This window comes from Microbacterium sp. JZ31, assembly GCF_016805985.1.
Lineage (GTDB): Bacteria > Actinomycetota > Actinomycetes > Actinomycetales > Microbacteriaceae > Microbacterium.
Genome location: NZ_CP017661.1, coordinates 2427708 through 2540780, shown reverse-complemented (window position 1 = coordinate 2540780; position 113073 = coordinate 2427708). Strand labels below are relative to the sequence as shown.

Here is a 113073-nt window from a genome sequence, read left to right as displayed (position 1 = left end):
CGAGCCGGCGGACCCGAACCGCATGGCGATGGAGGATCTACTTTGTCCGAAAACGCTTCCCTGCCCGAGCGCCCCGACGCCGACACCTCGAGCAGCCTCGTTCCTGCTCGCGCGGCCGCCGCTCCCGCCCGCCCCGTCAATGTCCGCAAGGCGATCCGTCGCGCGGAGCGCGATGCGCGTCGCGCCGGCGCCGCCAAGGTCCGTCCGATCCGCGCGATCGGCACGGTCGCCGCAGTCGGTGCGCTGATCGCCGGCGTCGCCTTCCCCGCCTACGCGGCGATCCAGTCGGAGGGCGAGGCCGTCTCGATGCACGACGTCGCCGCGGGCGCCGCCCAGTCGCTCGTCGTCGCGTCCGAGGTCGACGCTCCGAAGCTCGCCGGCTCGTCCTACTCCGCGACGACGCCCGAAGAGGTCGAGAAGGCGAAGGCCGAGAAGGCCGCCGCCGAGCGCGCCAAGGAGCAGGCCGCTGCCGCTGCGGCCGCCGCCGCTGCCGCCGCCAAGGCCGCATCCACCTACGGCTCCGTCGCGTCGGTGCCGAGCGTGCCCGCGCCGGCCGCCAGCGGCTCCGTGACGTTCCCGCTGCCCGGCGGCTACACCGTCGGCCAGAGCCTCGGCTCGGGCCGCGGCCACCAGGGTCTCGACCTGCTGATCGCGACCGGGACGCCGATCTACGCCGTCGCCGACGGCGTCGTGGCCACGGCGGGCTACTCGGGTGCGTACGGCAACCTCGTCGTCCTGAATGCGAACGTCGACGGCTCGGCCGTCGAGGTGCGCAACGGTCACATGAGCTCGATCGCGGTCTCGCCCGGCCAGAGCGTCCAGGCCGGCCAGGTCATCGGCTACGTCGGCTCGACGGGCCGCTCGAGCGCGCCGCACCTGCACATCGAGGTCCGCGTCAACGGCGGTCTCGTCGACCCGCTCTACTGGCTGCCCATGTGAGCTGATCCGACCCGGATCCTCCTCCACGACGCCCGCACCGATCCGGTGCGGGCGTCGTCACGTCCGGACGTCACCGACACGGGCGGGAATTCACTCCGCGTTGGGCGCGGCGGTCATGCGCGTGGGCTACCCTGATCCCGTCGCCGACAGGTCACGAGGGAGGAAAGGAGCTTCCGTTGGAACGAATACCTCGCACCCGCACCATGGATGCGCTCGGGCGTTACGTCCTGCGGCACCACGCTCTCTTTCATCACGTGCACGCGAGCCGCGGGTCCGCCGCGGTCGTGGAGGCGTCGTCTGTCTAGACGGCGCCTTTTCTCGTCTCTGCACACCTTTTCGATCCTCGAAGCGCACGCAAGTTCGTGAATCCCGGAAGCCGTCCGGGACCGACCTGGAGGACGCGGAATGCGCACGCTGGTACTGAACGCGGGTTACGAGCCGCTGGCGGTCATCTCCTTCAAGCGAGCCCTGGTGCTCGTGATGAGCGAGAAGGCGACGGTCATCGAGCACGACGAGGACGAACCCGTCTGGGGCACGTCGGCCGCCTACGACCGCCCGGCGGTGATCGTCCTGACGCGCTACGTGCGCGTGCCGACGACCCGTCGAATCCCGGTGACCAGACGCGGGGTGCTGCGGCGTGACGCCTACCGCTGCGCGTACTGCGGCAAGGCCGCCTCGACGATCGACCACATCCTGCCCCGCTCGCGCGGCGGCGCGGACTCGTGGGAGAACCTCGCCGCGTGCTGCCTGCGCTGCAACAACGTCAAGGGCGACCGCACGCCGCAGGAGATGAACTGGGAGCTGCGGATGACGCCGCGCCCGCCGCACGGCACCGCGTGGACCGTGCGGGGTGCCGAGCGCACGGACCCGCGCTGGGAGCCGTACCTGGCACTCGCCGCCTGACGCGCAGGAGGCCTCTCGTTTCACCCAGGGTGGGAGGTCCCGCCGGACCGCCCACCCGTCTGCACCGGAAAGGCATCATCGTGGCGAAGAAGACGAAGGCCGAGAGGGCCGCGGAGGTCGCCGTCGACGCGGCCGCCGACGCCGCCAAGGACGCGAAGAAGCTCAGCAGGACGCTGCCGAAGAAGGATGCGAAGAAGCTGCGCTCGCTCGCCGAGGAGGCCGCCGAAGCGGCCGACGTCTCGAAGAAGCGCATCGCCCGCAAGCCGCGCAAGGTCGAGAAGACCGCGTCGGCGGCCGTCGCGGCGATCGGCAAGGCCACGAGCAAGATCCAGTCGAAGCTCGCGGCGAGGGTGGCCGAGAAGAAGGCCGCCGAGAAGCTCGTCGAGAAGGCGCACAAGCGCGAGAGCGAGCGGGCGGCGACGGCCGGAGCGCCGGTCGCCGAGGCGACGCGCGAGATCGAGGCGCCGGACGCCCTCGAGACGGCGACCGCGATCGAGGCGCCGAGCGACATCGAGGCGACGCGCGACGTCGAGGCGCCGACGCCGGACGAGGCAAGCAGCGACATTGGGGCCCCGACCGAGACCGAGGCGCCGGCCGGGGCGCCGAACGCCGTCGAGGCCGCGGGCGGGAACGCGGGGCAGGTCGAGGACACCGCCGCCGCGTCCATCCCCGCCGAGGAGACGCCGAACGAGGAGACGCCCGCGGGGTTCACCCCGGCAGACGTCGAGTCCGGTGAGATCGAGGCGCCCGCGCCCGCGGTCGCCCGGGAGCGCGCGCCGCGGCGGCGCGCGCCCCAGGCCGCGGTCGCGCCGTTCGACGCGTCGAGCCTGTCGTCGCTGACCGTGGCGGAGCTGCGCGCGAGGGCGCGCGCCGAGCAGCGCCCCGGGTACTCGCGTCTGACCAAGGCGCAGCTCATCGAGCTGCTCTCCTGACGCGCCCGTGAGCACCGGCGGCGACCCGGCCCTCCCCGGGCCCGTCGGCATCCGCGCGCGTGGGAGGCGACGGGCGTGAGGCGTTTCGTGCGCGTGGTCCTGTGGGTCGTCGGCGTGATCGCGGTGCTCGCCGTCGGGGCGTGGTCTTCTGGAACGTCAGTCCGTGGCCCGCGGTGTGGCTCATCCGCTCGGCGCCCGATCCCGCCGGCCTCGAGAACGCCGACACCGCCGCGAAGTACGTGCCGGATGACATCCGCGCCGACCTCGACGTTGTGTACGACGGTGCGTCGGCCGAGGGACGCCTGGACGTCTTCCGTCCCGACGATGCCGATGCGGCCCTGCCGACCATCTTCTGGGTGCACGGCGGGGCCTTCATCGCCGGGCAGAAGGAGCCGCTGCGCAGCTATCTGCAGATCCTCGCCTCGCACGGGTTCACGGTCGTGAACGTCGAGTACACGCATGCGCCGGAGGCCGTGTACCCGACGCCCATCGAGCAGATGGATCGGGCGATGGCGCACGTCCTCGCACATGCGGAGCAGTTCGGCGTGGATCCGGAGCGCCTGGTCATCGCCGGTGACTCGGCGGGAGCGCACATCGCCGCGCAGACGACGATGGCGATCGCCCAGCCCGACTACGCGGCGCGCGCCGGACTGCCCGCGGCCGTCACGCCGGATCAGGTCGTCGGCGCCGTGCTGTTCAGCGGGCCCTACGATCCGACGACCGTGAACTACGACAACCAGACCTTCGGATTCTTCATGCGCACCGTGATGTGGTCGTACGCGGGAACGAAGTCCTTCCTGGAGGACGAGCACTTCCTGCATACGGCCCTGCCCGAGCACGTCGATTCCGCGTATCCGCCGACCTTCGTCTCGACCGGCCCGGCCGACCCGCTGCTGAAGCAGAACGAGGAATGGGTGCAGGCGCTCGAGGAGAACGACGTCGCCGTGACGACCCTCTTCTTCGACGCGGCGACCACCCCCGACACCGTCGGACACGAGTACCAGCTGGCGCTTGACACTCCGCAGGCGCGCGAGGCGATGGTCGCCCAGGTCGCGTTCCTGCGCGAGGTCACAGGCGCGGCCACGAGGGAAGGCGTGTCGGACCGCTGGTAGCGGCCCGGCCGCCGAGCCCGGCGTCGCCCATAGGCTGGGCGCATGAAGACCTTCACGCTGCCCGGGACCGACCTCGAAGTGCCGAACGTCGTTCTGGGGCTGATGCGCATCCAGGACAAGTCGGACGACGAGGTCCGCACCCTCGTGAGCACCGCTCGCGATGCGGGAATCACGTTCCTCGACCACGCCGACATCTACGGGTCGGAGGTGCACGGCTGCGAGCGGCGGTTCGCCGAGGCGCTCAAGCTGAGCTCCTCGGAGCGCGAGCAGTTCGTCATCCAGTCGAAGGCGGGCATCGTCAAGGACGGGCCGTACTTCGACTTCTCGTACGAGCACATCGTCGAGTCGGTGAACGGATCGCTCGAGGCGCTCGGCACCGACTACCTCGACATCCTGCTGCTGCACCGTCCCGACGCGCTCGTCGAGCCGGAGGAGGTCGCCCGCGCGTTCGATGAGCTGGCGGCGGCCGGCAAGGTGCGCGCGTTCGGCGTCTCGAACCACACGCCGCGCCAGGTCGACCTGCTGCGCAAGCACGTGTCGCAGCCGATCGTCGCCAACCAGCTGCAGCTGTCGATCACGCACGCGCCGATCATCGCCCAGGGCGTCGCCGCCAACATGCAGGGTCTCGACCAGTCGGTCGTGCGCGACGACGGCATCGTCGACTACTGCCGCCTGAACGACATCACGATCCAGGCGTGGTCGCCGTTCCAGGCGGGGTTCTTCGATGGGCCGTTCCTCGGCTCCGACCGCTATCCGGAGCTGAACGCCGTGATCGACCGTCTCGCTGCGACCTATGATGTGCCGGCCGAGGCGATCGCGGTGGCGTGGATCACGCGCCACCCCGCGCGCATGCAGGTCGTGCTTGGCACGACGACGCCCGAGCGGGTCGCCGCCGCCGCGCAGGGCTCGGACGTGCCGCTCACGCGCCCGGAGTGGTACGAGCTCTTCCGCGCCGCGGGCTACGTCGTGCCGTGACCGGCTGACTCGGTGGGGGCGGACGTCCCCGCGGGCGGGAGGGCGAAGGGGCCGACCACGTCGTCCCAGCGCTGGAGCGTCTGCTCCCACCAGAACCACGCGAACAGCAGCAGCGCCACGACCTCGCCGATCAGCGCGACGGGCACCGTGCCGAAGAGGGCCCAGCCCTGGCCGCGGGCGAGGAAGGCGAGCACGAGGAAGAGCAGGTCGGTGCCCATCAGCACGGCCACGAGCCGGTAGATCAGACGCTGCCGTGACGTCGGCGGCGTCTCGTCGGGCTCGGCCGGCTGCCAGCCGTAGACGAGCGGCACGACCGCGAAGCAGCCGAAGAACAGCAGCACGGCCGCGAAGTGGATCGAGCCGATCGGCCACAGGTTGAACGGGAAGCCGTCGCTGACGCCCGGGACGAACGCGAGCACCGCCAGGCCCAGTGCTGTGAGCACCGCGACCGCCGAGACGATGACGAACGAGCGGGTGACGGCGATCCGCTTCCGCCGCCGGAGCGCGGAGAGCACGATCACGACGAGCAGCACCGTGACGACGTACGTCGCGACTCCCACGCGGACGGTGGGCAGGATGTCCGCCGGGACGCAGGGCGCCGGCGCGCAGGCGAGCTCGCCGGACGCGGGTGTCGAGATCGCGGTCGGCACGATCGCGATCAGCGGCGCGAAGATCGCGGCGGCGTCCAGGAACGCGCTCGGAGTCCGTCGCCCCGACAGCGCCAGCAGCGCGACTGCTGCCGCGATCATCACGCCCACGAACACGGGACGCGCGGGCGTGTAGAAGTAGTGACTGATGGACGGCAGCACCTGCCAGCCGAGTCGCAGCGGCGTCCAGGACACGACGACCGTCTGGATCGCGACGCCGATGAAGAGCACCGCGATCAGCAGCACGAGCGACAGTCGCAGGTACCGCTGCGTCTGCCGCGCCGACGACGCGGCGTCGTCCGGTTCGCGGGTCGGCGTGCCCGTCGCCACTGCCGGCTTCTCCGACGGTCCGGAGCCGTCAGCCTCGGGCGCCGGCGCCCTCCGCCAGGCGCACGAGCAGCTGCAGGGCGTGATCCACGGTGGCGGCGAGCACCTCCTCGGGCCCGCCGTCCAGCTGCAGGTGATCGGCTCCGGATCCGTCGGCGGTCGCCCATCCGAGGTACACGGTGCCGGCCTCGTGACCGTCCTCCGGATCGGGACCGCCCACGCCGGTCGTCGCGACGGCGATGTCCGTCTCCAGCAGCGCGCGGACTCCCGATGCCAGGGTGGTCGCGCACTCGGGCGAGCACGGGTCCGTGCCCTCGGGCACGCCCAGCAGGTGGGTCTTCACCGGCATCTGGTACGCCACCACGCCGCCCGAGAACCACTCGCTCGACGACTCGCCCTTGCCCACCTCGCTCGCGAGCAGACCGGACGTGAGGGACTCGGCCACCGCGACGGTCAGGCCGTGTGCGCGGGCGGCCTCGCTGAGACGCTCGATAGGACTCTTCACGGATCCACTCTGTCATTCCGATGGCGAACTCCGGATCCGCTTGACGCGGGGGTGTCCAGCTGACAGGGACGAAGGCCGACAGCTGGTCGGATAGCGTCGAGATGTGACGCCTGACTCGATCGAGCCCGCGGCCCCCGGAACCGACGCGAGCGATGTCTCGCCCTGGTCGATTCGCGCGGAAGGCTTTGACGAGTCGCGCCTGGGGCGACGGGAATCCGTCTTCAACCTGTCGAACGGGCACGTCGGCTGGCGGGGCAACCTCGACGAGGGCGACCCGTCGGCGGAGCCGGGGAGCTTCCTCAACGGCGTGCACGAGCTGCACCCGATGCCCTACGCCGAGCCGGGGTACGGCTACCCCGCTCGCGGACAGGCCGTCGTCAACGTGACCGACGGCAAGATCATCCGCCTCTTCGTCGACGACGACCCCTTCGACGTGCGGCGCGGGCGCCTGCACTTCCACGAGCAGCAGCTCGACCTGCGCGACGGCGTGCTCCGACGGCGCACGCGATGGACGTCCCCGTCGGGATCGACCGTGACCGTCGAGTCCGAGCGCCTGGTCTCGCTCACGCATCGTTCGGTGGCGGCGATCCGCTACACCGTGACCGCGCATGACCATCCGGTCGCGATCGCCGTACAGTCCGAGCTCGTGGCGAACGAGCCGCTGCCGTCCGTGCATCCAGACCCGCGCGTGCAGGATGCCCTCGATCCGGCGTTCGCGGCTGTCGGACACCACACGCAGGGCGACTCGGCCACGCTCGTGCACCGCACGCGGGAGAGCGGGATCCACGTCGCCGTCTGCATGGATCACGAGACGTCCGGCGACGCCGGGCACGTGGAGCTGCGCACCGAGGTCTCGGACGATCTCGCCCGCACCACCATCCGGGCCGAGCTGGCACCGGGCGCCGGGCTCACGCTGATCAAGTACGTCGGGCACGAGGACGCGAGCCGCGTGTCGGTCCCGGCCCTGCGCGACCGCGCGGAGGAGGCCGTCGCCGACGCGCGCCGCGTCGGCTGGGACGGGCTCGCGGCCGAGCAGCGCGCGACGCTGGATCGCTTCTGGCATCGCGCGGATGTCGTCGTGGACGGGGACGACCGGCTGCAGCAGGCCATCCGCTTCGCACTGTTCCAGGTGTTCCAGTCCTCCGCGCGGCTCGAGGGCCGATCGGTGCCGGGCAAGGGCCTGACCGGCACCGGGTACGCGGGACACACGTTCTGGGACTCGGAGGGCTTCGTCCTGCCGGCGCTGACGTACCTGCATCCGGGTGCGGTGCGCACGGCGCTGCAGTGGCGGCACGACATCCTGCCGGACGCGCGCGCTCGGGCTCTGGAGCTGCACCTGGAGGGCGCCGCGTTCCCATGGCGCACGATCGACGGACGCGAGAGCTCGGGGTACTGGCCCGCCGGCACCGCGGCCTTCCACAACAACGCGGCCATCGCTGCGGCCGTCTGCCGCTACGTCCGCGCGACCGGGGATGTCGAGTTCGAGCGAGACGCGGGTGCCGAGATCCTGATCGAGACGTCCCGCCTGTGGGCCTCCCTGGGACGCTGGGACGCGGACGGCGGCTTCCACATCGACGGCGTGACCGGGCCCGACGAGTACTCGGCCCTCGCCGACGACAACGTCTACACGAACCTCTCGGCGCGGGAGAACCTTTTCGCGGGCGTCGCGGTGGCGCGCCGCCACCCGGATGTCGCCCGTCGCCTCGAGGTGACGGAGGCCGACCTCGAGACGTGGACGCGCGCGGCGGAGGCGATGACCATCGCGTACGACGCGGAGCTGGGGGTGCACCCGCAGTCCGCGGGCTTCACCCGGCACGCGCGCTGGGACTTCGAGGCGACGCGGCCCGATCAGTACCCGCTGCAGGAGCACTTCCCGTACGTCGACCTGTACCGCAAGCAGGTCGTGAAGCAGGCCGACCTCGTGCTCGCGCTCTACACGTCGTGCGACGCGTTCACGCTGGAGGAGAAGGCCCGCAACTTCGCGTACTACGAGGCGCTTACGGTGCGGGATTCCTCGCTGTCGGCGTGCGTGCAGTCGATCATCGCGGCGGAGGTGGGGCACCTCGATCTCGCCCTCGACTACCTCGACGAGGCATCGGGCATCGACCTCGCCGACACGCAGGGCGACACGGCCGACGGCCTGCACATCGCCTCGCTGGCGGGCACCTGGAGCGCCATCGTCGCCGGCCTCGGCGGCATGCGAGAGACCGACCGCGGCCTGCGGTTCGCGCCGCGCCTACCCGCGGCGCTGCAGCGCGTGTGCTTCCGGCTGACGTTCCGGGGCGCGCTGCTCGAAGTCGACGTCGCCGCGGACGGGGCGCGCTACACGCTCCTCGAGGGCGAGAGCTGCACCTTCCGCCACTTCGACGAGGAGATCGTCCTCGCCGCCGGGGAGTCGGTCACGCGGACGTCGCCCGCGCCGCCCGTTCTCGGGCCCGTGCCGCGACAGCCGCCCAGCCGGGAGCCGAAGCCGCGCTGACGTCGGCCGGAGAGTCGGCGCGGCGACGCGGATGCGCGGTCGCACCAGCTGCCGTGGAGCGGCGACGAGAGAGGCCCCTGATGAACGCCAGCGCCGAAGCCGACATGCTCGAATCCTTCTGGACGGCCACCGCCGGCCCGGGACAGCCAACTCGCGGAGTTTTTCAAGGCACTCACCCGGGTGAACAAGATCCTCCGACGCCGGGCGGAGGCACTCGACGCGGTCATCCGCAGCGAGCTCGAAGAACGTCGCGTGCTGAAGGCGGCCTGGCTCACCGCCGGCAACGACCGTATTTAGGGCGCAGCGACGGCCGTGTGGCCACGGTCTACGTCGCCTACGAGCTCTTTAGCGGCAACTGCGTCGAGCTGATGGTCGGACAGTACCCCGGCAAGGATTGGACCGGGTTCGCCGTCAAGGCGTACCCAAACCGCAGCAACGCCGGCGCCATATACACCGAGTTCAACCATGCTCCGCTCACCACGCGCTGGACAGATCCAGACGTCGACGTCGCCGCCGAGTTCCTCACTCTCGTCGACCGCGTCGAGGCAATGCACCCGCGCTGAGGCTCGATACAGCACAGCGACGGTAGCGAACGCGTACTCTTCCGACATGGCTACCTACGAACCAGCCGAACTGGCGCGCGAGCTCGAATATCGCGATGAGGCGAGACCCGGCAAAGTCGTCCGGGACTACCTGCGATCGAAGTACCCCGATCGCCCGAAGCATCAGCGCTGGGTGCTCGACGAGGAACAGGCGGCCGACGTTCGAGCTAACGTGCCGCGTAAGTGATCGCAGAGCCGGTGGTCCCGTCAAGGTGGCAAGTGCTCGGGTGTTCGTCGAGGGTGCGCCGGCCGATCTGCGCGGGGTCGACCCGTGGGGCAGCGAGCGCCGACCGACCGGTCGCACCATCCCACTCACCCACCCTCCTATCCCAACCAGCGGTACCGCGCACACGTGATCGAAGCGGTGGGACCCGATAGGTAACCGGTCGCCTTTGCGCTCGTGGAGGTGTCTGCAGATGCCTACGCGTTGTTCCTGGAGACGGGCGATGCGTGATCCTCAAACGGGCGGTGCACGATGACGGCCCCTCAAGCGCTATCTACCGATCATGTCTGCGTGCGGGACATCCCGGGAATCCACGAGCGAGCGTGGACGCCCTCGAAGGAATGCTCCTCCGCTGTGTCCCGAGCGTCCGGCTACCGCCGTCAGCCAGCGGACCGATAGCATCGCGCAAGAGCGGTGTTCGAGGGGGCCAATTGCCGGAGAGCAGTTTCAACCAGATGGTGCAGTGGCTTGCCGCCGACTGGGTGGATGGGACCGAGTCAATCGGAGTCCTTCAAGGGTTTGAGGGTCTCGGGAAATCGGGCGCTGCCGCTGAATTTCAGAAGGCATGGGACGGAACTCGGATCTTCTTCTCCGTACCACCGGAAGCCGACCTGGATGAGGTCCTCTTGGGTGTTGGGTCATCCTTAGAGGACGCTGGCATCCACACGATGACCGACTCCGCGAACTGGCTAGATGGCTTGTCCGAGATCCTTCGCGATCGGAAAGTCCTGCTAATCCTCGATGATTTCGAGCATCTCCTGGACCCGAATCGTCAGATCGGTAACCCCGAGTTTCGTCGATTCGCAAATGCCCTCTCCCGGTCAAGGGGTCAGGGTAGGCTTTTACTCGTCAGCAACTTCGCGCCCGCACCAGATGACTGGCTCGACCGGGCAGCAGTGCGGACGGCGCGCGCGATGTCGGACGGTGAGGGCGCCGAGTTCCTGAGTAAGTTGCTAACTGACCAGCACCTCGAAACCGAGGTTCCTCTCGACCTGCGCACAGATATCTGCAGTTGGCTCGCGAATAATCCGCGGGCAATCCGGGCCTTTGTCTCTTGCCTTGCTGGTGAGCCACTAGACAACATCATTAGCTTCAGTCAGGACACGTGGGATCTCCGGGATGAGCCCCCATCTCGCGAATTGCTGCAGTCAATCGAACGCCGGTTTTGGTCGCGCACAATAGGCCGTTTCGACCCCTCGACTCTGGCGCTCGCGGAGAACTTGTCTGTATACCGCCGTCCCTTCAAAGCAGATGCCATTGAAAGCGCTGGCGGCAGCCTTCCCAGGTGGCAGGCGGCACGGGACGCGCTCGTGGGAGCATTTGCTCTCGATAGGACACAGGCGTATTACTCAATCAACCCGATAGTCAGGCAGTTGGCGGCAAGTTCGTTGAATCGCCAGCGGCGCCGCGAGATCGCTGCGCACTCTCGTGCGGCTGAGCACTTCGCACGCAGAACCGGGACGACTTACAGGGATGTTGCGCGCGCCGGCGCGGCATTCATCGAGGCTCGCTATCACTACGGCAGGGCGGGTCTTGAAAACAGCGTGCACAACCTCGTCCAGCAGTTCAAGCAGGTGGCTCTGCCGGCGATGGCTCATTCAAGCTTCGACCACCGTGATCCGCGCATTGTCAGGGAGATGACGCCGGTCCTCCTCGCAACGCTGACCGGGTCTACGGCCCCTCACTACCGCTTGCGCGCCAGTCTCGTGCTCCTTCTTCACGCTCGCGGCCGTCACGGTGACGATGTGCTCGCTCTCCAGCATGCGACGATCGCCTCACAGGGCAAGGCGTCTCGCGAATTCTGGATGACCTACATCGACATTGCGGAATCGCTTGAGAGTGATCTCTACCTGTCGCGAATCGCAGACCGACTGATCCGGAACTGCGACGGGTTTGAAGGGCCTCTATCGCGTCTAGCTCAGGCACTTTGGCGCCACGGCGCAATCGACGCAGCGCTCGCCGCTCTCGATTCGGGTCTGGTGAGCGCGTCCGAGGAGATGCGTGTCTACTTGCTGAGTGTGCGGGCATTCCTACTCGCGCGGTCATCCAGAATAAAGGTGGCACTGGAGGACCTTGAGTCCGCTTACGTCTCTGAAACGAAGCGGTCCTCTCGGCATGCCCACCGGGTCTTCGAAGAAGCTTGTGTGCTGGCGCTCCAATTCGGAAGTGGGTCGGACCTCCGACGGCTTGAGGACTTGGCCGACAAACTCCCAACCGAGCTCCGAAAAGATTCTCGTGTGACTTACGCGCGCGTTCTCCAGCGCGTTCTACAGGGAGATTACAGAACGGCGGCCGATGAGGGAGCGCATCACTTGGATTATCCCGCCATTGCAGCACAAGTCGCATTCAGTCGATTGGTCGTCGGAGACCCGGCGGGTGCAGCGAGCGCGTTGACCGGCATCGGCCGATTGAGCAACAGATCGAACGATTGGCTGGTCGCACTTGTGGCGCTCGCCAATCGCGATGCGGACACCTACCTCGAGTTTATTGGACGAGCATCACGTAAACCGCTCACAGACGCCGACGTCGAAGACCCCTCGCTTTGGCTTCGCGTGTGGGATGAGATTCCGGACGAATACGGTTCGTACCCCGCCTACTACTATCCGCGTCTGCCAGCGGAACTGACCGGCCTGTCAGAACCGCTGATCCGCACTCCACAGAGCGGTTCACAATACGATCTAATCGCTGCGGCAGATCCCCGTGTCCCGGTGACTCCCGCCGTCAAGCAGTCCGTCCCGGGAACAGCAGAGGTGAGTGTTGATGATGTGGGGCGAGCAAGCGTGGTAATCAATGTCAGGCAGGAGTCAGGAATGTCGGATACATACAACGTCTATGGTCAGGCCGGGTACGTCGGCCGCGACGGAAAGCTTGGTGAGAACACCAATCAGCAGGGTGTGAGTGTGACAGAGGTCCTTCTTGCGCTCGACGTCCTCAGAGAACAGGCCGCCCGCTCAGGAAACGCGGAGATCGCGGCTGTGCTAACCGCCGCCCGCGATGAGGAGCAGCGGGGCGATCGCCCACATGCGGTCGAGCGTTTGAGAGCAATCGCGCAATGGATCGGCGATAAAGCTGGTGACGCTGCGGCAGGAGTCGCGGCTGGCACGATACTTGCACTCATCGGCTAGCGCTCCACACCCGAGCGGTGTCACGGAGTAGCCCGCAGACTATTCCGCCGTGTCATCCTGGCGACGCAGCATCCGGTTGCGAGGACGCCACTCGTGTCCTGCCTACCCCGTTGGGCTTTCATGCGCTCGATCCGTCAACGGGCATTGCAGGTACGCGGTCCATCGCATCCGGACGTGGGCGCGCGCGATAGGCGTCCGCCCTGCGTGCGGGTGTTCACGGCCGGAAGAGGCCGTGTGTGCCACCGGCTCGTCTCGAAGGCCTGGGCCGACGGACTTCTAGGCACACGATTCCTCCTCAAGCGCCTCTCGCGCGGTTACCTCGATGAAGTAGTCGCCATCAAGTTCGGCACTCCCGTCGGAGCTCTCGCCACGCCAACTCACGCGCAGCTGCCATCTCTCCATCCGTTCGGCGTACTCCTCAACCTCATCGTCGTCCCACGCCGCAAAGACGCGGATTTCCGCAACGACCTCAGCCTCGGCACTGATCTCGAACGTGCCGGTCGCATATCTACGCCGTACCTCGACCGAGTTCTCATCAAGATCCACGCTCGCGATGGCGTAGATCCGCGCGCCGTCAGCAAAGTCGTGGAGAAACCTCGATACGTCCTTATCCGGCAACAGGTCGCGCATCGCATCCGTGATCTGCTCCGGCTCGAGGAGGGCATCGTTCAGATCGAACGATCCAACGTCGTACTCGTCGGGGAAGTCGACGTCCTCGATCTTCCGGACAACTTCGAGGTGCGCGCCGGTTGCCGCGGACAACTCTTGTCTTAGCGAGTGGAGTTGCGATGTAAAGATCCCATCGTCTGAAACCAGAACGATGGAGTCGAACGGAGGATCGTCAATCTGTTCCATCGCGGCCAACCAGAGCAGGCTGTCGCGGTAACCGCCTCCGTTTTGATCAAAAGGAGGAACCCGATCGAGGGCTCGCCTCACCATGACGACGTGGTCAACGGCTGGCGGAGAGACGACTAATGCGCCGATCGTTTGGAGTCTTGCCGAGAGCCGAGCGGCGTAACTTGCAGCCTCCTCCTCGTAAACCGCTACTAAGGCGGCCCCGGCCGCCTTAGCGCTGGCGCTGGACTTCTTCAAGAGCGTGTTCAGGTCTCAAACTCGCTGCGCGTGGGCGCGCTCAAATATGCCTATAGCTTCGAGCTTCACCGACTCGGGTACCACCAAACGCAACCGCGCCGCAGAGACGGCAGCAGATGCAGAGTCCCACTTTTCGCCTCGCAGGAGAGGATTCCTCACTATGACATTGGCATCCAATATCACTAGCATCGCCGCGTGTCCTTCGTGGAGTAGCTTGGCTGGTCTGGGTGCCACCCTATGCGTATCCTCACTCGCAGCGACCAATCGCTCGCCCGAACGCTTGGCGGGCCTCTTGTGGGAAGCCGGCACGCATGTGGTGCTCGCACGGGCGCAGTTTCGCCCCGTATTGCGGCGTGCCATCCCGAATCGGCCCCTTATGGCGCGAGTTGGGCGCGCCTACGCGGCGAGCGGGCGCGCAATCGCCTGGACGTTGCACCCCGGCCAGCGGGGGAATCAGGGTGCCGGTTGGCAGTTCGCACGCGAACTGTCGGGGGCGGACTGTAGCGTCGGGTCGTGGATGCTGAGGTGTCGGCGGCGGTTGCCGCGTGGGTGGCTGCGGTCGGTGCGGTCGTGTTCGGTGGGACGGGGTTCGTGCTGGGGATGATGGCGTACATGCGCGCCGGTCGAGCCAATGAGGCAGCAACGAAGAGCAACGCGATCGCCGAGGACGCGAACGCTCTCGCCAAGGAGTCGAACCGGATCGCACAGTCTTCGGTAGAGGTGGTCGCCGCTGCGGATGCGCGGGCGGTCGAGCAGCATGACGTGCGGTGGCACCGCGAGTGGTACGACGCCGGGGTCTTCCGGCTCACGAACATCGGCCGCCACACGGCGCACGACGTCGTGGCGAACGTGTACGTCATCGAGGATCGCAAGCACAGGGGTTCGCGCTCGGTAGCCGAGTCGGTGAAGGTCGAACCCGGCGACCACATCGACGTCGAAGTTGAGAGCCTGGAGCCCCTGCACGCCGCAATGGAACTTGCGTACGCCGGTTCCATTGGCGATTCCGGGATGCGGTTGGTGCCGTTCCAGCCTGAGATTGAGGAGCGGGTGTTCTGGCGCTCCCCGCTCGGGGTGCCGCACGATCACCTGCACGCCGGGCAGGTGTGGTTCGACGATGGGAGGTCGTATCGCCGCCGAGCGCAGTCCACCGAGTCGGCGGAGTAGGAGGCCGTCGTGCGCGATCTGCTGACGCAGGTGCTTGACCTGCAACCCGATTGGTCGACCGGCAACTCCGAGGAGATGCGGGTGCGGGGCATGCTGGTGCGGGATGAGATTCCCGCGTGGCTGCGCGCGAACGTGCCCGCCCGCGACCGGCCGATACTCGTGCACGGCAGGACGGCATGGGTTTGAAGGCTCAGGTGCCGTGGGTGCGGCTATTCGACCCGCTGCTCAGCCCGAAGCCGACGGAGGGGTGGTATCTCTCCTACCTGTTCGCTGCCAACGGCTCGCGCTGCTACCTCACGTTGTCGCACGGGGCTATGGTGCGGCGCGACGGCCGGTTCTACCCCCGCGAGGCGGCCGAGACGGCCGGGCTGCTGCGGTGGGCGAGGCAACAACTCGGCGCGACAGATGAGCCGCAGATCGACCTCGCGGCGACACCGGGCTCGGCGGGCAGCAACTACGCCCGCACCGTTGCGGTGGCGATCGAGTATCCGCGAGATTCGGTGCCGTCCGCTGAGGTGCTCCGGGCCGACGTGCTTAGCATGCTCGACCGGCTCGACCTTGTGTATGCGGCAGAGGCGACCGATCCGGCGGTGCCCGGTAACCCGCCTGCTGACGTCGTGCTCGCAGTCGAGGAGTTGGAGGCGGCGGCGAACCCGCGGCATCCAAAGAAGTCTGGGCAGGGCTTTCGCGTATCGAAGGCCGAGCAGAAGGCGATCGAGCAGCGGGCCGTGGACGTCGCGACCGCCCACTTCGAAGGAGCGGGGTGGGCCGTTGAAGACGTGGGGTTGACGGAGTCCTACGATCTGGATTGTCGGCGCGGCGAGGAGCGGCTTTTCGTCGAAGTGAAAGGCACGACGTCACCCGGCGCGAGCGTGATCCTGACCCGTAACGAGGTCGCGCTGCACCGGGAAATGCACCCGAGCAACGCGCTCGCGGTGGTGTCGCGGATCGTGCTCGACAAGACCGCGATACCGCCAAGCGCGTCGGGCGGTCTGCTGCGGGTAGTGTCGCCCTGGTCGATCGCGGACGAGGACTTGACAGCGCTCGCTTTCACCTACTCGGGTGCGGCGCTAATCGACTCGGATTAGCGCCCGGTAAGAAGGTTGCGGTGATCTATCTAGACTTCGCGCGGGAGCGCGATCTCATGCACTTTCCCGGCGAGGAGGGCCTTCCCGGCTGGGATGACGCATCCGACGCTGATCAGGTTGGCCTCCGAGTGCTGCAGTACGGTTCAACGACGGTGGTTCTGTCGTGTACCGGCGGCGGAACCTGTGAGGCGCGAGGCGCGAGGCGCGCAAGCCGGACTGCGTTCGGTCGAGCGTCCTCATCGCACGGAAGCACGCACGGCCGCTGACCGGTCACTAGCGCTCGTGAGGAAGGTTTGCATACAGGTCGAACCATCGCCGAAGGCCCAGGGTCGATTCGCGGCCTCCCCACACATCCGCTCGCCCCGTCCGATCCTCGACCTGAACTTCATCACACCCCTCCAACGCAGTGGCGACCGTGGTTGCCCTTTCGAAGTAGGAGGGGCCAATTTCCTGGTCCGGGTTGAGATCCCAGTCCTCCCGCCACATGGTGGTGTGAAAGCTGTTCGAAGCGTGAAGCGTCAGCGAACTGCCTGAGCGGGTGAATGAATTCACCTGTCGAATCTCCTGGTCGTCGCCGTTGATCGATACGGGCATGTCACCTGCAGCGAAGAGATGCGAGCGGAGCGTCTCGACGACGGACTTCCGAACTGTGCTCCATCTCGTGTCGACGAAGCTCCGGACCGCATCGGCACCGTCAAAAGTCGTCACATCGAGTTCGGTGTCGGGCGACAGCAGGCTTCTCAATCTCTCGACGACAGGACCTGGGTTCGGGTCGCACACCACGACCCTGAGCGTCTGCTTGCGCCGGAACGCCTCCCGCAGGAGGCCGAGCGTTGTTAGGTCGGTGACGGGCATCGAATAACCCATAATCACGACTTCCTCACTGTCTGTGAGCGCAGCGCTAGCCGATCGCCAGAGGTGCGAAGTGAGCGGCCCTCCATAGAAGAGGGACTTGGTCGCCACCGGAGGAACAATGTACGGTTCTCGACCCGGTAACCAGCGCGACGTGTCAAAGCTCCGCTCGTCCTCGACAGCGCCATCGAAGAGAGGTACTCGTTCGAGGGTCGCGCCGCTCGCGTCTTCCGGCACCCAGAACCAGTTCACCGACCCGTGCAGCTTCAGCAATCGAAAAGAAGACCAGGCAATATTGCGACTGTCCTCGCCAATCGACTTATCGTTGCCGCTTGGTGCGAAGTTGATCACTGTGGGCCAAGGGAGGACGAGTCTTTCGTCGGGGTCGTACAGGCTCCCTCTTTTGGCGGCAATCTCGGTGAGAGTGTCGTAGTTGAACGTTGCGACCGGTGCCTTGGTTGCGTGCCAGATCTGAACCAGGCGCTGGAGCCACACCGGCAGGTCGGCGCTCGTGGCGATGCTTACTTCATCCTGAAGTACCCGTCCCACTTGCCGCACCGCCCGGGAATAGAGGCCGAGTGATTCGTAATTCTCGGCACGGTTTCGATACGGCTCCGCAGTGGCGACTAGCGACATCCACGTTTCGAAGTCCTCGATCTCGTGGCGGGCAACACGATCTTTAAGCACAGGATCCGCCTCGTGCACCCGACGACCGAGCTCGTTCAGTAGGGGCATGGATCCGGAAATCGCCCGCGAGAAGCCGGCGCCCAGGAGGTAAGTCGTCGTCGCGCACCGTCCTGCGGCCCGCTCGAGGCCATCAGCGGTCGTACTCTCGTGAGTCGCCATGGGGCGAGAATACGGCTTCGTTGCCGCTCAGTCGGTCTACGCATCTGACCCGCTCACACGTGCACACCTCCGGACAGCTACGGTCTGCGTGGTCGTGACGATGGTGAGGCGCAACGCTGAGAACTTCCGGCGGTCCGATTCGCGGTCGCCCCGCAGGCACACCGTCCTCCTCCGCATTCGCGTGGCGCCCGATCAGGTAACCGCCGTGGCTCTAGCTTCGGAACGTGGACTTTGAGTTCGGTTCAGTGCTCGGCGCTATCGCAATCATCGCAATACCGCTCATCGCGTGGCTCTCCCCGCGACTTACCCATCAAGGGCGTCTTCTCGGGCGCATCAGTCGCTTGAGCGCCGCGTATCAAGCAATGCCTCCGTCGACGGAGCGCGATCGGTTGGGTGAACAAATCACCAGCCTCGGAGCGCAACTCCTCGAGTGGATCGATGGCGACACTCATGCGCATCGCGTTGTGCGCCATTGGCTGAATGCGATCATCTTTATGTTTGCGATCGGGACCGCCTTCGCCGTGAACATTCAGCTGCATCCCGATCCGACCGTGGCGCTCATCGTCAATCTCGGCCTCGGGTTCGCCGCGGGCGTCTTGATGGTCATCACGACAGAGTGGCTCGACCGCCGTGCTGCCCGTCGGCGAAAGGTCGCTGCACAAGAAGCGCGTGCCGCTGCATTTCGTCGCGGCGAGGGTCTTTAGGCGCGACCGTACCTGGGTCGGTGCGAGGGCGGTGCGCGCTCGGGGAGCGAGGTGTGCCGGCCAGACTGCGTTCGGTCGCGGTCGCTGAGCAAGCTGGAGTCCGGCTGCGCCCCGGACTTGACGCGCTGGCGGCTTAGGAATGTGAATTGAGGCCATCGGCGGGTGGCCGAATGTCAGCAACACCAACGAGAGAGCTTCTCTATAGTCGAAGCGTGCACCGTCCGGCGTGGGCGCGGCCCGCCCGATGCTCGGGAGACCAGAGAAGGAGAACAAATGCCCACACCTTCCGCTGGAGGCCCCTATATTCGATCGGTGCGGGTGGCGAACATACGAGGGTTTGTCGACGAGGTGACTGTCTCGCTGGGACGGGCAGGAGGGCCCGCCCTGGTGTCAATGACGCTGATGGGTGAGAACGGGTCTGGCAAGAGCAGCGTTGCCGACGCGATCGAGTTCGGCGTCCGCGGTGTCGTATCGCGCAGGTCCGTCGGTGGAGCGAAACAGCGCCGCGAGCTCAGGAATCTGGTGGCAGCCGCGTCCGCGCCGAGAGTTGAGATCGACTTCTCCGACGGCACCTCGATAGCACGTGGACATGCGCGACGTGGAAGCAGCGTGGTTCACGCCGGACAGGAGCCTTTAGCGGGCTTCTCCTACTGTCCAGTAGTTGTTCGTCGACGAGATATCGATGGCTTCTGGCTGGTTCCGGATGAATTGCGCAGACAGTTCTTCTTCGACTATCTGCGGGAGCCGCGCGGCGCGTTCCTGGACTCTGAACGGCGAGATCAGATCGAGGCGGAGGCCGTCAGCGCCGAGTGGGAACTGTCCGACGCGCGCCAAGACTTCGAGGCGGCTGCAAACTGGCAGCCTCGTTGGCCCGAGAAGATTGCGCAATGGAGGAAGTTTCGGCCAATCGCCGTGGCTAACGGCCGGAAGGCGAGGATCCCTCGCAAGGAACTCAATGATCGGCTCGACGACCTCGAAGACCTCTTGAGAGAACGGAATCGCAGGCGGGGATATGCGAACGCTGCTGGCGAGCATGACTGGAGCGTTGAAGCGAAAAGGCTGGAGCAGATTCTCCGTTCGGCCGGGCCGAGAGTGGCAGCAGACTTTGTCGCGATCACCTCACTCCCCGTTGCCGCGCTCGACTTCAAGGTTGATGGGGAAAGCGGCCTTAGCCTCCGGGTCAGATTTAACGATGGGGTTGCTCGCGCGCCCCAGGACATACTCAGTGAAGCGCAGCTCGACTTGCTGGCGTTGCTGGTCCTGATCGAGGTCCACGTTGAGTGCGCAAACCTAGGGCAGCGAAAAGTCATCGTGCTCGATGATGTTTTCCAATCCGTCGACCGCGAGCTGCGTGCGCGAGCCGTCGATCACCTCGCAGTAAGGCTCAGCGGGTGGCAGATCGTCGTGACCGTTCATGATCGGCTGTGGAGCGAGATCGTGCGGCGCTCGCTGATGTCCGCTGGACATGATGTCGCACAAGGCGAGTTGCGTGCGACGAGTTTCGGGGTATCGCCGGCATTCGTGCAATCGCGCGCGGATATCATGGCCGACACTCGAGCCGCCATCTCAAGCGGAGGCTCCCCGGCACTCATCGTCGGTGCTGCAGGACGCGCGCTGGAAGCGGCCCTCGAACTGAGTACGCAGGCGCTCGGTACTCGGCTGGCTCGGAGCGAGGGCGATCGCTACACCATCAACGAGCTTTGGTCCCCGTTCGTATCGGAACTGAAACTCTGCGACACATCCGATCTTTATCAGGTCATGGACCGCGTCGAAAACAAGCGATACCTACGCAACGCAATCGGAGCGCACTACAACGAGGTCGCAGAGACGTTCACATTCCCTGAAGCGAATGAATTCGCCGCCCTTGTGCAAGAACTAGTGGATGCATTGTTCTGCGCGACATGTGGGAGAGCTCGCCGGCGCGCTTCCAGCACTCCAGGACGTTGGATTCTTGTGAACGATCGAAGCTGCAAGCACTCTGCAGGTTCATAGTCCGCGCCATGGCACGCGGTAGTCGTTCTCGCCGTCGGTTGACCTGTTCGTCCAGCTAGCCGAGGAGCACCCTCCGACCCTCGTCCGGTACGGGGTCGATACCGCCGTCCGGCAGACGGTCCTTCAACAAGAGAGGCGAGGAGATGTCGCGAGCGCCTTTCATGACGCATCCCGACCTCGCTCGAATCGCCGGGCCGAAAGACTGCCCGCTGAGCGCCCCGCGGATGGGACGCCGCTACATCCCGATGCCGCGTCCCGCACTCGGCGCACCAACCACCGGCCCGTAGTTATCGCCGCCTCGCGGTTCCGCGCCGCGCGCCGCACCTCCGCCTGGGCAGCGCGCATAGCATCCTGCATCGATTGCGACGTTGTGCACCCGCGCTCGCGTGAGGCCGACGTAGAGCCCTGCGGCGTCCACATCCGGGCCGACCACCGACGCGTCGGCGGTGTCGCCCTGCACGCCGTGCACGGTGGATGCGTAGGCGAGTTGCAGGTGATCGCGCGCGTACTCGGTGGACACGCGCGCCACCTCGCCGCCGTCGCTCACGGAGACAAGAGACAGGTACTCGTCACGGATGCCGCGCACGATCCACTGCGCGCGATTCTCAACCCCAGTCAGCCGGTCGTTGCGACGGGTCTGGACGGTGTCCCCGACGAGGATGCGCTGCTGCCCGATTCCCCACGCAGCGATGCGCACGTCGAGCTCGCCCTGATCGACTCGCCGCTGCTGGATGGCGTCGTTGATCGCATCCGCCTCCGCATTCGTGCCAGATATCAGCGTCACCCGCTTGCCGCGTGTGCGCCAGTCGAAGTACGCGTCGATCATCCGCTCACGCGCTGCGTCGTGATGTTCGACCCGGTCGACGTGACCGTGTTCGGCAAGCTCGCCCGCAACCATCAGCGCACGCTCGCGATCACCCGCATCCCGGAGCCGCAGCGTGAGCGCCGCGTAGTCGGGATCGCGGAACCGGTGCACCGTGTCGAGCTCGACCGCAGCGTTCGCGTGCCGCATCGCAGAACCCATCGCGCCTGCATGCCCAACCGGTAAACGTGTGATGCGTGTCACCCACGAACGCCAGCCCGACACCCTGCTCGATCGCGAGCTAGACGAGGACGTTCGCCGTCTGCAGGTCGACCATGCCGGCTTCGTCGACGACGATCCGATCGCGAGAACCCAAACACGTGCTGGGTTGGTCCGCCGTACACGGCGCCCGTGCTGGAATCGACTTCTTCCACTCGAAGCCTGGTCCACACCTTCGCGCCGGCCTCGTCGGTGGCCCATCGGTAGCCGTGGTCCGAGAGGCCCAAGTCGCTGATCGCCACTTGGGGCGTTTTGGCGTTAGTCATAGCGCTACCTTTCATTCGGGGCCGGTCGCGTGGGCTCGTGCTGTTCAGTGCTCGCCACGTCGAGTCGGCCGGGCCCGCTTTCCATGGCCGGGCCCTTGTCGTGTTCGGTTCCGGATGGAACCCCAGCCATCGTTTCCCGTTCCAGCACTTCGACACCATGCAATTTGCGGCAATTGGCAAGTGACCTAGCGACTCGCCAAAATGGAGTGCCATGCTTTCAGCGTGATGATGGAACCGACTCCGCTGGGGTCCGCCTTGCGCACCCTGCGCAAGTCGCGCAAGCTGACACTTGCCGAGCTCGCGGCCCGCGCCGGAACGGGCGAGAGTCATCTCTCACGCGTTGAGACCGGCAAGCGTGCAGATATCAGTCGCGACCTCATCGCTCGGCTGGAACACGTGCTTGATGCGCCTGGGGAGCTTGCGCGCGCAGCCCGAAGGTTGCCGGCGGAGCGCGAGTCAAGTCTCTCGGCACATGCAGGCGCCCTCGGTGCCCAGTACGAACGGCTCACCGAGCCCGCCTTGCGGCGGCTCGATGCTGTGCCTGTGGGCGAGGCGCTGTTCGCCAGAACACCGAATTCTCAACGTGGGAGCCAGGTGGATACGCGCGTGCTCTGCCGTTTCTACGGGTGCGACCCGCGTCCGGCGCGTGCGCGGCCACAGTCGCCTGAACCCGTCCTATTCTCCGCTCCACACCCGATGACGCATGTACCGACTAGGGTGGACATCAACCCCGGATCGGGAGTCGAGGCCGGTATCCGGCTCCGCTTCCTCGAAGCGCACGCTGCGGTGCACCTCGACGCTCGAGTGTACGAGTGCACCCTGCCGCGAATGGGCATGGCCGAAGAGATGCGCTTTATCGATATCACCTGCGCCGTGCTCGCGCCGAGGACACTGCTCGACCGGGCGATGCGCATCGCCGCCAGCAGCGTCGGTGACGAGAGCGACACCCCCGACGTCTGGGGTATATCAGGGGTTAGTCTCGTGGAAGATGTGGCCACGAGCCTGGGCATTTCCGCCTGGGTAGCCGTTCGACGTCTCGCTGAAGAGGGGCTCCTGGAGGACCAGGCGCTCTACGAGTCAATGCCAGGGAGTGTAGCGTGACTGACCACTTCGATCGGACACTTCCGAGCCCGCTGAGCCGCCTTGCCGACCTACGGTACCGAGCAACGGAGGCTGTCGTGCGAGGAGCTGCGACAGACGTTCAACTCCTCATGGCGCCGGCTGGCCGCCTCGAAGAGCAGCTTTGGGAGCTGCTAGGCCGAGAGAGTGCCCCCAAGCTCATGGTCCTCACTGGCAGTGCCGGATCGGGAAAGTCGGCAATTATCAACCACCTCATCCAGCGCGAAGAAGCGACCCGAGAGGGCCGTGTCGGTGCCCGGCTCGCAGACGCAACCCACTCCGACTCCCCTGACCAGGAACAGGGGCAGCGGCTCGCGACCTTCTTCGCCCCCTTCGCGGACGACTGCGAACATCCGGCCGAGCCCTGCCGCCTTGTCGCCTTGAACACCGGAATGGCGTTGAGCTTCTTCCACGACCTTCCTGAGCTGCGCGATGCCCCGCCGCTCACGGGATTGGAAGCGCTCCTACGTCGGCGCCTCGGCCTGCCAGTTCGTGATCCCGGGCGCGCACCTGTCTGGCTCGAAAGCGCAGTCCTCGTAGTCAACCTTGACCTCCGGCCTACCTCCGGCAACGCGGGGGACCTGTTCGACGAGATCCTCGAGCGTCTCGACCCTGATCGCGGTGATGGAGTCCTAGAAGGCTCTCCGCGATGCGGGACTTGCAACGTGCGTGACGCTTGCTGGCCGATGGCGAACGCCAAGGCAGTCTCCAGCCACTCCGGCCGAACCGCCATCAATGCCGCCGCAGGCCGAGTCGCGCTCGCGCGTGGGCGCCAACTAGCGCCTCGTGCCCTGTGGGACGCCGCAGCCCAGTTGGTGCTGTCTGGACTCCCGTGCGAGCAGCCTGACCCGTGTGACGAGATCGCGGCGGTGTGGGAAGCGGGAGATGATGAGGCGCTCTTGCGCGGGCTCGCGTGCAGCGGGGCGCTGGACGCCCCCGGTAAAGGGTCACTCGTCGGCGACATCAGCAACTTTGATCCGAGTTACGCCTCGACGGCCAACGCTCATGACATCATTTCCGACGCGGGTCTCGACCCCGATCGTGACGCAGAGCGACTCGTCGAGCACTTAGGCGATCATCCGGCCGTCGCGCGCGCGGCCGACCGCCTACGGCTTGGCCGTCTCCCGGATGACAGCAACCGCTTTTGGGGGCGGATGCTCGCCCGCGCCGCCTGGCTTGGGGGCGAGCTGGCCGACGCCGAGACTATCGACTCGACGTTCGCAGCAGCTCTGGAGGCTCAGGTCGCCGGCAGGGGACTCGAGGACGATGCCATGTACCACGCCATCGAGCTGATCGAAGAGGGCCTTGCGCGGGTCTTCGGGTTCATCGCCGGCGTCGAGCACTTCTATCCGACTGCCGGAAACGCTGAAGGCGCCAATGCGGACCTGCTAGTTAGGGCCCAGTTGCTCGACGGAGACCACCTCAGCCCAACCACCGACGCGGCCCTCGCGGCGAACCGGGACGGCGCGGAGACAGTGGGCTATCGCCCACTCGCGTTGGCGCTCACCGTAGCCAGCCACAACGTCACCGTGGACTACCCCCTGTGGCAATTACTGCGAAGGGCGACGGAGGGTGCAGCGCCGAGCTTGATCGAGCTGGAAAGCTTCCTCACGCTGCGCACGGCGATGCGGCAGGTTGGAGTAGATGCCGCTGCTGCGAACGCACCGCTGCTCGTCCGCCAACGAGGCCAGGAAGGGCGAAAATTTAGACTAGTAACTCGCTCCGCCAACGGCGACATACTCCGCGCTACAGAGGTGGTCTGATGCCAAGCGAAAGTGCTCTCCGCGCGATCCAGCGGGTCGCGAACGACACCGGCGTTTCCCTTAATGTCACCGAGTCAACTCTCACCGTCGACGGGGTTCAGGTGCCGCTACCGAGCAAGCTCACCGGCGAGCGTGACGAGCTAATGGGGATGGCACCGCTTTTTCCGAACACCGCGAGAGGCGACGACAGGGACAAAATCCTGTGGGGGGTCATTGCAGACGCTGCGCCCTCCATCGAGCAGACCGCATTGAGGCCGGATAGCGATCTGAACCGGAGCCTCGCCGGGCGTCTGGGGCTACCTACGGCGGCCGCGGAGGTGACCGCTGACGCCCTCAGGGATCGGTACTTCAACCGCAAGCAGGTGCAGATGATGTTGCCGGCTCACGGCAGCCTGCCCCTCAACTACGCCCACACGACGGGGACTGGCAAGCCCGCGCGTTACAGGATGTGGAATGGTGGTGTGCTTCCCTTCCTACTCTGGAACGCGGAGCAGGCGGGTATCGATGGCGACCTGCTCGCTGATGTGATCGGCTTCGTTACGGAGAGCTCCGAGCTAACGGTCCTGGACCGGCTGTTCCTCCGCGTCGCGCTCGAGGGTGGCCCGCGACCCGATACTCTCCCCTCAGCGGAGCACCTCACCGAGCGGTACCAGGATGCATTCACAAAACGCTTCGCGCCATTCGGCGGGCCCTTCTGTCAACCGAGCCTCGACCAATTTCGGGAGGACCTTCGTGCCGTCCTGACGGCAGAACTCCCTCGTCCGGATAAAATCTCTTGGCTAACGTTGCTTCTTAGCCTCCATCTGAGCATTAGGCTCTATCGGCTCGCCGTCGTAAAGGGCTTCGAGCTGGACTTGGTGGTAGCGGCCGCGGGCCAGATCGCCCCGCCGGCGGAAGTGCGCGGCTGCGCGTGCGTCAGCGGACAAGGACCCGAAGCGCTTGAAGACTGTCCCTTGGCGGGAAAAATCAAGTTCCGCGCGGGCACGGGGGCATACCGCCCCGTCAGCCTGCGTGATGGCTGCCGCAGCTCCTACGCCGACGTTGATCAGCGCCGTTTGTTGGACCTCCCCGCCACGCTGGTGACGTCCACCTTGGCCTCGGCGGCATGGGCGGCGCTAGGAGGGGGCGAGGCTGCCGAGAAGCAAGACCTCAAGGCGTTGGCTTCGGCTCTGGCTTCTAACTCAGAGTTGCGCGACAAGCACAGCGCCGTCTGCGCCGCCGTTGCGATCATGCATCACGACGCCTTCAAGAACGGTCAGGCACCGGAGTCTGAGCTTGTCGCGGTCGGCCAGACAGCTGCGAATCGGCCCGGTGTGCACGCGCTCCGAGAGGACGTTCGCAAGTTGCGGAGGACCGACCTGCGGCACCAGAGCCGAGACGTCGTTAACCAGCTGCTTCAGGTCAAGGCCGTAAACGGACCGGGCACGCTAATTAGCCGCAATGGCAACCTGCCGTACTTCGAAATCGATGAACAGTTGCTACTCCTCCTCACGCGACTCGTGTCGCGAGGCGAGCCGACCCCCATCGACGACTTCCTCCGCGGCCTACGGAGGTATGGTCTCGAGCCGCAGGACGCGGACGAAGCTGCAGCCGTCGCTGACGCGCTCGAGCGGCTCGGGCTGCTCGCGCGGTATTCCGACTCGGGGGAGGCCTCCTTTGTTCGCTTCTGAGCTAAGTGATGAGGACTACGCCGCGACCCTCGTCGCCGAAGGGTTGATCAAAGCTGCCGCCGCCCTCGGACAGCACAGGCGGCTATATCTCAGTGACTGCTTCGGCCTCGCACCGCAGCAGGTTTTCGCGGCGCTCCAAGGGCACCTTGAGGCTACGGCGCCGCCGATTGAGGTATCGGCGGCAGATGGCTCGACCCACACGCTGCTGGCGATCGACCTTCTTGGGACCCTTGGGCGAGGCGGCTACATGGTGCCTTACCTTGTTACGACGGGCCAAGCAGGATCCAACGTGGGTACTGCCGGCTTCGCAGCCTTCCTTCGGGACGCACTGCCGCCGCAGCACGAGGGACGGCCCACGGTTCTACTCGTCCTTGACCGCAAGCCCGTCGAGACCGTCAAGACTGCCGCTCAAGACGCCAGCGAGCTACCCGAGCTTGAGTGGTCGCAACTGCTGGAAACGGCGATTGATGATTCACCGAGTGACGTCAAGCTGCTGCTGACCGAGGCAATCCACCTCGCTGGCGAACAACTCCCGCAGACGGCGACGACGATTGGCCGGCTAAAGCACCTGGGGGCCTGCGCAGATGCGACGGCGGCCGGTGCCTCTCTATACGTGCTCGGGCCCTTCGTGTCGGATCCGGACGCGCAAACCACACCACGAGCCCGACTTAAGGAGTCGATGAGGTGGCGACAGAACCTTGACGCCTGGTCGAGCCCAGATGAGGACCTCGACGCCCGACTGCGTCCACGCTACGAGTCGGAAGACGACGAAGGCCTTGCGCGCGTCAGGTCAGCCCGCGGACCATTTGGACTTGACTACTCCGCTTTCAAGCTCGCTGACTTGCCGGTCGTTGGGGGGCTCGCGGAACTCGCTCGCCTCGCGCACCCTCTCCGCATACGCGGAGCAGCTGCAGCTACGGCCCAGAACCGGGCGGCCACCTGGATTCCGGGCGGCGGTACCATCGCGCTGGCCCTGGCGACCCCGGCGAGCCGTCATGAGACCGTTACCTTGCGATGGAGCGATGGCACCGTGGAGGATCTCTCGCTCGCCCCTGGAGCGCTTGAGATCTCCTTTGATGTCTCCGGCCCCGGGTGGAAATACGTCACCGTGCAGCTGAGTGGCGGGCAGTCAGCTGTCCTCGCGGTGAGCACAACCCCCGGGGCATGGGCACCAATCGAGGTCAGCCTCGGCATCGACCCCATCGTTGGAGCGTTCCTGTGCGGTGATCAACCCCAGGTCGTGGCGCTTGCAGCGTCGAGCGCTATCCTCGGCCAGGCGACCATACACATAGCGCCAGACGCGAACGGTGAGCGGCAGGAAGTCGCCACCCGGTTCGCGGGGCCGAAGCAACAATTCACCTCTTGGTCACGCCCCGGCTCACCGACGGCGAGCCGGGACCTGACGACCCCGAACCCCCACTGACTCCAGACGCGCCTGGCGACCCGGGCGGGGAGGATCCCGCTCCTCCGGAGTCTGACCCGGAGGACCCGCCCGCACTCAGCGCTCAAGCGGTACCGACGGCGGCGCATGCGATCATCCTCGGCAGCCGGGATGCCGCGGCCATCGACCTCACCGGCTTCCTCATCCTCGATGACGGTGATGCGGTCTTCGCCCCTCACCCATACAAGCTGCAGTCCCAGGACCTCGGAAACCGCCTAAACGGTCTGGACCTCGAGCGGGAGATCGTCAACGCCCCACAGACACTCGCCTTTCGCGTCGTGCGGACCGGCGCGGGTGAGCCCGAACTTGAATCGCACCCCTACCTAAGCAACCTCGACCTGAGCGCGCTCCCGTCAGGGCCGTTCCGTGCTTTCGAGGCAGCCAGATCGGCGCTGTTTGGCTCACTCGCCTCCGACAAGCAGCGCTGCAGTGTTCACGCCATCGCCGCCGGTGAATGTGTCGACGAGGCAGTGCAGTATGTCGAGACGTACCAGCGGCTCATCGCAGCAATCGCATCTCAGCCGCGGTTCCGGGCGGAGTTTGAAGCAGTTCTTCTCACCGATACCGTCTTTGACTCCGAAACGGGAACGTGGTGGATCGCCCCGACAGCACCGCTAACCGTTTCCTACCTCCTCCAGCTGGCCGGCCAGGCGCGCGCGTGGAGTGCTGATGCCGCGGCCCTGCTCGACGACGACTTGCGGACATGCACCCCCCGGCATCTCTTGCCGAACTTCTACTCCGAAGGAACGTGGTACCAGACGGCGGAGTCCCCGGCATTTCTGTGGAGACGGTATGAGTCCGCGAGCTCCTCTGATCCTGCTGAAAGCAGGCCTCGCTACATCGCCAAGCGGATCCGCCGCTTCCTAGACGTGCACCCGGCTTATCGGGATCGCCGCCAAGAATTGGCGATCGCCTTCGTTGAGCCTGGAGACGGCCACGGTCCGCTCGAGGCACTGCGTCTCTTGATGAAGCCGCTCACTAGGCCTGGGGCTGGGGCGACGCTGCCTCGCTTCATAGTCACCATCGTCAGCTCGAGCGACCGACCTACCGCGCTCGAGGAGGTATTGCGGGGCAGTGGCAGCCTCGCGTCCGAGATCGATCGCGCCCTGCGCGACCGCGTCAAGCTGAGGAGGGTGCACTCATCCGAGGATTTGGTTGATCACTTTCAGCACATCACGTTTGTGTTCCAAAGCTCCCTGCAGGAGGAACCGGGGGCGGTCGAACTCGATAGCAGGGCGACCACTCTCTTCGTCGGCGGCCTTGCCCCGCTCCCCGGCCGATCCGCGGAAGTTGACCGGAATGAGACAGCATTCCACTGGGGCACTTTCGCCGGCCCACATTCCGAAAACCCCCTCGGAGACATCGCGCGAAGCGGTCTGGAACTCGTCGGCGGGATGCCGCGCGCCCCTCTCGCCGCTGGTCGCACCAGGATGCCTACCGCGCGCGTGGGCCTCCGATTCCTCGAGCCCCTCTACGCCTCGAGCGCCTGGGTCGTCCACCTTGACCGTCTGCTTGGCCTCGAGGCGTTCGCACCTGACGCGACCGGCTCGCAGGCCCGGTATCTAATTGACTTCGAGGAACGGTCGGATCCTGGTCAGCCTGGCCTGGATGCAATCACAGCAACCTCGCGCATCAACCCTTACCGACTTGCGCTGCGACAGGCTCTCAACGGTTATGGCGCGCCCGAGGAAGAAGCGCTTGACCGCATCCTCCAACTGTTCAACGGAGTCAGCGGAAGATGGGCGCTTGATCTCGTTGGCGCGACAGGGCACGACTTGCAAGAGAAGGTGGGTCTCGCCGCTGCCCTCGAAGCAGTCAGAGACCTCGACGGCTGGCTGACCGAGGAAGGCGCCGCAGGCGTCATCATCCCACTAGACGAGCTAATCGAGAGCCTCCCCTCCGGCGCGCGCCCGCGCGATGGACAACGGTGCGACGATCTGCTTTACCTCCGCCTCCCACTTAACGCCCCCGCCGACGCTCCCCAGCCTCTGTACGCGCGCCTCCTGGAGGTGAAGTATCGGAAGGACGATGACGCGGCTGCCGCCGAGTCAGCTCGCCGACAGCTCGAGCGTAGCTACGAGTGGCTTCGACGTGTCTTCGACACCAGCGGGCCGGGACGCGCGTTCAGAGCCCGCGACCTTGCCGAGCTCCTGCGGGGCGCCGTCACACGAGCTAGATCCTTCGGCTTGCTGCAGCTGGACGCACAAGCAGACGTGGAAGCCGCTTTGGGCAGGATAATCAGTGGAGCCTACACTTTTGAGCTGGGCTACCAGGTTGGCGGGCGGCGCATCCACGGCGACTTCGTCAGCATCGAGTCATCGTCAACATCGGCTGTGCACCGCCAGGACCTTCCGGGCAGTGGCCTCGATCTGGGGCACGTTCGCCTGGGTCGGTCGGTGATCGACTCTCTTGCCAAGGGCGAAGCAATCGCCAAACCTCCGAGCTGGGCGGTCCCTGAGTTTGGCCCCGCGCCGCCGCCCGAAGAGCCGCCGACCACCGACGGTGGCGAACGCCCTCCCGCCGCTAGCCCTCCACCAGGAAGCGGCGGACGAGGCCACTCTCAAGTCAGTGCGTCAATGGGGCGTCCTCCGCACTCAACGCCAGCCGAGCTAGGCCTTGTCGCGCACCGTCTCGACACCGCCTTCGCGAAGTACGGGCTCGCAGTGGAGCCATTCACGCCCGAACTTGCCCAGGTCGGCCCCAGTGTCATCCGCTTCCGAACCCGCACGCTTGGGCGCCTGTCCATCACCGAGGTGGAACGTCGGGCTCGGGACATCGGCCGCGAGATTGCCTCGCCTGGAGAGGTCCATGTCGCCGACGAACCTGGGTTTGTCACTATTGACGTGCCACGAGCTGAGCGAGATGCCCTCGTGCTCGCTGATGTGCTTCCAAGCCTGGACGCGGCGCCGACGAGACCCGGATCCCTCGACTTCGTCGTCGGCGTGGCTCCGAGCGGTGAGGCGCGTATCGCAGACTTGAGCCGCCTCCCTCACCTCCTTGTCGCGGGCGCGACTGGATCGGGTAAGAGCGTCTTCCTGAGGGGACTCCTGACAGAGCTTCTCCGCGCGCGCACCCCCGATCAGCTGCATCTGCTGATCATCGATCCCAAGCGACTTGACTTCGTGGCGTTTACAAAGGCGCCGCACCTTCGCGGTGCGACGATCATCAGCGATCCTCAACACGCGGTCGAGACTCTGCAGGCGACGCTTGACGCGGAGATCGACATGCGTCAGCCTCTGCTCGAAGCCGCAGGTGTTAGCTCCGCCTCCGAGTTCTATGAAGCTGGAGGGAGACTGGAGGACCTACCTCAGCTGGTGATCCTCGTGGATGAGTTTGCCGACCTTGTGCTCGCGGGCCCAGACCCCCGGGCATTCCTAGACCTTATCCAGCGATACGCGCAGCTTACGAGGGCTTATGGAATCTACCTGGTTCTAGCCACGCAGCGACCGAGCGTCAACGTAGTCACAGGGAGCATCAAAGCAAACCTCGCGGCCCGCATCGCATTCTCGCTGCCGAGCGTCCGCGACTCGATGACTGTCATAGACCAGGGCGGCGCGGAAGATCTGCTCGGCGATGGTGACTTGCTTTTCTACCGGAGCGGCCGCGTCGAGCGCCTACAGGCCCCGTTCACATCGCTGCAGGACGTTCGGCAGGTGCTCCTTTGAACTGGCGCGCGCTCTGAGCGGAGGCCAGCACAATAGGGCTGCAGACAGCACATTGTGCTGGAGCCGATCGGGCCGACCGTGCCTCACCCGCGCGGCGGAGAAGCAACCCGGAACGGGCACTCCAAGCCGCCTCGCGAAACTGCGAGGCGGCTTGGAGTTAGCTCACCCTTGAGCGATGGTTCTTCAAGAAGTGGTTGCGCAGGTGCTCGGGTTGCCCCGTGAACCCCTTAAATCCGCCGAGCTTGTAAGAGGTACTACGTTCGGTAACCTTGACCTCGACTGCGAAGTCCTGGGCGAGCATTGCTAGACGCTGCTCCACGGTCGCCGTGGTCGTCTCGGTCACCATCCGCACTAACCGCTCAAGCGAAACGTATTCTCCGGCGGTCGCGAGGGCTCTGTAGACAGGGTCCTGCAGATCGGCGCTCAGCTGGGGGACTTCATGCGGAACACCCTCGTGTGCGAGAGCAGCGCGGATGGCATGGCCGATAGCTTCTGCCACCGGTGGAGGGAAGGCGTTGCCAATTTGGCGATACTGAGAGGTTTTGCGGCCCGCGAACTGCCATTTGTCCTTCTCAGTCCACCCCTGCAGGCGGGCGGCCATGGGGATCGTCAGACGCGGATACCGAGCCGATGGATGCAGAGCATTCATTTCTGGAGATGCGTTCGCGATGCCGTGACCGTCGACGGCAAGCTTCGCCCAACCTGCCTTTGCACGAGTCGGGCCCAGATCTGCCCCGCCGTGCTTCTTACTTCCGCCCACAAGGGTCGGTCCAACACCGTTGGCCATCGCTACCCAGTCATCGACGTGCTTCCAGCCGTTCTCGGCCATCAGGTCGCCGATGGTCTCGCCTACGGTCGTGCGCCTCGCATGAGGCTGTGGCCAGCGGAAATATGCTGCATCATCCGGCCGCATTGCGACCAACACGAATCGGGGCCGCAGCTGCGCAACTCCAAAATCCGCGGCCTGTAAGAGCCGCCAGTTAGCTACATACCCGAGCTGAGCAAGCCGGTCGAGTACCCGCTGCCGATAGCCCGAGAAGCGGGGCGCAGCCAGCCCACGAACGTTCTCCAGCAATAGCGCTCTCGGTTTAACTATGGCGACTTGCTCGACTGCCCAGGCGAATAGATCGCGCTCGTCAGAGGACCCGAGCTGCCGACCAGCCACTGAGAATGGAGGACACGGCACGCCGCCGGCAAGGAGATCCACGCCGGCATAGTCGATGGGACGCCACACCGCACTGTCAGCGACATCACCAACGGCCACCTCGATACCTGTGCTTTGCCGCAGTGTCTGCGCCGCGGTCGCGTCCAGCTCGACCGCAAGCACGTGATCGAATCCTGCGCGGTGCAAGCCCAGAACCTGGCCGCCGGCTCCTGCGCAGATCTCGACCGCTGTGGGGCGTGACGTTTGTTGCATGCGTAGGTGTGTCTCTCCCCGAGTCCGAGCTTCGTCATCTCAGCATAGTTTTCCTGCAGCCTCCGACACTGCATCGCGGCTGGCATGGATGGCTGGCCGAGGCGTCGGTATCGCTCTGCGCACCAAGCACAGAGCTTCATGGGCTATCGTGTGCTCCCAGATCCGCAACACGCACCAGCCCGCTTCCTCCAGCGCCCGCGTATTGGCCTCGTCACGAGTTCGATTCCGCTCGAGCTTGGGCTCCCAATAGTCCGTGTTCACGCGAGGCGTCCGGCCGTGCTCTGGGCAGGAATGCCAGAAGCAGCCGTCGACAAAAATGGCGACTCTCGCGCGTGTGAAGACGATATCGGGCCGAATGCGTGCCCCAGCAACGTCGACACGATAGTCACAACGATACCGGTACCCAGCTGCATGAAGCAGGCGGCGAATGGCGAGCTCCGGGCCTGTATCACGACGTCGGATCGCTTGCATATTGTTGCGGCGCGCCGATCCCTCGCCGGTTCCTGACACAGTCGCCTCCCTACCGAATGCTCCTTGCACACATCGTTGTCGGCCAGTCTGCGTGCGCCGAACCGAGGCTGCAACAGCTCTCGATCCGAGACGCGATCGCCGAGCCTACTGCGGGTACTCGAGCCTGTCGGCGGCGTTCCAACGTCGAAGGTTTCGGCGCCCCTGGTGTCCGACTGCCGTCGACACCTGCCGATCGAGGATCGGCGAACGCAGAAACCCACGGAGTCATAAAATCGGACCGAGACGGTGTCCTGGGGGAGAGGCCGCTCCCCCTTCGACTCCCACCGTCGCAAGACGCACTGCCGCCTAGCGCGTCACAGTAGCGGGACGGCGGCGAATGTTTGATCGACACTAAGCACAGACTTGAAGTGCTCGCGGAGATTGGGATCGCATACATAGAGGTACGTTCCGAGGATTCCTCGCGTGAGCAGCACGCCGTAGATGTTCTGGATCAGTGCGAGGAGGTCTTCATCGGTCGTACGTTGACGGAGCTTCCTGAGGTTCTCTTTGCCCTTCTTGTCGCGGTAGGCCCCGCGGTCTGCGGTCACCTGCTGGCGCGATGCGTCGAATCGAAGGTCCGCGCCGATGATCACCCCGGCGTAGTTGAGGTCATAGCCCTGGACGGTATGTATCGAGCCGACTTCATGGATCGAGCCGGGCGAGTTGATCCAGTCCTTGTCAGTGCGATTCCAGGTGAACTCAACTCCGTCGAGTTGGAAGTCGAAGCCGGGCTTGTTGCCGCGGGTCTTCCAGTCCCACGCGTACCCAGCAACAAGTCGGGCGAGCCCAGCCTCGCGGTCGCGTTCGCGGATCGCTTCCTGCATGTCGGCGACACTCTCGAAGAACCGAAGGTCGTACTCACCGAAGTCCGGGCGGCCCCCTGCGCGAAGTTCACCTCGAAGCAGCTGACGGATGAATCCCACGTAGTCTGCGTCCGCCCTCACCCGCATCTGCCTTGCCAGCGGAAACCACCGATGCGATCGCTTTGCGTCGGCGATCTCAGCGGCAAGAACCTCGCTCGGGAGATCTGCCGGCCGCACCCCCTGCTGCTCGTCGATGAGGAAAATCTGGTTCGTGCTCTGGGCGCGGATCCAGTCGAGCTGTGTCCTGTAGAGGTCGTCGGAGCCGAAGAGTCGTTCGTTGATGTCCGCGAAGTCGCGGTTGCGCATTCCTGAGGATTGGTTGGCGCGTCGATTGAGCCGGTGCGTCTCGTCGACGATAAGGAGGTCGAACGGTATAGATGACTTCCCGACGTCGAACGGGTTGACGACGAGGTCCTCGCTGAGCTTCGGCGTCTTCTTGAACACCTTCTTGATGGAGTCTCGAAGCGACTGCTGGGGAACGACCAGCCCGACGCGAACACCCCTCAGTAGCTCCCGGTTCTCGGGCACGAAGAACTCAGAGAAGAGGGAATCTTGCTCGATCTCATCCGTGTCTTCGTAGTCGCGGATGTCGGCCAGCAGCTTCATGAGGAAGATCGCCACAATGGTCTTGCCCGTACCCGGATTGCCCGGGATAACGCTGGTCGATCGCGTGCCTGTTGCGAGGTCCGCGAGGAGTGCCTCGACGATCTGCTCGACCGCGATGGCCTGCTCCCGTGTGAGCACCTTGAAGGGTGAGAGCTTGAATAGGTCGCTGTTCTCAATCTCGGGGATGCTGCGCTGGAAGATGCCCTCCGAGCGCAGCTGCTCGAAGATGTCTCGGAAGCTCTCGCGGTACTGGTCGCGCTCGTAGTACCGCGCGTCAATGATGCCCTCGTTCCCGTTGAGCACTGTGAAGCGCCCGTCGCCGGCAAGCCAGCGGATGAGGTGTGACTCGAGGTCGAGACACGCCGACTTGTTGAACGTCTCGTCTATGACGACGCGCACACGGCGGAACCCTGCCTTCGACGGATTCTGGAGATGCTGACGCATTCGTGACACAGCACTGACCGTCTCGCCGACGTAGACAGACGGCGCATCCGAGGACCCGGTGCTGTCGAGAACGTAAACGACGGGCCAGTTCGTCCGCCGTTCATCGCCGGACGCCCAAGTGGAGATCGCGGGCGGGGTGAAGTCGAGCCGTTCAATCTCAAAGGGCGTCATACTTGGTGCTCCGCCCCCTCGATCGATCTGCGGGGTACTTCGAGCGCGTTACGGCGAGCTTCTGCAGGACGATCTCGTCCAGGTCGACTCCCAGTTGGGCAGCGAGCAGCGTGCAATAGGTGACGACGTCGGCGAGCTCCTCGCGTACGCGCACCTCGTCTGCATCGTCGCTCCACTGGAAGCACTCGAGCAGTTCGCCCGCCTCGATCGAGATGCTCTTCGCGAGGTTTGCCGGAGTGTGGAACTGAGCCCAGTCGCGCTCGCGCACGAACTCCGACAAGGCTTCACGAACTCGCTCACTCGTCACGGTGTGACGGTATCGTACGGCGGCCTGCCCTCCGACAATCAGCCGCCCCAGCGATCGGACGCGGCGCAGTGTTCGTCGTCGAACGGCTGCTAAGCCACGCGCGCCAGCGCGGAGTCTGCAAGGAGTGAGCGGCCAGATCCGAGACACGACCGATCGCTACACTCTCCGCGTCGGGGAGACGCCCTCTAAGCGGGCAAGAACTCCTCCTGTGCGGTCTGACCTCGATAGAACATTCCGGTCAGAGGCGAAAAGACACTGTGCCCCTGGAGGGACTCGAACCCCCAACCGTTTCCTTAGGACGGAACTGCTCTTCCATTGAGCTACAGAGGCTGGCCCCGCAAGTCTAACGGGGAGTGCGGCCCGGACGCGGCGCGGCGCCGCCCGGAAGGATCCGGGCGGCGCCGCAAGCGCGTGCAGGCGCGTTACTGCTGCAGGGCGAGGGCAAAGCGCACGCCCTCCTGCGTCACCTGCGCGTCGAGCACCTTGTCATCGAGCTCGTCGGCTGCGGGTCCCTCCAGGAACACGCGGGCCTCGCCGCTCTCGACGACCGTGTCCCCCTGCTCGGGCGACGGGGCGAGCGTCAGCGCGTAGCCCTCGGCCGATGCGCTGGTGCCCTGGATACGGAGCCCCGCGGTCGAGGCATCCGGCGTCTGGGAGACGATCGTGCGAACCGCGTCGGCGGCGTTCTCGGTAAGCGTGAGCATCTGGCTCTCCTTCCCTCGGGACCGGCCACGATTCCGAGAATCCGGGCCGATTGCAAGGCTCGCTCGCGACGTCCAGGGGATACACACCGGACACAGCAGCAGCGTGGAGGGAGGAAAGAAAGACGTCGCCCGCGCCGGCGAAAGCCGAGCGCGGGCGATGTCTCAACGATCGCGAGATCAGTTGGCGGCTTCGTAAGCCTCGATGATCGCGGCAGGAACGCGGCCGCGCTCCGAGACGGTGTATCCGTTCCTCTTCGCCCATTCGCGGACAGGACCGTAATCGGTCTGGCCGGTGCGACGGCGGCCGCGCGGAGACGCCGACGCGGAGGTGCCGGAAGACATCCGACGGGCAGCCGAGATGTACTCCTCGAAATGGTCGCGCAGTTTCTTCGCATTGTCGGCGGTGAGGTCGATTTCGTAGCTCTTGCCGTCGAGCGAGAAGAGAACGGTCTCGCCTTCGCCGGGTTCGAGGACAGTGCCGTCGAGGTCGTCGACGAGCTGATGAACGATTTTCCGGGCCATGGCGCGATGATAGCGCGACAAACAGAGATATTTCAGCGAAAAGGCTACCCATGGGCCGCAGCGGAAAACGGAAAGGAGCTCGCTGATTTTCTGCTATGGGAGCAGGCCCCATTTGCGTGCCCGCGCCACGGCGGCATGACGTGTCGACGCATCGAGTTTCGCCATCGCCGCGCTCAGATAAGCCTTGACGGTTCCCTCGCGAAGGCCGAGCAGCTCTCCGATCTGCGCATTCGTCTCACCCAGGGCGGCGCGCGCGAGAACGTCGATCTCGCGCGGCGAAAGGCGCACTTCCGGAAGAGGCTCGGTGCGCGGCGCCTCCGCGAATCCGGAAAGGGCCGCGAGGCGCCGCTCGACATCCGCCAGCCGCGATCGGATCGCCGCATCGTCGATCGACGCAGCGATCGCGCGCAGCTCGGCATAGCTCTCGCGCAGCTCTTCGCGGTGGCTGGGGGAGAGGCGGTCGGGCGGCGCCGCGCCGGTGTCCTCCAGGCGCCGTCGCGCCTCGTCGCGCCGAGCCAATTCGGTCGCCAGCTCCTCGGCCACCCGGACGGCGGGCGCGGCGGCCACGCCGCCGATGGTGGAGCGACTCCACGCGCCGCCGTAGAGGACGCCGCGCGCCTTGCCCGAGACCACGACCGGTGCGGCCATCAGCGTGCCGATGCCCTCGCCCAGGATGTAGACGTCGTAGTCGTGCGTGATCTGGCGTGCGGTGCGATAGTCGCCGGTCATCCGCGGCCGCAGCTCGACCATCGCGCGGCCGCCGAGCCCGCGCTCGGGCCGGACGGAGAGGCCCTCCAGGGCGTCGGTGTGGTTGCCGACGAACGCGGTCATGCGGGCCACGCCGTTCTCGATGAGACCGCCGAAGGCGACCGGGAACTTCGTCCGTCGGGCGAGCTCGCGCACGGCGTCGGCCACGAGTCGACGGTCGTCTGCGATGTCCTGCTGCGCGGTCAACAGGGGTACCTACTTTCGGGGGTGACGGCCCCTTCGCCGTCTTTCGTAGCGTCGAAGCTATCACCGGCCGTGCGCCCGCGCATGGCCGTGCGCCCCGGAGCGAAGGAGCTCCGCGGCTCCCGACATGTGGCAAGGAGGCCTCGTGACAGACACGCCCCCCGGTGCATCCACGAGAGGACGCATCGACTACATCGCGGAGGAGAATTCGCCGCGATTCCGCGAATTGAAGCGCACCCACCGCTCGTTCGTGTTCCCGCTCTCCGCATTCTTCCTCGTGTGGTACTTCGTCTACGTCCTGCTGGCGGGTTTCGCGAAGGACTTCATGTCCCAGCCGGTCCTCGGCGACATCAATGTCGGACTGCTGATCGGCCTCGGTCAGTTCGTGACGACCTTCGGCATCACCCTCTGGTACGTGTGGTTCGCCAACAACAAGCTCGACCCGAAGTCGGCGGCCATCCGTGAAGACCTCGAGAAGCAGGAGGCAGGCGCGTGAACGTCTTCGCAGCGGCGGATACCGCCTCGCAGAACAATCCGGTCCTGAACATCACGATCTTCGGGATCTTCGTCGCGGTGACGATCTTCATCGTCATCCGCGCCTCCCGGAACAACAAGACGGCCGCGGACTTCTACGCGGGCGGACGGTCCTTCTCGGGAACGCAGAACGGCTTCGCGATCGCGGGCGACTATCTGTCCGCGGCGTCGTTCCTCGGCATCTGCGGTGCCATTGCCGTGTACGGCTATGACGGGTTCCTCTATTCCATCGGATTCCTCGTCGCCTGGCTCGTGGCGCTGCTGCTCGTCGCGGAGCTGATGCGCAACACCGGCAAGTACACGATGGCGGATGTGCTGTCGTTCCGCCTCAAGCAGCGTCCCGTGCGCATGGCGGCCGCGATCAGCACGCTCGTCGTGTGCTTCTTCTATCTGCTCGCGCAGATGGCGGGAGCCGGCGGCCTCGTCGCCCTGCTGCTCGGCGTGACCGATTCGATCGGCACCGCCGCGGTCGTGACGGTCGTGGGCGTGCTCATGGTCGGCTACGTGCTGATCGGCGGCATGAAGGGCACCACCTGGGTGCAGATCGTCAAGGCGTTCCTGCTCATCGGCGGCGCAGTGGTCATGACGATCTGGGTGCTGGCGATCCAGGGCGTCGACCTGTTCGGCGCCGCGATCGAGGCCTCGCAGACGCAGACGTACCCCGAGACCGCCAAGGCGCTCGAGGACGCCATCAAGGGCGGCGCCTCGGTGCTCGACCCGGGCCTGCAGTACAAGAATCCGATCGACTTCCTGTCGCTGGGCCTCGCGCTCGTGCTCGGCACCGCGGGTCTGCCGCACGTGCTGATGCGCTTCTACACGGTGCCCACCGCCAAGGAGGCGCGCAAGTCGGTCGTCTGGGCGATCATGCTGATCGGCCTGTTCTACCTGCTGACGCTCGTGCTCGGCTTCGGCGCGGCGGGCCTGGTCGGCTCCGGCGAGATCCTCGCCGCACCGGGCGGCGTCAACTCCGCCGCGCCGCTGCTGGCGCAGGCGCTCGGCGGGCCGGTGCTGATGGGCATCATCTCGGCGGTCGCGTTCGCGACGATCCTCGCGGTCGTCGCCGGCCTGACGATCACGGCCGCGGCGTCGTTCTCGCACGACATCTTCAACGGCGTGATCAAGCGCGGTGCCGCGACCGAGCGCGAGGAGCGCAAGGTCGCGAACATCACGATCCTCGTGATCGGTGCGCTCGCGATCGTCGGCGGCATCGCCGTGCTGGGTCAGAACGTCGCGTTCCTGGTCGCGCTCGCGTTCGCGATCGCGGCGTCGGCGAACCTGCCGACGATCCTGTACTCGCTGTTCTGGCGCGGGTTCACCACGCGCGGCGCCGTGTGGAGCATGTACGGCGGTCTGCTGTGCGCGATCGTGCTGATCGTGCTCTCGCCGGTGTTCTTCGGCGGCCCGACGAGCGTCCTGAAGACGGGGGAGGGGACGGCGATCTTCCCGCTCAGCAACCCGGGCATCATCTCGATCCCCGTCGGCTTCCTGCTCGGCTGGATCGGATCGATCACCTCCAAGAAGGGCTCGGAGGATCCGAAGCTCGCCGCCGAGATGGAGGTGCGCTCGCTCACGGGCCACGGCGCGGAGAAGGCGGTGCAGCACTGACCGCGCACCGCTGAACGACGAGCACGGCGCCGAGCGCCGGCCCGGGGCGGCCTACTCGCCTCCGGGCCGGCGCTCGGTCGTCTTCGCGGCGGAGCGCCGGTTCAGGATGCCCACACGCCGCTCGAGCCGCGGCGGTGGCTGCCGACCAGATGCGTGTCGACGATGCCCACCGCCTCCATCAGCGCGAACATCGTCGTCGGCCCCACGAAGCGGAATCCGCGGCGCTTCAGCTCCTTCGACAGCGCGATCGACTCGGGCGACGACGAGGGGATCTCGGTGTACGAGTGCGGTGCGGGTGTCTCCTCCGGGCGGAAGCCCCACACGAGTTCCGCGAGCCCGCCGCCGTCGCCCACCGTGCCGCGCAGCGCGACCGTCGCGCGGGCGTTGCCGATCGTGGCGAGGATCTTGGCGCGGTTGCGCACGATGCCGGCATCCGCCATCAGCCGCTCGACGTCGGCCTCGTCGAACTCCGCCACGATGTCGGGGTCGAAGTCCGCGAATGCCTCGCGGAAGGCCGGCCGCTTCCGCAGGATCGTCGCCCACGACAGGCCCGACTGGAAGCCCTCGAGACTGAGGCGCTCGAAGAGCCCCTGCTCATCGCGGATCGGCATCCCCCACTCCGTGTCGTAGTACGCCTGCAGCAGGGGATCCCGCGCGGCCCACAGCGGACGCGCGAGGCCGTCGGCGCCTGTGACGAGCTCTGAGGTGAGATCGGTGTCGGTCAAAAGTCGTCTCCGTTCGGGGTGCGGGGAGCCGCGGGAATCGAGAAGCTCGGCGCGGCACGCCTCTCGAGCTCGATCAGGAAGCGCTTGTTCTCGGGCCGACCGCCGTACTCGCCGAGCGAGCCGTCGGATCGGATGACGCGGTGCACGGGCACGACGAGAGAGAACGGGGTCGTGCGGCACGCGGTGCCGACGGCCCGGTGTGCGCGTGCTCGCCCGGCGCGCTCGGCGATCTCGCCGTAGCTCGCGGTCTCGCCGTAGGGGATGCGGCAGATCTCCTGCAGCGCGTCGCGGCCGAACCCGCGCGTCAGGCTCCAGTCGATCGCGACGTCGAACGACTCGCGCTCGCCGTCGAAGTACTCCTCGAGCTGTGCGAACAGCGCACCGCCGGACCCGGGGACGTGATCGGGCACCACGCCGTGCTCCTGCGCGAGCATCTCCAGCACCCAGCGGTCGGTGTCGTCCGCCACGTGCAGCGCGAGCACCGCGGCGTCGGAGAAGACGGCCGTGACGAGCCCGAGCGGCGTCGGGCCCAGGTCGTAGCGGAGGGTCACGCCCCCATCCTGGCGGCTGTCGCCGACACCGGTGTCGTCCTTCGCGCGCGGGGGAGCGATCCGGTCCCGGGGCTCGCGTGTGGACGAGGCTCGACAGGCCCGGACAGCGGGACAGCCTCCGCCACGCCAATCCGGCGAAACTCCGCGTCAGCCGCGCATCTTTACCATCGCCCGCACCTACCCTGACTCACGTGTGGCGGACAGAAGGCAGCGCCGCGATGGATCGCATCGTGGCGGATGACACGGGGACCATCGTGACCCCGACCGATCTCGGCGTGGCCGAGCCGGGGGTCGTGGTCGCGCACGTGGCCGACCCCGAACGAGAGCGGCTGCGCGCCGCGGCGGCGGACCTCGGCGGCCCGTCGCCGCTGCTGCACTTCCCGTTCGAGACCGGCCGGGCACCGGGTGCCGAGGCCGCGGCCGCCGGCATCGACATCACCAAGGCGCACCCCGGGAGCCTGCCGCAGTTCATCACGGGCAAGTCCACGCTGCTGTCGAACCTGTTCCGCGACGAGGTGGCCCTGCGCACCGCCCGCATGGCCGCCGAGCGGATCACGACCAAGCACCTCGAGCTGCGCACCGTCCGCGGCATCGATGCCGTCCGCCTCGCGGTGGGCATGGCCGTGTGGCGCGTCGCCGACGAGGAGTTCGCGGCTCCCGTCCTGCTGCGTCCGCTCGCCATCCGCCGCCACCACACCGACTTCGAGCTGAAGCTGCACGGGCAGTTCCGCGTGAACCCCGAGCTCGTCCGCGCGGCGCGCGACCACTTCGGCATCGACCTCGACGGCGACGCCCTCGCGGCGCTCGCGTACGGCGAGGGCGTCTTCAAGCCCCAGCCCGTGATCGACCACCTGCGCGCCGCGCTCGCGCACGTCGACACCTTCTCGGTGCGCCCGCGCCTGATCGTGTCGACCTTCGCCGACGTGGGCGGCGCGATGGCGCGCGACTGCGTGCGCCTGGACCACCCGCTGCTGAACGCGCTCGCCGGCCACCCCGAGGACCTCGCCGCGCTCGCCGCGGACATCACGCCCGCCGCGGTGCCGAACCCGGATGAGCGTGCCCCCGCGGCCGACACCCTGCTGCTCGACGCCGACGCCGAGCAGGAGAGCGTGCTGGCGCGTATCGCCGCGGGCGAGTCGCTCGTCGTCCACACGCTGCCCGGAACGGGCGGCACGCAGACGGTCATCAACGCGGTCGGCTCGCTCGTGCGCGCCGGCAAGCGCGTGCTGGTCGTCAGCGCACGCCGCTCGACGCTCGACGGCGTGCGCCACCGCCTGGCCGGCATCGCCCTGGACGGGCTGGCGGTCTCGCCGTCCGACCTGCGCCGCGACCTGATCCGCGCGATCGGCCGCAACGAGAAGGCCGAGCAGCCGAAGGTCGCCGAGATCGACGATGCGCTCGTGCGCCTGCGCACCGTGCTGCGCGACTACCGCCGCGCGCTGACGCGCCGGCACGACCGCCTCGGCGTCTCGGTGCTCGACGCCACCCGGGAGCTCACCAAGCTCGCTTCGCTTCCGCAGCCGCCGTCGACCTCGGCGCGTCTCGGCATCCGCGCGCTCGAGGCGCTCGCGGGCGACCGCACCTCGGCCGGCAAGACGCTCGCGCTCGCCGCGCGGCTCGGCGAGTTCAAGGTCGGACCGGACGACTCGCCCTGGTACGGCGTCACGTTCGCCACGACCGAGGAGGCCCGCCGCGCACACGAGCAGGCCGGCAAGCTGCACCACAAGAGCGTGCCCGAGCTGCTCGAGCGCGGCTACGAGCTGATCGCGCAGACGCGCATGCGCCCGTTCACCACGATCGACGAGCTCGGCGAGTTCCTGCGCCTGCTGCACGGCATCCGCGACTCGCTCGACCGGTTCAACCCGACGGTGTTCGAGCGGCCGCTCGCCGACATGATCCGCGCCTACGGCCCGCGTCGCGACGCGCAGCTGACGGGCGCCGCGCGCCGGCGCCTGAAGAAGCTCGCCAAGGAGTACCTGCGCCCGGGCGTGCACCTCGCGGACATGCATGAGGCGCTCGTGCGGATCCAGCACCAGCGCGCGCAGTGGCAGAAGCTCGTGGACGTCGGGACCATCCCGGACATCCCCCTCGGCCTCGCCGACGTGCAGGTCGAGTGGCAGCGCGTCGAGGCGGAGCTCGCGGATCTGGATCGCGCGCTCGGCCGCGGCACGCGGCTGTCCGCCATGCCCGTGCAGCGCCTCGTGCGCACCCTCGCCGGCCTCGCCGCGGAGTCCGACGTCTTCGACAACATCGTCGAGCGCGCCGAGCTGCGCTCCGAGCTCGCGCGCCTGGGCCTCGAGCCGCTGCTCACCGAGCTCTCGGTGCGGCACGTCGACGAGGCCCGCGTGGGCGAGGAGCTCGAGTTCGCGTGGTGGCAGTCGGTGCTCGAGCACCTGCTGCAGCACGACCGCGCGCTGCTGGGTGCCAACACGTCGGTCGTCGATCGCCTCGAGCGCGACTTCCGCCTCGTCGACGAGGCCCACGCGGCCGCATCCGGACCGCTCCTCGCGTGGCAGCTCGCCGCGCAGTGGCGCATCGGCATCGTGGACGAGCCCGAGGAGTCGGCGGCGCTGCGTCGCGCGCTGACGCAGGGGCAGATCACGCCGGACGGCCTCGCGGCCGCCGCGCCGACGCTCAGCCGGATCCTTGCGCCGGTGTGGATCGCGTCGCCGTACGAGGTGCCCGCGATCCCGGACGACCCCGCGTTCGACGTCGTGCTGATCGCCGACGCCGGAGCGATCGGGATGACCGAGGCCGTGCCCGCGATCCGTCGCGCGCGCCAGGTCGTCGCCTTCGGCGACCCGGTGACGCAGCGCCCCACGCCGTTCGTCGTGGCGGCGGTGGATGGGCCGGTCGCGCACGCGTCCGCCGACCGCGAGAGCCTGTTCGAGTCGCTCGCGGAGATCCTGCCCGTTGCGACCCTGACCCGCAGCTACCGCGCGGGTGGCGAGGATCTCGCCGAGCTCGTCAACGATGCCTTCTACGGCGGCGAGATCGTGTCGCTGCCGTGGGCGGGGTCCTATCTCGGCCGGGGCAGCCTGTCGGTCGACTACGTCGAGGGCGGATCGGGAACGCCCGACCCCGTGACGGGATCCGTCGAGAGCCCGGATGCCGAGGTCGCGCGCGTCGTGACCCTCGTCGTCGAGCACGCCGTCAACCGCCCGGCCGAGTCGCTCATGGTCGTCACCGCCAGTCGCCGGCACGCCGAGCGCGTCCGGGTCGCGATCACCGAGGCGTTCGCCGGTCGCTCCGACGTCGCCGACTTCGTGGCGCGCGAGACCGCCGAGCCGCTCGCGGTGCTGACGCTCGAAGAGGCGACCGCCGAGAGCCGCGACCGCGTCATCTTCTCGCTCGGCTACGGCCTGACCAAGCACGGCCGCGTGCTGAGCGACTTCGGCGACCTGTCGACGCCGGACGGCGAGCGCCTGCTCACGGTGGGCATGACCCGCGCGCGCCGCTCGATGGTGATCGTGTCGTCCATCCGGCCGTCCGCCTTCGACGAGGGCCGCCTGGAGCACGGTGCGGCGACGCTCATGGGGATCCTCGGCAGCATCGCCGCGCGCGGACGCGACGCGCGTCTGGAGGACCTCGCCGACCCGCTGACGCTCGCGCTCGCACGCGAGCTGCGCCGGCTGGGCGTCGCGGTCGACGTCGACTACCGCGGTCTGCTGCCGCTCGTGGCTCAGTACGAGGGCAAGGCCGTCGTCGTCGAGCCCGACCCCGAGTCGCGCGGCGAGTCGCTGCGGGAGTCGCTGCGCCTGCGCCCGCACGTGCTGCGTCGCCTCGGCTGGCACTACGTGCGCGTGCACGCCTTCGACCTCTACAGCGATCCCGCCGCCGTCGCCGAGCGGATCGCCGGCGTGCTCGGCGTCTCGCCCGAGGCGCAGCGCGCCGACGGCGACACCCAGCCGCTCGCGCTATAACAGCGAGATGGACGCAGAAGGCCCGCGACAGCGGATCGTCCGCGTGCGCGGATCGCGTCGGGCGAAGCTGACTCCGGTCGCGGGGACGCTGAGCGACTCGGAGGCCGAGGCGACGCTGCGCGGTGCCGAGCCGCCCGCGCAGAGAACGGCCGACTCCGGCCCCAACGACGAGCGCCTGCGCCGCGACGTGCCGCCGCACTACTGAGCCGGCATGCGACGAGGGCCGCTCAGACGGGACGGCCCTCGTGGGACGTGCGTCGCGTCAGGCTCGGGGTCGCTGAGCGGCGAGCAGGTCGCGGATCTCCGCGAGCAGCTCCTCCTGCGTGGGAGCGGCGGGAGCCGCCTCCTCCGTGACGCCGAGCTTGGCGGCGCGGCGCTCGGCGAGCTTGTTCATCGGGACGATGAGGAGGAAGTACACGACCGCGGCGACGGACAGGAAGTTGATGACGGCCTGGATGATCGCTCCGATGCCGAACTGGGCGGGCTCGCCGAACACGCCGGGCACCTCGACTACCCAGCCGCTCAGGCTCCCCGACGGCAGCAGCACGCCGAGCAGCGGGTTGATGAAGTGGTCCACCACGGCGGTGACGATCGCGGTGAACGCCGCGCCGATGATCACCGCGACGGCGAGATCGATCACGTTCCCGCGCGTGATGAAGTCCTTGAATCCCTGCAGCATGGGCTCTCTCCCCTTCACCGGGCGCCCGTCGGCACCGTCCCGTTCACGCGCCCGAAGCGGGCGCCGATTCCGTCTTCGATGATGCAGCAGGGGCCGACGCGCCGCCAGCAGTCGCGCTCGAGCCGCGCGAATCGGTGCGGTAGAAGCCGGACCCGTTGAACGTCACGCCGACCGAACCGTACTGCTTGCGCAGCGCGCCCCCGCACTCGGGGCACTCGGTGAGGGCGGGATCGGCGAACGACTGGACGGCGTCGAAGGCGTGGCCGCACGACTTGCAGGCATAGGCGTAGGTGGGCATGTGACCTCGGAGATCGTGAAGAGTCAGGAGCGGATCGGCAGTTCCAGCGTGCGCGTCGGGGTCACGACCCCGGTCACCGGCTGGTCGTGCACATCCTGCGGCACGCTGTCGACCAGTTCCGAATCATAGATGACCGCGTACACGGGAGGGCAGTTCGCCATGGATCCGATGGTCTTGTCGAAGAAGCCGCGGCCCCAGCCCATCCGCATCCCGCCGCGGTCGACGGCGGCCGCGGGAACGATCATGAGGTCGACGTCGTTCACGGCGATCGGCCCGAGCAGGTCGCCCACGGCCTCCGGGACGCCCAGCGGGCTCTGCACCTCTTCGCCGGCCGCGGAGGCGACCGTCCAGTCGAGAAGACCGTCCTCCCGCATCACGGGCAGCAGCACCCGGATTCCCCGCTCGATCGCGGCGTTGATGAACAGCCGCGTCCCGGGCTCGGTGGGGGAGGAGAGGAAGCACGACACGCTCCGGGCGCCGAGCGCGTCGACGAGCGCCTCCAGCTGCCGGCGGACGCCGTCCGCCGCGGTCTCGCGCTGCGCGTCGGAGAGCTGCTGGCGTCGCTCGCGGAGCTCGGCGCGCAGCGCCCGCTTGGCCTGATCGAGGGCGTCCGTCATGCGACGAGTCTAGGGGCGGGTCGCGTTCAGAGCCCGTTCACCTGCGGTCCCCGGGGCGCGCCCCGGTGGTTCCTATATCAGATCCCGGGAGGACAACCGCGGGTCGCCTACGATGAGGGAATGCACCCGCAGATCAAGGCAGTCATCCCCGCGGCCGGACTGGGCACGCGCTTCCTCCCGGCGACCAAGGCCACTCCCAAGGAGATGCTGCCCGTCGTCGACAAGCCGGCCATCCAGTACGTCGTCGAGGAGGCCGTCGCTGCGGGCATCCGCGACGTGCTCATGATCATCGGCCGCAACAAGAACGCGCTGGCGAACCACTTCGACTCGGTGCCGGAGCTCGAGACGAAGCTGCTCGACAAGGGCGACAAGGCGCGCCTCGAGCGCGTGCAGGCATCGAGCGACCTCGCCGACATCCACTTCGTCCGCCAGGGCGAGCCCAAGGGCCTGGGGCACGCGGTGCTGCGCGCCGAGGCGCACGTGGGCACGTCGCCGTTCGCGGTCATGCTGGGCGACGACCTGATCGACGAGCGCGACGAGCTGCTGACCACGATGATCGCGGAGCAGGCAAAGCGCGGCGCCATGGTCATCGCGCTCATGGAGGTCGACCCCGACAGCATCCACCTCTACGGTTGCGCGGATGTCGAGGAGACCGACACCGAGGGCGTCGTGAAGGTGAAGGGCCTGGTCGAGAAGCCCGCGAAGGAGGACGCGCCGTCCAACCTCGCGATCATCGGCCGCTACGTGCTCTCGCCCGAGATCTTCCCGATCCTCGCGCGCACCGAGCCCGGCAAGGGCGGCGAGATCCAGCTGACCGACGCGCTGCAGGAGATCGCGGCCGACCCGGAGGGCCCCGGCGTGTACGGCGTCGTGTTCCGCGGCCGCCGGTACGACACCGGTGACCGCGTCGACTACATCAAGGCGATCATGCGCCTCGCGGCCGACCGCCCCGACCTCGGCCCCGAGCTGCGGCCGTGGTTCAAGGACTTCGCGGCCTCGCTCTGACACGCACGTTCTCGGAGGAGTCGGATGGAAGGTCTCGCCCCGCGACAACATGGGCCGATCTCCATCCGGCTCATCCGTCACCGTGACGCGCGCGTGCTGCAGAACGAGCTCATGACCAACCGGTCGTGGCTGCGCCGGTGGGAGGCGACGAGCCCGGGAGGGCCCGCACCGCTCGACATGCGCGGCAGCATCCGGCGCCTGCTGCAGCAGTATCGCGACGGGCAGGGCGTGCCGTTCGTGATGGAGCACGACGGCGAGATCACGGGCCAGCTCAACGTGTGGGGTCTGGCGCGCGGCTCGCTGTCGTCCGCCACGATCGGCTACTGGGTGAGCGAGCGGTTCGCCGGCAAGGGCATCACGCCCACGGCCGTCGCGCTCGCGACCGACGTGTGCTTCACCGAGCTGCAGCTGCACCGGATGGAGATCTGCATCCGTCCGGAGAACGCCGCGAGCCTGCGCGTGGTGCAGAAGCTCGGCTTCCGCTACGAGGGCCTGCGCCGGCGGTACATCCACATCGACGGCGCCTGGCGCGACCACTACGCGTTCGCCCTCACCACCGAGGACGTCCCGGACGGCGTGCTGCAGCGCTGGGTCTCGGGCCGCGCACCCGAGCACGCGGCCGACGTGCCGCCCGCCGACCGCGTGGCGGGCTGAGCCGCTCTCGCGGGCACGCCGAGCGGCAGCGGAAGGGCTGACGCAAGGGCCGGATGTCCGGGGACACGCCCCGCGACATCCGTGGCGAGCGGAACGCGGTCGCCTACCGTTGGTCGCATGGGTGGGCAGCTGCTGGGTGGAGGCGTCGTCGTCGCCGTCGCCGTGCTGCTCTTCCTCGTGTACCTGCTCCCCACCTGGCAGCGGCGTGCGCAGTACGACGCCGCGGAGCGCAACGCCGTGCGCCTGAACCAGGCCCTGCGCGTGCTCGCCGAGACGAGCGAGACGCCGGACGTCGTGCGCGTCGAGCTGACGGCGCGGGAGGCGGCCGCCAAGCAGAAGCTCGCCAAGCGCCTGCAGGCCGAGCGCAGCCGGCTGAAGGTCGAGGAGACCCGCCTGCAGCGGGACAAGGACCTGCTCGCGCTCGAGCAGAAGCGTCGCGAGCTCGCGGCCCTGCGCGCCGCTCCCGAGGTGCGGCAGGCGAAGGCGCGCCGCCGCATCCGCCTCGCGGCGACCGCGCTGGCGCTCACCGGTCTCGCGGTCGCGGGTCTGGGCGTGTGGGCGCTCGTCGCCGGGGCCGGTGCGGCCTGGCTGATCGTCGGAGGCGCCGCCGCGTTCTCGGGACTCGGGCTGCTGCAGCGCATGGCCGCCGTGCAGGCCCGCGCCGCGCGTCGCGTCGAGCCCGTCGCGCAGCCGGCACCCGCGCGCCGCGTCGCGCCCGCGCCGCTCCTCGACGAGGCCGACCGCGGCTGGGTGCCGCGGACGCTGCCCGCCCCGCTCACCGCCACGGCGGGGTCGCGCGCGCAGACCGCGCGCGCCGAGGCCGACGCGCGCGAGGCCCTGCGTCGCGCGGCCGAGCAGGAGGCGCTGCGTGCGCGCGCCGAGCAGCTGCGCCCCGCGCCGGTGCCGATCCAGACGGCCCGGCCCGAGCCGGCCCCCGCGGCCTCGCCCTTCGCCCGCATGGGCTACGTCGACGACGCCGAGATCGAGGCGCACGTCCGCGACCTGCTCGCGCGTCGCGCGTCGGCCTGATCCGGCCGCACGCCACGCCCGGGCTTCCCGCCCGCGTGCGGGACGGCCGCCGAGGTCTGGTAATGTAGTCCGAGGTTCACGGGCCCATGGCGCAGTTGGTAGCGCGTCTCGTTCGCAATGAGAAGGTCGGGGGTTCGAATCCCCCTGGGTCCACCGGAAGAAGAAGCCCCTCGCCGCACGGCGAGGGGCTTCTTCGTTGTCGGGCGCGATCGCCGTCGTCCGCCGCCAGACCTCATCCGCCGTGCGAGACATCGCCGTGCGGTGATGTCTCGCACGCGGGGTGAGGTCTCGCGGCGGTGGGATCAGCTCTCGAGGCGCTGCGCGGAGATCAGGGCGTCGAGCTCGGCGGTCCGGGTCGTGTTCCCCTGCTCCTGCGCCGCGTGCCGCCAGGCCTGCAGCTTGGCGATCTCGTCATCCCTCGTCGCGGTGCCGTCGCGGAGGCGTTCGATGACCTCGGGATCGAGATCGAGACCGTCGAGGTCGTCATCCGGAATCTGTGCGCTCATGCGGGCAATCTAGCGCCGGCGGGAGCCGACGTCCGGGGGCTCGACGGAGCGGGCCGGATGTGCACCTCGTCGACCGAGCGGGCCCGGACGACGATGGCCCCGCCGCCGGGCGGGGCCATCGTCGATCCACCTGACGCGGGTGTCACGCCTCCAGTCGCCGCAGCAGGGCCCGTGCGACCGAGGCGGACGACTGCGGGTTCTGACCCGACACGAGGTTGCCGTCCTCCACGAGGTGATCCGCCCAGGGCTCGGCCGTGTCGACCGTCACGCCCTGCTCGCGCAGCGTGGTCTCCAGCAGCCAGGGCGCCTTCTCCGCGAGGCCGCCCTGGCGCTCCTCTTCGTCGGTGAACGCGGTCACCGTGCGTCCCGCCGCGACGAGCGTGCCGTCCGTGCGTCGCGCGGCGAGCAGCGCGGCGAGCCCGTGGCACACGAGGGCGACAGGCTTGTCTGCCTCCAGGGCGTCCGCGAGAAGCGCGCCGGATGTGGCGTCGACCGCGAGGTCCTCCATCGGGCCGTGGCCACCGGGGTAGAAGACGGCGTCGATCTCCGCGAGGTCGACCTCGTCGAGCCGGCGGGGCGACTGCAGGTCGGGGATCGCGGCGATCGCGTCCCGAGCCTTGTCGTCGCCCGTGAGCGATCCCTCGTCCGCGACCGGGGGGACGCCGTCGGGGCTGGCGAAGACGACGTCGTGTCCCGCCTCCGTCAGGAGGCGATAGGGAGTGAGCAGCTCCTCCGCCCAGTAGCCGGTCGGGTGCGTGCTTCCATCGGAAAGCGTCCAGGAGCGGGCGCCGGTGACGACGAACAGAACGTTGGACATGGGTCTCCTTGAGGATCTCGGCGACGGTGCCCCGGATGGGCGCCGCTCTAGGAGGAACGCGCTCGCCTGCGGGATCTTCCGATAGCTTCGCGATATGAGCCATAGATCCCCTGATGGGCTGGATCGCCTCCCGCTGTGGCGCACGTTCCTCGCGGTGCACGCATCCGGATCGCTGTCGGGCGCCGCCCGCACGCTCGGCCTGACGCAGCCCGCGGTGACGGCTCAGCTGCAGGCTCTCGAGGCGATGCTCGAGGAGCAGCTCTTCGAGCGCTCCGCGCGGGGCGTGACGCCCACACCGCGCGCCGACGACCTGGCGATGCGGCTGGCGGGCCCGTTCGCGGCCGTGGCGGAGGCCATCGGCGGCGCGAGGCCGGGCGACGGAGGGCCGCAGGCGCCCGTGCGCGTGGGCGGTGCGGCGGATCTCCTCGCGGCCGTCGTCGTGCCGGGTCTTGCGGCACTCATCTCGGGCGGCGTGCGGCTTCAGGTGGTGCCCGGGCTCAGCGGCCCGCTCGTCGACAGTCTCCGCGCGGGCGTCCTCGATCTCGTGGTCGCGTCCGAGCGGCCCCGCGGGCGGGCGGTGATCGCGACGCCGGTGACGGACGAGACGTTCGTGCTGGTGGCGGCGCCCGGGGTGGTTCGGACGCCGGTCGCCGCACCGCAGGACCTGGAGGGCACGCCGCTCCTCGCCTTCGCGCACGACGTGCCGATCCTGCGCCGCTACTGGCGACACGTGTTCGGCGCACGACTCGAACGGGAGCCGGCGCTGACGGTGCCCGACCTGCGCACGCTGCGCGAGGCCGCGATCGCGGGTGCCGGGGTGACGGCGCTGCCGCTGCACCTGTGTCGCGATGCCCTCGAGAGCGGGCGCCTCGTCGAGCTCCATCCGACCGATGACCCGCCGATCAACACGCTGTTCCTTGTCCGGCGCCCCGGCGCCCTCGCGCCGCACGTGGAGCGGGTGAGAAGGGCGGTGAGCGACGCGATCGCCCGCGCCCTGGCCTAGACGGCCGCATCGCGTCCAGCCGGTCCGCGTCAGCCCAGCGCGGCGCCCTGCGCGATCCGGGTCACCATCTCGGTGGTCGAGTGCGCGGGGATGAAGTCGAGGATCCGCACCTCGCCGCCGTAGCCGCGCACGACCGCCGTCTCCTCGAGCATCTCGGGCGTGTAGTCGCCGCCCTTGGCGTAGATGTCCGGGCGCAGGTCGGCGAGCAGCGCCGCGGGGGAGTCCTCGCGAAACACGGTCACGTAATCGACGCTCTCGAGCGACTCCAGCACGCGGGCACGGTCCTCCAGCGGATTCACGGGGCGGCCGAGGCCCTTCAGACGCCGCACAGAGGCGTCGTCGTTGAGCGCCACGACGAGCACGTCGCCGAGCTCCTTCGCCTGGCGCAGGTGCGCCGTGTGCCCGAGGTGGAGCAGGTCGAAGCAGCCGTTCGTGAAGACGACGGTGCGTCCGCGCCGGCGCTCCCGCTCGACGACGGCGCGCAGCGCATCGTGATCCAACGTGCCGGGGGCGGGCAACGCGCCGGCCCCCGCATCGAGGTCCGCCAGCGTGCACACGGCGGTGTCCGGCCGGGAGACCACGACATCGGCCGCGCGCTGCGCGAAGTCCGCCGCGGCCGCGGCCGAGGCGCCGACCGCCAGCGCGACCGTCGCGGCCGCCGCGAACGTGTCGCCGGCGCCGGTCGCCTGATTCTCGGGAGCCGGCCGGGCGCGCGTCCGGTGCCCGGCGGACGCGTCGCCCTCGGGCGTGCGCTCCAGCAGGATCGTGCCGTCGCGGTCCAGCGTCACGATCGCGGCCGCGGCGCCGGCTGCCGCCAGCACTTCGCCGGCGACGTCCGCGACGGCGTCCGCGCGTGCGGCGCCGTCGGGAAGGGTGCGCCCCAGCAGCGCCTCGGTCTCCCGTGCGTTCGGCGTCACGAGATCGGGTCGCAGCGGCGCCCAGCGCGCGACGTCGTGCGCATCGACGACGATCCTCATCGCGCGGGGGCGTCGCGCGAGAGCTGCCACGACGGCGTCGTCGAACAGGCCGCCGCCGTAGTCGCAGATCACGAGGGTCTCGTCCGCCTCGGGTGCCAGCGCCTCCGGCAGGTGCTCGCCGAGCGTGCCGGCCGGCCGTGCGCGATCGATCCGCACGAGGATCTGATCGTCCCCGACGATGCGCGTCTTCGACGCGGTCGGCCGGGTGCCGTCGACGATGACGCCCGAGGTGTCGACCCCGGCATCGTCCAGCAGGCCGCGCAGCGTCCGACCGTCCGCGTCGTCGCCGATCTCTCCCACGAGCCGCACGCGCGCGCCGAGGGCCACGAGGTTGACGGCCGTGTTGGCGGCGCCGCCGGGGCAGTCGGTCTGCTCGGCGGCCTCCACCACCGGCACCGGCGCCTCGCGACTGAGACGACGGACGCCGCCGCGGAGCCATCGATCCAGGATCAGGTCGCCCGCGACGAGCACGCGCGGCGCGTCGGAGCGGAGGCGGGGGACGATCTCGGCCGGATGCGTCATGACGCTCCTGTACCCGTTCGCGGCTCCGGTCACACGTCTGGGCGACGGCGAGCGCGGAAGGTTTGGGCGGTTCGTGCGCGGGGAACAGACCGGGAGACGTCCGAGGGATGGGAACGGGGGCGCGAGTGAGCGCGACGCGGGTGCCGGTGGCGGCGATGTCCGGCTGCGACCGGTTCGACGAGGTGCTGAAGATCGCGGTGCTGCGCGGGGGCGGCCTGGGCGATCTGCTGTTCGCGATGCCGGCCATGGATGCCCTCGCGGAGGCGTATCCCGAGGCGGAGATCGTGCTGCTGGGCACGGCCATGCATCGCGAGCTGCTGCGCGATCGGCCGGGCCCGGTGACGCGCGTCGAGCTGCTGCCGCCAGCGCGCGGCGTGAACGGGCCGGCGGGCGAGGACGACCCGCGCGCGACGGGCGCGTTCATGCGCCGGATGCGCGCCGAGGGGTTCGATCTCGCGTGCCAGCTGCACGGCGGCGGGCGCAACTCCAACCCGTTCCTGCTGGCACTGGGCGCCCGGCACACGGTCGGCACCGCGACGCCCGACGCCGCGCCGCTCGAGCGCACGCTGCCGTACGTCTACTACCAGCACGAGGTGGTGCGTCATCTCGAGACCGTCGCCCTTGCGGGCGCGCCCTCCGTCGGCCCGGAGCCCGTCGTCGCCGTCACGCCCGCCGAGCGGCGGCGCGGCCGGGAGCTGACCGGTGCGGGCCCCGAGCCGCTGATCGTGATCCACCCGGGCGCGACGGATCCGCGTCGCCGCTGGCCCGCCGAGCGGTTCGAGGAGATCGCCGTGCGCTGCGCGGCCGAGGGGATGCGGATCGTCCTCGTGGGGGCCGGCGACGATGCGCCGCTCGCGGAGGGGATCGCGCGGAGGGTCTCCCGCGTCGCCGGCGACGCGGTGGTCTCGCTCGCCGGGCGGATCGGCCTGGGGGAGCTCGCCGGCGTGCTCGCCATCGCGGATGTGATGGTCGGCAACGACAGCGGCCCGCGCCACCTGGCCCAGGCCGTCGGCACGCGCACCGCGAGCATCTTCTGGGCGGGGAATCTGATCAACGCCGGGCCGCTGACCCGCGCCCGTCACCGCGTGCAGCTGTCGTGGACGACGCACTGCCCGGTGTGCGGGCGGGACGCGACCCAGGTCGGCTGGACCGCGCCCCGCTGCGAGCACGACATCTCGTTCGTGGACGACGTGCCCGTCGCCGCCGTCTACGACGACGTCCGGGCGCTGCTCGAGGACGAGCCCGGGCGGCCGCTCATGGCCACGACGGCTCCTCCTCGGGGCACATGACGAGCTCGCGGATCTCGACGCCCACGGGCTGACGCAGCGCGAACACGATCGCGTCGGCGACGTGCGCGGGATCGATCAGTGCGGCGTCGGGACCCGGCTTGTACTGCTCGTCGCGGCCGTCGAAGAACCGGGTGCGCATACCCGCGGGGAACACGGTGGTGACGCCGAGTTGTCCCTTGGTCTCGGCCGCGAGCGCGCGGGAGAAGCCGAGCACGCCGAACTTCGACGCGCAGTAGGCGGTGGCGTCGCCCACGCCCTTCAGCGCGAGCGACGACGCGATGGTCACGACGCGACCGTGGGAGGCCTTCAGCGCGGGGAGCGCAGCCCTGACCACCGCCGCCGTGCCGAACAGGTTGACCCGGACGATCCACTCCCAGTCGTCGCCGGACAGCCCCTCGAGCGGGGCGGGCCGGTCGACGCCGGCAGCCGTCACGACGGCGTCCAGGCCGCCGTAGCGCTCGGCGAGCTCGCTCACGAGCTGCTCCGTCGCGCGGGTGTCGGACACGTCGGCCGTGAAGGCCTCGTCCGGCACCTCCGCCCCCGAGACGTCGACGTCGAGCACGAGCGCTCGCCCTCCCGCGTCGCGGACGGCACGGGCGACGGCGGCTCCGAGGCCGGACGCCCCACCGGTGACGATGACATTGCCGAGGCTGCGGTCTGCGGTCATGTTGCTCCTTCGTTCTTCTTTCCGGACGTGATTCGGTCTTCTCGTGACCGGGCGCGGGGCGCCCGGGCGCGGGTCAGCCGACGCGCGCGAGCGCGCCCGCCAGGCGGGTGGTCGAGCGACCGGGGTGATAGGGCACCGTGACGGTGCGGCCGCCCCACTCGGCGATCACGGCCGTCTCGGGAAGGTTCTCGGCGGCGTAGTCGCCGCCCTTCACCCAGATGTCCGGCCGGATCCGCCGCAGCGCCTCGGTGGGCGTGCTCTCCTCGAACACGAGGACGGCGTCGACGCACTCCAGAGCGAGAAGCAGGTCCCGCCGGTCGGCCTCGCCCATGATCGGACGCTCCGGTCCCTTGAGATCGCGCACGGAGTCGTCGCTGTTGAGGCACACGATCAGGCAGTCGCCCAGGGCTCGCGCCGCGGCCAGGGTCCGCGCGTGCCCCGCGTGCAGCAGGTCGAAGCACCCGCCCGTCGCGACGACGGTGCCGCCTCGGGCGCGCACCGCAGCCGCCGTCGTCAGCGCGTCGGAAGCGCCGCCCAGCGGCACCGCTTCGTTCGGCGCGTCCAAAGCGGCCACGCCGCTGGCGGCGAGGAACCGCCCGGCGGATGCCACGGCCTGCGACGCGGCCTCGGCGGGCGACGCGCCGGAGGCGAGCGCGACGACGAGCGACGCGCTGAGGCGATCGCCCGCCCCGCACGGGTCCGCCGCCGTCACGGGCGTGACCGGCACGACGTGGGGCGCGATCGATCCGGCCGTGGCGAGCAGCGCGCCGCGCTCCCCGAGCGTCACGAGCACGGCCTTCGCGCGCCACCGGTCGGCGAGGCGCGTCGCGGCCGCCGCGGCGACGGCGATGCCGTCGCCGCGCTCACCGGCGGCGGCGAGCGCCTCCGAGAGGTTGGGGGTGACCACCGCGGTCGACGGGACGGGGTCCGTGCCGCGCGGGTGCGGATCCCACACCAGCGGCACCCGCTGCGCCGCGCGCTCCAGCGCCTCACGCAGCGCGGGATCCGCGGTGACGCCGCGCCCGTAGTCCGCGACGACGATCGCCTCGGCCTCCTCGACCGCGGCGAGCATCTCGGGTGTCGCCCGGGGAAGCGGCGGGGCGTCGCAGTCGTCGTCGAGGCGGACGAGCGCGTGACCCGCCGCGCGCACGCGGGTCTTGACGGGCGTCGGGGCGCCGGAGGGACCCGCGACGATCTCGACCGCGCCGCCCGCCCCGCGCGGGCGCTGCAGAAGCTCGCGCAGCTCGTCCGCGCGCGCGTCGCCGGCGAGCACCGTCACGAGCCGCACGTCGGCGCCGTCGCGCGCGAGGAGCGCCGCGACCAGTCCGGCGCCGCCGGGGCGACGCACCGTCTCGCTGACGGCGACGACGGGCACCGGCGCATCCGGGCTCAGCTTCTCCGCGGTGCCGGAGAGGTCGACGTCGAGCAGGATGTCTCCCACCACGGTGATCCTCATGCGTCCTCCCGCTGTCCCGGACGTGCCGGTGCGCCGGCGCGGACGATCGAACCGGCGACCGCGTCGTGCGCGCGCACATGGTGGTCGAACACCCGGCACAGCAGGTGCAGCGCGACGAGCTGCGCCTCCTGCGCGCCGGGCGCCGTGGCATCCAGCGCCAAGTGGGCGTCGCTCGCCTCACACAGCGGATTGGGACCGGCGCCGGTGAGCGCCCACGCCTCGGCGCCGACCTCGCGTGCCGCCTGCGCCGCGCGCACGAGGTTGGGACTGCGGCCGCTCGTCGACATCAGCACGACGACGTCGCCGGGGCGCGCGTGCGCGTGCACCTGGCGGGCGAACACGTCGTCGTACCCGTAGTCGTTTCCGATCGCCGTGAGGCTCGATGTGTCGGCGTGCAGCGCGATCGCCGAGAACGGGCGGCGCTCGCCGTCGAAGCGTCCGACGATCTCGGCGGTGAGGTGCTGCGCCTCGGCGGCCGAGCCGCCGTTGCCCGCCGCGAGCAGGCGTTGCCCGCGCAGCAGCCGCGCGGCGAGCTCGGCGCCCCACGTCGAGATCGTGGCCAGCTGCGCATGCAGCGACGCCATGGCGGCGGTGTGGTCCTCCAGATGACCGCGCAGCGTGGCGGTGAGGATGTCGTCGGGCCGGGTGAGCCGAGCGGTTCCGATGGCGCTCATGCGCGCGCACCTCCCGTGGCGCGCCGCGCCGTCGCCCGGCGCGGCAGCGGAGCGATCCCGCTGTCGGAGGCGTCCACCGGCGCCGCGGCGGCGAGCCCCCGATAGACGCGCTCGGTGTCCGCCGCGACCCTGGCCCAGCTGTAGCGGCCGTGCGCCCGCGCGACCCCGGCGCGCGCGAGGTCCGCCCGCAGATCCGGGTCGTCTCGCAGCGTCTGGATCGCCGCGGCGATCGCCTCCGGGTCGCGAGGCGGCACGTGCAGCCCCGTGCCGCCGTGCACGACGGTGTCGATCAGGCCGCCGACGGCCGCCGCGATCACCGGCACCCCGGTCGCCATCGCCTCGAGCGGGACGATGCCGAACGGCTCGTACCAGGGGGCGCACACGACCGCGTCGGCGGAGCGCAGCGCCGCTGCCAGCTCGGCGTGCGGCACCTGCCCGCGGAAGGTGACGAGGTGCTCGACGCGCTCGCGGCGTGCGTGAGCGCGCAGGCGCTGCACGTCCGGATCCTCCAGCACGGCGTCCGGCCCGCGGGAGCCGCCGATCACGGTCAGCTCGATGTCGTCGCGGCCCTCCGCGACGAGCCGGGCGAGCGCCGTGATGGTCAGGCCGACGCCCTTGCGCGGCACCAGGCGTCCCACGGTCATGATCCGGAAGCGCGCACCGCGCTCGTCGGCCGGTCCGTCGGGCGTGAACAGGTCCGTGTCCACGCCGCACGGCACCACCGCGATCCGGCTCGAGGGCACGCCCAGCGGGATCAGCTCGAACGCCTCGTCGGAGCAGGTCGCGATCACGGTGTCGGCGCCGCGGCCGACGCCCGGCTCGAGCGTCTCGCGCTCGGGCGGGCTCGTGTCCTCGGCGCCCTGGTGGCGACGCTTGACGTTGCCGAGGGCGTGGAAGGTGTGCGCCACGGGTGGGCGCGCGGTGCCGAGGCGCGCGGCGGCCTCGAGGGCCGCGACGCCCGACATCCAGAAGTGGCTGTGCACGACGTCGGGCACGTCCTCGCGCCAGTGCTCGGCGAGCACGCGGCCGAACTCGGGCATGAACGGCAGCAGATCGTCCTTGGGGACCGCGGCGGGTGGACCCGCGTCGACGTGGACCACGTCGACGCCCCGGCACAGGGGGACGCGCTCGGGCAGGTGCGGATCGTCGCGGCGCGTGTAGACCGTGACGCTGTGGCCGCGCTCGGCGAGTGCCGTCGACAGCGCGGCGACGTGCACGTTCTGCCCGCCGGCGTCGACGCCTCCCAGCGTCGCGAGCGGGCTGGCGTGTTCGGAGACCATCGAGATCCTCATCGCATGCTCCTTCCGGCATGGGGGGAGGTGGTGACGCCCGTGCGGCGCGGATGGTGCGCGACGACGTCGGCGAGGACGTCGTCCCAGCGGCGCAGGAACGCCGGCAGTCCGTGATGCGCGAGCGCGTGGCGGCGCGCGGCGCGCCCGTGCTCGGCGGCGAGGGCGGGATCGGCGACGTAGGTCGCGATCGCCCGCTCGAGCCGGTCGAGGTCGTTCGAGACGAGCCCCGCCTCGGGCGGTACGGCCGCGGGCGCCTCCGTCGTGGCGAGCGCGACGACGGGCATCCCGAGGTGCATGGCCTCCAGCAGGGCGAGACCGAGCGACGTCCACCGGAACGGGTGCACGTAGACCCGGCGGCGGGCGAGCTCGGCATGCAGCCGGTGCGGCGGGAGATCCCCCGCGGGCTCCACCGCGGGCGCCCTGCCCGGGGCCGCGCTCGCCGCGAGCGCGGCGGGCAGCGACTCCCCGCCCATCCCGAAGACATCCAGCGGCGCGGCCGCGGACAGGCGGGGGAGCAGGTCGGTCCCGGTGACGCGCCAGCGGCGGACGGGCTCGTTGATCACCGCGGCCGCGCGCGCCAGCTCGCCCGTGTAGAGGGGACCGGGATCCGGCACGCCGTGCTCGACGACGAGCGTCCGCGCGCGGCCGGTGTCCCAGAACAGGCGATTGAAGTGCGTCACGTGCACGATCGGGATGCCCGCGTCGGCGAGCGGATGCACCGTGCCGGTCGCATCGGGCTTCGGCGTGTTGTGCTCGAGGAACAGGGCCGCCACGTCCCGCCCGGGCTCTCGCCCGGTGAGCTCGCGGACGGCGTCCCACTCCTCCGTGCGCTGCAGCACGACGATGTCGAACTCCGTCTCGCGGAGCTCTTCCACCGGCACCTCGCGAGCCTGCGGCCAGTCCCGACCGGCGAGCCCGTGCCATCCGCGCTCGTCGTCGCGGGGCACGAGGTACTCGTGCGCGCCGCGCAGGAAGGCGTCCGCGTAGCCGCCGTGCACGTGCCAGACCAGAACCCTCACGCCGGCACCTCCGCCGCTCGTCGCCGATCCGCCACGCCGTCGGCGGGAGCACCGGCCAGGCGTTCGCACGCCGCCACGACATCGCTCGCTGCCACCGACGTCAGACACGGATGACCCGCCACCGGGCAGTCGCGGGCGCGGGTGCCGCGGCAGGCCGCCTCCTGGTCGCCCAGCAGCACGTGCGGCACGCCGTACGGCGCCCACCGTGCCGCCGGCACGACGGGCGAGAACAGGCTCACCACGGGCGTGCCCACGGCGGCGGCCACATGCGCGGGACCCGTGTTCCCGGTGACCACGACGCGCGCGTGGCCGAGAAGACCGGCCAGCGCGGAGAGCGACGTGTCGCCGCCCAGATCGAGCGCCATGTCGCCCGCGACGTAGGCGGTGAGCTCGCGCTCGTCCGGGCCACCCGTGACGGCGACCTGCCAGCCCCGCTCGTGCAGCAGCCGCACCGCCTCGCGATGACGCTCGGCGGGCCAGCGACGAGCGGACGCCGACGCGCCGGGGTGCACCACGACGAGATCGCGGATGTGCGCGACCTCGGCCGGGGGAGGGGCGGCCGAGGTCAGCCGGAGCTCGCCCGCGTCGCCGTCCGGCAGCGCGAAGCCGCCGGCGCCGGCGATCGCGAGGGCGCGCTCGGGCTCCGGCAGGTCCTCGGAGAAGTCCTCGCCGGGACGCAGCCGGACGTCCAGCAGCGATCCGGCGAAGTCGACCGACGCGCCGACGATGCGCGGCACGTCCGCCAGCCGCAGCTGCAGCGCCAGCGGCAGCGGCGACTGGTGGAACGACGTCAGGATCACGGCGACGTCCGGCCGCGCCTCGGCCAGCAGCCGGTCGAGGTCGCGCATCCGCTCGCGCGTCGCGCTCGGCGCCGTCGCGGTGATCCACGGGCAGTCCCACTCGAGCACGCGATCGACACCGGGCAGGTGGCGCGCCGCCTCCGCGCCGATCGCGCTGCAGAGCATCCAGACCTCGTCGACGTCCGGCGCCGCCGCGACGGCCCGCACGGCGGGTCCCGCGAGCAGCACGTCGCCGAGGCTGTCGAGCCGCGCCACGAGCGCCCGGCGCGTCATCCGCCGCTCCCGCCGGTCGCCGATGCGGCCGGTGCCATGAGGGCGATGCCCACCGCGGCGTCGAGGTCGGCGGCCACCTCGCCGGCCGCCTCGATCTCCTCGCGCAGCGTCACGGGCGTGGGCACGAGCACGGCGCGCGCTCCCGCGGCCCTGGCCGCACCCATGTCGGCCGCGATGTCGCCGATCACGACAGCGTCGGCGGGATCCACCCCCAGGCGACGGCACGCCTCGACCACGAGACCCGGCCGGGGCTTCCGGCACGCGCAGCCGTCGTCCGGTCCGTGCGGGCACCAGCACCACACGTCGAAGGGGCCGAGCAGCTCGTCCACGCGGGCGTTCACGGCCTCGACCTGGCCCTCGGTGATCAGACCGCGCGCGACGCCCGACTGATTCGACACGACGCCGATCCGGGCGCCGGCGGCGCGGGCGCGGGCGATCGCGGCCGCCGCGGCCGGCATCGGCCGCACGAGCGCCGGGTCGCCGTTGTAGGGCACGTCCTCCACGAGGGTGCCGTCGCGGTCGAACAGCACAGCGCGAGGTCGCGGGGCGAAGACGCGGTCGATGGCCATACCCGAGCACTTCCCACTTCTCCGCGGCGGCAAACGTCTCTTCTCCGACTCGTGCGCGGCGAAGCGCTCCTGCGATGCTGGGGCCATGCAGGAGCTGGGCTGCCCCGACAGACGTCCCGAGCTGCTCGCGCTGCGGGCGCTGAAGCTGGGGGACCTGCTCGTCGCGGTGCCGGCGATTCGCGGGCTCCGGCGCGCGTTTCCGCGGCACAGGCTGGTGCTCGCCGTGCCCGCGTGGCTGGAGCCCGTGGTCGACCTGATCGACGGCGTGGACGCGCTGCTGCCCACACCCGGGCTCGACGATCCGCTGCCCCTCGAGCGGGGACGGATCGACATCGCGGTGAACCTGCACGGCAGCGGCCCGGAGAGCCGGGGACTCGTCGACGCCCTCGGCGCCCGCGTGAGCATGGTGCATCGCGTGGAGGAGCTCGACGGACCCGCGGGTGCCGACACGCACGCCGAGCAGCCGCCCCCTGCGTGGCGCGCCGACGTGCACGAGCGGCAGCGCTGGGTGCGGCTCGTGGGGGCGTACGGCGTCGCCGCCGATCCGGACGAGGTGGGCCTGGCCCCGGCACCCACGGCCCCCGGGCTCGACGGTCCGACCGTGCTGCATGTCGGTGCCGCGTACGGGTCCCGGCTGTGGCCCGTCGCGCGCTTCGCGGCCGTGGCCCGGACGCTCGCGGACGACGGGCATCGCGTGGTCTTCACGGGAGGGCCCAAGGAGCGCGAGCGCGCCCTCGAGGTGGCGCGACGCGCCGGACTGGACGACGACGCCGTGCTCGCCGGGCGGCTCGACCTCGGCCGGTTCGCCGGCGCGATTCAGCACGCCCGCCTCGTGATCTCGGCCGACACCGGCGCCGCGCACCTCGCGTCGGCCTACAGCACGCCGTCCGTCGTGCTGTTCGGCCCAGCCGCGCCCGAGCACTGGGGGCCGCCCGCGGGGCCGCACATCGTGCTGACCGACGCGCGCGTGCGCCGGGGCGAGACGTTCGCGGCCGATCCCGATCCCGCGCTGCTCGCGGTCACGGTGGACGACGTGCTGCAGGCCGCAGGCCGCGTGACGCGGTAGCGCTGCGTCTCAGGCCACGCGACGGCGCGCGGGCGGCGGCCCGTTCTGGATGTGGTCGCGCAGCGCGGCGAGGGTGCGCGTGAGGATGCGGGACACCTGCATCTGCGTGACGCCGAGCTCTCCCGCGATGTCGCTCTGCGTGCGATCCTCGAAGAAGCGCAGCATGACGACCCGACGATCACGCGGCGACAGGGCGCGCAGCGCCGCCGTGACCACGACGGCGGATTCCGCGCGATCGAGATCGTCGCCCTGCGCGGGCAGCATCTGCCCCATTGTCGCGTCGCGATCGGCGCCGACCGGGCTGTCGAGCGACGCGGGCTGCATGTGGTCGCCGCATGCGAGGGCCTCGCGCACCTCCGCCATGGGCTCGCCCAGGTCGTCGACCAGCTCCGAGGCCGTGGGCTCCCTGCCGAAGGTCTGCGCCAGGCGCGGCCCGGCCTCCGAGATCCGCGCCCGCAGCTCCTGCACCCGGCGGGGTGGGCGGACGAACCAGGCCGAGTCGCGCAGATGGCGCTTGATCTCGCCGGTGATGGTCGGCACGGCGAACGCGGCGAACTCGTGCCCCCGCACGGGATCGAACCGGCGTGAGGCCTTCACCAGCCCGACGTACGCCACCTGCACGAGATCCTCGTCTCGCGAGCTGTGGCGGCGGAAGAAGCGCCGGGCCACGGCCCGCGCGAGTTCGAGGTGCTCGAGCACGAGCGCGTCGGCGCTCGGATCGGTAACGGCGGTCGCCTGCTCGGAGGCGGATGTCTCGCGTCGATGGGGCGGAGTCATGCCCTGAGGATCGAGGCGAGAAGCGCTTCTCCGTGAGGGGCTTGCGCCGGCGGGAGAAGCGGACGAGTATTCGGGCGGGTGCGCGCGGGTGCTCGGCCCGATCGGGCGGCGCCCGTGGCGGGCGGATCAGACGTCCATGACGTCGAACGCGTCGACCGGCCGATCGGGGATCGTCGTCGGCGCCTCGAGGTGCACCGCGCCGCTCGGAAGCAGCCCGGCACCGCCCCGCCGCGACATCACGCGCCACTGGGCAAGCACGTCCTCGCCGGAGTGCCGGGAGCCGAGCTCGCGCCAGAACTCGAAGCCGCCGGCCTCGATCAGCGCGTCCCTGCGGAACATCACGCACCCTCCGATCCACGCCACGCGGTAGGGCAGCCATCCTCGGTCGGGGAGCGGCACGTCTCGCGCCACGTGCGCGAGGTTGGCGGCGTTGTGCAGGCGCCAGCGCTCGAAGGCGGCGGAGTCCCGGCTCAAGCGCTCGGGTTCCACGCGGTCGCCCCACGGCTCGAACGCCTCCCGCTCGGCGGGGCGGTCGTCTCCGAGGTACGACAGGCCCTGCACCGCCATCCCCACCAACCCGCAGTCGAGCTCGTGGAGAGCGTCGTGCATGCGGGTCAGCTGGCCGGGCTCGAGCCACACGTCGTCGTCGAGGAAAAGCACCGCGTCGGCCGAGGAGCTGTCGAGCAGGAACTGGCGCTGCTCCGCCAGCCCGCGCCGGGGGAGATGGCGATGCACGTGCACGCCCCGCCCCTGTGCCTGCAGCACGCGGCGCATCGCGGCGACCGCGGGGTGGGAGGGCGCGTCGTCATCGGACTGATCGCTGATGACGACGTCGAAGGGCGGATCGTCCTGCGCCGCGAGCCCCGCGAGCGTCACCGCGAGCTCGGCCACGCGGCCCGCGGTGGGGATGAGGACGTCGAGGACCGCCGGTGCCGGCGCGGGGGACTCGGCCCACGCGCCGGCCGTACGACGCGACGTCACTCAGCTGCCTGCGACGGCGCGGCTCACGTCGGCGGGGGAGTCGAACGAGTCCTCTCCCGCCGACTCGAGCTTCGAGACCAGGTCGTCGGGCGCGCCGTTGTCGCGCGCACGGGAGACGAGGTCGTCCTTGCTGGCGGGGTAGTCGACGCCGCCGAGGTACTTCTGCAGCTCGATGGGCGTGGGGTTGTCGGCCATGGTGCTTCCTTCCGTCGTGACTGGACGCGGCCATGCTAGGAACCGCTCCGGGCGCGCGCAGAGGGGTTGACAGCGGTCCGTCGCGGGGCGCGCACCGCCGGCCCGTGCGGTCGCGACACGCCCGGGAGCGGCCCTGGTTTGCCGGGTCCCCGGGATCCACGTAATGTATTCCCTTGTCGCCGCCAAGCGGTGAGGTTGAGCCGGAAGGTTCCCACCCCAGGTCGACGACGAACACCACAACGAAGATCCTCTCGGGGAGCGGACGTGTGGTGTGTCTGGTCTGGTCTTGTTGGCCGATCGGGACGCTGTGTAGCGCGGTTCGCGCAACGGCGTGTCGATTTGACAGCGAGACCGGGACGGATAAGATAGAGAAGTTGCCCCGGAGGGCTGCGGTGGGAGCCGCAGGGCTGGGAGCATCCGATCCTTGAGAACTCAACAGCGTGCACTTGTCAAATGCCAAATAACCTCGGCAACTGACCTTTTGGTTGGTTGCGAGATTCCTTTGGATCAATTTTGGAAGTCAGTTTTGACATCCGTTTTTGGTCAGCATCAAACTCGCTGCTTCGGTCGTTTTCCCGGCTGATCGCAGCATTGTTTCTTTACGGAGAGTTTGATCCTGGCTCAGGATGAACGCTGGCGGCGTGCTTAACACATGCAAGTCGAACGGTGAAGCTCCAGCTTGCTGGAGTGGATCAGTGGCGAACGGGTGAGTAACACGTGAGCAACCTGCCCCGGACTCTGGGATAAGCGCTGGAAACGGCGTCTAATACCGGATACGCACCAGAATCGCATGGTTACTGGTGGGAAAGATTTTTTGGTTCGGGATGGGCTCGCGGCCTATCAGCTTGTTGGTGAGGTAACGGCTCACCAAGGCGTCGACGGGTAGCCGGCCTGAGAGGGTGACCGGCCACACTGGGACTGAGACACGGCCCAGACTCCTACGGGAGGCAGCAGTGGGGAATATTGCACAATGGGCGGAAGCCTGATGCAGCAACGCCGCGTGAGGGATGACGGCCTTCGGGTTGTAAACCTCTTTTAGCAGGGAAGAAGCGAAAGTGACGGTACCTGCAGAAAAAGCGCCGGCTAACTACGTGCCAGCAGCCGCGGTAATACGTAGGGCGCAAGCGTTATCCGGAATTATTGGGCGTAAAGAGCTCGTAGGCGGTCTGTCGCGTCTGCTGTGAAAACCCGAGGCTCAACCTCGGGCCTGCAGTGGGTACGGGCAGACTAGAGTGCGGTAGGGGAGATTGGAATTCCTGGTGTAGCGGTGGAATGCGCAGATATCAGGAGGAACACCGATGGCGAAGGCAGATCTCTGGGCCGTAACTGACGCTGAGGAGCGAAAGGGTGGGGAGCAAACAGGCTTAGATACCCTGGTAGTCCACCCCGTAAACGTTGGGAACTAGTTGTGGGGGCCTTTCCACGGTCTCCGTGACGCAGCTAACGCATTAAGTTCCCCGCCTGGGGAGTACGGCCGCAAGGCTAAAACTCAAAGGAATTGACGGGGACCCGCACAAGCGGCGGAGCATGCGGATTAATTCGATGCAACGCGAAGAACCTTACCAAGGCTTGACATATAGAGGAAAGGGCTGGAAACAGTCCCCCCGCAAGGTCTCTATACAGGTGGTGCATGGTTGTCGTCAGCTCGTGTCGTGAGATGTTGGGTTAAGTCCCGCAACGAGCGCAACCCTCGTTCTATGTTGCCAGCACGTAATGGTGGGAACTCATGGGATACTGCCGGGGTCAACTCGGAGGAAGGTGGGGATGACGTCAAATCATCATGCCCCTTATGTCTTGGGCTTCACGCATGCTACAATGGCCGGTACAAAGGGCTGCAATACCGTGAGGTGGAGCGAATCCCAAAAAGCCGGTCCCAGTTCGGATTGAGGTCTGCAACTCGACCTCATGAAGTCGGAGTCGCTAGTAATCGCAGATCAGCAACGCTGCGGTGAATACGTTCCCGGGTCTTGTACACACCGCCCGTCAAGTCATGAAAGTCGGTAACACCTGAAGCCGGTGGCCTAACCCTTGTGGAGGGAGCCGTCGAAGGTGGGATCGGTAATTAGGACTAAGTCGTAACAAGGTAGCCGTACCGGAAGGTGCGGCTGGATCACCTCCTTTCTAAGGAGCATCTGGCACCTACGGGTGTCCAGGCGCCGGATCATCACCGAATGTGTGATGCCGGTTAGCTCATGGGTGGAACATTTGACATGCCGTCAGCGCAGCTGACTCCAGTTAGTACGACCTGCTTGCAGGTCTGGAACGGTGGGGTCGGGGAGCGGGGCGGCTGCACGCTGTTGGGTCCTGAAGGACCGGAACCTCTGGTTCCCTCCTTCTGGGCCTCTTCTGGTCTCCACGGTTGTGGGGGGAGGAAGGGGTACCCGCCCGTACTTTGAGAACTACACAGTGGACGCGAGCATCTTTAAAGATAGCGAACATAGATCTTTTGATTTATGGCTCATGTGATTTCAAGTCTTTAAGAGCAGTCGGTGGATGCCTTGGCATCTGGAGCCGAAGAAGGACGTAGCAATCTGCGATAAGCCTCGGGGAGCTGATAAGCGAGCTTTGATCCGAGGATGTCCGAATGGGGAAACCCCGCCAGGATCAAGCCCTGGTGACTCCCGCCTGAATATATAGGGCGGGTAGAGGGAACGTGGGGAAGTGAAACATCTCAGTACCCACAGGAAGAGAAAACAACAGTGATTCCGTGAGTAGTGGCGAGCGAAACCGGATGAGGCTAAACCGGGCGTGTGTGATAGCCGGCAGGCGTTGCACGTTCGGGGTTGTGGGACTTTCCTGACCCTTCTGCCGAAGGGTCGACGTGACAGCAGCGTATAGACGAACGGTCTTGAATGGCCGGCCAGAGTGGGTGGCAGCCCCGTAGTCGAAATGCGTGTGCTGGCGTGGAGAGTATCCCAAGTAGCACGGGGCCCGAGAAATCCCGTGTGAATCTGTCAGGACCACCTGATAAGCCTAAATACTCCCAGATGACCGATAGCGGACAAGTACCGTGAGGGAAAGGTGAAAAGTACCCCGGGAGGGGAGTGAAATAGTACCTGAAACCGTCTGCTTACAAACCGTTGGAGCACCCCTGGTAGGTGTGACAGCGTGCCTTTTGAAGAATGAGCCTGCGAGTTAGCGATACGTGGCGAGGTTAACCCGTGTGGGGTAGCCGTAGCGAAAGCGAGTCTGAATAGGGCGATTTCAGTCGCGTGTCCTAGACCCGAAGCGAAGTGATCTATCCATGGCCAGGCTGAAGCGACGGTAAGACGTCGTGGAGGGCCGAACCCACTTAGGTTGAAAACTGAGGGGATGAGCTGTGGATAGGGGTGAAAGGCCAATCAAACTTCGTGATAGCTGGTTCTCTCCGAAATGCATTTAGGTGCAGCGTTGCGTGTTTCTTGCCGGAGGTAGAGCTACTGGATGGCCGATGGGCCCTACCAGGTTACTGACGTCAGCCAAACTCCGAATGCCGGTAAGTGAGAGCGCAGCAGTGAGACTGTGGGGGATAAGCTTCATAGTCGAGAGGGAAACAACCCAGACCACCAACTAAGGTCCCAAAGCGCGTGCTAAGTGGGAAAGGATGTGGAGTTGCTCAGACAACCAGGAGGTTGGCTTAGAAGCAGCCACCCTTGAAAGAGTGCGTAATAGCTCACTGGTCAAGTGATTCCGCGCCGACAATGTAACGGGGCTCAAGCACGCCACCGAAGTTGTGGCATTGAAACTATTGGCAGGCCTTCGTGGTCCAGCCGTTTTGATGGGTAGGAGAGCGTCGTGTGGCGAGTGAAGCGGCGGTGGAAACCAGCCGTGGACGCCACACGAGTGAGAATGCAGGCATGAGTAGCGAATGACGTGTGAGAAACACGTCCTCCGAAAGACCAAGGGTTCCAGGGTCAAGCTAATCTTCCCTGGGTAAGTCGGGACCTAAGGCGAGGCCGACAGGCGTAGTCGATGGACAACGGGTTGATATTCCCGTACCGGCGAAGAACCGCCCCAATCAATCCAGTGGTGCTAAGCGCCCGAAACCATCCATCGTCACCTTCGGGTGACACCGGGTGGTGGAGCGCGCGACCCCATGCTGGTGCGGTTAGCGTATTAACAGGTGTGACGCAGGAAGGTAGCCCAAGCCAGGCGATGGTTGTCCTGGTGCAAGTGCGTAGGCCGACTCCTAGGCAAATCCGGGAGTCATGAGGCTGAGACACGATGCGGATGAAAAGTGGGTGATCCTATGCTGCCAAGAAAAGCATCGACGCGAGGTTCCAGCCGCCCGTACCCCAAACCGACTCAGGTGGTCAGGTAGAGAATACCAAGGAGATCGAGAGAATCGTGGTTAAGGAACTCGGCAAAATGCCCCCGTAACTTCGGGAGAAGGGGGCCCAGCGCGTATTAGGACTTGCTCCGAAAGCGTGTGTGGGCCGCAGAGACCAGTGGGTAGCGACTGTTTATTAAAAACACAGGTCCGTGCCAAGTCGCAAGACGATGTATACGGACTGACGCCTGCCCGGTGCCGGAAGGTTAAGAGGACCGGTTAGCCGCAAGGCGAAGCTGAGAATTTAAGCCCCGGTAAACGGCGGTGGTAACTATAACCATCCTAAGGTAGCGAAATTCCTTGTCGGGTAAGTTCCGACCTGCACGAATGGCGTAACGACTTCCCAACTGTCTCAACCGCGAACTCGGCGAAATTGCATTACGAGTAAAGATGCTCGTTACGCGCAGCAGGACGGAAAGACCCCGTGACCTTTACTACAGCTTGGTATTGGTGTTCGGTGTGGCTTGTGTAGGATAGGTGGGAGACTTTGAAGCAGTGACGCCAGTTACTGTGGAGTCGTTGTTGAAATACCACTCTGGTCACTCTGGATGTCTAACTTCGAACCGTGATCCGGTTCAGGGACAGTGCCTGGTGGGTAGTTTAACTGGGGCGGTTGCCTCCCAAAAAGTAACGGAGGCGCCCAAAGGTTCCCTCAACCTGGTTGGCAATCAGGTGGCGAGTGTAAGTGCACAAGGGAGCTTGACTGTGAGACTGACAGGTCGAGCAGGGACGAAAGTCGGGACTAGTGATCCGGCAGTGGCTTGTGGAAGCGCTGTCGCTCAACGGATAAAAGGTACCTCGGGGATAACAGGCTGATCTTGCCCAAGAGTCCATATCGACGGCATGGTTTGGCACCTCGATGTCGGCTCGTCGCATCCTGGGGCTGGAGTAGGTCCCAAGGGTTGGGCTGTTCGCCCATTAAAGCGGTACGCGAGCTGGGTTTAGAACGTCGTGAGACAGTTCGGTCCCTATCCGCTGCGCGCGTAGGAAGTTTGAGAGGATCTGACCCTAGTACGAGAGGACCGGGTTGGACGAACCTCTGGTGTGTCAGTTGTTCCGCCAGGAGCACCGCTGATTAGCTACGTTCGGGATGGATAACCGCTGAAAGCATCTAAGCGGGAAGCCGGCCTCAAGATGAGACTTCCATACCTTCGGGTGAGAGGCTCCCAGCCAGACTACTGGGTTGATAGGCCAGATGTGGAAGCACAGCAATGTGTGCAGCTGACTGGTACTAATAAGCCGATGACTTGATAACACCTCGCTTTCTGCGAAGCGTTCGCGTCCACTGAGTGGTTCTCGATGTACGGTCGAGAACAACGCACAATTACACAGCGTGCTAAACGTTCGAAACATCGACAGTGTTTCGGCGGTCATAGCGAGAGGGAAACGCCCGGCCACATTCCGAACCCGGAAGCTAAGCCTCTCAGCGCCGATGGTACTGCAGGGGGACCCTGTGGGAGAGTAGGACACCGCCGGACTTCCTTTAAGACAGAAGGGCCACCCAACGACGGGTGGCCCTTCTGCATTTCCCGGGTACTTCGTCTCGTCGAGGCGAGCCGGGGTTTCTCCGTAGACTGGCGCGCATGTCCGTCGCCGAGCTGCACCCTCGCAATGTCGCCGTCGCCACGCGCCTGAAGGAGGCGGGCATCGACGGCGAGATCGTGCTCCTTCCCGATGCCGCGTCCACTGCGGCCCTCGCGGCCGCGGCGCTCGGCGTCGACGTGGGAGCGATCGCCAACAGTCTCGTGTTCTGGTGCGACGACCGCCCCCTGCTCGTGATGACGAGCGGCGCCCACCGCGTCGACACCGCCGCGCTCGCACAGCGCCTCGGTCGAGGGCCGATCAAGCGGGCCAAGGCCGAACAGGTTCTCGCGGCGACCGGGCAGGTTATCGGCGGCGTGGCGCCGACGGGTCATCCCGCGCCGATCGAGACCGTCGTGGACGAGCACCTGTCGACGTATCCGCAGCTGTGGGCGGCCGCCGGCACGGCGCACTCCGTCTTCCCGTTGACATTCGACGAGCTCGTCCGGCTCACGGGCGGGCGCGTGGAGCGCGTCGACTAGTCGCCGCGCACGAGCCCGATCAGCCCAGCAGCGCGTGGGCGATCGTGAAGATCACGAGCCCCGCGAGCGCGCCGACGACGGTGCCGTTCAGGCGGATGTACTGCAGGTCGCGGCCCACCATCAGCTCGATCTTCTCCGTGGTCTCCTGCGGATCCCATCGCTCGACGGTGTCGCTGATGAGAGAAGCGATGTCGTGCCGGTAGCGGTCGACGATGAACACCGCGGCGTCCGTCACCCACGTGTCGACGCGCGCCCGCAGCGACGGCTCCTCCTCGAGGCGTGCGCCGATCTCGGCCAGGGCGTCGCGCAGGCGCATCCGCAGGGCGCTGTCGGGCTGCTCGAGCTCGCGCAGGAGCCCCTGCTTCGCCGCGCCCCACGCCTCCGCGGCGAGGCGACGGACACCCGGGCTGTCGAACAGGGTCGACTTGGCCTGTTCCAGCCGGCCGCGCGTCGCGTCATCGTGCTGCAGGTTCTGGGCCAGCCGCGACAGGTAGCCGTCGATCGCGCGCCGGGCGGGGTGTGCCGGATCGGTCCGGAGCGCGCGGACGAAGGTGACCGCCTCGTTGTAGACCGTGTGGTCGACGAGGCGCTGCGCGATCGACGGAACCCACGACGGCAGGCGCCGCGAGACCAGTCCCTGGAACGCCTCCGGGTTCGCCTCCAGCCACGCCTCGACCGTCTCGGCCGCGAGATCCACGGCGCCATGGTGCGCGCCGGTGTCGATCACGCGCTCGAGCCAGCCGCCGAGCGGATCGCCCCACCCCGGCTCGATCAGATGGCGGCGCGCGAGCGTCTCGATGACGTCCCGCACGTCGTCGTCGCTGAGCGCGCGCAGCACCCCCTGCGCCACGGCCGCGCCCTCCGACGCGATCCGCTCGGCGTGCGCGGGCTGCCGGAGCCACGCTCCGAGCCGTGCCGAGATCGGCGTCGACGCGAGCTTGGTGCGCACGACGCCGGCCTCGAGGAAGTTGGTCTCGACGAACTCGCCGAGGTTGCGGCCGATCTCGTCCTTGCGCGTCGGGATGATCGCGGTGTGGGGGATCGGCAGGCCGAGCGGGCGGCGGAACAGCGCCGTCACGGCGAACCAGTCGGCGAGGGCGCCGACCATCCCGCCCTCCGCGGCGGCGCGGATGTACGCGAACGCCGTGATCCGGTCCTGCAGTGCGAAGCCGAAGGCGAACAGCACCGCCATGAACAGCAGGGCCCCGAGGGCGACGGCCTTCATGCGGCGCAGGCCCCGCAGTCGTTCCTGGTCGGCGGGGGAGAGCAGATCGACGGAGGCCATGCCCGTCATCCTCGCACGCGCTTCTGTCTCGGACGCGTGCCTTCCCCGCACCCGGCTCATACCCGGAGGGGGTACCCTCGCTGACGTGATCGAAGACATCCAGAAGCGTGCGCTGCACCGCACCCGCATCCTCGAGGGCCAGCTGCGCGGGCTCGGGCGGATGATCGAGAACGAGGACTACTGCATGGACATCATCACGCAGTCGCGTGCGATCCAGCGCTCCCTCGAGTCTCTCAATCGGTTGCTGCTCGAGAACCACCTGCGCACGCACGTCACGCACATGTTCGACAGCGGCGCCGAGGACGACCGCGAGCAGGCCGTCGCCGAGCTGCTGCGCGCCTTCGACTTCGACGGACGCTGAGCGCGCGGGCGAGCTCCGAAGGCCACGCCGCGGACGTGATCTATGTTCGTGTCATGGGCTACAACATCACGATCGGCGTCCTCCCCGGGACCTCGGTGGACGCGCTGCCTCTGGCCGCGGACGTCCTGTCCTTCGACGAGGCGAGTTCATTCGGGTCCCCCTCCGCCGCCGCGCAGGTGGGCGAGCACGCCGTCGTCGTCGACACGGACTTCGGAGAGGTCACGAAGCAGCTGGCAGGCGCGCTCGGCAGCACCGCCTACATCGTGATGTTCGGCAGCACGGCCGACATGTATGTTCTCCAGACCGTCGGCGCCGCCGAGCGCCTTCGTGTCGAGGCGGCAGGCGAGGTCGTCGAGAACAAGGGGGATCCGCTGCCGGCGGAGGCCGCGCTCGCCTCGGCGGACTTCCCGGAGGACCGGCACCTCGCCCTGCTGGAGGCGCTGCTCGGCGAGCCGTTCGAGGCGATCTGGCAGGCAGGCTTCCGCCCGCTCGCCGTTTCCTGACGCCGGCTACGCCTCCAGCGGCCCGAGCCACGCCGACGCCACCGTCGCGTGGGCCGATTCCGGGTCGGACGGATGGAAGGCTCCCGCGAGCACGTCGCGGTACAGGCGCGACAGCTCGTTCGACGAGAAGTACGACGAGCCGCCCGCCACGAGCATCGCGTCGTCGACGACGCGCTTGGCCGTGGCCGTCGCGCGATGCTTGATGCCCGACAGCAGCGAGAACCAGCGCGCGCCGTGATCCGTCCGCTCGTCGATGTCGCGGCACAGAGCCGCGAGCTGCGGCGGGAGGGCGTCGTACGCCAGCGCCATCTCGGCGATGCGCCACCGGATGTCCGGGTCCTGGCTGTACGCCTTGCCTGTCTTCTTCGAGGTGCGCGACCTGGCCGCGGCGACGGCGAGGTCGAGCGCGCGGCGCGCGACGCCGGTGTAGACCGACGCCAGCAGCAGCTCGAACACGCTGAAGATGCCGAACACGATCGGATCGGGGTTCGGGCCGGGCGCGACGCGGCGGACGACGCGCTCGGCCGGGGCGATCACGCCGTTCAGCTCGGTCGTGCGACTCTGCGTGCCGCGCATGCCGAGCGTGTCCCAGTCGTCGCGGGTGACGATCCGCTCGTCGCGTCCCACGAAGGCGTAGACCATCTGCGGCCCGTCGGGCGACGTGGTGTCGAGCCCGTGCAGCCCGAGCTGCGTCCACACCGGCCCGAGCGACGTGAAGATCTTCCTCCCGGTGAAGGCGTAGGAGCCGTCGGGCAGCGGCGCAGCGTCGGTTCCGCTGCCGAACAGCACGAGGTCGTTGCCGGCCTCGCTGATCCCGAACGCGTACACCTCGCCGGCGGCGGCCCCCTCCTGCACGAAGCGGAGGTCGTCGAGGCCGCGATCCTGCATGACCTTCGCCACGCCGGTCCAGACGAGGTGCATGTTGATCGCGAGCGCCGTGGCCGGGGCGGCCTCCGCGAGCCGCTGCTGCAGCAGCGAGACCTCGGCCAGCGTCAGGCCCAGACCGCCGCGGGCGGCCGGCACCAGTGCGCGCAGGTAGCCGGCGTCGCGCAGCTCGGCCAGGTCCTCCTCGGGGAAGACGTTGTCGGCGTCCACACGGGCCGCGCGCGACCGGATCCGCTCGATCAGCTCGTCGGACAGCACGTCCCGCACGTCGAAGGACATCAGCCGATCACCTCGAGCAGCTGCCGCATCGTCTGCTCCGGCTTGTCGCGGTGCGGCGAATGCCCCGCGCCGGTCACGACCGACAGCGACGCGGCCGGATTGCGCAGCACCGCCTCGGCCGTCGCGCCCGTGAACAGGGCGTAGACCTGGGGATCGGCGCCGAGCACGTGCAGCGGCACCGTGACGCGCGACGCCGCGTCGCGGACGTCCCACGTCGCGTTCTGCGTGCTCGTCTGCTCGACGGCCCAGCGGCTCGCGCGGGTCACGGCGTCGACCTTCAGCTCGAGATCCTGCGGGTGCCAGTGCGGGTGCTCCTCGCGCACGGCCTCGATGCGGTTGTCGGCGAACGCGCGCTCCTGGCTGCGGCGCACGATGCCGGCGTCGCGCTCGTCCACCACGATCGCCGGATCGATCAGCACCACGCGCCTGGTCCACGCCGGGTCGTCCGCGGCCGCGACGGTCGTCGCCGCGCCCCCCAGCGAGTGGCCGATCACGAGATCCCACGAGCCGCCGTGATCCGGCAGCGTGCGTGCGACGTCGGCGGCATACGCGGCCACGGAGTAGTCGAGCGCGCGCGGGGCATCGCCGTGTCCCCGCAGGTCGACCGCGGTCGCGTGCCACCCGGCGTCGGCCAGCGCGACGCCGAAGCGCCACATCAGCGCCCCCGACGATCCGAGCCCATGCACGAGCAGCGCGCGGCGGTCGGATGACGGATCGCCCCAGTGCAGGCGGGGGAGGGCGACGGGAGAAGGCGTCATCGCACCAGGCTATTGCCCGCCGACGCGGGCGACGCCGGACTCAGGTGATGACGGGGAGCTGCTCCGTGTCGGGGATCGGCGACGCGTCGCGACCGCGCAGGTCCGGGAAGCCCCGGTGGAACACGGCGGCGACCACCGCCGCGCCGATGATCATCGCGATGCTCACGAGGTACGCCCCGATCGGGCCCGTGCCGTCGATCGCGAAGCCGGCCGCCATCGATCCGAGCGCCGCGCCGATCAGCTGCCCCGTGTTGATCCAGCCGTACGCCTCGGCCGTCTCGCTGAACTTCACGCTCGCGGACGTGCTCGCCAGCATCGTCGCCAGCGCGGGGGCGAAGCCGACGCCCGCCACGAACAGCGCGAACGCCAGCCAGAACGGGTTCTCCACCATCACGAGCGTGAGCGCGCTGCCGATCGCGACGATCACGAGGCGGCGCGCCGTCGACCACGGGCTCATGGGGATGCCGCCCGAGCCGAGGCCGCCCGTCAGGCTGCCGAACGCATACGCGGCGAGCACGAGCCCGGACTCCACGCCGCCCTCGCCGAACGTCGCGACGATGCCCGCCTCGATCGCGGCGGTCGATCCGATGAACAGCACGCCGATGGCGGTGGTCAGCAGCACGGTGGGCTTGCGCAGCACTCGGCCGAACGAGCTGCGGCTGCGGGGGATCCGCACCCGCCCGACCTCGGGGGAGAAGATGAACCACGCTCCGCCCGCGAGCGCGATGGCGGAGATCACGAGCAGCGCGAGCACGGACGACACCTGCAGCGCGAGGAACGTCACGAGCACGGGGGCCGCGACCCAGATGAGCTCCTGCAGCGACGCGTCGAGCGAGTACAGCGCCGTGAGCTGACGGGAGTTGACGAGCTTGGGGTAGATGGTGCGCACGGCCGACTGCACGGGCGGGGTCGACAGCCCCGCGAGCAGGCCCAGCGCGACGAGCACCGGGATCGGAAGCGGCACGAGCGCGACGACCGCGATCGCCGCGGCGTAGATCAGCGTCAGCACCGACAGCACGGGACGCATGCCCCAGCGACCCATCCAGCGACTCGTGATCGGACCGGACACGGCCTGCCCGATCGACATGGCCGCGAGCACGGTGCCCGCGGCGCCGTACGAGTGCGTCAGATGCTCGACGTGGATGAGGATGCCGAGGCTGACCATCCCGGACGGGAACCGTGCCGTCAGCTGCGCGGCGATGATGCGGACGACGCCCGAAGTGCGTGCGAGCTCACGGTAGGACGACATCCCTTCAGATTATCGCGCGGAGGCCGTCACCGACGGCGTGCGCAGGGCGGCGCGGAGCGCGCCGTCGGGGCGCTCGAGCGAGGGCGGATCGCCGCCGCGAGCGACACGCCGCGACACGCCGAGAGGGCCCGATCCACAGCCTGTGGGATGTCAGAGGCCCTCCCTAGCGTTGTACCTGTGGAGAGGGTGCTCGGCCTCGCCCGGGAACCGCGATTTCCGGCCTCGATCGGCCCCTCCGCCGATCGGCCGGCTGTGGATGGATCGGTGGAGAGACCTGTGGTGGGGCGGTGGACAACGGTGGAAAATGACAACCGTGTAACTACTAGCCCTAGTGGTGCCCCGGAATGTCTGCACCCATATGTAGTATTGAGATCCCGGCGGAGGTCCGCCGAGTCTGAGACGGTTTTGAAGGGGAAGAAGCGTCATGGCGATCACGGTCTACACCAAGCCCGCTTGCGTTCAGTGCACGGCCACGTACCGCGCGCTCGACTCGAAGGGCATCGACTACGAGGTCGTCGACCTCTCGCAGGACCCGGCTGCGCTCGAGCAGGTCAAGGCCCTCGGCTACATGCAGGCTCCCGTCGTCGTGACCGACGAGGACCACTGGTCGGGCTTCCGTCCCGACATGATCGACGAGCTCGCCACGCGCCTCGCCTGATCGGCCCTCTTCGAGGACATCGCCGATCCGCACGAGCTGCCGGCGGGTCCGGCGGAAGAAGGAGTGAGGAGAGATGACCGCGACGGTCGCGCCCACCGAGGCGCCGCTGCTCGTCTACTTCTCGAGCGTGTCCGGCAACACCGCACGTTTCATCGAGAAGCTCGGCATGCGGGCCGAGCGGATCCCTCTCCATCGCGGCGACGAGGAACTCGTCGTCGATGAGCCCTATGTGCTCGTCACCCCCACCTACGGCGGGGGTGACGGGCGGGGGGCGGTGCCCAAGCAGGTCATCCGCTTCCTCAACGACGAGCGCAACCGCCGATGGATCCGCGGGGTCGTCTCGGCGGGGAACACCAACTTCGGCGACGGCTTCTGCATCGCCGGCGACATCATCAGCCGCAAGTGCAACGTGCCTCACTTGTACCGGCTAGAACTCTTCGGCACACCCGACGACGTCGAGCGCGTCACCGACGGATTGGAACGATGGTGGAAGCAGCAGCCCTGACCACGGATGCGGACTTCAAGCACAACGCGAAGTTCGATGGGCTCGATTATCACGCCCTCAACGCGATGCTCAATCTGTACGACGAGAACGGGAAGATCCAGTTCGACGCGGACAAGCGCGCCGCGCGGGAGTACTTCCTGCAGCACGTCAACCAGAACACGGTGTTCTTCCACTCGCTCAAGGAGCGTCTCGACTACCTGGTCGAGAAGGAGTACTACGAGGGCGCCGTCATCGAGAAGTACCCGTTCGAGTTCGTCGAGCGCCTGAACGACTTCGCGTACGGCAAGAAGTTCCGCTTCGAGACGTTCCTCGGCGCGTTCAAGTACTACACGAGCTACACGCTCAAGACCTTCGACGGCAAGCGCTACCTCGAGCGCTTCGAGGACCGCGTCGTGATGACCGCGCTCGCCCTCGCCGACGGCGACCAGGACCTCGCGTGGAACCTCGTCGAGGAGATCATCTCGGGCCGCTTCCAGCCCGCGACCCCGACGTTCCTCAACGCGGGCAAGGCGCAGCGCGGCGAGCTCGTCAGCTGCTTCCTGCTGCGCATCGAGGACAACATGGAGTCGATCGCGCGCGGCATCAACTCGGCGCTGCAGCTGTCCAAGCGCGGCGGCGGCGTGGCCCTGCTGCTGTCGAACATCCGCGAGGCCGGCGCCCCGATCAAGCAGATCGAGAACCAGTCCAGCGGCATCATCCCCGTCATGAAGCTGCTGGAGGACTCCTTCAGCTACGCCAACCAGCTCGGCGCGCGCCAGGGCGCGGGCGCGGTGTACCTCTCGGCGCACCACCCCGACATCATGAAGTTCCTCGACACCAAGCGCGAGAACGCCGACGAGAAGATCCGCATCAAGACGCTGTCGCTCGGCGTGGTCGTGCCGGACATCACGTTCGAGCTCGCCAAGAACGACGAGGACATGTACCTCTTCTCGCCGTACGACGTCGAGCGCGTCTACGGCGTGCCCTTCGGCGACATCTCCGTCACGGAGAAGTACCGCGAGATGGTGGACGACCCGCGCATCAAGAAGACCAAGATCAACGCGCGCAAGTTCTTCCAGACGCTCGCCGAGATCCAGTTCGAGTCGGGCTACCCGTACATCATGTTCGAGGACACGGTGAACCGGGAGAACCCGATCAAGGGCCGGATCAACATGTCCAACCTCTGCAGCGAGATCCTGCAGGTGAACACGCCGACGACGCTGAACGAGGACCTCTCGTACGACCAGATCGGCAAGGACATCTCCTGCAACCTGGGCTCGCTGAACATCGCGCTCGCGATGGACTCCCCGAACCTGGGCCAGACGGTCGAGACCTCGATCCGCGCGCTCACCGCGGTCAGCGATCAGAGCCACATCCGCTCGGTGCGCTCGATCGAGGACGGCAACGACCGTTCGCACGCGATCGGCCTCGGCCAGATGAACCTGCACGGCTACCTCGCCCGCGAGCGCGTGTACTACGGCTCGGAAGAGGGCCTGGACTTCACGAACATCTACTTCTACACGGTGCTGTTCCACGCGCTGAGCGCGTCGAACAAGCTCGCGATCGAGCGCGGCCAGGTGTTCGACGGGTTCTGGGACTCGAAGTACGCCACGGGCGAGTTCTTCCAGAAGTACGTCGAGCGGGAGTGGGCGCCGCAGACCGAGAAGGTCAAGCAGATGTTCGCCGGCCACCACATCCCGACGCAGGCCGACTGGCGTGCGCTGCAGGCGTCCATCCAGCAGCACGGCATCTACAACCAGAACCTGCAGGCCGTGCCGCCGACCGGCTCGATCTCGTACATCAACAACTCGACGTCGTCGATCCACCCGATCGCGTCGAAGATCGAGATCCGCAAGGAAGGCAAGCTGGGTCGCGTCTACTACCCGGCGCCGTTCATGACGAACGACAACCTGGACTACTACCAGGACGCGTACGAGATCGGCTACGAGAAGGTCATCGACACGTACGCCGCGGCGACGCAGCACGTCGACCAGGGCCTGTCGCTGACGCTGTTCTTCAAGGACACCGCCACCACGCGCGACATCAACAAGGCGCAGATCTACGCGTGGCGCAAGGGGATCAAGACGATCTACTACATCCGCCTGCGCCAGATGGCCCTCGAGGGCACGGACATCGATCAGTGCGTCAGCTGCACGCTCTGACGCCCGACCGGATCTGAGAGAGAACGAGAGATGACTGAAGCGGTCAAACTGCTGGACCACGTCCAGGCGATCAACTGGAACCGGATCCAGGACGAGAAGGACGTCGAGGTGTGGAACCGCCTCGTGAACAACTTCTGGCTGCCCGAGAAGGTGCCGCTGTCGAACGACATCCAGTCGTGGAACACGCTCACGCCGGAGGAGCAGCAGCTCACCATGCGCGTGTTCACGGGCCTGACGCTGCTCGACACGATCCAGGGCACCGTGGGCGCGGTCTCGCTGATCCCGGATGCGCTGACGCCGCACGAGGAGGCGGTGTACACGAACATCGCGTTCATGGAGTCGGTGCACGCCAAGAGCTACTCGTCGGTGTTCTCGACGCTGTGCTCGACGCAGGAGATCGACGAGGCGTTCCGCTGGTCGGTGGAGAACCCGAACCTGCAGAAGAAGGCCCAGATCGTCATGGAGTACTACCGTGGCGACGAGCCGCTCAAGCGCAAGGTCGCCTCGACCCTGCTCGAGAGCTTCCTGTTCTACTCGGGCTTCTACCTGCCGCTGCACTGGTCGAGCCGCGCCAAGCTCACCAACACGGCAGACCTGATCCGCCTCATCATCCGCGACGAGGCCGTGCACGGGTACTACATCGGCTACAAGTTCCAGAAGGGTCTCGAGCTCGTCTCCCAGGCCGAGCGCGACGAGATCAAGGACTACACGTTCTCGCTGATGTACGAGCTCTACGACAACGAGGTGCAGTACACGCAGGACCTCTACGACCAGGTCGGTCTGACCGAGGACGTCAAGAAGTTCCTGCACTACAACGCCAACAAGGCGCTGATGAACCTCGGCTACGAGGCGATGTTCCCCGCGTCGGTCACCAACGTGAACCCGACGATCCTGTCGTCGCTCTCGCCCAACTCGGACGAGAACCACGACTTCTTCTCCGGCTCGGGCTCGTCGTACGTGATCGGCAAGCACGAGTCCACCGAGGACGACGACTGGGACTTCTGAACCCCGCGGTCGGTCGCGCGAGCAACTGACATCGAACTGCCCCCGGCGATCGCCGGGGCAGTTGTCGTCCGCCGGTGACCGACCGGACCGAAACGACGTATCGTCGGCCGCATGTGGTTCGACACCTGGTCCGATCTCCTCCGCGTCATCGCCGTGGGCGTCGCCGCCTACGTCCTGACCATCGTCGCGCTCCGGATATCGGGCAAGCGGACGCTCGGCCAGCTCAACCAGTTCGATTTCGTCGTCACCGTGGCGCTCGGTTCGACGCTCGCCACCATCCTGCTCAGCGCAGATGTGTCCTTCGCCGAGGGCGCGGTCGCGATCGTCCTGCTCATCGCCCTGCAGATGGTGGTCGCCTTCGTCTCGTCTCGATGGAACCCCTTCCGTGCGGTGGTGACCGGCGAACCCACCGTGCTGCTGTGGAAGGGGCGCGTTGACGAGGCGGCACTCCGCCGCACGCGCGTCGACATCGCCGAAGTGCGGCAGGCGGTCCGACAGAGCGGGTCGGGCGACCTGGGCTCCGTCACCGCCGTGGTTCTCGAGACGAACGGCACGTTCAGCGTGGTCACGTCAGAGCAGTACGGGGACGGAAGCGCCTTCCGAGACATCCCCTCGGCCGCCGAGAGACGCGACTGAGGACGCGGCGTGTCGGGCGTACGCTTGCCAACCACGCACCGGTGAGGAGGCCCCCGACATGTCAGAGCACGCAAACGCCCCGCACGAGAAGCAGCGAGGCTGGTCGCAGTACGTTCGATTCGCCGCGATGATCCTGACGGGCATGGTCGTCATGTACGGGACGATGTTCGTCGGCGTCTGGGAATGGGGCCACATCCGCTTCAGCGAGAGCCGCGTCTTCATGGCGCTCACCATGGGCGGCGCGATGGGGCTGGTGATGTTCGCGTGGATGGCGCGGATGTACCGCAATACCAAGGGCAACATCGCGATCATCGCGGTGAGCCTGGTGCTGCTCGGGGCGGCGTCTACCTCGATCGCAGTCAGGTGACCATCGATGACGTCGCCTACATGAGCAGCATGATCCCGCACCATTCCCTGGCCATCACCAGGTCCGAGCACGCTCACCTCGACGATGTCCGCGTCTGCGAGCTGGCCCGCTCCATCAGCGAGGCGCAGCGCGAGGAGATCCTCGAGATGTCCTGGCTGATCGACGACATCCGGCAACATGGCGCGGTTCGGACGGCGGAAGAGGCGGCCACCCGACCCGCCCCGGAGTTCACCGAGCAAGCCGAGCGTTCGTGCGCCGATTGAGCGGGCCGCGCCCACCGGGCGCGCGGTGCGCCCGCGCGATCTTCGGTGTCGTCAGTGCTCGTGCTCGTGCTCGTGCTCGTGTTCAGGCTCCTGCTCGAGGATCATGCCCACGGATGTGGCGCAGGCGTCCCCTCGCCAGGCCTCGACGCCCTCGCGCACAGCGAACGCCGCGATGACGAAGCCGGCAACGGCATCTGCCCACCACCAGCCGAGCCAGGAGTTGAGGACGAGGCCGACCAGCACTGCTGCCGACAGGTACGTGCATACGAGCGTCTGCTTCGAGTCGGCGATCGCCGTCGCGGAGCCGAGCTCTCGCCCCGCTCGGCGCTCCGCGAAGGAAAGCAGCGGCATGACGGCCACGCTGAGGGCGGTGAGGACGATCCCCACGGTGCTGTGCCCGACGTCGGCGCCGCCGGCCAACGCGAGTGTGGAGGATGCCGCGACATAGCCGGCCAGTGCGAAGAACGCCACGGCGATCACCCGCAGCGTGCCCTTCTCCCAGCGCTCCGGCTCGCTCCGGGTGAACTGCCAGGCGACCGCCGCTGCGGAGAGCACCTCGATCGTCGAGTCGAGTCCGAAGCCGATCAGCGCGACGGACGAGGCGACGGCGCCGGCAGACAGCGCCACCGCTGCCTCGACGAGGTTGTAGATGATCGTCGCGGCCACGATCATCCGGATGCGCCGCTGGAGCACCGCGCGACGGTCGTGAGCCATCGTCATGCGCAGGTGCATCCTTCCCCGGAGCAGCAGTCCGGTTCCACGACGAGCACGACCCGGAGCAGCTCGTCGAGAGCGGGCGCCAGATGGTCGTCTGCAAGGCGGTATGCGCTTCGGCGTCCCTCCGGCGTCACCCTGACCAGTCCGCACCCGCGCAAGCAGGCCAACTGGTTCGACATGACCTGCCGGGAGACGCCGAGCCGCTCGGCGAGTTCCGAGGGGTAGGCCGCCGTCTCGCGAAGGGCGAGGAGGATGCCGGCTCGCGTCGCGTCGGAGAGGGCGTGGCCGAGGCGGGCGAGTGCCGCGGTGTGCGTGAGTGTGGCGGTGGTCACGCGCCAACGATACACGTATCGCTGAATAAAGCGAACGCTGAAGCATCGATGAAGAAGATCTCTCGCCAGCGACCCCGCGCGCACAGGGCGCGTGCGGCGGCCATGACGTAGCGTCTGCCGCATGGGCACATTGATCTACGACAGCGCCGGGCCGATCTTCATCGAGGACCGCGCGCTCGCCCACCTCCGGGCGGTGATCATGGCCAAGCTGCGCCGCAACGAGAGCTTCTCGGTGTCGTGGCAGCACGCGGACGGCGACTCCGACGAGCAGACGACCATCTGGGTCCACCCGGCGATCCCGATCCGCTTCGTCCTGTCCGAGCCCCTCGTGGGGGAGCTCAACCGCAAGTGGCTGTCACAGCTCGTGGAGTCGGCGAACGAGCACGGCGGCATCGTGCTTACACGCGAGCAGATCGATCCGGACGGGTGACGACGGGCAGGTCTAGGCCGGATCGCGCGGCTGTCAACCGGCTGGGGCCGCGGATTCCGCGTGCGTAGCGTGGACCGCACGACGACACCCAGGAGGACATCCATGGAGAATCTGCCCCACGCCACCGACGAGGACCGCGCCACGATCGCGAAGATCGTCAAGGCCGCGAAGGTCGGCCTGCTCACCACGGTCAGCCCGGAGGGTGAGCTGCACAGCAGGCCGCTCGCCGCGCAGGACGTCGAGTTCGACGGCGACCTGTGGTTCTTCGTGCAGGACAACAGCCCGAAGGTGCGCGACATCTCCGGCAACTCGTCCGTGAATGTCGCGTTCGACTCGGGCAAGGGCTACCTGTCGGTCGCGGGCACGGCGACGCTCGTGCGCGACGCGCAGAAGATCGACGAGTACTGGACGCCCGCCGTGCAGGCCTGGTTCCCGGAGGGACGCGAGGACCCGACGATCGTGCTTCTGCGCGTGCACGCCGAGTCGGCCGAGTACTGGGCCAAGGACGAGCCCGGGATCGTCTCCGCGTTCAAGATCGCCAAGGCGACCGTCACGCGCACGCAGCCCGATGTGGGGGAGAACCGCACGGTCGAACTCTGAGCCCGTCGAGCTCCTGAAGCTCCGCGCTCCGAAGTGAGAGGCCGGTGTTCCGCGTCAGCGGACGCCGGCCTCTCGCGCGGCGGCCGTCGCCGCGCGCACGCCGTGCCGCCACGGCTCGCCGTGGCCCGGCAGCACCGTCGCCGCCTCGGTGTCGTCGAGCCGGGAGAGCGAACGCAGCGCCTCGGCCGTATCGGCGGTCGCCGCCGCGGCGACGACGCGGGGGCCGCGCTCCGTGGTGTAGGGATCGAACGTGACGAGCGCATCGCCGCTGAAGAGCACGCCGCGCTCGGGCAGGTGCAGAGCGCAGTGCCCGAACGTGTGGCCGGGGCTGAACACGACCCGCGGCCGGCCGGGCACGTCGAGCGCCGCGTCGATCCCCATGGCCTGCAGCCCCTCAAGGCCGCGCACCCGCAGCGCGCCCGCGCCCGCCATGCGGGCGAGCACCGGGATGGATCCGGGATAGCGGAAGGGATACCGGATCCGCGGCGACTCGTGCGCGTAGCGATAGGGGTGCACCGCGAGGTACGCCTCGTCCGGGTGCCCATGCACCGGCACGCCCCAGTCCTGATGGATCGCGTGCGCGAACCCGAGATGGTCGAAGTGCGCGTGCGTGATCACGACCGCCTGCACGGCCGAGCGCGAGCTGCCGATGGCGGCCAGCACGTCCGGGAGGATCCGCCACGAGGCGGGCAGGCCCGTGTCGACGATCGTCACCTGGCCCTGATCCTCGATCAGGTAGCAGTTGACGTGCGCGTGCTCGAGGCGGTGGACGCCCGGCGCGACGTGCCGGGTCAGCCGGGGGGCTCCCGTGCGGGGGCGGCGCGATCCTGAGTGCTCGGCGGACATGCCCGATGGTAGGCATGCCGCTCTGGCGCGGCGGATGGGGTTGCCTGCGCCCCGCGGCTGGGCTAGCGGCGGCAGGGCGCGGCGACCGCGACGTCAGTCGACGCCGAGCTCCTTGCGCAGGCGGGCGACGTGTCCGGTTGCCTTGACGTTGTAGAGGGCTTTGGTGACGACGCCCTGCTCGTCGAGCACGAACGTCGACCGGATGACGCCCTCGACGACCTTGCCGTAGTTCATCTTCTCGCCCCACGTGCCGTAGGCGCGGTGCACCTGCGCGTCGGGGTCGCTCAGCAGCTCGAACGTGAGCCCGTCGCGCTCCCGGAACTCGGCGAGCTTGGCGGGCTCGTCGCGCGAGACGCCGAGCACGGTGTAGCCCGCGCCGGAGAGCGACGAGATGCTGTCGCGGAAGTCGCAGGCCTGCGTGGTGCAGCCCGGCGTCATCGCGGCGGGGTAGAAGTACAGCACGACCTTGCCGCCGCGGAGGTCCGCGAGCGATACGGGCTTGCCATCCTGATCCTGCAGCGTGAAGTCGGGGGCGGGCGTTCCGGGTTCGAGGCGCGTCTCAGTCACCCGTCCAGCCTAGGCGGCGCACCGGGATCGCGCGGATGAGCGATGCCGGCCGGTGCGCGATGGGCGAGGGGCGCCGTCAGTAGTCGGTCCGGTCCTTGAAGGTCGCGAGCAGGCGCTGCAGCGAGTCGACGCGTGAGGCGGGCAGCCGGCCCTCCGCGACCGCCTCGTTGAGCGCGCAGTCCGGCGCATCCGGCAGGTGCGTGCAGCCGCGCGGGCACTGCTCGGCCACGTCCTCGAGGTCGCGGTAGGCGCGCAGGATGTTCGCGGGGTCCACGTGCCCGAGACCGAACGACCGCACGCCGGGGGTGTCGATGACCCAGCCGGACCCGCCGTGGCCGTGGTAGCGCAGCGACACGGTCGAGGACGAGGTGTGCCGCCCGCGCCCGGTCACCTCGTTGACGTGGCCGGTCGCGCGTCCGGCGGTCGGCACCAGCGCGTTGACGAGCGTCGACTTGCCCACGCCGGAATGTCCCACGAACACGGTCGAGTGCCCGATCAGCGCCTCCCCGATCGCGTCGGCCGGCGTCTCGTCGCGTGCGCTGAAGAAGACGCGCAGGTCGTTCAGGCCCTCGAAGTGCGTCAGGAACGGCGCCGGATCGGCGAGGTCCGTCTTGGTGATGACCATCAGGGGCCGGATGCCCGCATCGAGCGCGGCGATCAGATACCTGTCCACCAGGCGCGGACGCGGCTCGGGATCGGCCGCGGCGACGACCAGGAGCATCTGGTCGGCGTTGGCGACGATCACCCGTTCGACCTGGTCTGTGTCGTCCGCGCTGCGGCGCAGCAGCGACGTGCGCTCCTCGATGCCGACGATGCGGGCGAGGGTCCCCTCCTGGCCGGTCGTGTCGCCCACGATCCGCGCGCGGTCGCCCGTGACGATCGGGGTCTTGCGCAGCTCGCGGGCGCGCGACGCGGTCAGCTGGCGCTCATCCGGGGTGTCCTCTCCCGCGAGCACGGTGTAGCGGCCGCGGTCGACGCCGAGCACGCGCGCGATCATCGCGTCCTCGTGCGCGGGGCGGCGCTTGGTGCGCGGGCGGTTGCCCTTGGGGTTGGGGCGGACGCGGACGTCGCTCTCGTCGTAGAGCGGCTCGTCCTCGTCGTCGAGCGGATCGTCGAGCCAGCTCACTGCAGGCCGCCTCGCTCGGTCGGCACGACGCGCGCGAGCGGCGTCCTCGGCGTCACCGCGCCCCCAGCAGCTCGTCCCACAGCTGGGTGAACTGCGGCAGGGTCTTCGCCGTCGTGCCGATGTCGTCGACGACGACGCTGGGCACGCGCAGGCCGACGAGCGCGCCCGTCGTCGCCATGCGGTGATCGTGGTGCGCGCGCCACACGCCGCTCGTGAGCGGGCGTCCTGTGACGGCGGTCGGCGTGATCCGGATCCCGTCGGGAAGCTCCTCCGCCATGCCGCCGAGCGCGGTCACGTTGGCGGCGAGCGCCGAGATGCGATCGGTCTCGTGCCCGCGGATATGCGCGATGCCGTGGAAGGTCGTGGGGGAGTCGGCGAACACCGCGAGCCCCACAAGCGTCGGGGTGAGCTCGCTCACGGCCGACAGGTCGAGGTCGACGCCGTGGATGCCGCGCCCGCCGGCCACCGTCAGCGCGCCGCCGCGGCGGCTGACGCGCGCGCCCATGAGCTGCAGGATGTCGGCGAGCTGCGCGCCCGGCTGGGTCGAGTGGGGCGGCCAGCCGGCGATCGTGACCGACCCGCCCGTGACCATCGCGGCCGCGAGGAAGGGCGCGGCGTTCGACAGGTCCGGTTCGATCGCGATGTCCTTGGCGCGCAGCGCCCCCGCGGGCACGATCCACTCGCCGTGCGCGGGGCGCTCGACGTGGACGCCGCGGCGGGCGAGTGCCTCGACCGTCATGTCGATGTGCGGCACGCTCGGCAGGCGCGCTCCCACGTGGCGCAGGTGCAGGCCGACGTCGAAGCGGGGCGCGGCGAGCAGCAGGCCGGACACGAACTGGCTCGACGCGGAGGCGTCGATCGAGATCTCGCCGCCGCGCACGTGCCCGTGGCCGCGCACCGTGAACGGCAGCGACCAGTGCCCGCCGTCGTCGATGTCGACGCCCAGGTCGCGCAGCGCGCGGATCATCTCGGCCATCGGCCGGTGCAGGGCGTTCTCGTGCGCCGTGACGAGCACGTCGCCCGACGCGAAGCCCGCGAGCGGCGCGAGGAAGCGCATCACGGTGCCCGCCTGGCCGCAGTCGACCGTCGCCCCGCCCGCGAAGGGGGCGGCGGGGTGCACGAGCAGATCGGGACCGAACCCGCTCTCGCCCGGCACCTCCTCGACCTCGACGCCGAGCGCGCGCAGGCCCTCGATCATGCGGCGCGAGTCGTCGGACTGCAGCGGAGCGATCAGGCGGCTCGGCCCCTCCGCCAGGGACGCGAGGATCAGCTCCCGATTCGTGAGCGACTTGGAGCCGGGGATCGACAGGGCCGCATCGACGGGACCGTCCGCGACGGGCGCGGCGTACTCGCCCTGCGGGGCTTCGGGGGAATACACGCGCGAGCTCATCGGTTCCAGCCTAGTGAAAGCGAGGACCTGGATGACGGCTACGATTCTGGCCCCGAGCGCGTCACGTACGCGCCCGGAAGGATACAGGGCGCGCGCCTAGACTGGCGCGTGATGGATGAGGAACTCGAGCTTGCCGACACCGACGACGCCGACGCGCAGCCGGTGAGCGGTGGTGCGCCCACGGCGGAGGGGCAGGCCCTGCCCGCGACGGACGCGGGCGACGCGCCGGAGGCGACCCCCCGCCGGCAGTTCGAGGAGCAGGCCCTGCCGTTCATGGACCAGCTCTACGGCGCCGCGATGCGCATGACGCGCAACCCGAGCGACGCCGCGGATCTGGTGCAGGAGACGTTCGTGAAGGCCTTCGCGTCCTGGGCGTCGTTCACGCAGGGCACGAACCTCAAGGCGTGGCTGTACCGCATCCTCACCAACACGTACATCAACACGTACCGCAAGAAGCAGCGCGAGCCCTACCAGGGCACGATCGACGATCTCGAGGACTGGCAGCTCGGCGGCGCCGAGTCGACGACCGCGATGAGCAGCCGGTCGGCCGAGGCGGAGGCGATCGACCACATGCCGGCGTCGGTCGTGAAGGACGCGCTGCAGTCCATCCCGGACGACTTCCGGATGGCGGTGTACCTCGCGGATGTCGAGGGCTTCGCCTATCAGGAGATCGCCGACATCATGAAGACCCCCATCGGCACGGTCATGAGCCGCTTGCACCGCGGTCGGCGGCTGCTGCGCGACCTGCTGAAGGACTACGCGGCCGAGCGAGGAATCCAGGCCGCCGCCCCGAACACCGGCAAGGCCCCCGCGGGCCGCCGTCCCAACAGGAGTGAGAAATGACCGACTGCGGCTGCGAGAAGGCGCGTCAGGATCTCGAGGAGTACCTCCGCAACGAGGTCTGCAAGACCGAGCACGCCGACATCAGCGAGCACCTCGCCACGTGCGCGGAGTGCCGCGACGAGGCCCTGGTGTCGCGCACGCTGACCGAGGTGGTCGCGCGCGCGTGCAAGGAGACCGCACCCGAGGAGCTCAAGCACCTCGTGCTCGCGCGCCTGCGCGACGCGCAGGCGACCCACTGACGGGGCATCCTCACCGACCCGTGCGGCATCGCGTCCGCCGGCGCAAGGGTCTGCGACCCCCTTCGACGCCTGGATAGTGTCGAGGCATGGCTGAGTTCCCCGACGTGCGCACGCTTCCCCTCGACGAGACCGCCCGTGCGGCGCTCGCGGAGCGAGGGCTCGAGTACCGCCTGATCGAGAACGAGCGCGCGGCGGTCATGGAGGCGTGGTCGCACGCCGTCCGCCGCGGTTTCGCCGGCTCGGAGCTCACGGCCGAGGAGGTCGCCGACTGGCGCGAGCCGATGTCCTGGCGTCGCGTGACGGGCGTGTACGACTCGGCCTCGCCGCAGGCCGACCGGCCGATCGCGACGGCGAGCTCGTGGGTCGCGCCCATGACCGTGCCGGGCGGCACGCTGCCGTCCTGGGCGGTAAGCACCGTGACGGTCGCCGCCACGCACCGCCGTCGCGGTGTCGCCCGTCAGCTGCTGGAGGCCGAGCTGCGCGACGCGCACGCCGCGGGCGTGCCCGCCGCCGGTCTCACGGCGAGCGAGGCGACCATCTACAGCCGATACGGCTTCGGACCCGCGACGAAGATCGCGACGTGGAAGGTCGACGCGCGTCGCGCGCGCTGGGCCGCACCGGACGCACCCGGCCGCGTGCAGTACATCGACCGCGAGGACGCCGCGCTCCTGATGGGGCAGCTGCACGAGCGCACGCTGCCCGCGCGTGTGGGCGAGATCCCGGGCTGGCCGCGGCGCTGGCGCGGGCGCGTCGCGCTCGCGGAGGACAAGAACGACGTCGCACGCGCCGTGCGCTACGTCGACGAGGCGGGCGAGCCTCGCGGCGTCATGGCCTATCAGATCGAGGGGAACCCGGAGAGCGACCGCGGAGGCGAGCTCACCATCCGCTATCTAATCGCCGAGGACGACGTCGCGCTCGCCGCGCTGTGGCGCTTCGCGCTCGAGCACGACCTGGTCGGCACGGTGACCGCCCACATGCGCCCGGTTGACGAGCCGCTGCCGTGGCTGATCGACGACGCGCGCGTCGCGGTCTCGAGCGTGACGGACCACGGCTGGCTGCGCATCCTGGACGTCCCGGCGTCGCTCGAGGCGCGCACGTACGCCGCGGACGCGTCCGTGATCCTGCGCGTGACGGACCCGCAGGGCTACGCGGACGGCACGTGGCGCGTCGACATCGCGGACGGCCGCGCGCTTGTCACCGAGAGTGAGGACGAGCCGGATGTCGCACTGTCGGTGGTCGAGCTGTCCGCGGTCTACCTCGGCGGGTTCTCGCTGCCGGTGCTGCGCGCGGCCGGGCGGGCGACCGGCTCGGCCGAGGCGATCGACGCGCTGGATGCCGCCCTCCGGGTGCCGCGCGCACCCTTCCTCAGCATCGTGTACTGACATCGGGTCCTGTTGGATGCCGAAATACGGGCCATGAGCCGGTAACCCGCGCCGCCGAAACCGTTCACCTCCCGGAGAGCGGGACGTTCACGCGGCCTGCGTAGCGTCAGGGCGTCTCGCCCCGAGACGAGGAGCGCTGCCCGAGCGCGCCCGCACCACAGCGCGGGCATTCCCATCCCCCGGAGGACATCCATGATCCGTCGACCCCTGTTCGCCGCACTCGGCCTCGTCGCCGCGTCGGCTCTCGCCCTGACGGGCTGCGCGTCGAACGCGTCGGCCCCCGCGGACGGCGACGCGTCCGGCGCCGCAGCAGACGCCGCGACCGCCACCAGCGTCGCCGACTTCGGCTCGTTCGAGGCGCTCGAGGAGGCCGCCAAGGCCGAGGGCGCGCTCAACGTCATCGCGCTGCCGCGCGACTGGGCCAACTACGGCGAGATCCTCGACCTGTTCGCCTCGACCTACCCCGAGATCACCATCACGGAGCAGTCGCCCGACATCTCGAGCGCCGAGGAGATCGCCGCGGCTGAGACGAACGAGGGCCTTGACACCGCGCCCGACGTGTTCGACCTCGGTCTCACGGTCGCGCTGCAGAACACCGACCACTTCGCGCCGTACCAGGTGCAGACGTGGGACGACATCCCGGAGGCGCTGAAGGAGCCGAGCGGCCTGTTCGTCGGCGACTACGGCGGGTACATGTCGGTCGGCTACGACTCGTCGAAGTTCCCCGCGCCGGAGTCGCTCGAGGACCTCCTCGGCGCCGACTACAAGAGCGCGGTCGCGATCAACGGCGACCCGACGCAGGCCGGTGCGGCCTTCGCCGCGGTCGGCCTGGCGACCATCCAGTCCGGCGGCGAGCTGGACGACTTCCAGCCCGGCATCGACTTCTTCGCCGACCTGCAGAAGGCCGGCAACCTGCTCAAGGTCGACGTCACCACAGCGACCGTCGCGAGCGGCGAGACGCCCGTCGTGTTCGACTGGGACTACCTGAACGCGACGCACAAGGTCGACAACCCGAACTGGGAGGTCGTCGTCTTCGAGGACAAGGGCTACGCCGGCTACTACAACCAGGCCATCAACAAGGACGCCCCGCACCCCGCGGCCGCGCGCCTCTGGCAGGAGTTCCTCTACAGCGACGAGGTGCAGAACCTGTGGCTGAAGGGCGGCGCCCGCCCCGCGCGCATGGACGCCATGACCGAGGCCGGCACGATCGACGCCGAGCTCGCGAGCGCGCTGCCCGCCACGCCCGCCGAGACGCTCGTCCCCACGGAGGAGCAGAGCGACGCCGCCGGCGTGCTGCTCGGCGAGAAGTGGGCCGCGGCGGTCCAGTGACCGTCGTCCCCCTCGCGGCCGCGGACCTCGACGCCGTCACCGGCGCCGGGTCCGCGGTCGCCCCGCCGCCGCGCCGGCGTGCCGCCGGCGCGACCGTCCTCGCCTGGCTCGGGCTGGTGCCGTTCGCGGCGTACATCCTGCTCTTCCTCGTGCTGCCGACCGTTCTCGCGCTCGCGTCCGGCCTGTTCGACGGGGACGGGAACATCACCGCCGACAACCTCGCGGCGCTCGGCGACCCGACGATCCTCGCCGTGTTCGGCAACACCGTGTGGCTCTCTGCGGCGACCGCGGTGATCGGCGCCGTGCTCGGTGCGCTCGTCTGCTACGCGCTCCTCGGCGTGAGCGAGGCGCACCCGATGCGCCGCGTCGTCGACGCCGCCGCAAGCGTGCTGGCGCAGTTTGGCGGCGTGATGCTCGCGTTCGCCTGGATCGCGACCTTCGGCCTGCAGGGCGTCGTGACCGTGCTGCTCGAGGGCATCGGCATCCAGCCGTACGCCGACGGCCCGTGGATCTACGAGCTCGCCGGGCTGTTCGGGCCCTACATCTACTTCCAGGTGCCGCTCATGGTGATCACGTTCATGCCGGCTCTCGCCGCGCTCAAGCCGCAGTGGGCCGAGGCGAATCTGACCCTCGGCGGCACGCGCGGCGGCTTCTGGGCCCACATCGGCGTGCCGGTGCTCGCCCCCGCGTTCCTCGCGAGCCTGCTGCTGCTGTTCGCCAACGCGTTCTCGTCGTATGCGACCGCGGCGGCGCTGGCCAGCCAGGGCGCGCAGATCGTGCCGCTGCAGATCCGCGCGGCGCTCACGAGCGAGACGGTGCTCGGACGCGAGAACCTCGCCGGTGCGCTGGCACTCGGCATGATCGTGATCGTCGCAGTCGCCATGTGGGCGTACGCGGCCGTGCAGCGGCGCGCCGCGAGGTGGCAGCGATGAGCGCCGGCATCGCTCCGGGCCGCGCCACCCGCTGGCTGATCGGCGTCCTCGTCGGCGGCGCGTTCCTCGTCCCGCTCGTGGGCACGTTCCTCTACACCCTGCGCGACATCGCCACGGGGGAGCTGACCGACGCGCACTGGGCGGGACTCGTGGACCCGGCGAACGCCGCCACGCTCCGCCCGATCTGGACGGGACTCGGCAACTCGCTACTCCTCGCCGTCGTGACCGTCGGGATCGTGCTGATCCTCGTGACGCCCACGATCATCCTGGTGAACCTCCGCTTCCCGGCCCTGCGCCGCGCGTTCGAGTTCGTGGCGCTGCTGCCGATCTCGATCCCGGCGATCGTGCTCGTCGTGGGCCTCGCACCGATCTACCTGCAGATCGGCCGCGCGCTCGGCACGGGTGCGTGGACGCTCGCGTTCGCGTACGGGATCACGGTGCTCCCGTTCGCGTACCGTGCGATCCAGGCCTCGCTCGACGCGATCGACCTGCGCACGCTCACCGAGGCGGCGCGCTCGCTCGGCGCGAGCTGGATCGACGTCGTGGTGCGCGTGCTCGTGCCCAACCTGCGGCAGGGGCTGCTCGCGGCCTCGCTCATCTCCGTCGCGGTCGTGCTCGGCGAGTTCACGATCGCGTCGCTGCTGAACCGCCAGGTGCTCCAGACGGCGATGGTCGTCGTGCAGAAGCAGGATCCGGTCGCGCCCGCGATCTTCACCCTGCTGGCTCTCGGGCTGGTGTTCCTCCTGCTGCTCGCCCTCGGGTTCGCCGCGGGCGGTCGCCGAGCCGGCGCGCGCGGAAAGGCGCGTGCGAGGGAAGCGGCGGCGAGCGAAGCGCCCGCGAGCGAAGCCGCCGCCAAGGAAGTGCCCGTCGCCGAGATGCCGGTGAAGGAAGAGTCTGTGAAGGAAGAGAAGGTCTCGCGATGACCGCCGTCGACGACGCCCCGCGCGGGCTGCCCCGCACCGAAGAGAACGCCCTGCTGGCCGAGGCCGGCGAGGGGACGCGGGTGGAGTTCCGCCAGGTCGTGAAGGACTACGGCACGACCCGCGTCCTGCACGGCATCGATCTCGACATCCGCCCCGGCGAGTTCGTGTCGCTGCTCGGCCCGTCCGGGTGCGGCAAGACCACCGCGCTGCGCGTGCTGGCCGGCCTCGAGCAGGCGACGGGCGGATCCGTCCTGCTGGGCGGGCAGGACGTGTCGGGGACACCCACGAACAAGCGCGACATCGGCATGGTGTTCCAGGCCTACTCGCTGTTCCCGCACCTGAAGGTCGTCGACAACGCGGCATTCGGGCTGCGGCGCCGGGGCGTGGGCCGCGGCGCCGCGACGCGCCGCGCGGGCGACGCCCTCGACCTCGTCGGCCTCGGCCACCTCGCCGACCGGTTCCCGCACCAGCTGTCGGGCGGCCAGCAGCAGCGCGTGGCCCTGGCCCGTGCGCTCGTCACGGAGCCGCGCGTGCTGCTGCTGGACGAGCCGCTGTCCGCGCTCGATGCGAAGGTGCGCGTGCAGCTGCGCGACGAGATCCGGCGCATCCAGCTGCGGCTCGGCACCACCACGGTGTTCGTCACGCACGACCAGGAGGAGGCGCTCGCCGTCTCCGACCGGATCGCCGTCATGAACGCCGGCCGGATCGAGCAGATCGGCTCGCCCGAGGAGCTCTACCTGCGTCCCGCGACGCCGGGTGTCGCGGCGTTCGTCGGCCTGTCGTCGATCGTCCCCGCGACGGTCGCGGGCGGCGTCGCCAGCGTCCTCGGCGTCGACCTTCCGGTCGTCGGCGAGGCCGCGGACGGCCCCGTGGAGGCCTTCCTGCGCCCGGAGAACGTGCGCCTCGGTGGAACGATCCCGGCCGTCGTGCAGGAGTCGACCTTCCTCGGGTCGCTGCGGCGCACGCTCGTCCGCACCGAGTCGGGCGCGATGCTCTGGCTGCAGCACGCCGCGACCGAGCGCCTCGACTTCGACGAGCGGGTGCAGGTCAGCATCGACCCCGTGCCCGTGGTCGTGCGGTCCGCCGCCTGACCGGCCGCCCGACGTACCGGACCCGACGCGTTCTCAGGGGATGACGGCTTCTCAGGACCGGATCGGCGCATCCGGTCCTGAGGACGCGGGATCTCCTGAGAAGGCGCACGCCGGCGGCGGCGGGGCGGGTCCAGAGCTCTCGCGGATATCATCGCGGCATGAGCGAACCGGTCGTCCCGCAGACCCGCAGCCGGTGGGCGATCGGGCCGGCGGCCGTGACCGTCGTGCTGTTCGTCGTGGCCCTCTGGGCGATCGAGATCGTCGACACCGTCCTGATGAACCGGCTCGACGCGGGCGGCATCACCCCGTGGCGGATCGACGGCGTCGGGGGCATCCTGTGGGCGCCGTTGCTGCACAGCGGGTGGCCGCATCTCATCGCGAACACCGTGCCCGCGCTCGTGCTCGGGTTCCTCGCGCTCGCGGTCGACTACGGCCGGGGCCTGGCGGCGACCGCGATCATCTGGTTCGGTGCGGGAGCGGCCGTGTGGTTCACGGGCGGCCTCGGCACGCTCCATCTCGGCGCGAGCGGCCTCATCTTCGGATGGCTGACGTACGTGATCCTGCGCGGGCTGTTCAACCGCCGGATCGGGCAGATCCTGATCGGCGTCGCAGTGGGAGCCGTGTACGGCGGGCTGCTGTGGGGCGTGCTGCCGACGCAACCGGGCGTCTCGTGGCAGAGCCACCTGTTCGGCGCTGTCGCGGGAGCGCTCGCCGCGGTGTGGCTGCGCGACCGGCGCGGCTGAAGAAGCCGAGAGCGGCGCGGTCCGAATCTCAGGACACGAGCCGAAACGGAGGACCGGATCGTCATCCCGGTCCTCCGATTCGGGTGTAGTCCTCGGATTCGACAACTCGATGCGTGCCCCCGCGCCGGGGAACGACGAAGCGGCCGGCCCCCGAGGGGACCGGCCGCTTCGCGTCAGCGCGGGATCAGGCGAGCGCGCGCTGCATGAGGTCGGCGTGCTCGGTCGCGTGCACCTTCGACGAGCCCGTCGCGGGCGACGCCGACGCGGCACGCGAGACGACGCTGATCGAGCGGCCCTTGAGGCTCTTCGCGAGCTCGAGCGCGATGAACGGCCACGCGCCCTGGTTCTCCGGCTCGTCCTGCACCCACACCAGCTCGGCGTCCGGGTACGTGTCGAGCACCGCGTTCAGCTCGTCGACCGGCGCCGGGTAGAACTGCTCGAGGCGCACGAGCGCGATCGCGTCGTTCGGGCGCTTCTCCAGCTCGCCGCGCAGATCCCAGTGGATCTTGCCCGCGTGCAGCAGCACCTTCTTCACCCCGCTCTTGTCCTTGCCGCGGTTGTCGTCGATCACAGGCTCGAAGCGGCCGGTCGTGAACTCCTCGACCTCGCTCGTCGCGCCGCGCAGGCGCAGCATCGCCTTCGGCGTGAACACGATGAGCGGGCGGCGCGGGCGCATGTACGCCTGGCGACGCAGCAGGTGGAAGTACGACGCGGGGGTCGACGGACGCGCGACGGTCATGTTGTCCTGCGCGCACATCTGCAGGAACCGCTCGATGCGGGCCGACGAGTGGTCGGGTCCCTGGCCCTCGTAGCCGTGCGGCAGCAGCAGCACGACGCTCGACTGCTGACCCCACTTCTGGTCGGCGGCCGAGATGTACTCGTCGATGATCGACTGGGCGCCGTTGACGAAGTCGCCGAACTGCGCCTCCCACAGCACGAGGGCGTCGGGGTTCTCGACCGAGTAGCCGTACTCGAAGCCGAGCGCGGCGTACTCGCTGAGAAGCGAGTCGTACACCCAGAAGCGGCCCTGGTTGTCGGAGAGGTTCACCAGCGGCAGCCACTCCTGGCCGTTCACGCGGTCGTGGAACGCCGCGTGCCGCTGCACGAACGTGCCGCGACGCGCATCCTGACCCGCGAGACGCACGGCCGTGCCCTCCAGCAGCAGCGAGCCGAACGCGAGCAGCTCGCCGAAGCCCCAGTCGATCTGGCCGTTGCGGCTCATCTGCACGCGCTTGTCGAGCAGCTGCTGCAGCTTGCTGTGCACCGTGAAGCCCTCGGGCTTGTTGGCGTGCGCGTCGCCGATCTGGTGGATGACCTCGGTCGACACGCCCGTCGTCTCGGGCTCGCCCTCGGGCGCCGTCTCGACCGCGCCGGAGGCGTCGACGACCGGGTTCGATCCCGTCTCGGCGGCGTGCGTCTCGGCGAACGCGATCTCCAGGCGGTCCTGGAAGTCGCGCTTGGCCTCCTCGTACTCCTCCTCGGTGATGTCGCCACGGCCCACGAGCGCCTCGGTGTACAGGCGCCGGGTCGAGCGCTTCGCCTCGATGAGGTTCGTCATGAGCGGCTGCGTCATCGACGGGTCGTCGCCCTCGTTGTGACCGCGGCGGCGGTAGCAGACGAGGTCGACGACGACGTCGCGGTGGAAGCGCTCGCGGTACTCGAATGCGAGCTCCGCCACGCGGGCGACGGCCTCGGGGTCGTCGCCGTTGACGTGGAAGATCGGCGCCTGGATGGTCTTCGCGACATCCGACGCGTACACCGAGGTGCGGCCGTCCTGCGGCAGGGTCGTGAATCCGACCTGATTGTTGACGATGACGTGCACCGTGCCGCCCGTGCGGTAGCCGCGCAGCTGCGACATCTGCAGCGTCTCGGCCACGACGCCCTGGCCCGCGAACGCGGCGTCGCCGTGGACGAGGATGGGCAGCCACGTGAACGAGCCGACCGGCTTGCGGTCCTGCTTGGCGCGCACGATGCCCTCGAGCACGCCGTCGACCGTCTCGAGGTGCGACGGGTTCGCCGCCAGGTAGACGTCGAGCTCGGCGCCGCTCTCGGCGACGAAGCGGCCCTCGGTGCCGAGGTGGTACTTCACGTCGCCCGAGCCGCGCTTGTTCCCGGGCAGCGCGCCCTCGAACTCCTGGAACACCTGGCCGTAGGTCTTGCCCGCGATGTTCGTCAGCACGTTCAGGCGGCCGCGGTGCGCCATGCCGATCGCGGCGCCGTCGAGGCCCGCCTCGGCCGCGCCCTCCAGGATGCGGTCGAGCAGCGGGATGAGCGACTCGCCGCCCTCGAGGGAGAAGCGCTTCTGACCGACGTACTTCGTCTGCAGGAAGGTCTCGAACGCCTCGGCCTCGTTCAGCTTGCGCAGGATGCGCAGCTGGTCGTCGTGGTCGGGCTTGGTGTACTTCTGCTCGAGCTTCTGCTGGAACCACTCGCGCTGCTCGTGGTCGTGGATGTGCATGTACTCGATGCCGGTCGTGCGGCAGTACGAGTCGCGCAGGACACCGAGGATGTCGCGCAGCTTCATCGTGCGCTTGCCGCCGAACCCGCCCGTGACGAACTCGCGCTCGAGGTCCCAGAAGGTCAGGCCGTGCGACTCGATCTCGAGGTCGTGGTGCAGGCGCTGCACGTACTCGAGCGGGTCGACGTCCGCCATCAGGTGGCCGCGCACGCGGTAGCTGTTGATGAGCTCCTGCACGCGCGCGGTCTTGTCGACGCGCTCGGCGAGGTCGACCTGGACGTCCGCGTTCCACTGGATCGGGGCGTACGGGATGCGCAGGGCCGCGAAGATGTCCTCGTAGAAGCCGCGCTGCCCGATCAGCAGCTCGTGCACCTTCTTCAGGAACTCGCCGGATCCGGCGCCCTGGATCACGCGGTGGTCGTACGTGCTCGTGAGGGTGATCGTCTTGCCGATCGCGAACTCGTTGAGCGTCTTCTGGCTCGCGCCCTGAAACTCGGCCGGGTAGTCGAGCGCGCCGGCGCCGATGATGCAGCCCTGGCCCTTCATCAGACGCGGCACCGAGTGGACGGTGCCGATGCCGCCCGGGTTGGTCAGGGACACGGTCGTGCCCGCGAAGTCACCGGCCGTGAGCTTGTTGCCGCGGGCGCGCTTGACGAGGTCCTCGTACGATGCGAGGTACTCGGTGAACGACAGCGTGTCGGCGTTCTTGATGCTCGGCACCATCAGGGCGCGCGTGCCGTCGGGCTTGGGCAGGTCGATCGCGATGCCGAGGTTGACGTGCGCCGGCGCGACGACCGAGGGCTTGCCGTCGATCTCGGCGTAGAACACGTTCTGGCTCGGGAACTCCTTCAGCGCCTGGATCAGCGCCCAGCCGATCAGATGCGTGAAACTCACCTTGCCGCCGCGCGTGCGCGACATGTGGTTGTTGATGACGATGCGGTTGTCGATCATCAGCTTCGCCGGGATGGTGCGCACGCTCGTGGCGGTCGGGACCGTGAGCGACTCGTCCATGTTCTTGGCGAGCGTCTTGGGCATGCCGCGCAGGACGGTGACGACGTCCTCATCCGCCTTCGCCTCGCCGTTCTCGGCCGGGGCGGTGGCCTTCTGCGGTGCATCCGCGGGGATGGGCGCCGGCTTCGCGGGCTTGGCCGTGGTGCGGGCGACCGGCTGCTGGCCGACGACGGGGATCGGCGCGGTCATGGGGTGCGACTCCTGCGGGGCGGGTGCCGGGGCCGCGGTGGCGCCGGCCGATGCCTGCGCGGGCGCGGCCGCCGCGGTCTGACCCGAGCGTCCCGCGTGGTAGGCCTCGAGGACCGGCCACCACTCCTTGTCCACCGAGTTCCTGTCGGTCGTGAACTGCTCGTAGAGCTCATCCACAAGCCATTGATTGGCCCCGAACTCTCCCTCGTTCGCAGTTCCGGTGCCCGTTCCCTGGCTCGACACGGCCGATTCGCCTTCTTTCATCGGTGAAATTCGTAGCCCGGGCGCCTCTGGATCGGCACCCGTTCTCGTGTTCGCGCGTCGCTCTGCGCCTCACGCGTACGCCTCAAAAGCCTAGCCCAGTTCGCCCGACTGCCTCCCCGCGCCGGTGCGACGCGGAGGTCCCTCTCAGGGCGGATGCGCCCCGCCGCGCGTGTCGCTATGTTGAGCGGGCATGCGAGCGCGCAGGGGGCCGCTCGCGATACCGAAACCGGAGCACCCGTGGATCCCATCTCCCTCCTCTTCCTCGTCGGCCCGATCGCGATCGGCGTCATCGTCCTGGCGCTCATCGTGATCCTGCTGTTCCGGGCCTGGTACCGGATCGCCAAGGCGGACGAGGCGCTCGTGATCGTCGGCAAGAACCAGCGCGGCGAGGACGGCACGTCGTCGCGGATCACGGTCGTCACGGGCGGGGGAGCGATCGTCAACCCGATCACGCAGCGCGCCGAGCTCATCTCGCTGCGTGCCCGCCAGATCAACGTCGAGCCGACCGCGCAGTCGTCCAACGGCGTCACGGTCGACGTCACGGGCGTGGCGCTGTTCAAGATCGGCTCGGAGCCCGAGCAGGTGCGCCGCGCCGCCGAGCGCTTCGCGTCGCAGGACAACGCGATCGAGCAGTTCACGCGCGAGCAGCTCGAGGGCTCGCTGCGCGGTGTGGTCGCGATGCTCACGGTCGAGCAGCTGATGCGCGACCGCCAGCAGCTGTCCGACCAGATCGCCGAGAACATCAAGGGCGACCTCGAGGCACAGGGCCTGATCCTCGACTCGTTCCAGATCCAGGGCATCACGGACAAGAACGGCTACATCGAGTCGCTCGGCGCGAGCGAGATCGAGCGCGTCAAGCGCGACGCGCAGGTCGCCAGCATCTCGGCGCAGCGCGAGGTGCAGCGCAACAAGATCGCCACGGACGAGCAGAACCTCGTCGAGTACACGGCGTACCAGAAGAACACCGCCAACGCGAAGGCCGAGATCGGCCGCGCGAACGCCGAGGCCGAGGCGGCGGAGAAGCTCGCGCGCGAGAAGCTCGAGCAGGGGGTCCTCGAGCAGGCGGCGATGAACCAGTCCGCCAAGCTCGACGCCGAGGTGCGCCGCGTGGCCGAGGCCGCGACGTACGAGCGCCAGCAGAAGGCCGACGCCGAGGCGTACGAGCAGCAGAAGCAGGCCGACGCGGAGGCCTACGCGCGCATCCGCGAGGCCGAGGCGCAGGCGAAGATCGCCGAGCAGAAGGCCCAGGAGCTGAAGACGCGCGCGGCGGCGGACGCCGAGACCGTGCGGCTCGCGGCCGAGGCGGATGCCCTCGCGAAGCGCGCCGCCGCCGAGGCCGCCGCATTCGCGGCGGAGCAGGAGGCGCAGGGCACGAAGTTCCGCGCCGAGGCCGACGCCGAGGCCATCCGCCTGGCCGGTGAGGCGAAGGCCGCCGCCATCAAGGCCGAGGCCGCCGCGATCGCCGAGCACGAGGAGGCGCTCATGGCGCAGCGCGCGATCGAGGCGGTCGTGCCGATGATGGCGGAGTTCGCCAAGGGCTACGAGCGCGTGGGCTCCATCACCGTGCTGGGCGGCGACGGCGGGGCGTCCGCGCACCTCGCGAGCGAGCAGGCGGTCGGCATGCGCGCCACGTTCGACGCGGTCAAGTCCGCCACGGGCGTCGACCTCGCGGCCCTCATTGCGGGCCGCGCGGTGGGCGAGGCGATCGGCGAGGGCATGCGCCCGGCGGCGCCGGCGGCGCCCGCCGCCCGGCCCGCCGACGTCGTGACGAGCGACGCCGCGGAAGCCTGATTCCCCGACGCGGCAGGAGGTCCCTCGCGCGGGCCTCCTGCCGCGTCGTACTGTGACGCCATGGCGATCGCCCCCGAGCTCGCGGACTGGCTGCTCGACGCCGACCCGGCCCTGCGCTGGCAGGTCGAGCGCGACCTCCTGCAGCTGCCGGAGTACGTGTGGCGGGCGACGCGCGCGCGGGTCGCGACCGAGGGCTTCGGCCGGATGCTGCTGGAGAGGCAGGACCCGGAGGGCACGTGGGCGCGCGGCGCGCACTTCCCGGGCGAGGGCTGGTGCGCCGCGGGCGTCGCGATCGGCGAGACCGACGAGGGCGCCCAGCCGTGGGTGTCGACCGACTGGAGCCTGAAGGCGCTGCAGGGCTGGGGCCTCGATGCCGAGGTGCTCGGCGACACGGCCGAGCGGATCGCCGCGAACTGCCGCTGGGAGTACGACGACCTGCCGTACTGGGGCGGCGAGACCGACGTCTGCATCAACGCCATGACGCTGTCGTCCGGCGCCTGGCTCGGCGTCGACGTGACCGCGCTCGCCGCATGGTTCCCCGCCCACCAGCTCGAGGACGGCGGCTGGAACTGCGAGTGGCCGGAGGGGAGCACGCGCTCGTCGTTCCACTCGACGCTCAACGCGGTGATCGGCCTGCGCGAGTACGAGGTGCTGTCCGGAGACACGTCGGTGCGCGCCGCGCGCCTGCGCGGCGAGGAGTACCTGCTGGACCGGCGGCTGCTGCGCCGGCTCTCGACCGGCGAGACCGTCGGGCCGTGGGCGGCGCGGTTCCTGTTCCCGTTCCGCTGGCGCTACAGCGCGCTGCGCGCGGCCGATCACTTCCGCGCCGCGGCGCTGCAGGACGGCACGGGTCCGGATCCGCGACTGGCGGAGGCGATCGACGTGATCCGCTCCGCGCGGCGTCGCGACGGAACCTGGCTGCAGGGCGATCGTGAGCCGGGCCTCCAGTGGTTCGAGACGGATGTGCCGCCCGGCGAGCCGTCCAAGTGGCTCACGCTCGTCGGCACCCGCGTCCTCGACTGGTGGGATGGGCGGCACGGGATCCCGGACGAGCGGAGCTCCCCGCTCTCGACCGACGCATAGGCGTCGCCCCTAGACTCGGAGACCTATGGATGACCCTCCCAGTAGTCCCTCGCCCCACAGCCACGACTTCGCGATGAGCGGAGGGGGATCGGCATGGACCTGATCCTGCTCGGCGTGGGGCTCCTTCTGACGGTCGGCACCGGCCTCTTCGTCGCGAGCGAGTTCGCACTCGTGAACCTCGACCGCGCGGATCTCGAGGCCCGCCGAGACCGGGGCGAGACCCGCCTCGGCATGACGATCGCCGCGCTGCGGCAGACGTCCACGCACCTCTCGAGCGCTCAGCTGGGCATCACGCTCACGACGCTGCTGACGGGTTATACGCTCGAGCCGGCGTTCTCGCACCTGCTGGAGCCCGCGCTCCTGTCGTGGGGCCTGGCGGAGGGGGCGGTCTCGCCCATCGCGACCGTCGTCGCCGTGGCGATCGCGACCATCCTGTCGATGATCCTGGGCGAGCTCGTGCCGAAGAACTTCGCGCTCGCGCTGCCGCTCGCCACCGCGAAGATCGTCACGCCGTTCCAGATCGCCTTCACGACGGTCTTCCGGCCGGCCATCGTGCTCCTCAACGGCAGCGCCAACGCCGTGCTGCGCCGACTCGGCGTCGAGCCGAAGGAGGAGCTGTCGGGCGCTCGCACGGCTGAGGAGCTGTCGTCGCTCGTGCGGCGCTCCGCGCTCGCGGGCGTGCTCGAGGAGGACACCGCGACCCTGCTCGACCGCAGCCTCACCTTCGCGCGCCTCACGGCGGGCGACGTCATGACGCCGCGGCCCCGCATGCACGCCGTCGCGGCAGGCGACTCGACGGACGACGTGATCGAGCTCGCACGTCAGACCGGCCACAGCCGGTTTCCCGTGTTCGGCGACTCGATGGACGACATCGTGGGCATCGTGCACCTCAAGGCGGCCGTGTCCGTGCCGCGCGAGCGGCGCGCGGACGTGCCCGCCGCCGCGCTCGCGACCGAGCCGCTGCGCGTGCCCGAGACCGTCCACCTCGACCAGCTCGTCTCCGAGCTGCGCTCGCGCGGCTACCAGATGGCGGTCGTGGTCGACGAGTACGGCGGCACGGCCGGCGTGGTCACACTCGAGGACCTGGTCGAGGAGATCGTGGGCGAGGTCGCCGACGAGCACGACCGGCGCCTGGCGGGCGTCGTGCGCCACCGCGACTCGCTGACCTTCCCGGGTCAGCTGCGCCCCGACGAGCTGCGCGACCGCGCCGAGATCGAGGTGCCGGAGGACGACGCGTACGACACGGTCGGCGGCTACATCATGAGCGTGCTGGAGCGCATCCCGGCCGTCGGCGACGCCGTGCGCCTCGAGGACGGCGTGCTGACCGTCGAGCGCATGGACGGCCGCCGCGTCGACCGGGTCCGGTTCACCCCCGACCCCGCGCCCGTGCCGGATCCGATCATCGAGGGCCGCCCCGCCGACGCCGGATCCGCCGCGACGAAGGGAGGCGACCGATGAGCGACTGGGCCGGAATCGCATGGCTCGTGGTGCTGCTGCTCGCCAACGCCTTCTTCGTCGGTGCCGAGTTCGCCGTCATCTCGGCGCGCCGCTCGCAGATCGAGCCGCTCGCCGAGCGCGGCTCGCGCGCCGCGCGCACCGCGCTGTACGCCATGGAGCACGCGACGCTCATGCTCGCGACGTCGCAGCTCGGCATCACGATCTGCTCGCTGCTGATCCTGAACGTGTCCGAGCCGGCGATCCACCACCTGCTCGAGGTGCCGCTGGGGCTCACGGGTCTTCCCGAGGGGCTCGTCGACACCGTCGCGTTCGTGATCGCGCTCGTGCTCGTGTCGTACCTGCACGTCGTGTTCGGCGAGATGGTCGCGAAGAACCTCGCGTTCTCCGTGCCCGATCGCGCGGTGCTGCTGCTGGCGACGCCGCTCGTGTGGGTGTCGAAGGTGTTCCATCCGCTGATCTGGGCGCTGAACTGGATCGCGAACGCCGTGCTCCGGCTGTTCCGCGTGGAGCCGAAGAACGAGGCGGCGTCGACGTTCACGCTGGACGAGGTCGCGACGATCGTGACGCAGTCGCGTCGCGAGGGCGTGCTCGACGACGTGTCGGGCACGGTGGCCGCCGCCTTGGAGTTCACGGACAAGAAGGCGGGGGACGTCGCCGTGCCGCTCGGCGAGATCGTGTCGCTGCCGGAGACGACGACGCCCGACGAGATCGAACGCGCGGTCGCCAAGCACGGCTACTCGCGCTACGTGATCGTCGATCCCGAGGGCGATCCGGTCGGCTACGTGCACCTGAAGGACATCCTGCGCGCGGCGGACGACGAGGATGTGCCCGCGAAGGCGGCCCGTCCGATCCCGGCCAAGCGCATCCACCACATGGTGCCGGTGCAGGAGACGACCGATCTCGAGGACGCGCTCGCCGTGATGCGCCGCCAGGGCCGTCACCTCGCCCGCGTCCGCGACGCCGAGGGCCGCACGACCGCCGTGCTGTTCCTGGAGGACATCCTCGAGGAGCTGATCGGCGAGATCCACGACGCCACCCGCCGCCGGCGGTAAGCCGGCACGCACCACGCAGTGAGCCCGCCTCGGGAACGAGGCGGGCTCACGTCATGGAACGTGGGCTCAGCGCACGGCGACCGCCGCCTGGCGAGCCGGACGGTGCGCCCGGAGGTACTGCGGCGGCCACAGCGACTCGGGGTCCTCGCCGAGCTCGGTCGCGGCGCGCAGGCCGAAGTGCGGATCGCGCAGCCACTCGCGCGCCGCGAAGATCGCATCGGCGTCGCCGTCCTGCAGGATCTGCTCGGCCTGCGTGCCGCTCGTGATGATCCCGACCGCCGCGACGGGCACCTCGGCGACCTCGCGGATGCGCGCCGCGAACGGCACCTGGTAGCCGGGGCCGACCGACAGCTGCTGGTGCGCGACGAGCCCCGCCGAGGAGATGTCGAACAGGTCGGCGCCGGCGTCCAGGGCCCAGCGCGCGACGCGCGCGACGTCGTCGGGCTCGAGGCCGCCGGGAGCCGCGTCCGAGGCGGAGAAGCGCACGAGCACGGGGACGGCCTCGCCGGCCTCGGCGCGCACCGCCCGCACGATGTCCAGCACGACGCGCGCGCGGTTCTCGAGCGATCCGCCCCACTCGTCCGTGCGCTCGTTGCTGAGCGGCGAGAGGAACTCGTGCAGCAGGTAGCCGTGCGCGGCGTGCACCTCGAGCACGTCGAAGCCGGCGTCCAGCGCGCGACGCGTGGCCGCCCGGAAGCCCTCCACGAGCGCCGCGATGCCGTCGGCGTCGAGCGCGACGGGCGTCGCATAGCCCTCGTAGGCGATGGCCGACGGCGCGACGGCGGTCCAGCCGCCGTCCTCGGCGGGGACGCTGCCTCGCTGCCCCGAGAACGGCCACCACGTGGAGCCCTTGCGCCCCGCGTGCGCGAGCTGCACGCCCGCGAGAGCGCCGCGCGAGTGGATCGCGTCGACGATCGGGCGCCACGCGTCGCGGTGCGCGTCGCTCCACAGCCCCGTGTCCCGCGGCGAGATCCGGCCCTCCGGCACGACCGCGGTCGCCTCGGCGACGACCAGGCCCGCGCCGCCCGACGCGAACTGGGCGAGGTGCACGTGATGCCAGTCGTTCGGCAGGCCGTCCTCGGCGCTGTACTGACACATCGGCGCCACCCAGAGGCGATTGCGCACGGTGACGTCGCGCAGGGACAGCGGGCTGAACAGCAGGCTCATGGATCTCCGATCGCGTGCCCGACGGACGGGCATAGGGTGACGACATGGAAGCTCGGGAATGGACCGCGGCGGATGCCGCATCCGTGCTCCGGATGCCAACCGCGACCTCCCACAAGTATTCCCGGGGTGTCGTGAGTCTGCGCACCGGGTCGACCTCCTACCCGGGCGCCGCCGTGCTCGGCGTGGAGGGAGCGGCCCGCGGCGGGGCCGGCATGGTGCGCTGGATCGGCGACCCCGACGTCGCCCGCCTGGTGCTGCAGCGCCGGCCGGAGGTCGTGACGGGGAGGGCCGGACCGACGCCTGGGTGATCGGATCCGGCATGGACGCGCGAGCGCGCACGGACGCCGAGCGCGCGACGCTCGTGAACGTGCTGCGATCGGGCGCCCCGGTCGTCGTCGACGCCGGCGCGCTCGATCTCGCGGCCGAGGCGCGCGGACCCGTGGTGGTCACGCCGCACGACGGCGAGCTCAAGGAGGTGCGGATCCCGCTCGGGCTCGGCGTGGACGACGTCGAGGGCGACGATCCGCTCGCCGACCGGCTGCGCCGCGGCTTCGACGAGCGGCTGCTCGTCGCCCGCGAGACCGCCGTGGCGCTCGGCGGAGCCGTGCTGCTCAAGGGCGCGGCGACGATCGTCGCGGCGCCGACCGGCTGGTACGCCGTGGTGCGCGCGGGCACGCCCTGGCTGGCGACCGCCGGCACGGGCGATGTGCTGGCGGGCGTGATCGGCGGGGTCGCGGCCGCCGCTGCCGCCGCGGGCCCGCTCGACGCCGAGGGACTGGCGAAGTCCGCCGCGACGGGAGCCTGGCTGCACGGCCACGCCGCGCGCCTCGCCGCCGGCGTCGCGGACGGCGCCGCGGGACATCCGATCACCGCGCTGGAGGTCGCCGCGCACCTGCCGCGGGCGTACGCCGCGGCGCTGTCCGCCGCCTCCTAGGATGTGGAGCGTGCGTCGGCGACCGTTCCCCGGCGGGTCCCGATGGAGCCGCACCCTCGTGCTCTGGCTCGCGTTCGCGGCCGTGCACCTGCTCGTCGCGTGGCTCGGCTGGCGGATGCCGAACCAGCCCATGGGCGACGTCTACTTCGTGTACGAGCCGTGGTCGACCGCCGCGCTGCACGGCGCGGGCATCGTCGGCATCACCGAGCCGTGGGTCTACCCGCACCTCGCGCTGGCGCCCCTGATCCTGGCGCACGCGTTCGCGTGGCTCGGCGGCTACACCATCGCGTGGGCCGTTCTCGTGACCCTGTGCAACGCCGCGGGGTTCTGGCTGCTGCTCGGCGACGGCCGCTCCCGCTCGCGGCGCGCGGCGGCGCGGTTCTGGCTCGCGTTCATCCTGCTGCTGGGCCCGGTCGGCATGTACCGGATCGACGCCGTCACCGTGCCGCTCGCGATCGCGGGACTGCTCTGGCTCGTGCGGCGGCCCTTCCTCGCCTCCGTGCTGGTGGCGGCGGGCACCTGGATCAAGGTGTGGCCGGCCGCGCTGCTCGCGGCCGCGTTCGTCGCGCTGCGTCGCCGCGCCGAGATCGTCGGCGGTGCGCTCGTGACGTCCGCGGTGATCGCGGCCGCCGTGATCCTGCCGGGGGGAGCGGCGCATCTGCTGGGCTTCGTCACGGCGCAGACCGGTCGCGGCCTGCAGCTCGAGGCTCCCGTCAGCGGACTGTACCTGTGGGGAGCCGCGCTGCGGCTCGACGGCTGGTGGCTGTTCTACGACGACGAGATCCTTACGTTCCAGGTGACCGGCCCGCACGTCGACGTGGTGATCGCGGCCATGACGCCGCTGCTCGCGCTCGCCGCGGCGGCCGTCGTGCTGATCGGCGCGATCAAGGCGCGCCGCGGGGCGTCGGTCGTGCGCCTGCTGCCGCCGCTCGCGCTCGCGCTCGTCGTCGTGCTGATCGCGCTCAACAAGGTCGGCTCGCCGCAGTTCCACGACTGGCTGATCCCGCCGCTCGTGCTGTGGATCGTGCTCGACCGGCGCCGCGCACGACCGCTCGCGGCCCTCGCCCTGCTCTCCGCCGCGCTCACGCAGATCGTCTACCCCCTGATGTACGGGCTGCTGCTCGTCGCCGACGTGTCGGCGGTCGCCGTCCTCACGGCGCGCAACGTCGTGCTCGTGGCCCTCATGGTCTGGGCGATCGTGCGGCTCGCGCGCGTTCCCGTCCGCTCCGATGTGCGGCATCCCGCCGTGCAGCCGGCCGCCACCGTCTGACGAAAGGACACCCCCATGCTCGTCGCCTTCTCCGTCGCCCCGTCCGGGTCGAACGACGCCAACCCGCACGGCTCCGTCCACGACGCGGTCGCCGCGGCCGTGAAGGTCGTGCGCGAGTCCGGCCTGCCGCACCGCACGACATCGATGTTCACCGAGATCGAGGGCGAGACCTGGGACGAGGTGATGGATGTCGTCAAGCGCGCCACGGAGGCGGTCCTGCCGTTCGGCTCGCGCGTCTCGCTCGTGCTGAAGGCCGACATCCGCCCCGGCTACGCGGGCGAGCTCGACGGCAAGATCGAGCGCCTCGAGCGGGCGATCGAGGACTCCGCGGGCGATCAGCCCTGAGAGACAGCGGCCCTCGCCGCGGACGTCGCCTCCCGGCGGCAGGATCCCGCCCTTCCACGACAAGGAGCACTCGTGCGCATGTTCACCGGACTCAGCGCCTTCCCCCTCACCCCTCTCGTCGACGACACCGTCGACGAGCCGGCCTATGCGGGACTGATCGCCCGCCTCCGTGACGCCGGGGTGGACTCGATCACGGCGCTCGGTTCGACCGGCTCCTACGCCTACCTGTCCCGGGAGGAGCGCCGCCTCGTCGTGCGCAGGGCGGTGGAGAACGCGGGGAGCGTGCCCGTCTTCGCGGGGATCGGCGCGATGCGCACCAGCCAGGTGCAGGCCCTCGCCGACGACGCCCAGGACGCGGGCGCCGCCGCCGTCCTGCTCGCGCCCCTGGGCTACCAGGCGCTCACCGAGGACGACGTCTTCGGGCTGTACCAGGACGTCGCCGCGGGCCTGTCCGTCCCGCTGATCGTCTACGACAACCCGGGGACCACGCACTTCGCCTTCACCACGGAGCTGTACGGGCGCATCGCCGCGCTGCCGAACGTCGCGTCGATCAAGATCCCCGGCGTGCCGGTCGACGCGGCCGCGGCGCGCGAACGCGTCGCGGCGATCCGCGCGGTCGTCCCCGCGCACGTCACCGTGGGCGTGTCGGGCGACCCGTTCGCCGCGCGCGGCCTCGACGCAGGCTGCGACGCCTGGTACTCGGTCATCGCCGGCACCCTGCCGGCGCCGGCGCTCGCCCTCACCCGCGCGGCGCTGGCCGGCCGGGCGGACGAGGCGAACCGCGCGTCCGAGCGACTGGCCCCGCTCTGGGATCTGTTCGCGCAGTTCGGCGGGAGCTTGCGCGTCGTCGCCGCGGTCGCCGAGCATCTCGGGCTGGTCCGGCCCGGCAGTCTGCCGCTGCCGCTTCGCGGCCTCGACGAGGCCCAGCGGGCGCGCGTGGCCGCGGTCGTCGACGAGCTGGGGCTCGCCTCGCAGGAGGCCCCTGCGGCGGCCGCCGGAGCGCGCGACCCGGGCGGCGATCGGGAGCGCGCGCGACGGCGGGCCCCGATCCTGCCCTAAGCTCTTGACTCGTGACTCCCTCGACCACGTCGAGGGGGGCGGCGATGTGGGCGCTCCTCTCCCTCGCCATCGGCTCCTTCGGCATTGGCATGACCGAATTCGTCTCGATGGGCCTGCTGCCCGGCATCGCGCAGGAGCTGCTGCCCGACGCCTGGGCGGGCAGCCAGGAGGCGGCCATCGCCCAGGCCGGCCTGCTGATCAGCGTCTACGCGCTCGGTGTCGTGATCGGCGCGCCGCTCATCGCGGGCTACGCGGCGCGCTTCCCGCGGCACCGCGTGCTGATCGTGCTGGCCGCGAGCCTGCTGGTCGGCAACCTCCTGACGGTGATCGCGCCGACATTCGAGACCGTCGCGGTCGCGCGCCTGATCGCGGGTCTGCCGCACGGCGCGTACTTCGGCATCGCCGCCGTCGTGGCCGCCGAGCTGCTCGGGCCCGGCAACCGCGCCCGCGGCGTGGCGATCGTGATGAGTGGCCTGACGGTCGCAAATGTGGTGGGCGTGCCGCTCGGCACCTGGCTCGGGCAGCTCGCCGGATGGCGCGTCGCGTACGGCGTCGTCGTCGGACTGTTCGCCCTCGCCGCGCTCATGATCGCGCTGACGGTGCCCGCCATGCCGGGTGACGGCTCGCGCTCGCTGCGTCACGAGCTGGGCGTGTTCCGCATCGGGCAGGTGTGGCTCGCGCTCGGGGTCGGCGCGATCGGCTTCGGCTCGTTCTTCGCGATCTACAGCTACATCGCGCCGCTCATGACCGAGGTGGCCGGGGCTCCCGAGTGGGCCGTGCCGATCGCCCTCGTCGCGACGGGCCTCGGCATGACGGTGGGAAATCTGGTCGGCGGCGTGGCGGCCGACCGCAATCTGCCGCGTGCCCTGATCGCGGCCTTCGTCCTGCTCGCCGTGGGTTCGGCGGTCGTGGGCGCCGCGTCGCACATCCCCGCGACGCTCGTCGCCGCGATGTTCCTGTTCGGCGCGATCAGCGCGCTCGCGGGACCCGCCGTCCAGACCCGCCTGATGGACGTGTCCGAGGATCGCCCGACGATCGCGTCCGCCCTGAACCACTCCGGCATGAACGTCGGCAACAGCCTCGGCGCCGCGCTCGGCGGCGGCGTGATCGCGCTCGGCTGGGGCTACGTCGCGCCCGCCTGGCTCGGCATCGTGCTCGCGGTCCTGGGCGTCGGTCTCGTGCTGGCGAGCCTTGCTCTCGAGCGGCGGCGCGCGCCCGCGCTGGCCTGAACGGACGGAACCGTCCCTCGATCCGGACAGTGGCATCGAAGTCACGCGAGGATCGCGATATCAGCTACGGATTTCGCGGCGGTTGAGGGGTAGCACGACGGAATTCGTTGTGGGGCTTGCCCGCGTCGCCTAGACTGCCCGCATGACCGTCACCACCGACTCGCCCCACGCCGGCACCGTGACCGGAGGACCCGCGCTGCCGCAGGAGCGCCGCCTCGTCACCGAGATCCCCGGCCCCCGCTCGCAGGAGCTGCTCGCCCGCAAGGCCGCGGCCGTTCCGGTCGGCATCGGTCACACCGCGCCCATCTCCGCCGTCGCGGCGGGCGGCGGCGTCGTGGTCGACGCCGACGGCAACTCGCTGATCGACCTCGGCTCCGGCATCGCGGTGACCACGGTGGGCAACGCGCACCCGAAGGTCGTCGAGGCCGTGCAGCGCCAGGTCGCGGCCTTCACGCACACGTGCTTCATGGTGTCGCCGTACGAGTCGTACGTGGAGGTCGCCGAGGCGCTGAACCGGCTCACGCCGGGCGATCACGAGAAGAAGACCGCGCTGTTCAACTCGGGTGCCGAGGCGGTCGAGAACGCGATCAAGATCGCCCGCAAGCACACGGGCCGCCAGGCCGTCGTGGCGTTCGACCACGGCTATCACGGCCGCACGAACCTCACCATGGCACTCACCGCCAAGACCATGCCGTACAAGTCGGGCTTCGGTCCGTTCGCACCCGAGGTGTACCGTGCACCGCTGTCGTACCCGTTCCGCGACGGCCTGAGCGGCGCCGAGGCCGCCAAGCGCGCCATCACCATGATCGAGAAGCAGATCGGCGGCGACCAGGTCGCGGCGATCATCATCGAGCCGATCCAGGGCGAGGGCGGCTTCATCGTGCCGGCCGACGGGTTCCTGCCCGCGCTCGTCGAGTGGGCGCAGGCGAACGGCGTCGTGTTCATCGCCGACGAGGTGCAGACGGGCTTCGGCCGCACCGGCGCGATGTTCGCGAGCGAGCGCTTCGGCATCGTGCCCGACCTCATCACGACCGCCAAGGGCATCGCCGCCGGCCTCCCGCTCGCGGCCGTCACGGGCCGCGCCGAGATCATGGACGCCTCGCACCCCGGCGGCCTGGGCGGCACGTACGGCGGCAACCCGATCGCGTGCGCCGCGGCGCTGGCCGCCATCGACGCATACGAGAGCGAGAACCTCGTCGAGCGCGCGAACGAGATCGGCGCCGTCATCCGCGAGCGCTTCGCTGCGGTCCAGGCCTCCGACCCGCGTCTCGGCGACGTGCGCGGCCACGGCGCCATGATGGCGCTCGAGTTCGTCGACCCCGAGACGGGCGAGCCCGACGCCGCGCTCACCGCGGCCATCGCGAAGGCCTCGATCGCGCAGGGCGTGATCGTGCTGACCTGCGGCACGTTCGGCAACGTCATCCGCTTCCTGCCGCCGCTGTCGATCGGCGACGACCTGCTGAACGAGGCGCTCGACGTCGTGACCGCCGCGCTCGCGGCCGCGTGAGGGGCAGGGTCATGACGGAGATCACCCGTGACGTCGTCGTCGTCGGCGCCGGCCCCGCCGGCCTCACCGCCGCCAACCGGCTGAAGTCGGCAGGCCTCAGCGTCGCCGTGCTGGAGGCCCGCGATCGCGTCGGCGGACGCACCTGGTCGGACGACATCGAGGGCGCGACCCTCGAGATCGGCGGCCAGTGGGTCTCGCCCGACCAGGAGGCGCTGCTCGAGACGCTCGAGGAGCTCGGGCTCGAGACCTTCGAGCGCTACCGCGAGGGCGACAGCATCTACATCTCGAAGGCCGGCGAGCACACGCGCTTCACGGGCGACATCTTCCCGGTGGCGCCCGAGACCGAGGCGGAGCTCGTGCGCCTGATCGACAAGCTCGACGCCATGGTCGCCGAGCTCGACCCCGACCGGCCGTGGGAGCACCCGCGCGCCGCCGAGCTCGACACGATCTCGTTCGAGGCGTGGCTCGCGCAGGAGACCGACGACGTCGAGGCGCGCGACAACATCGCGCTCTTCATCGGCCCCGCGATGCTGACCAAGCCCGCCCACGCGTTCTCGACGCTGCAGGCCATGCTGATGGCCGCCAGCGCGGGCAGCTTCTCCAATCTCGTCGACGCCGACTTCATCCTCGACCGGCGGATCGTCGGCGGCATGCAGGAGGTCTCCAAGCGGCTCGCCGCGCGCCTGGGCGACGACGTCCACCTCGGCCAGCCCGTGCGGCGGATCCAGTACGGCGACGGCGGAGTGGTCGTCACGAGCGACGGGATGACCGTGCGCGCCCAGCGCGTCATCCTGGCGCACGCTCCCGTCCTGTACAGCCGGATCACGTTCGATCCGCCCCTGCCGCGACGCCAGCACCAGCTGCACCAGCACCTCTCCATGGGGCTCGTGATCAAGGTGCACGCGGTGTACGACCGGCCGTTCTGGCGCGAGGCGGGGCTGTCCGGCACCGTGTTCAGCCCGTACCAGCTGTGCCACGAGGCGTACGAC

Annotated in this window: 103 protein-coding genes, 2 tRNA genes and 3 rRNA genes (1 of these 108 cut by a window edge); 65 read left to right on the top strand and 43 right to left on the bottom strand. The window is 69.2% G+C overall.

Features of this window, described 5'->3' with window-relative positions:
- The first annotated feature begins 42 nt into the window (after positions 1-42).
- The 5 genes from BJP60_RS12085 (at position 43) to BJP60_RS12065 (ending at position 4861) form a co-directional block, all read left to right on the top strand.
- Positions 43-939: a M23 family metallopeptidase gene (locus tag BJP60_RS12085; RefSeq protein WP_238439420.1), complete on the top strand. Its 897-nt coding sequence runs from the start codon at positions 43-45 to the stop codon at positions 937-939.
- A gap of 405 nt (positions 940-1344) precedes the next feature.
- On the top strand, positions 1345-1842 hold the full coding sequence (locus BJP60_RS12080) for an HNH endonuclease (RefSeq protein WP_203135997.1): 498 nt from the start codon (positions 1345-1347) through the stop codon (positions 1840-1842).
- Positions 1843-1922: 80 nt separating this feature from the next.
- Positions 1923-2774, top strand: coding sequence for a hypothetical protein (locus BJP60_RS12075; protein WP_203135996.1), 852 nt, complete (start codon positions 1923-1925; stop codon positions 2772-2774).
- A gap of 140 nt (positions 2775-2914) precedes the next feature.
- Positions 2915-3886 carry an alpha/beta hydrolase gene (locus BJP60_RS12070; RefSeq protein WP_203135994.1) on the top strand — a complete coding sequence of 324 codons (972 nt, stop codon included), beginning with the start codon at positions 2915-2917 and terminating at the stop codon, positions 3884-3886.
- A gap of 42 nt (positions 3887-3928) precedes the next feature.
- A complete protein-coding gene (locus tag BJP60_RS12065; protein ID WP_203135993.1) occupies positions 3929-4861 on the top strand; it encodes an aldo/keto reductase in 933 nt (310 codons plus the stop codon).
- On the opposite strand, the gene BJP60_RS12060 is transcribed toward BJP60_RS12065, so the two are convergent.
- Together BJP60_RS12060 and BJP60_RS12055 are read right to left on the bottom strand one after the other, a co-directional pair.
- Entirely contained in the window at positions 4846-5838 is a 993-nt protein-coding gene (locus tag BJP60_RS12060; RefSeq protein WP_203135992.1) for a hypothetical protein, read from the bottom strand. The genes BJP60_RS12065 and BJP60_RS12060 overlap by 16 nt on opposite strands.
- A 28-nt stretch (positions 5839-5866) precedes the next feature.
- Positions 5867-6340 (bottom strand): CinA family protein, encoded by a 474-nt coding sequence (locus BJP60_RS12055; RefSeq protein ID WP_203135991.1) that lies wholly within the window; start codon positions 6338-6340, stop codon positions 5867-5869.
- Between the two features lie 103 nt (positions 6341-6443).
- On the opposite strand from BJP60_RS12055, the gene BJP60_RS12050 reads away from it, so the two are divergent.
- The 4 genes from BJP60_RS12050 (at position 6444) to BJP60_RS12035 (ending at position 12769) form a co-directional block, all read left to right on the top strand.
- Entirely contained in the window at positions 6444-8819 is a 2376-nt protein-coding gene (locus tag BJP60_RS12050; RefSeq protein WP_238439419.1) for a glycoside hydrolase family 65 protein, read from the top strand.
- A 314-nt stretch (positions 8820-9133) separates the two neighbouring features.
- The gene (locus tag BJP60_RS12045) at positions 9134-9382 is read left to right on the top strand and encodes a hypothetical protein (RefSeq protein WP_203135990.1); all 249 of its coding nucleotides are present in this window, start codon (positions 9134-9136) and stop codon (positions 9380-9382) included.
- Positions 9383-9428: 46 nt separating this feature from the next.
- Complete coding sequence (locus BJP60_RS12040) at positions 9429-9608, top strand: hypothetical protein (protein ID WP_203135989.1); 180 nt, start codon at positions 9429-9431, stop codon at positions 9606-9608.
- Positions 9609-10075: 467 nt separating this feature from the next.
- Positions 10076-12769, top strand: coding sequence for a hypothetical protein (locus BJP60_RS12035; RefSeq protein WP_203135988.1), 2694 nt, complete (start codon positions 10076-10078; stop codon positions 12767-12769).
- Positions 12770-13045: 276 nt separating this feature from the next.
- Here the strand turns inward: BJP60_RS12035 and BJP60_RS12030 are convergent, their stop codons facing one another.
- The gene (locus tag BJP60_RS12030) at positions 13046-13861 is read right to left on the bottom strand and encodes a PIN domain-containing protein (RefSeq protein ID WP_203135986.1); all 816 of its coding nucleotides are present in this window, start codon (positions 13859-13861) and stop codon (positions 13046-13048) included.
- Between the two features lie 513 nt (positions 13862-14374).
- On the opposite strand from BJP60_RS12030, the gene BJP60_RS12025 reads away from it, so the two are divergent.
- From BJP60_RS12025 to BJP60_RS12015, 3 genes are read left to right on the top strand one after another with little or no spacing between them, the layout of a single operon-like run.
- On the top strand, positions 14375-15025 hold the full coding sequence (locus BJP60_RS12025) for a hypothetical protein (protein ID WP_203135984.1): 651 nt from the start codon (positions 14375-14377) through the stop codon (positions 15023-15025).
- A 9-nt stretch (positions 15026-15034) separates the two neighbouring features.
- Complete coding sequence (locus tag BJP60_RS12020) at positions 15035-15211, top strand: hypothetical protein (protein WP_203135982.1); 177 nt, start codon at positions 15035-15037, stop codon at positions 15209-15211.
- Positions 15202-16113, top strand: coding sequence for an MrcB family domain-containing protein (locus BJP60_RS12015; protein WP_203135980.1), 912 nt, complete (start codon positions 15202-15204; stop codon positions 16111-16113). The genes BJP60_RS12020 and BJP60_RS12015 overlap by 10 nt, the downstream gene beginning before the upstream one ends.
- A gap of 273 nt (positions 16114-16386) precedes the next feature.
- On the opposite strand, the gene BJP60_RS12010 is transcribed toward BJP60_RS12015, so the two are convergent.
- Positions 16387-17811: a hypothetical protein gene (locus BJP60_RS12010; protein WP_203135979.1), complete on the bottom strand. Its 1425-nt coding sequence runs from the start codon at positions 17809-17811 to the stop codon at positions 16387-16389.
- Between the two features lie 224 nt (positions 17812-18035).
- On the opposite strand from BJP60_RS12010, the gene BJP60_RS12005 reads away from it, so the two are divergent.
- Both BJP60_RS12005 and BJP60_RS12000 read left to right on the top strand, forming a co-directional pair.
- A complete protein-coding gene (locus BJP60_RS12005) occupies positions 18036-18515 on the top strand; it encodes a hypothetical protein (protein WP_203135978.1) in 480 nt (159 codons plus the stop codon).
- A 273-nt stretch (positions 18516-18788) separates the two neighbouring features.
- Positions 18789-20507, top strand: coding sequence for a hypothetical protein (locus tag BJP60_RS12000; protein WP_203135977.1), 1719 nt, complete (start codon positions 18789-18791; stop codon positions 20505-20507).
- Between the two features lie 235 nt (positions 20508-20742).
- Here the strand turns inward: BJP60_RS12000 and BJP60_RS11995 are convergent, their stop codons facing one another.
- A complete protein-coding gene (locus BJP60_RS11995) occupies positions 20743-21519 on the bottom strand; it encodes a hypothetical protein (RefSeq protein WP_238439418.1) in 777 nt (258 codons plus the stop codon).
- Positions 21520-22079: 560 nt separating this feature from the next.
- Between BJP60_RS11995 and BJP60_RS11990 the strand changes: the two genes are divergently transcribed.
- The 5 genes from BJP60_RS11990 (at position 22080) to BJP60_RS11970 (ending at position 31512) form a co-directional block, all read left to right on the top strand.
- Positions 22080-22955, top strand: coding sequence for a helix-turn-helix domain-containing protein (locus BJP60_RS11990; RefSeq protein ID WP_238439652.1), 876 nt, complete (start codon positions 22080-22082; stop codon positions 22953-22955).
- 179 nt (positions 22956-23134) lie between these two features.
- Positions 23135-24736, top strand: coding sequence for a hypothetical protein (locus tag BJP60_RS11985; RefSeq protein ID WP_203135975.1), 1602 nt, complete (start codon positions 23135-23137; stop codon positions 24734-24736).
- Complete coding sequence (locus BJP60_RS11980; RefSeq protein WP_203135974.1) at positions 24736-26406, top strand: hypothetical protein; 1671 nt, start codon at positions 24736-24738, stop codon at positions 26404-26406. The genes BJP60_RS11985 and BJP60_RS11980 overlap by 1 nt, the downstream gene beginning before the upstream one ends.
- Positions 26393-27829 (top strand): hypothetical protein, encoded by a 1437-nt coding sequence (locus tag BJP60_RS11975; RefSeq protein ID WP_203135973.1) that lies wholly within the window; start codon positions 26393-26395, stop codon positions 27827-27829. The genes BJP60_RS11980 and BJP60_RS11975 overlap by 14 nt, the downstream gene beginning before the upstream one ends.
- Entirely contained in the window at positions 27769-31512 is a 3744-nt protein-coding gene (locus tag BJP60_RS11970) for an FtsK/SpoIIIE domain-containing protein (protein ID WP_203135972.1), read from the top strand. Before BJP60_RS11975 ends, BJP60_RS11970 begins: the two co-directional genes overlap by 61 nt.
- A gap of 157 nt (positions 31513-31669) precedes the next feature.
- On the opposite strand, the gene BJP60_RS11965 is transcribed toward BJP60_RS11970, so the two are convergent.
- The 8 genes from BJP60_RS11965 to BJP60_RS11930 form a co-directional block, all read right to left on the bottom strand.
- Positions 31670-32929 carry a DNA cytosine methyltransferase gene (locus BJP60_RS11965; protein ID WP_203135971.1) on the bottom strand — a complete coding sequence of 420 codons (1260 nt, stop codon included), beginning with the start codon at positions 32927-32929 and terminating at the stop codon, positions 31670-31672.
- A 39-nt stretch (positions 32930-32968) separates the two neighbouring features.
- Positions 32969-33400: a very short patch repair endonuclease gene (locus tag BJP60_RS11960; RefSeq protein ID WP_203139307.1), complete on the bottom strand. Its 432-nt coding sequence runs from the start codon at positions 33398-33400 to the stop codon at positions 32969-32971.
- A 353-nt stretch (positions 33401-33753) separates the two neighbouring features.
- Entirely contained in the window at positions 33754-35523 is a 1770-nt protein-coding gene (locus BJP60_RS11955; protein WP_203135969.1) for a DUF2075 domain-containing protein, read from the bottom strand.
- On the bottom strand, positions 35510-35830 hold the full coding sequence (locus BJP60_RS11950) for a nucleotide pyrophosphohydrolase (protein WP_203135967.1): 321 nt from the start codon (positions 35828-35830) through the stop codon (positions 35510-35512). Before BJP60_RS11950 ends, BJP60_RS11955 begins: the two co-directional genes overlap by 14 nt.
- Before the next feature lie 258 nt (positions 35831-36088).
- Positions 36089-36160: transfer RNA gene (locus BJP60_RS11945), tRNA-Arg, on the bottom strand.
- 92 nt (positions 36161-36252) lie between these two features.
- Positions 36253-36534 (bottom strand): Fe-S cluster assembly protein HesB, encoded by a 282-nt coding sequence (locus BJP60_RS11940; protein ID WP_203135966.1) that lies wholly within the window; start codon positions 36532-36534, stop codon positions 36253-36255.
- Positions 36535-36711: 177 nt separating this feature from the next.
- Positions 36712-37056, bottom strand: a complete 345-nt coding sequence (locus tag BJP60_RS11935; protein WP_203135965.1) for a histone-like nucleoid-structuring protein Lsr2 — start codon at positions 37054-37056, stop codon at positions 36712-36714.
- Between the two features lie 93 nt (positions 37057-37149).
- Complete coding sequence (locus tag BJP60_RS11930) at positions 37150-38010, bottom strand: helix-turn-helix transcriptional regulator (protein ID WP_238439417.1); 861 nt, start codon at positions 38008-38010, stop codon at positions 37150-37152.
- Positions 38011-38152: 142 nt separating this feature from the next.
- Between BJP60_RS11930 and BJP60_RS11925 the strand changes: the two genes are divergently transcribed.
- Positions 38153-38503 (top strand): DUF485 domain-containing protein, encoded by a 351-nt coding sequence (locus tag BJP60_RS11925; protein WP_442923385.1) that lies wholly within the window; start codon positions 38153-38155, stop codon positions 38501-38503.
- Entirely contained in the window at positions 38500-40146 is a 1647-nt protein-coding gene (locus tag BJP60_RS11920) for a solute symporter family protein (RefSeq protein WP_203135963.1), read from the top strand. Before BJP60_RS11925 ends, BJP60_RS11920 begins: the two co-directional genes overlap by 4 nt.
- 101 nt (positions 40147-40247) lie before the next feature.
- Here BJP60_RS11920 and BJP60_RS11915 read toward each other — a convergent pair whose 3' ends face one another.
- A complete protein-coding gene (locus tag BJP60_RS11915; protein ID WP_269467739.1) occupies positions 40248-40871 on the bottom strand; it encodes a DNA-3-methyladenine glycosylase I in 624 nt (207 codons plus the stop codon).
- On the bottom strand, positions 40868-41422 hold the full coding sequence (locus BJP60_RS11910) for a methylated-DNA--[protein]-cysteine S-methyltransferase (protein WP_238439416.1): 555 nt from the start codon (positions 41420-41422) through the stop codon (positions 40868-40870). Before BJP60_RS11910 ends, BJP60_RS11915 begins: the two co-directional genes overlap by 4 nt.
- Positions 41423-41640: 218 nt before the next feature.
- Here BJP60_RS11910 and BJP60_RS11905 point away from each other — a divergent pair, with 218 nt between their 5' ends.
- Both BJP60_RS11905 and BJP60_RS11900 read left to right on the top strand, forming a co-directional pair.
- Positions 41641-45345 (top strand): AAA family ATPase, encoded by a 3705-nt coding sequence (locus BJP60_RS11905; RefSeq protein ID WP_203139299.1) that lies wholly within the window; start codon positions 41641-41643, stop codon positions 45343-45345.
- A 7-nt stretch (positions 45346-45352) separates the two neighbouring features.
- The gene (locus BJP60_RS11900; RefSeq protein WP_203135962.1) at positions 45353-45550 is read left to right on the top strand and encodes a hypothetical protein; all 198 of its coding nucleotides are present in this window, start codon (positions 45353-45355) and stop codon (positions 45548-45550) included.
- A gap of 57 nt (positions 45551-45607) precedes the next feature.
- Here BJP60_RS11900 and mscL read toward each other — a convergent pair whose 3' ends face one another.
- The 3 genes from mscL to BJP60_RS11885 are packed head-to-tail and all read right to left on the bottom strand — an operon-like array spanning position 45608 to position 46939.
- Complete coding sequence (mscL, locus tag BJP60_RS11895; protein WP_203135961.1) at positions 45608-46024, bottom strand: large conductance mechanosensitive channel protein MscL; 417 nt, start codon at positions 46022-46024, stop codon at positions 45608-45610.
- 43 nt (positions 46025-46067) lie between these two features.
- A complete protein-coding gene (locus tag BJP60_RS11890; protein ID WP_203135960.1) occupies positions 46068-46322 on the bottom strand; it encodes an FmdB family zinc ribbon protein in 255 nt (84 codons plus the stop codon).
- Positions 46323-46345: 23 nt separating this feature from the next.
- Positions 46346-46939 carry a 5-formyltetrahydrofolate cyclo-ligase gene (locus BJP60_RS11885; RefSeq protein WP_203135959.1) on the bottom strand — a complete coding sequence of 198 codons (594 nt, stop codon included), beginning with the start codon at positions 46937-46939 and terminating at the stop codon, positions 46346-46348.
- Between the two features lie 120 nt (positions 46940-47059).
- On the opposite strand from BJP60_RS11885, the gene galU reads away from it, so the two are divergent.
- From galU to BJP60_RS11865, 4 genes are all read left to right on the top strand, one after another.
- On the top strand, positions 47060-47944 hold the full coding sequence (gene galU, locus BJP60_RS11880) for a UTP--glucose-1-phosphate uridylyltransferase GalU (protein ID WP_203135958.1): 885 nt from the start codon (positions 47060-47062) through the stop codon (positions 47942-47944).
- 24 nt (positions 47945-47968) lie between these two features.
- The gene (locus tag BJP60_RS11875) at positions 47969-48598 is read left to right on the top strand and encodes a GNAT family N-acetyltransferase (RefSeq protein ID WP_203135956.1); all 630 of its coding nucleotides are present in this window, start codon (positions 47969-47971) and stop codon (positions 48596-48598) included.
- Positions 48599-48715: 117 nt separating this feature from the next.
- Positions 48716-49627: a hypothetical protein gene (locus BJP60_RS11870; RefSeq protein ID WP_203135955.1), complete on the top strand. Its 912-nt coding sequence runs from the start codon at positions 48716-48718 to the stop codon at positions 49625-49627.
- An 80-nt stretch (positions 49628-49707) separates the two neighbouring features.
- A tRNA-Ala gene (locus tag BJP60_RS11865) sits at positions 49708-49780 on the top strand.
- A gap of 149 nt (positions 49781-49929) precedes the next feature.
- Here BJP60_RS11865 and BJP60_RS11860 read toward each other — a convergent pair.
- Both BJP60_RS11860 and BJP60_RS11855 read right to left on the bottom strand, forming a co-directional pair.
- Positions 49930-50133 (bottom strand): hypothetical protein, encoded by a 204-nt coding sequence (locus BJP60_RS11860; protein WP_203135954.1) that lies wholly within the window; start codon positions 50131-50133, stop codon positions 49930-49932.
- A 142-nt stretch (positions 50134-50275) separates the two neighbouring features.
- Complete coding sequence (locus BJP60_RS11855) at positions 50276-50950, bottom strand: type 1 glutamine amidotransferase domain-containing protein (RefSeq protein WP_203135953.1); 675 nt, start codon at positions 50948-50950, stop codon at positions 50276-50278.
- Positions 50951-51044: 94 nt separating this feature from the next.
- On the opposite strand from BJP60_RS11855, the gene BJP60_RS11850 reads away from it, so the two are divergent.
- Positions 51045-51953, top strand: a complete 909-nt coding sequence (locus tag BJP60_RS11850; RefSeq protein ID WP_203135952.1) for a LysR family transcriptional regulator — start codon at positions 51045-51047, stop codon at positions 51951-51953.
- A gap of 29 nt (positions 51954-51982) precedes the next feature.
- On the opposite strand, the gene rfaE2 is transcribed toward BJP60_RS11850, so the two are convergent.
- The gene (gene rfaE2, locus BJP60_RS11845) at positions 51983-53452 is read right to left on the bottom strand and encodes a D-glycero-beta-D-manno-heptose 1-phosphate adenylyltransferase (protein WP_203135951.1); all 1470 of its coding nucleotides are present in this window, start codon (positions 53450-53452) and stop codon (positions 51983-51985) included.
- 125 nt (positions 53453-53577) lie between these two features.
- On the opposite strand from rfaE2, the gene BJP60_RS11840 reads away from it, so the two are divergent.
- Positions 53578-54741 carry a glycosyltransferase family 9 protein gene (locus tag BJP60_RS11840; RefSeq protein WP_238439415.1) on the top strand — a complete coding sequence of 388 codons (1164 nt, stop codon included), beginning with the start codon at positions 53578-53580 and terminating at the stop codon, positions 54739-54741.
- On the opposite strand, the gene BJP60_RS11835 is transcribed toward BJP60_RS11840, so the two are convergent.
- The 7 genes from BJP60_RS11835 to BJP60_RS11805 form a co-directional block, all read right to left on the bottom strand.
- A complete protein-coding gene (locus BJP60_RS11835; RefSeq protein WP_203135950.1) occupies positions 54707-55408 on the bottom strand; it encodes an SDR family oxidoreductase in 702 nt (233 codons plus the stop codon). The two genes, BJP60_RS11840 and BJP60_RS11835, sit on opposite strands and share 35 nt — an antisense overlap.
- Positions 55409-55481: 73 nt before the next feature.
- Positions 55482-56864, bottom strand: coding sequence for a PfkB family carbohydrate kinase (locus tag BJP60_RS11830; RefSeq protein ID WP_203135949.1), 1383 nt, complete (start codon positions 56862-56864; stop codon positions 55482-55484).
- The gene (locus BJP60_RS11825) at positions 56861-57538 is read right to left on the bottom strand and encodes a D-sedoheptulose-7-phosphate isomerase (protein WP_203135948.1); all 678 of its coding nucleotides are present in this window, start codon (positions 57536-57538) and stop codon (positions 56861-56863) included. Before BJP60_RS11825 ends, BJP60_RS11830 begins: the two co-directional genes overlap by 4 nt.
- Positions 57535-58830 carry a glycosyltransferase gene (locus BJP60_RS11820; RefSeq protein WP_203135946.1) on the bottom strand — a complete coding sequence of 432 codons (1296 nt, stop codon included), beginning with the start codon at positions 58828-58830 and terminating at the stop codon, positions 57535-57537. Before BJP60_RS11820 ends, BJP60_RS11825 begins: the two co-directional genes overlap by 4 nt.
- Complete coding sequence (locus BJP60_RS11815; protein WP_203135944.1) at positions 58827-59849, bottom strand: glycosyltransferase; 1023 nt, start codon at positions 59847-59849, stop codon at positions 58827-58829. The genes BJP60_RS11820 and BJP60_RS11815 overlap by 4 nt, the downstream gene beginning before the upstream one ends.
- Entirely contained in the window at positions 59846-60922 is a 1077-nt protein-coding gene (locus tag BJP60_RS11810; protein ID WP_203135943.1) for a glycosyltransferase family 9 protein, read from the bottom strand. The genes BJP60_RS11815 and BJP60_RS11810 overlap by 4 nt, the downstream gene beginning before the upstream one ends.
- Positions 60919-61491: an HAD-IIIA family hydrolase gene (locus BJP60_RS11805; RefSeq protein ID WP_203135942.1), complete on the bottom strand. Its 573-nt coding sequence runs from the start codon at positions 61489-61491 to the stop codon at positions 60919-60921. Before BJP60_RS11805 ends, BJP60_RS11810 begins: the two co-directional genes overlap by 4 nt.
- An 85-nt stretch (positions 61492-61576) precedes the next feature.
- On the opposite strand from BJP60_RS11805, the gene BJP60_RS11800 reads away from it, so the two are divergent.
- Positions 61577-62557, top strand: a complete 981-nt coding sequence (locus tag BJP60_RS11800) for a glycosyltransferase family 9 protein (RefSeq protein WP_203135941.1) — start codon at positions 61577-61579, stop codon at positions 62555-62557.
- A 9-nt stretch (positions 62558-62566) separates the two neighbouring features.
- Here the strand turns inward: BJP60_RS11800 and BJP60_RS11795 are convergent, their stop codons facing one another.
- From BJP60_RS11795 to BJP60_RS11785, 3 genes are all read right to left on the bottom strand, one after another.
- A complete protein-coding gene (locus BJP60_RS11795; RefSeq protein ID WP_203135940.1) occupies positions 62567-63334 on the bottom strand; it encodes a sigma-70 family RNA polymerase sigma factor in 768 nt (255 codons plus the stop codon).
- A 126-nt stretch (positions 63335-63460) separates the two neighbouring features.
- Positions 63461-64315 carry a glycosyltransferase family A protein gene (locus BJP60_RS11790; protein WP_203135939.1) on the bottom strand — a complete coding sequence of 285 codons (855 nt, stop codon included), beginning with the start codon at positions 64313-64315 and terminating at the stop codon, positions 63461-63463.
- Positions 64316-64510 (bottom strand): DUF2795 domain-containing protein, encoded by a 195-nt coding sequence (locus tag BJP60_RS11785; protein WP_203135938.1) that lies wholly within the window; start codon positions 64508-64510, stop codon positions 64316-64318.
- 598 nt (positions 64511-65108) lie between these two features.
- On the opposite strand from BJP60_RS11785, the gene BJP60_RS11780 reads away from it, so the two are divergent.
- The 4 genes from BJP60_RS11780 (at position 65109) to BJP60_RS11765 (ending at position 70882) form a co-directional block, all read left to right on the top strand.
- A 16S ribosomal RNA gene (locus BJP60_RS11780) occupies positions 65109-66631 on the top strand.
- Positions 66632-66976: 345 nt separating this feature from the next.
- Positions 66977-70074 (top strand): 23S ribosomal RNA (locus tag BJP60_RS11775).
- A 107-nt stretch (positions 70075-70181) separates the two neighbouring features.
- Positions 70182-70297, top strand: a 5S ribosomal RNA gene (gene rrf, locus BJP60_RS11770).
- Together the 16S, 23S and 5S rRNA genes form the textbook arrangement of a ribosomal RNA operon.
- Positions 70298-70402: 105 nt before the next feature.
- Positions 70403-70882, top strand: coding sequence for a YbaK/EbsC family protein (locus BJP60_RS11765; RefSeq protein WP_203135937.1), 480 nt, complete (start codon positions 70403-70405; stop codon positions 70880-70882).
- A gap of 19 nt (positions 70883-70901) precedes the next feature.
- On the opposite strand, the gene BJP60_RS11760 is transcribed toward BJP60_RS11765, so the two are convergent.
- The gene (locus BJP60_RS11760) at positions 70902-72167 is read right to left on the bottom strand and encodes a DUF445 domain-containing protein (protein WP_203135936.1); all 1266 of its coding nucleotides are present in this window, start codon (positions 72165-72167) and stop codon (positions 70902-70904) included.
- Between the two features lie 85 nt (positions 72168-72252).
- On the opposite strand from BJP60_RS11760, the gene BJP60_RS11755 reads away from it, so the two are divergent.
- Both BJP60_RS11755 and BJP60_RS11750 read left to right on the top strand, forming a co-directional pair.
- The gene (locus BJP60_RS11755; protein ID WP_203135935.1) at positions 72253-72528 is read left to right on the top strand and encodes a metal-sensitive transcriptional regulator; all 276 of its coding nucleotides are present in this window, start codon (positions 72253-72255) and stop codon (positions 72526-72528) included.
- A 53-nt stretch (positions 72529-72581) separates the two neighbouring features.
- Positions 72582-73031 carry a hypothetical protein gene (locus BJP60_RS11750; protein ID WP_203135934.1) on the top strand — a complete coding sequence of 150 codons (450 nt, stop codon included), beginning with the start codon at positions 72582-72584 and terminating at the stop codon, positions 73029-73031.
- Positions 73032-73037: 6 nt separating this feature from the next.
- On the opposite strand, the gene BJP60_RS11745 is transcribed toward BJP60_RS11750, so the two are convergent.
- The 3 genes from BJP60_RS11745 to BJP60_RS11735 are packed head-to-tail and all read right to left on the bottom strand — an operon-like array spanning position 73038 to position 76202.
- Entirely contained in the window at positions 73038-74195 is a 1158-nt protein-coding gene (locus BJP60_RS11745) for an acyl-CoA dehydrogenase family protein (RefSeq protein WP_203135933.1), read from the bottom strand.
- Positions 74195-74953 carry an alpha/beta fold hydrolase gene (locus BJP60_RS11740; RefSeq protein ID WP_203135932.1) on the bottom strand — a complete coding sequence of 253 codons (759 nt, stop codon included), beginning with the start codon at positions 74951-74953 and terminating at the stop codon, positions 74195-74197. The genes BJP60_RS11745 and BJP60_RS11740 overlap by 1 nt, the downstream gene beginning before the upstream one ends.
- A gap of 40 nt (positions 74954-74993) precedes the next feature.
- Positions 74994-76202, bottom strand: coding sequence for an MFS transporter (locus BJP60_RS11735; RefSeq protein WP_203135931.1), 1209 nt, complete (start codon positions 76200-76202; stop codon positions 74994-74996).
- Positions 76203-76626: 424 nt separating this feature from the next.
- Between BJP60_RS11735 and nrdH the strand changes: the two genes are divergently transcribed.
- The 7 genes from nrdH to BJP60_RS15315 all read left to right on the top strand — a co-directional run bounded on the left by nrdH (position 76627) and on the right by BJP60_RS15315 (position 81777).
- Positions 76627-76860 carry a glutaredoxin-like protein NrdH gene (gene nrdH, locus BJP60_RS11730; protein WP_203135930.1) on the top strand — a complete coding sequence of 78 codons (234 nt, stop codon included), beginning with the start codon at positions 76627-76629 and terminating at the stop codon, positions 76858-76860.
- 73 nt (positions 76861-76933) lie between these two features.
- Positions 76934-77365: a class Ib ribonucleoside-diphosphate reductase assembly flavoprotein NrdI gene (gene nrdI / locus BJP60_RS11725; protein WP_203135929.1), complete on the top strand. Its 432-nt coding sequence runs from the start codon at positions 76934-76936 to the stop codon at positions 77363-77365.
- A complete protein-coding gene (gene nrdE, locus BJP60_RS11720) occupies positions 77344-79506 on the top strand; it encodes a class 1b ribonucleoside-diphosphate reductase subunit alpha (protein WP_203135928.1) in 2163 nt (720 codons plus the stop codon). The genes nrdI and nrdE overlap by 22 nt, the downstream gene beginning before the upstream one ends.
- Positions 79507-79536: 30 nt before the next feature.
- A complete protein-coding gene (nrdF, locus tag BJP60_RS11715; protein WP_203135927.1) occupies positions 79537-80511 on the top strand; it encodes a class 1b ribonucleoside-diphosphate reductase subunit beta in 975 nt (324 codons plus the stop codon).
- A gap of 153 nt (positions 80512-80664) precedes the next feature.
- Positions 80665-81147: a DUF421 domain-containing protein gene (locus BJP60_RS11710; protein ID WP_238439414.1), complete on the top strand. Its 483-nt coding sequence runs from the start codon at positions 80665-80667 to the stop codon at positions 81145-81147.
- A 58-nt stretch (positions 81148-81205) separates the two neighbouring features.
- Positions 81206-81514 (top strand): hypothetical protein, encoded by a 309-nt coding sequence (locus BJP60_RS15320; RefSeq protein WP_238439413.1) that lies wholly within the window; start codon positions 81206-81208, stop codon positions 81512-81514.
- Positions 81511-81777, top strand: a complete 267-nt coding sequence (locus tag BJP60_RS15315) for a DUF305 domain-containing protein (RefSeq protein WP_238439412.1) — start codon at positions 81511-81513, stop codon at positions 81775-81777. The genes BJP60_RS15320 and BJP60_RS15315 overlap by 4 nt, the downstream gene beginning before the upstream one ends.
- A 51-nt stretch (positions 81778-81828) precedes the next feature.
- On the opposite strand, the gene BJP60_RS11700 is transcribed toward BJP60_RS15315, so the two are convergent.
- Positions 81829-82497 (bottom strand): cation diffusion facilitator family transporter, encoded by a 669-nt coding sequence (locus BJP60_RS11700; protein ID WP_238439411.1) that lies wholly within the window; start codon positions 82495-82497, stop codon positions 81829-81831.
- Positions 82494-82826: an ArsR/SmtB family transcription factor gene (locus BJP60_RS11695; RefSeq protein ID WP_238439410.1), complete on the bottom strand. Its 333-nt coding sequence runs from the start codon at positions 82824-82826 to the stop codon at positions 82494-82496. The genes BJP60_RS11700 and BJP60_RS11695 overlap by 4 nt, the downstream gene beginning before the upstream one ends.
- 121 nt (positions 82827-82947) lie before the next feature.
- On the opposite strand from BJP60_RS11695, the gene BJP60_RS11690 reads away from it, so the two are divergent.
- Together BJP60_RS11690 and BJP60_RS11685 are read left to right on the top strand one after the other, a co-directional pair.
- Positions 82948-83256 carry a DUF7882 family protein gene (locus tag BJP60_RS11690; RefSeq protein WP_203135923.1) on the top strand — a complete coding sequence of 103 codons (309 nt, stop codon included), beginning with the start codon at positions 82948-82950 and terminating at the stop codon, positions 83254-83256.
- Between the two features lie 102 nt (positions 83257-83358).
- The gene (locus BJP60_RS11685; protein ID WP_203135922.1) at positions 83359-83856 is read left to right on the top strand and encodes a pyridoxamine 5'-phosphate oxidase family protein; all 498 of its coding nucleotides are present in this window, start codon (positions 83359-83361) and stop codon (positions 83854-83856) included.
- A 54-nt stretch (positions 83857-83910) separates the two neighbouring features.
- Here BJP60_RS11685 and BJP60_RS11680 read toward each other — a convergent pair whose 3' ends face one another.
- The 4 genes from BJP60_RS11680 to aroA form a co-directional block, all read right to left on the bottom strand.
- Positions 83911-84702: an MBL fold metallo-hydrolase gene (locus tag BJP60_RS11680; protein WP_203135921.1), complete on the bottom strand. Its 792-nt coding sequence runs from the start codon at positions 84700-84702 to the stop codon at positions 83911-83913.
- A 93-nt stretch (positions 84703-84795) separates the two neighbouring features.
- Positions 84796-85269 carry a thioredoxin-dependent thiol peroxidase gene (bcp, locus tag BJP60_RS11675; protein ID WP_203135920.1) on the bottom strand — a complete coding sequence of 158 codons (474 nt, stop codon included), beginning with the start codon at positions 85267-85269 and terminating at the stop codon, positions 84796-84798.
- A gap of 76 nt (positions 85270-85345) precedes the next feature.
- Complete coding sequence (gene rsgA / locus BJP60_RS11670) at positions 85346-86395, bottom strand: ribosome small subunit-dependent GTPase A (protein ID WP_203135919.1); 1050 nt, start codon at positions 86393-86395, stop codon at positions 85346-85348.
- Positions 86396-86447: 52 nt separating this feature from the next.
- Positions 86448-87785 (bottom strand): 3-phosphoshikimate 1-carboxyvinyltransferase, encoded by a 1338-nt coding sequence (gene aroA, locus BJP60_RS11665; RefSeq protein ID WP_203135918.1) that lies wholly within the window; start codon positions 87783-87785, stop codon positions 86448-86450.
- Between the two features lie 111 nt (positions 87786-87896).
- Between aroA and BJP60_RS11660 the strand changes: the two genes are divergently transcribed.
- The 8 genes from BJP60_RS11660 to BJP60_RS11625 all read left to right on the top strand — a co-directional run bounded on the left by BJP60_RS11660 (position 87897) and on the right by BJP60_RS11625 (position 95267).
- Positions 87897-88628: a sigma-70 family RNA polymerase sigma factor gene (locus BJP60_RS11660; RefSeq protein ID WP_203135917.1), complete on the top strand. Its 732-nt coding sequence runs from the start codon at positions 87897-87899 to the stop codon at positions 88626-88628.
- Positions 88625-88867, top strand: coding sequence for an anti-sigma factor family protein (locus BJP60_RS11655; RefSeq protein ID WP_203135916.1), 243 nt, complete (start codon positions 88625-88627; stop codon positions 88865-88867). Before BJP60_RS11660 ends, BJP60_RS11655 begins: the two co-directional genes overlap by 4 nt.
- 86 nt (positions 88868-88953) lie before the next feature.
- A complete protein-coding gene (locus BJP60_RS11650) occupies positions 88954-90249 on the top strand; it encodes a GNAT family N-acetyltransferase (RefSeq protein WP_203135915.1) in 1296 nt (431 codons plus the stop codon).
- 192 nt (positions 90250-90441) lie between these two features.
- On the top strand, positions 90442-91578 hold the full coding sequence (locus BJP60_RS11645; protein WP_203135914.1) for an ABC transporter substrate-binding protein: 1137 nt from the start codon (positions 90442-90444) through the stop codon (positions 91576-91578).
- Positions 91575-92510 carry an ABC transporter permease gene (locus BJP60_RS11640; protein ID WP_203135913.1) on the top strand — a complete coding sequence of 312 codons (936 nt, stop codon included), beginning with the start codon at positions 91575-91577 and terminating at the stop codon, positions 92508-92510. Before BJP60_RS11645 ends, BJP60_RS11640 begins: the two co-directional genes overlap by 4 nt.
- Entirely contained in the window at positions 92507-93433 is a 927-nt protein-coding gene (locus BJP60_RS11635) for an ABC transporter permease (RefSeq protein WP_203135912.1), read from the top strand. The genes BJP60_RS11640 and BJP60_RS11635 overlap by 4 nt, the downstream gene beginning before the upstream one ends.
- Positions 93430-94524 carry an ABC transporter ATP-binding protein gene (locus BJP60_RS11630; RefSeq protein WP_203135911.1) on the top strand — a complete coding sequence of 365 codons (1095 nt, stop codon included), beginning with the start codon at positions 93430-93432 and terminating at the stop codon, positions 94522-94524. The genes BJP60_RS11635 and BJP60_RS11630 overlap by 4 nt, the downstream gene beginning before the upstream one ends.
- A 158-nt stretch (positions 94525-94682) precedes the next feature.
- Positions 94683-95267, top strand: coding sequence for a rhomboid family intramembrane serine protease (locus BJP60_RS11625; protein ID WP_203135910.1), 585 nt, complete (start codon positions 94683-94685; stop codon positions 95265-95267).
- A gap of 184 nt (positions 95268-95451) precedes the next feature.
- Here the strand turns inward: BJP60_RS11625 and BJP60_RS11620 are convergent, their stop codons facing one another.
- A complete protein-coding gene (locus tag BJP60_RS11620; protein ID WP_203135909.1) occupies positions 95452-99168 on the bottom strand; it encodes a multifunctional oxoglutarate decarboxylase/oxoglutarate dehydrogenase thiamine pyrophosphate-binding subunit/dihydrolipoyllysine-residue succinyltransferase subunit in 3717 nt (1238 codons plus the stop codon).
- A gap of 258 nt (positions 99169-99426) precedes the next feature.
- Between BJP60_RS11620 and BJP60_RS11615 the strand changes: the two genes are divergently transcribed.
- The 4 genes from BJP60_RS11615 (at position 99427) to BJP60_RS11600 (ending at position 104573) form a co-directional block, all read left to right on the top strand.
- Positions 99427-100980 carry an SPFH domain-containing protein gene (locus BJP60_RS11615; protein WP_238439409.1) on the top strand — a complete coding sequence of 518 codons (1554 nt, stop codon included), beginning with the start codon at positions 99427-99429 and terminating at the stop codon, positions 100978-100980.
- 60 nt (positions 100981-101040) lie between these two features.
- A complete protein-coding gene (locus BJP60_RS11610) occupies positions 101041-102063 on the top strand; it encodes a squalene cyclase (protein WP_203135907.1) in 1023 nt (340 codons plus the stop codon).
- Positions 102064-102156: 93 nt separating this feature from the next.
- The gene (locus BJP60_RS11605; RefSeq protein ID WP_203135906.1) at positions 102157-103521 is read left to right on the top strand and encodes a hemolysin family protein; all 1365 of its coding nucleotides are present in this window, start codon (positions 102157-102159) and stop codon (positions 103519-103521) included.
- Positions 103518-104573 (top strand): hemolysin family protein, encoded by a 1056-nt coding sequence (locus BJP60_RS11600; RefSeq protein WP_203135905.1) that lies wholly within the window; start codon positions 103518-103520, stop codon positions 104571-104573. Before BJP60_RS11605 ends, BJP60_RS11600 begins: the two co-directional genes overlap by 4 nt.
- A 66-nt stretch (positions 104574-104639) precedes the next feature.
- Here BJP60_RS11600 and BJP60_RS11595 read toward each other — a convergent pair whose 3' ends face one another.
- On the bottom strand, positions 104640-105740 hold the full coding sequence (locus BJP60_RS11595; RefSeq protein WP_203135904.1) for an NADH:flavin oxidoreductase/NADH oxidase: 1101 nt from the start codon (positions 105738-105740) through the stop codon (positions 104640-104642).
- 44 nt (positions 105741-105784) lie between these two features.
- Here BJP60_RS11595 and BJP60_RS15530 point away from each other — a divergent pair, with 44 nt between their 5' ends.
- The 8 genes from BJP60_RS15530 to BJP60_RS11560 all read left to right on the top strand — a co-directional run.
- Positions 105785-106048 carry a hypothetical protein gene (locus tag BJP60_RS15530; RefSeq protein ID WP_336244347.1) on the top strand — a complete coding sequence of 88 codons (264 nt, stop codon included), beginning with the start codon at positions 105785-105787 and terminating at the stop codon, positions 106046-106048.
- An 11-nt stretch (positions 106049-106059) separates the two neighbouring features.
- Entirely contained in the window at positions 106060-106674 is a 615-nt protein-coding gene (locus tag BJP60_RS11590; protein ID WP_336244346.1) for an NAD(P)H-hydrate dehydratase, read from the top strand.
- 10 nt (positions 106675-106684) lie between these two features.
- Positions 106685-107944, top strand: a complete 1260-nt coding sequence (locus tag BJP60_RS11585; protein ID WP_238439408.1) for a hypothetical protein — start codon at positions 106685-106687, stop codon at positions 107942-107944.
- Positions 107945-107959: 15 nt separating this feature from the next.
- A complete protein-coding gene (locus BJP60_RS11580; RefSeq protein ID WP_203135902.1) occupies positions 107960-108289 on the top strand; it encodes a thiamine-binding protein in 330 nt (109 codons plus the stop codon).
- Between the two features lie 78 nt (positions 108290-108367).
- Complete coding sequence (locus tag BJP60_RS11575; RefSeq protein ID WP_203139293.1) at positions 108368-109348, top strand: dihydrodipicolinate synthase family protein; 981 nt, start codon at positions 108368-108370, stop codon at positions 109346-109348.
- A gap of 44 nt (positions 109349-109392) precedes the next feature.
- Positions 109393-110577 (top strand): MFS transporter, encoded by a 1185-nt coding sequence (locus tag BJP60_RS11570; protein ID WP_203135901.1) that lies wholly within the window; start codon positions 109393-109395, stop codon positions 110575-110577.
- A gap of 142 nt (positions 110578-110719) precedes the next feature.
- Entirely contained in the window at positions 110720-112084 is a 1365-nt protein-coding gene (gabT, locus tag BJP60_RS11565; protein ID WP_203135900.1) for a 4-aminobutyrate--2-oxoglutarate transaminase, read from the top strand.
- Positions 112085-112095: 11 nt separating this feature from the next.
- A protein-coding gene (locus BJP60_RS11560; RefSeq protein ID WP_203135899.1) for a flavin monoamine oxidase family protein crosses the window boundary here: on the top strand, positions 112096-113073 show its 5' portion. It continues 381 nt past the right edge of the window; 978 of the gene's 1359 nt are visible here — the first part of the coding sequence; it begins with the start codon at positions 112096-112098; its stop codon lies beyond the right edge, outside the window.

What these genes read in the sequence shown, in the direction of transcription:
- BJP60_RS12080 (WP_203135997.1), top strand. Translation starts at nt 1,345, where the DNA reads ATGCGCACGCTGGTACTGAACGCGGGTTACGAGCCGCTGGCGGTCATC.
- BJP60_RS12065 (WP_203135993.1), top strand. Translation starts at nt 3,929, where the DNA reads ATGAAGACCTTCACGCTGCCCGGGACCGACCTCGAAGTGCCGAACGTC.
- BJP60_RS12040 (WP_203135989.1), top strand. Translation starts at nt 9,429, where the DNA reads ATGGCTACCTACGAACCAGCCGAACTGGCGCGCGAGCTCGAATATCGC.
- BJP60_RS12015 (WP_203135980.1), top strand. Translation starts at nt 15,202, where the DNA reads ATGGGTTTGAAGGCTCAGGTGCCGTGGGTGCGGCTATTCGACCCGCTG.
- BJP60_RS12010 (WP_203135979.1), bottom strand. Translation starts at nt 17,811, where the DNA reads ATGGCGACTCACGAGAGTACGACCGCTGATGGCCTCGAGCGGGCCGCA.
- BJP60_RS12000 (WP_203135977.1), top strand. Translation starts at nt 18,789, where the DNA reads ATGCCCACACCTTCCGCTGGAGGCCCCTATATTCGATCGGTGCGGGTG.
- BJP60_RS11995 (WP_238439418.1), bottom strand. Translation starts at nt 21,519, where the DNA reads ATGCGGCACGCGAACGCTGCGGTCGAGCTCGACACGGTGCACCGGTTC.
- BJP60_RS11990 (WP_238439652.1), top strand. Translation starts at nt 22,080, where the DNA reads ATGATGGAACCGACTCCGCTGGGGTCCGCCTTGCGCACCCTGCGCAAG.
- BJP60_RS11985 (WP_203135975.1), top strand. Translation starts at nt 23,135, where the DNA reads ATGGTCCTCACTGGCAGTGCCGGATCGGGAAAGTCGGCAATTATCAAC.
- BJP60_RS11980 (WP_203135974.1), top strand. Translation starts at nt 24,736, where the DNA reads ATGCCAAGCGAAAGTGCTCTCCGCGCGATCCAGCGGGTCGCGAACGAC.
- BJP60_RS11965 (WP_203135971.1), bottom strand. Translation starts at nt 32,929, where the DNA reads ATGCAACAAACGTCACGCCCCACAGCGGTCGAGATCTGCGCAGGAGCC.
- BJP60_RS11960 (WP_203139307.1), bottom strand. Translation starts at nt 33,400, where the DNA reads ATGCAAGCGATCCGACGTCGTGATACAGGCCCGGAGCTCGCCATTCGC.
- BJP60_RS11955 (WP_203135969.1), bottom strand. Translation starts at nt 35,523, where the DNA reads ATGACGCCCTTTGAGATTGAACGGCTCGACTTCACCCCGCCCGCGATC.
- BJP60_RS11940 (WP_203135966.1), bottom strand. Translation starts at nt 36,534, where the DNA reads ATGCTCACGCTTACCGAGAACGCCGCCGACGCGGTTCGCACGATCGTC.
- BJP60_RS11935 (WP_203135965.1), bottom strand. Translation starts at nt 37,056, where the DNA reads ATGGCCCGGAAAATCGTTCATCAGCTCGTCGACGACCTCGACGGCACT.
- BJP60_RS11905 (WP_203139299.1), top strand. Translation starts at nt 41,641, where the DNA reads ATGGATCGCATCGTGGCGGATGACACGGGGACCATCGTGACCCCGACC.
- BJP60_RS11900 (WP_203135962.1), top strand. Translation starts at nt 45,353, where the DNA reads ATGGACGCAGAAGGCCCGCGACAGCGGATCGTCCGCGTGCGCGGATCG.
- mscL (WP_203135961.1), bottom strand. Translation starts at nt 46,024, where the DNA reads ATGCTGCAGGGATTCAAGGACTTCATCACGCGCGGGAACGTGATCGAT.
- BJP60_RS11890 (WP_203135960.1), bottom strand. Translation starts at nt 46,322, where the DNA reads ATGCCCACCTACGCCTATGCCTGCAAGTCGTGCGGCCACGCCTTCGAC.
- BJP60_RS11885 (WP_203135959.1), bottom strand. Translation starts at nt 46,939, where the DNA reads ATGACGGACGCCCTCGATCAGGCCAAGCGGGCGCTGCGCGCCGAGCTC.
- galU (WP_203135958.1), top strand. Translation starts at nt 47,060, where the DNA reads ATGCACCCGCAGATCAAGGCAGTCATCCCCGCGGCCGGACTGGGCACG.
- BJP60_RS11875 (WP_203135956.1), top strand. Translation starts at nt 47,969, where the DNA reads ATGGAAGGTCTCGCCCCGCGACAACATGGGCCGATCTCCATCCGGCTC.
- BJP60_RS11870 (WP_203135955.1), top strand. Translation starts at nt 48,716, where the DNA reads ATGGGTGGGCAGCTGCTGGGTGGAGGCGTCGTCGTCGCCGTCGCCGTG.
- BJP60_RS11860 (WP_203135954.1), bottom strand. Translation starts at nt 50,133, where the DNA reads ATGAGCGCACAGATTCCGGATGACGACCTCGACGGTCTCGATCTCGAT.
- BJP60_RS11855 (WP_203135953.1), bottom strand. Translation starts at nt 50,950, where the DNA reads ATGTCCAACGTTCTGTTCGTCGTCACCGGCGCCCGCTCCTGGACGCTT.
- BJP60_RS11850 (WP_203135952.1), top strand. Translation starts at nt 51,045, where the DNA reads ATGAGCCATAGATCCCCTGATGGGCTGGATCGCCTCCCGCTGTGGCGC.
- rfaE2 (WP_203135951.1), bottom strand. Translation starts at nt 53,452, where the DNA reads ATGACGCATCCGGCCGAGATCGTCCCCCGCCTCCGCTCCGACGCGCCG.
- BJP60_RS11835 (WP_203135950.1), bottom strand. Translation starts at nt 55,408, where the DNA reads ATGACCGCAGACCGCAGCCTCGGCAATGTCATCGTCACCGGTGGGGCG.
- BJP60_RS11830 (WP_203135949.1), bottom strand. Translation starts at nt 56,864, where the DNA reads ATGAGGATCACCGTGGTGGGAGACATCCTGCTCGACGTCGACCTCTCC.
- BJP60_RS11825 (WP_203135948.1), bottom strand. Translation starts at nt 57,538, where the DNA reads ATGAGCGCCATCGGAACCGCTCGGCTCACCCGGCCCGACGACATCCTC.
- BJP60_RS11820 (WP_203135946.1), bottom strand. Translation starts at nt 58,830, where the DNA reads ATGAGGATCTCGATGGTCTCCGAACACGCCAGCCCGCTCGCGACGCTG.
- BJP60_RS11810 (WP_203135943.1), bottom strand. Translation starts at nt 60,922, where the DNA reads ATGACGCGCCGGGCGCTCGTGGCGCGGCTCGACAGCCTCGGCGACGTG.
- BJP60_RS11805 (WP_203135942.1), bottom strand. Translation starts at nt 61,491, where the DNA reads ATGGCCATCGACCGCGTCTTCGCCCCGCGACCTCGCGCTGTGCTGTTC.
- BJP60_RS11800 (WP_203135941.1), top strand. Translation starts at nt 61,577, where the DNA reads ATGCAGGAGCTGGGCTGCCCCGACAGACGTCCCGAGCTGCTCGCGCTG.
- BJP60_RS11795 (WP_203135940.1), bottom strand. Translation starts at nt 63,334, where the DNA reads ATGACTCCGCCCCATCGACGCGAGACATCCGCCTCCGAGCAGGCGACC.
- BJP60_RS11785 (WP_203135938.1), bottom strand. Translation starts at nt 64,510, where the DNA reads ATGGCCGACAACCCCACGCCCATCGAGCTGCAGAAGTACCTCGGCGGC.
- BJP60_RS11765 (WP_203135937.1), top strand. Translation starts at nt 70,403, where the DNA reads ATGTCCGTCGCCGAGCTGCACCCTCGCAATGTCGCCGTCGCCACGCGC.
- BJP60_RS11760 (WP_203135936.1), bottom strand. Translation starts at nt 72,167, where the DNA reads ATGGCCTCCGTCGATCTGCTCTCCCCCGCCGACCAGGAACGACTGCGG.
- BJP60_RS11750 (WP_203135934.1), top strand. Translation starts at nt 72,582, where the DNA reads ATGGGCTACAACATCACGATCGGCGTCCTCCCCGGGACCTCGGTGGAC.
- BJP60_RS11745 (WP_203135933.1), bottom strand. Translation starts at nt 74,195, where the DNA reads ATGTCCTTCGACGTGCGGGACGTGCTGTCCGACGAGCTGATCGAGCGG.
- BJP60_RS11740 (WP_203135932.1), bottom strand. Translation starts at nt 74,953, where the DNA reads ATGACGCCTTCTCCCGTCGCCCTCCCCCGCCTGCACTGGGGCGATCCG.
- BJP60_RS11735 (WP_203135931.1), bottom strand. Translation starts at nt 76,202, where the DNA reads ATGTCGTCCTACCGTGAGCTCGCACGCACTTCGGGCGTCGTCCGCATC.
- nrdH (WP_203135930.1), top strand. Translation starts at nt 76,627, where the DNA reads ATGGCGATCACGGTCTACACCAAGCCCGCTTGCGTTCAGTGCACGGCC.
- nrdI (WP_203135929.1), top strand. Translation starts at nt 76,934, where the DNA reads ATGACCGCGACGGTCGCGCCCACCGAGGCGCCGCTGCTCGTCTACTTC.
- nrdE (WP_203135928.1), top strand. Translation starts at nt 77,344, where the DNA reads ATGGTGGAAGCAGCAGCCCTGACCACGGATGCGGACTTCAAGCACAAC.
- nrdF (WP_203135927.1), top strand. Translation starts at nt 79,537, where the DNA reads ATGACTGAAGCGGTCAAACTGCTGGACCACGTCCAGGCGATCAACTGG.
- BJP60_RS15320 (WP_238439413.1), top strand. Translation starts at nt 81,206, where the DNA reads ATGTCAGAGCACGCAAACGCCCCGCACGAGAAGCAGCGAGGCTGGTCG.
- BJP60_RS11700 (WP_238439411.1), bottom strand. Translation starts at nt 82,497, where the DNA reads ATGACGATGGCTCACGACCGTCGCGCGGTGCTCCAGCGGCGCATCCGG.
- BJP60_RS11690 (WP_203135923.1), top strand. Translation starts at nt 82,948, where the DNA reads ATGGGCACATTGATCTACGACAGCGCCGGGCCGATCTTCATCGAGGAC.
- BJP60_RS11685 (WP_203135922.1), top strand. Translation starts at nt 83,359, where the DNA reads ATGGAGAATCTGCCCCACGCCACCGACGAGGACCGCGCCACGATCGCG.
- BJP60_RS11680 (WP_203135921.1), bottom strand. Translation starts at nt 84,702, where the DNA reads ATGTCCGCCGAGCACTCAGGATCGCGCCGCCCCCGCACGGGAGCCCCC.
- aroA (WP_203135918.1), bottom strand. Translation starts at nt 87,785, where the DNA reads ATGAGCTCGCGCGTGTATTCCCCCGAAGCCCCGCAGGGCGAGTACGCC.
- BJP60_RS11660 (WP_203135917.1), top strand. Translation starts at nt 87,897, where the DNA reads ATGGATGAGGAACTCGAGCTTGCCGACACCGACGACGCCGACGCGCAG.
- BJP60_RS11655 (WP_203135916.1), top strand. Translation starts at nt 88,625, where the DNA reads ATGACCGACTGCGGCTGCGAGAAGGCGCGTCAGGATCTCGAGGAGTAC.
- BJP60_RS11650 (WP_203135915.1), top strand. Translation starts at nt 88,954, where the DNA reads ATGGCTGAGTTCCCCGACGTGCGCACGCTTCCCCTCGACGAGACCGCC.
- BJP60_RS11645 (WP_203135914.1), top strand. Translation starts at nt 90,442, where the DNA reads ATGATCCGTCGACCCCTGTTCGCCGCACTCGGCCTCGTCGCCGCGTCG.
- BJP60_RS11635 (WP_203135912.1), top strand. Translation starts at nt 92,507, where the DNA reads ATGAGCGCCGGCATCGCTCCGGGCCGCGCCACCCGCTGGCTGATCGGC.
- BJP60_RS11630 (WP_203135911.1), top strand. Translation starts at nt 93,430, where the DNA reads ATGACCGCCGTCGACGACGCCCCGCGCGGGCTGCCCCGCACCGAAGAG.
- BJP60_RS11625 (WP_203135910.1), top strand. Translation starts at nt 94,683, where the DNA reads ATGAGCGAACCGGTCGTCCCGCAGACCCGCAGCCGGTGGGCGATCGGG.
- BJP60_RS11610 (WP_203135907.1), top strand. Translation starts at nt 101,041, where the DNA reads ATGGCGATCGCCCCCGAGCTCGCGGACTGGCTGCTCGACGCCGACCCG.
- BJP60_RS11605 (WP_203135906.1), top strand. Translation starts at nt 102,157, where the DNA reads ATGGACCTGATCCTGCTCGGCGTGGGGCTCCTTCTGACGGTCGGCACC.
- BJP60_RS11600 (WP_203135905.1), top strand. Translation starts at nt 103,518, where the DNA reads ATGAGCGACTGGGCCGGAATCGCATGGCTCGTGGTGCTGCTGCTCGCC.
- BJP60_RS11595 (WP_203135904.1), bottom strand. Translation starts at nt 105,740, where the DNA reads ATGAGCCTGCTGTTCAGCCCGCTGTCCCTGCGCGACGTCACCGTGCGC.
- BJP60_RS15530 (WP_336244347.1), top strand. Translation starts at nt 105,785, where the DNA reads ATGGAAGCTCGGGAATGGACCGCGGCGGATGCCGCATCCGTGCTCCGG.
- BJP60_RS11590 (WP_336244346.1), top strand. Translation starts at nt 106,060, where the DNA reads ATGGACGCGCGAGCGCGCACGGACGCCGAGCGCGCGACGCTCGTGAAC.
- BJP60_RS11580 (WP_203135902.1), top strand. Translation starts at nt 107,960, where the DNA reads ATGCTCGTCGCCTTCTCCGTCGCCCCGTCCGGGTCGAACGACGCCAAC.
- BJP60_RS11575 (WP_203139293.1), top strand. Translation starts at nt 108,368, where the DNA reads ATGTTCACCGGACTCAGCGCCTTCCCCCTCACCCCTCTCGTCGACGAC.
- BJP60_RS11570 (WP_203135901.1), top strand. Translation starts at nt 109,393, where the DNA reads ATGTGGGCGCTCCTCTCCCTCGCCATCGGCTCCTTCGGCATTGGCATG.
- gabT (WP_203135900.1), top strand. Translation starts at nt 110,720, where the DNA reads ATGACCGTCACCACCGACTCGCCCCACGCCGGCACCGTGACCGGAGGA.